This is a genomic window from Thalassotalea psychrophila (assembly GCF_031583595.1).
GTDB lineage: Bacteria > Pseudomonadota > Gammaproteobacteria > Enterobacterales > Alteromonadaceae > Thalassotalea_A > Thalassotalea_A psychrophila.
The window spans coordinates 4613321-4728663 of record NZ_CP134145.1; the positions used below are offsets into that span (position 1 = coordinate 4613321).

The following is a 115343-nucleotide window of genomic DNA, read 5'->3' on the forward strand; positions in this document are numbered from 1 at the left end:
TGTTTCATAATATTCTCTATATTTTTCAATGGGTGTCTTGAATTTAAAATTTTTAATTTATTCACAAAGAGCGCGTACTTTCACCATGGCATGATCGATTTCATCATCGGTTGTGGCTGTTAATACTGTTTTTCTCGCCGCTTTGCATTGCTGAGCTTGAGATTGCTGTTGTTTGACAACTTCATCTGAAGAGAGCGCTTTATGGTTTGATTGCAAGCAGAATGTGGAAGATACCGCCCTTACGTTGGTATGGTTGTTATCAGTTTCGATAGCAACACATCTACCTTCACCAATACCTCCCTCTTCCATGGCAATTTTCTTAATGCCTTCATTTACCTCTATAGTGTATAAAAACACTCTTCTATCGCCTTCCATCAGAGACGTGATGACAAACCCTGCAGCAGCACCGTCTAAAGTTGCCTGGGTATTATTACCAATTGCCATCCCTAACGCGCCACCAATTATTGTATTTTGTAGGATATCGGAATCAGCGGTAGTAATTAATACCGACTTTACGTTGCCATAGCTGATTTGGTGCGGATCATTTGCCAAAGCTTTACTGGATAATAAAATGGCTAAAATTGGCATAAACACTAATAGGATAAATCTATTCATATACTCTCTTTATTTTATGTAGCTTGGTAGCTATGTATGGAACCGACTGTTCGTAATAAATATTTATAAAGTATAGAAAGAAATTCAGATTAGGCTAGGTAGGTAAAGTGACAAATATTTATAAGATTTAAGCACAATTATGTTGTGGATAAAAATTTGGCTATTGACTGGTAAGTTTGCTGGCATTCCTCTGCGACTAAAGAATGCAACAACATATAAGCATGGATCATACCTTTAAAATGCACATTCTCAACTTCAACACCGGCATTTTCAAGTGATCTTCCATAAGCAATTCCTTCATCCTTGAGCGGATCACAACCGCCAGTGAAAATTAATGTGGGCGGCATACACGTGCTAAATGTTCCATATAATGGGGATGCTGTTCTGACAAACTCTTGATTAGTAGAGCTTTCTTGAAAATATTGTTCGAAATACCATTTAATTTTATCTTGTTCGAGTAAAAATCCATGACCATTTTCATTCATCGATTTACTACTCATGGTGTAATCGACACTTGGATAAATTAATATTTGTTTATCAATTTTAATATCAGCATTGGATAGACTTTGCTGACTTAGTGTCGTGCAAATTGCCCCACCAGCACTATCACCGATAATATAGACTTGCTCACCATATACCATGTCGGTTAACAGCTCTTTATAGCGTATAAGTACTTGCTGGCAATCATTAATCCCAGCAGGATAAGGATGCTCAGGGGCTAAACGATATTCAACACAGATAACAATACATTGGCAAATATTGGCCAAATTACGGCTAATTGGATCATACAATTCAACACTGCCACACATATGCCCACCGCCATGATAATGGATAAGCACAGGTAGTTTTCGCTCTGGATCCGGGTTATATATGGTGACCGGAACATCTCTGCCTTGAACGTTTAAACGTTCCTTTTTTACCAGGGCAATTTCTGGACCTTGTGGTATTAACGCAGATAAATTATTTAAATTGATCCGCGTTTGCTCAGGAGTAAAAGTAATGTTATTCGCTTTTGCATCTCTTATTGCAGCATTAACTTGTTCTAGAAAATTCTCCAGTTTAGGCGAGACCACTCCTCTCATTATGCTGTTTCCTTAGATTGATTAGTTTCCGGTAAGAAGAAACTGCCAATGAAAAATGTGCTACTGATCAAGGTGATAAGTATAAATGCCGCTGTGAAATCGCCATTATTGGCGTCGACCATTTTGCCAAATATCCATAAAACAATGGTAGAAAATAAATAGCTAATTGACCAAAACAAACTAAATACCACGGTAATTTTCTGCGGAGTCATTTTTGGTAACTCATGCGGTAAGGTGACCAAGGCAGTAACGGGGAAGAAAATAAAAAAGCCTAAGGTAATTGCTGATAATGTTTGCACAAGAGGCGAGGTACTAAACGACAATCCGATAATAGTGATCACCATAATCAGTCCAGACCAACGAATAACAGGCACTCTGTTAGGGAATTTTTTACTGTAAATAATACCCGCTAATGTGCCGACAATACCAAAGCCAATGACCCATTTACTTTGACTGATACCTGCCTTTGGGTAGAAGGTAAACAAACAGATATAAAACGCTAATAAGCCTGAATAGGTGAATGCATAAGCCCAGGTAAATTTATCTTTAAGACCATCAACATAGCTATAGCTGGCCACTGCAGGCTCAACATCTCCACCACTCTCTGGGTTAGCGCTTTCTGTTTTATCAAAGCGCACAAACAACCAAGCTATTGCCAACACTAAACTGGCAATAGAGAATATTAATAAGCTATTTTGCCAACTTCCAGTGACTTCGTTGATATCAAGCATTGTCCACAAAATAATTGCTGTACCAACATTAAACGCGACGGCATTTATGCCATTTACGGTAGGACGTTGCCCAGCATTAAACCAATTCATGACGATAGGGTTGAAATACACAATCATTAACGCCCCGCCCAAGCCCATCAAAAACCGACTTGCTAATAAAATTTCATAATTATCGGCAAAGGGGGTAATGATACCAACAGCGGTTAAGATACATGCCATAAAAAATGCGTATTTAATGCCTAATTTGCTTGCTAGCCACGCAGCCATAAACGTGCCTACAATTTTCGCCAAAGTAACAGAGCCGCTGATAAAGCTCGCAGAAGCAAAACTATCTACCTGCATTGAAAGCATGATTTGGCTCATACTGGCCGTTCCGCCTACCCAAGCCATAGCAAATAAAACATAGCTAATAAAAACAATGCCTTCGACGATATATTTGTTACTAATTTGCATATATGCTAATTTCAAAATAAAGAATAATTACTATTCAGACTACCTTAAGACTCGGTAGAAATAAGTACTACCTTAGTGCACTATTAGTAAAGTTCTGACGTGTTATTCTGCTTATAAAAATTATCATCATCGATAAAAATCGATGGCGCATATCTTATTTCGGGGAAATTACCTTTGTTAGTTTGGCTATCTTTAGATGCGTGGTTAATTACATTTATTTCCATTGCTTATTTAGCGTTGCTTTTTATCGTTGCCTATTGGGGCCAAAATAAAGCAAACAAGCAATGGTTTAGTAAGCCTTGGATTTACAGTTTGTCTTTAGGGGTAAGCTGCTCTACTTGGGCTTTTTATGGCACTGTTGGTCAAGCTGCTACAACAGGGGCCTGGTTAGCACCAATTTATATTGGCTCAATTTTTTGCCTAATATGCGCTTGGCCGATGCTGCTCCGTATTTTACAAATTATAAAACAACAAAACTTAACTTCTATCGCCGACTTTATTGCCTGTCGCTATGATCGTTCACCCAAAATAGCGGTTACCGTGGCGATTATAGCTTTAATCGGCACCATCCCTTATATCGCGTTACAGTTACGAGCGATAAGTACTAGCTTTGATTTACTCACAGGTAATTATCAAACGGGTATTAGCACAACGTTTATTGTTACTTTGGTGCTTATAGTTTTCAGTATTCTTTTTGGTACGCGTCAACTCGCCGCAAGTAAGCAAAATCAAGGATTAGTACTAGCGATAGCCTTTAGTTCAATCGTTAAATTGTTTGCTTTAACTGCGGTAGGAATTTTTGCGACATTTTTCATTTTTAATGGCTTTGATGATTTATTTAACCAACATAGCCTGATGCAAAACACCTCAAAAGTAGTTACCGGCAGTTCAATATATTTAGGCATTTCTCATGTAATACTTGGGGCAATTACAATTTTCATTTTGCCGCAACAATTTCATTTAATGATGATAGAAAATCATAGCCAGCAGCAATTAAAAACTGGTCGATGGCTGTTTGCCTTATATTTGATTTTAATTAATGTTTTCGTTCTCCCCATTGCACTAGCTGGGCAATTAACATTTCCAGGAGGCAGCGTTGATGCCGATACTTATGTTCTTACCATCCCGCTATTTTACCAACAAGCTTGGTTAGGAATATTAGTTTATGTGGGAGGCTTAGCCGCAGCAACAAGCATGGTTATTGTTGCTGCGATTGTACTGAGTACGATGATTTCTACCGAAATTATAAACCCAATGATTTTGCGGTTTCGTTTATTTAATTCGAAGCAAGCATCACAATTATCTGGCTTGTTACTCAATCAAAGACGCTTTGCCATTGCCGCTATATTATTATTAGCATTTGCCTTCGAGCGCTACATTCATCATCAAAATCACTTAGCCGCTATTGGCTTACTGTCTTTTGTTTTATTAGCCCAAATAGCTCCTGCAACAATAGGTGCACTTTACTGGCGAAAGGCGACCACTAAAGCTGCTTTTATTAGTTTAATTGTCGGTACTTTGGTGTGGTTATACACATTACTATTACCGACAGTTTTTCCTGAATCTAATTGGGTTATTTATGGCCCCTTGGCAATAAGTTGGTTAAAGCCTACGGCCTTGTTTGGCCTTACATTTCTCGATAATATTAGCCACGGAGTGTTTTATACCCTATCGCTAAACGTTATCATTTATATCAGTGTTTCACTGTTTACTCATCGCAGTGTTGGTGAAAAGTTGCAAGCTGAATTATTTGTCAATAAAAGCCAAAGTCAATTTGAACGTCACTTGTCTAAAGATGATCTGAACAACTTATTACAACGCTTTATCGATAAACGGGCCGCGCAAAACTTCGACCAATATTGTACTGCGAATCCTGATCTAAGTGATGAAAAACTCGTTGAATATACCCGTTTACAGTTATCCGGTGTGTTAGGCTCGGCATCGACTAGCATGGTGATGAAAGCCGCCTCTAGCAGACAGGAAATGCCATTGGAAGACGTGGTAAGTATTGTTGATGAAGCCAGTCAAATGTTCGAGTTTAACCGTGAACTGTTACAATCAGGTGTTGAAAACATTGAACAAGGCATTAGCGTAGTCGATGCTGATATGCGGTTGGTTGCCTGGAATAATCGTTATATACAATTACTTGAATATCCAGAAAATGTTGTCAAAGCAGGTATGCCAATAGAGCAACTACTGCAAGTAAGTATCGAGAATGGTGTCATTATTGGTGATGACGCTGAACAGTTAATCAAAAAACGATTAGAGCATATGCGCAGTGGTAGCAATCATCATTTCCAACGTGTAATGCCAAGTGGTATTGTTTTGGAGATCCGAGGACAAGCAATGCCAGGCGGCGGATTTGTTAGTACCTTTTCGGACATCACCGCTCATATTGAAGCAGAAAAAGCATTACAACTCGCAAATCTAACTTTAGAGAAAAGGGTTGAGAATAGAACTGCAGAATTGCTTAGCGCAAAAGCGGAAGCGGAAGCCGCCAACAGCAGTAAAACTCGTTTTTTAGCCGCTGCTAGTCACGACTTAATGCAACCTTTTAATGCGCTTACGCTATTTACCTCGATGTTAAAGAAAAAGGTACAAGGCGAAGAATTAGCATTATTGGCCAATCAAATTGGTGATTCACTCAATGTTGTTGAGGCGTTATTATCAGATTTAGTTGAAATTTCACGTCTTGATAGTAGCCCACAAAAGCTTAGCCCAAACGACTTCCCGATAGATGAATTATTAACTCCATTAAAAAATGAATTTAACGTGTTGGCCGAGCAAGCAAATATTCATTTTAGTTACCAACCGTGCAGTGGTTTTATAAACAGCGATAAGCGTATGCTAAGGCGCATACTACAAAATTTCTTATCGAATGCTGTGCACTATTCAGTACATAGACCAGGGGTAAAAAGTAAAATTTTACTCGGCGTTCGCCACTTACCGAATAAATTACGAGTAGAGGTTTGGGATAATGGTCCGGGTATAGCCAAAGATAAACAACAGAGCATTTTTGAAGAGTTTGAACGCTTAGAGCAAAACCGCGACATACCGGGACTGGGTTTAGGCTTGGCTATTTCAAAACGTATGGCAGTAATGCTAGGGCTAACTATCAATGTTAAATCAGTAGTGGGCAAAGGCACCGGCTTTATTATTGAATTGCCAAGAGTTGCACCAATTGAAACAACGTCTTCTGATAAAATAATTAAAACAATAGACTCATCTAGCAAGAGCTTTAATGGTACACCAGTGTTATTGATTGATAACGACAGCTTGACGTTATCAGCAATGTCATCATTACTTACAGATTGGGGTTGTCAGGTTATTGCTGCAAAAGATGAAGAATCTATGTTAGCTGAGCTAACAGCCTGTTCAATTGTGCCACAGTTAGTTATCGCTGATTATCACTTGGATAATAATGCCAATGGTGTAGATTTAATTAGGGCCACTTTAATGCAGAATGAATGGCATATACCTTGTGTAATATGCTCTGCTGATCCTTCGGAAAACGTTCGAGAGCATACCAGTAACGCACAGTTTTACTTTTTAAGAAAACCGGTAAAAGAATTAGCCTTAAAACGCTTAATGAAACAGTTAACTTAAAAGTGAGTTAGTGAGTGACAGCTTCATTTTCTGCTGCTGTATGCATCAGTTGTTGGTAGGCTAGCCCCGCTAAAGTACGGTTATTAACTTCAAGCTTTTCTAAAATCGCTGATACATGTTTTTTTACCGTAGTTTCCTGAATGGCTAAATCATAGGCGATTTGTTTATTAAGTTGGCCATCGGCAATTTGTGCTAATACCTTGTATTGTTGCGGTGTTAAACTTGCCAATTGTTTGGCTAACTTCTTATTGTTAAGCGCAGTTTGTTGATCAACCCCCTCTTGGTTGTTTTCAGGTAACCAAACATTACCATCTAATACACTGTCTATCGCCAAAGCAATAGTCGCTAAATCCGCTGATTTAGGAATAAATGCTGTAGCACCAAAGTTAATCGCCTTTTGCATGTTTTCACCGTTACAGTCTGATGAAACCATAATAACAATCAAATCAGGATAATGATTAACCAGTTGAGTTAAGCCAGTAAAGCCATCATTGCCCGGCATGTGCAAATCTAGAAATATAATTTCAAGTGTAGGGTTTTGTTCGATTAAACTAAGCAGTTCAGCAAAGCATTCGGCTTCCAACATACCTGCGTTGGGCAGGCATTCGAATATTGCTTGTTTTAATGCCGCGCGAAACAACGGATGGTCATCGGCTATCGCAACTTGAGCACCTATCATGTGAACCTCTTTCTTTTATATAGCATAATCTTATTTAATTTTATTATGAAAAAAAGTGCCGACATAAGCCAGCACTTTAATTTTCATTACTTATAGAGTTATCAATTTATATATCTAGAACTGATAACCTACGGTAAAGGCAACGGTTTGCGGATCACCATAGTAACCAATTAACGTAGTGTCACCGCCTAGCCCTGGTAGATAGCTACCGTCATCTTGTGGTGTAACAAACGCATAAGTTCCAACTAAATATTCTTCATCCGTTACGTTTTTCATATGTAAGCCAGCTTCCCAATTACCATCATTGCTATACCAGTTAATGCCTAAATTAACTAAACCATAACCGTCTTGAGTCAATAAATTACCTTGCTCAGATAAGTCGTATTCGCCACGGTAATAGTAATTACCGTTAAAAACAAAACTACCTAGGTCGGTATCAAGGTTATAATTTACCGCAAAATTTGCTGTTGTTTCTGGGGTGTTTGTTACGGTAAAACCATCTGAAATGTCATCATAACCAGTACCATTCCAACTCAGCACTTCATTAAACTCAGTATCAATATAACCTACTGATAAATTGAAATTCAACGAGTTTGTTGCTTCATATTGCATTTCAAGTTCAGCACCCAAAGCTTCTGAATCACCTATATTACCTAAACGTTGATCTAAAACTGCAGGGTCATCATTAGGAACAACACTGATATATTGACGATCTTTATGATCGAGCATAAACACTGTAGCATTTACTCTTAAGGAATTATTCCACTCGCTTTTCATGCCAAGCTCGAACGAATCAACAATCTCAGGATCTACCGCAGGCTCAGCTGTGGTAGCGCGAGGGTTAAAGGTGCCCGATTTAAAGCCTTGAGAATAACTAGCGAACAACATCATGTCATTACTGTATTGGTATTCAACACCAACTCTTGGGGTAAATCTCGACCACTCTTCAGAATCATCGAGTACAGTTGGAATAGCCGCATCAATAGCTGCATCATCACGAACATACCCAGGAACCCAACCACTTTCAGGATATTCAGTCGCAAATAATAGACCATTATTTACCACTGCTTCTTTTTCTTCCGTGGTATAACGAGCACCTAAAGTCATCGACCATTTATCGTTGAAGCTATAAGAGCCCTGAGCATAAGCAGCGGTTGTTTCGCTGTTATTACAACCGCTAACTTCTCTGGTTAACCCAGGCAAGCCTATTGCTACCCCAAGCACTTCTAGAATGGCATCAAAATGGCCACAAGATTCGCCATCAAAGTAATATAAACCTGAAACAACATTTAAATTATCTGAATTGTAATTTAGCTGAAATTCTTGTGAAAACTGTTCGTCATCATAAATTGCAGGTACATCAAAAATACGCAAACTGGTGTTGTCAAAATCGATATTAGTAGGTGAGTAACTCTCGCGAGAAGCCGTTACTGATTTTACCGACCAAGCATCATTAATATCATAGGAAACGGTTAGACTAACACCTTCAGTTTCAACTTTGTTCCAAGTTGGCATACTGGTATATGAATCATAGACACTATCTGGCACTGGTGCGTCAGTTAATAAACTTGGCACTAAACGATAACCACCTTTTGAGTTTGACTCGTCTTCGGTTTTATCGTAATTCAAGCGAAAGAATAAACTATCAGTTGGCGTGTACTCTAACGTTAGTCGACCAGCGAATACGTCTTTATTGTAATTTTCTCGATCTTGACCATCAAGGTCTGATGTAATGTATTCGCCAAAACCATCACGCTGTAAACTAGCGCCAGCAAAACCTAAGTATAACTTGTCATCAATTAGTGGTATTTGACCTGAAACTTTAAAATCTTGACGAGAATAATCCCCAACGGTTGCCTGCACTTTAAATTCAGCATCGCCAGTCATTTTTCTAGTAATGTATTTTACTGCGCCACCAATGGTGTTTTTACCGTAAAGCGTACCTTGTGGACCACGTAACACTTCAACGCGCTCAACATCAATGATGTCGAGAACCGCACCTTGTGGGCGAGCCATGTAAACATCGTCAATATAAATACCAACTCCGGGTTCGTATCCCCATAATGGATCTTGCTGACCAACACCACGAATAAATGCAGTTAATGTCGAGTTTGTGCCACGGCTTTTTTGTAACGTAGTATTTGGTGAAAACTGTTGCAGCTCAGTTAAAACGCTAACGCCATTTTGAGCTAGCTGATCAGCACCAATGGAAGTTATGGCAACCGGTACATTCTGTAAATTCTCTGCCGTTTTACGAGCGGTTACTTCAATATGTTCAAGACCAGAATCTTCATTCTCCAATTCTGTATCATCTTGTGCAAAAGCGACATTAGTTGATAATGCTGTCGCAATAATCAATGCTATATAGCTCAGTTTATGTTTGCCGTGTTCCATAGTTATTCCCATTTTGTATTTTATTATTGTAAAAAGTTAATACTGCTTAAAGTTAATAATTTGTTAATATTTTTCTATGATTTAGACTCTATCGCACTTTTTACATAAAACAATTTGTACTATAGTAGTATACGCTCTATACCTTTGAATTTTAACGTTTATTTAACATATTTAATTTAGAACTAACTATTGAAAATTAATTTTCAAACCAAAATTTAACGATTTCATTAGCTGCCGATAATGGCGCTTTTAACAAAAAAGGAGTAGCTTCTGAGCCATTTTCAATAGAGTCATTAATGGCAATGCCGTGGCCCATATCTGTTACCTGAAACAGCTCAACTAATAACTCTCCTGTGCTATTTCGCCATTGCTTTTGCTGATAGCCATCATGCTTAAATTTCTTCGGTTTTGTTCCAATACCACTCAAACTAGCCCACTGCTGAGCAATACGCAGAGCGTTTATTGGCGCGACAACATTGTCTTTGTCACCTGTCCAAACAGACAACCGTGGCCAAGTTTTTTGTTCCGAGTTTTGCGTTAATGATTGCTGTACGAGCTGTTTAATTGTTTGCGATGGACCATTGCGCATGCAGGAGATGGCTTTGGTTAAATTGTCGGCACAAGGATAGGCAATACCCGAAATAATCGCGCCAGCATTAAATAAATTTGGGTAATTAACTAACATTGCACTTGCCATAGCTCCGCCTGCAGACAGGCCAGCGATATAAACTTGTGTTGCTTGTGTTCGCGTTTTAAGGGTGTCGACCATTTGCTTCAATGATAATGTTTCACCTTGATTGCGTTGTTGATCTTGCGGTGAAAACCAATTGAAGCAGCTCTGAATATTATTATTTTTACTTTGCTGAGGAATTAACAGGTTAAATTGATGCTTTTTAGCTAACCCTAAAAAGCCACTTTGCTTGGCAAGTTGTTCACCGTTTTGTGAACAGCCATGCAAAAGCACCACTAAGAGCTTACTTGCTTTAGTGCTAGTAAAGTAACTTGCGCTAAGCTCTCCTGGATTACTGCCAAAATCGTTAAGTTGACTGAACTTTTCTGTCGGCTGTTGAGCAAATATGGAGGCGGAAATAAGTGAAAGCAAAAAACAAAGCCGTTTAAAAATCAACATGAATACATCCTATTAACAATTTAATTAATAATGACTTACTCATAGCATTTACAGCAATGGCACTTTAGTTCCATAAGCTAAGGAAAGATCTTAAGATATGTCTTTTAGCATTGTGATTCGAAGCTTTGATAAGGTGGAGTTTTAAGTTGAGAGCACTCGCTAAAGAAAAATTTAGCGAGTGTTGATTTTGCCAGTTACTTACTATCTAAGAGTCTTGCTGGCTTAAATGCCACTAATGCACAGGCGACTAATGCAATAGCAGATATATTTATCACCATAGCGTAGTTGTCATCACCCAGTAACAATGCCGCAACCATTGGCCCTGATGCTAAACCCATTTTTGAGGCAAAGCCGCCCATAGCTGCCATTTGCCCTGCTTGATCAAGCTCAGAGCAAATGCCAAACAAATACGGCAAGACAAATGCCCACGTAATGCCAATAAACATATTCGTGACTAAATAAACCATTTCACTTTCACTAAAATGCAATAGCCAGGTACACAAAGCCGTGATAAGTACTGCAAATAATATTGGAATAGTACGGCCAAATTTGGTGCCAAGAACTATTACTAGAGCGGAGCCGATTAACGCAATCCAGCTTGCAATAGCTAGTACGGGGCTCATAAATTCAACGGTTAAACCTTCGACTTTTCCAAGACCAATGATGTAGGCGAATAAGCCCATGTTTGCCCCTTGAAATAAGAAAATAGCAAACAAGGTCATCATTAATGGCAAACGTTTAACAGATGAATTCAACTGTTTCTCAACCGGCTTATCTTCAATTGGATACTCGCTCAGAAACGGCATCATCATTAACGTAACAACCGTGAAAGCCACCAAAGATAGAAACAATGCACCAGTACCATACTCAGGCACTAAGCCGGGCAAGTACATAATACCTAAACCACCTAATCCCCACTGTATGAACAGTAAATAACCAAAGGTTTTATCTGCTTCGGAAGTTCTGGAAATTATGCCAAAACCGATACCTACTAATAAGCCGCCAGTAATACCATGAAAGGCCCTTACGGCTATCATTAAACTAGGAGATTCAATCACTATACATGCCAAGTCGATTGCTATTAAGGCTACTAATAAGCTGTAACTCCACCGCTTCCAATTGATTTTTTTAATGATAAAAACCGCTAACAAAGCCCCCATAGCTGCGCCGTATAAATTTGCTGAGCTCACAAAGCCCGCTTGTTGCGTGCTAAAACCAAGCCCATCTTTTAAACCATTTACTACCGCCGGCATAATGTTGATATAAAAAATACCCGCTGTAGTTAAAAACGCTAAAATAATTCGCGCAATAACGCTGTTTGGCTCTGCTTTCATATCACTAAATAGTCCTTTAGTTTGTTGATTGTTTTTTATTACATCTTCAGTCATGTTTTCTCCGCCGGCTCTGGTTTCAACATTGCTTGTGGCTAAATTTTTTTAGTCACAACAAATACCAGCTTGTTCTAATAATTGTTTTAGCGGCGCTAATTGTTTTTCATAATTACGCCATTTGTCTTTTGAGCTCTTGTAAATGCCTTGCCTAACTTGGCTTGCGCTGGCTGTCGTTGAAGCCGCGCGGTTTGATTGAAAATTAACGCAATCGCTTTGCCAATCTAAATCGCAATACTCAATTAAGCCTTGCGCTTCCAGTTCAACGTTATTTACTACTTTCTCGTAACTTATGTCGTAAATAATATCGGGCAAGGTTTTACGCCAATGCGCCATTAATTTATGGTGAGCAATGTAATAACGTGCTAATTCTGTTAAATCATAAGAAAATGGATAGCCGTTGGTAAATAATTGTTTATAAATGGCATAACAGGCATCCATAGGATGACGGTCTACGTAGACAATTTTGGCATTAGGTAGCGCCAAATGTATTAAACCTACATAAAGAGAATTGAGCGGTAATTTATCAATAAAATGCTTACTTTTACCAGTTTCTGGGCGAGTACTCGCAATATAGCTTTTACCAAGTTCGGCAAAGTTTAATTGTTTAGTTAACTCGACCAATGCTAATTTAGTTTTTGGTGCTTCGGTTGTTAATGTTTGGCATTGCGCCATCATTTGAGTAGCAAAGTTATTTAACTCGCCTGCACTTTCTACATCACTATGTTGGCTTAGTATTCTTTCAACTAAAGTTGACCCCGTACGTGGCAAACCTAAAATAAAAATGGCTTCATTATTATCAGTCCCTACGCGCTCTTGATTAAACGTAGCAGAGTCAAAAGTTTTAATAATGCTGTCAATTGTAGCAATGTCATTGTTGACATCATAACGCATGTGTAAGCGACGACTATTTGCGCCTTGTTGTAAATATTCAAAACTTTGCTGATAACTACCAATATCTTCTAGTTCTTTTGCCATAGCAAAACAAACCTGAGCTTTATGTATCGGCTGGTTAATTCCGGCAACCAATGCCTTTTTCAACTCGTTTACATGGTTTTTATCTTTACTTTGATTACGTAAACTTGAACGTAATAAATACGCTTCATAATCTCGTGGATTAATTTCTATTGCTTTATTCAAGCTGTGTTCGGCAGCATCTATGTCACCTAAAAAACGTTGCACACTGGCTACATTAAAATACAACTGAGCAAGTTTAGGGTCACTTTTATTAGTTAAATTTACTGCCATTAGATAAAAACTGACGGCGTGTTCAAAACAAGACAATTTGTTTAGAATTAAAGCCAATTCTGCGCACAAATCAGCATCCTGATAAGTGTTTTTACTAAGCTCATCGGTTATTGCTAACGCTTGTACTGTTTTACCTTGTAACAATAAAGTATGCGCTTTATGTAATTGCCACCTAGCTTTCTCTGGAGCAATACTAATCGCTTTATTAATACAAGTTAAAGCCTGTTTTAGGTCTCTTAATTGAAAGGCAAGAAAACTGGTAGCAAACCAGCCATCGCTACTGTTTGGAAATTGCTGATTAAACTGCTGACTATAGGCTTTTGCATTTACAACATCTTGTTGATTAATGTAATGCCAAACCTGATCAAGATTAGATTCGAGTGTTTGGTTTTGATTCTGGTTATGTGCTTTAACTGATGACATAAATTCTACATTAACAATGATTTAATAAAACAAACATAGCGCGTATTTACTCACTTTAATAGCGGCAAATAACGCTTAAAAATAAAAAGGCTAGATTAAATTCTGGAGGGAGAGCCCAGCATTTAATCTAGCCATATTTAAACAACTTTCAACATTTTAACTAAAAACGATAAGTTGCTGATAGTCCAACAGTTCGAGGTAAACTTATATAGTCTTTTGAACCATTCCCTAAAAAGTTCTCAGCAGGATCTGTACCCATATGGTTTTCAGTGATTAATCCAGTTACACCTTCTTCGTTAGCAATATTTTTCACATACAAAGTTAAATCCCAATTTTCTGTACTTAAACGAGTGCTTGCATTAAAAATAGTAAAACTATCAATATCAGCATTATACGTATCATTATCACCTAAATAGTTTAATGATTCTGATTGATAATAACCATTTATTTGGCTAACCCAATACATTTCATTATCTAAATTATAAGTATAATCAAATGATAAACTTAATGTATTCTCAGGAGTCAATGGTAGTTCAGCACCATCTTCAGCTTGTAATTTATAAGTATCTTCAGACCAAGTTGCTGCTGGAGTATAGAAGTCATCAGTAAGTTCGGCTTCCACATGCGCAAAGCCAAGCACATAGTGCAGGTTATCGGTTAAATACCCTTGCATTTCAAGTTCAATACCTTTGGTCTCTGCAGATTCACCATTAGTTGCGGTAAAGAAACCCCAAGAAGTCGTTGAGTTGAGTTGCGGATCTTGCCAATCAATTAAGAATGCTGAAACAGTGTAGCTATGGCCACGGTCGCCTAAGTACCCCTTCAGACCAATTTCATAGTTAGTGACACTATCTGAATCGTATTGTTGCCATTCTGGGCGCTCTGCCAAATTACCATCAAGGGGCACTGCATTTGCGCCGCCTCGGCGATAACCTTCTGAAACTGTGCTGTATACCATAGTATCGTCAGATAAATCGTAAGATACATTTACTTTAAATAGCGTGTCATCTTCTTCAGTATCGAAACTTGGTTCTGCACCAAACGATGGCCAAATAGGAAATGCTAAAACAGTATCATTGGTAAATTCATTTTTGAAACTACGCAATCCAACGGTTGTGCGTAAATCATCTGAGAAATGATAAGTTAACTCACCAAATATTGCCGTGTCTTTAAAGTTTTGTTCGCGAATGTAATGGAAATCGTTATCGGTGAAAACCATACCCCAAGATTCTGCGTCCTGCCACCAAGGAGCATTCTCAATGGATGCCCATTCTTGATATCCTGGCATATAACTTTCTTGCCAAGCACGCATATCTTGATCCATGTAATACACGCCGACAATCCAATCGATATTATTTTTGGTTTCATTAGATACTAAGCGTAATTCTTGTACCGTTGCTTCATCTTTGTAACCACGATGAGCTTCGGCCATTGGGCGCGGCGAACCATAATAAAGATCATCAAACCAGTTAGATTGTGCGTAGAAGCCAGTGTTATCACTAATTGCCATACCTTCATGGTCGTAGATGGAAGTGCTAGACGTTAATGTAGCAAAACCTAAGTTCCATTCAACTTCAAGGGAAGTTAACGATACATCACGATCTGAAGGCTCAAGTAAAATTGCGCCATTTTCATATTCACCGTATTCTTCTTCAGCACCGGTTGTCCAATGTGTACCACGGGTAACTTGGCGACGACCGCCTGTTTCATCATCTTGAAATTGATGAGAAAGTAGAATATTTAAATTATCCGTCGCCTCAAACCCTAATGACACACGACCATAAGTAATTTCTACGGTATCAACATCTTTCTTACTGTAAAAAGATGGGCCACCATTGCCTAGATCTCCACCTTGTGCCGCCGGAGCATAGTTATTTTCATCTAGTTGATAAAGGTTTGTGTAATCGACTACACCGTCATTATCTATTTGACCAACATTAAAACGAAAAGCAAAACGATCAGATAAAGGAATATTTAACATCACATCGGTGGTTAAATTATTACCATCAGAACCATCGGTTTGGCCAACATTAACTGACGCACTACCGTAAAACTCATCGGTTTCAGGCTTATTCATTCGATATTTTACCGTACCGGCTAAAGAGCCAGAACCATATAAAGTACCTTGCGGACCACGAAGTACCTCAACAGCTTCAATATCTTTTAAAATAAAATTCGCAAATAAAGGAGTATCATTTACATATGAAGCCACTGTAGGAACAGCCGACAATGCAACGTCACCATTAGTACCATTATCAACGTTAACTCCCCTGATAATTACACCATTAACATTAGCCGAATTTCGATAACCACGGTCAACAACGGTTATACCGGCAACACCGCGCATCATTTCTGAAGCGTCTATTACATTAGCACTTTCGAGTGCATCACCAGATATTGCTGAAATATTATATGGTACTTCTTGCAAACTTTGAGTGCGACGGTTGGCCGTAACCTCTACATGCTCAATCTTTTTAGATTCGACTGCTGCTTCAGCTTCTTCAGCATTAACAGTAAATGTCGGCATGGACATTACCAAGGCTGCACTAACGGCAGTTGATAAAGCGGTTTTGTTAAAGGTTGTACGTTTCATTTTATGGCTCCATATGTTGTTGTTTTTTTAGCCTGTTTAGAGATTATCCCAGTCACCTTCATTCTAGTAGTACCAGTTTAAATGATGCTATTGGTCCAGTTCTCTACAGTTCTTATTATATTTATGATTTTTGAATGATCAACTCACCCAATCTGTTTAGTTCTTTGTTTTTATTTGAATTTTCTTTATATATTGGATAATCAATAGAATTATCACGAAAACTTTTCAGTGGTTGACCTAACCCATGCAAGCCTCGTTTTCGATCACGACGTACACGCTCGAAATCGATTTCAATAGGGAATAATTCCGGATTCTCTCCGGCTTGATGAATCACCTTTCCATCAGGCCCAACGACAATAGATTGGCCATTACCAAGTTCACCTGCAGCGTTCACGGCAAGAACATAGCATTGATTAGTTGCAGCGGTGGCTTGCGCCATAATAAGCTCGACAGGACGATCGATAGTGCCGGTTAAGGTTGGGTAAATTAATACTTCAGCGCCTTCACAAGTAAGTGTTCTGGCAACTTCCGGAAACCATAAGTCGTAACATATAGCGACGCCTATACGACCTTGTGGCACATCAAACACGACAAACTCACCGCCCTCTTTAATACCTGATTCATAAGGATAAAATGGATATATTTTGCGGTATCTATTAACAACTTCGCCATGATTATTAATAACTGGAGTAGTATTATAAATACCTTCAGGAGTTTGCTCGTATAAGCTGCCAGGTATTAGCCAAACATTATGTTCTCTAGCTAATTGACAATAAAATATCTCGGCATCACTAGGTAGCTTTTCTGCATATTTTTTTTCAGGGCCAAAACTGCAAAGCTCACTTAGCACAATCATATCTACCCAAGGAAAGCGCTTTTTAGTTTTTACGATTTCGGTACCAATAACCTCTAGGTTATCACCGCATGGTAAAGCAAGTTGTAGTCCAGCAATGGAAAAATGACTCATGGAAATACTCTCAAAAATAAGCGTGTAAATAAATTGTTATTATTGTTGCTTATTTAAACTACAGAGAGTTGATGCTTTACATTAGTACCAGATTAAATAAAACTATGGGTCCAGTTTTATTGGATTGAAGTGCAATTTTTAACTCTGCTTTATTTCTAACTCACGTACGAAGCGATAGTGCTTATCGAACCATTTCATTTGCTCACCGTCGATGATCACATAAAAACCTTTCAGCTCACCATAGCCCCAAAGTTTCCACTGACGATAATACATACCATTTTCTATCCACCAACGTCCGCTATCAACTTCTTGATCTTCGCCGCCAGTTCGCCCCAGCATAGAACCGTTGGCTTTTAGCTCTATAGTACAAGGTACGCCATAAACCATCTGACATTCTAAAATAGAATTCGGCAGCAGTTTCTTCAATGATTCCTGGTCTAGTAAGCGCCCTTTCGCATTGGTCAATTTCTCTTCATATTCTGCCGTTAACTGATGAATGAGCTCAGCAAGTTTGCTCACACCGTCACGAATTTTATCATTTGGGATACTAGTAACGCCCATGCGAAAGCAATTTTCAGGGGCATTAGAATAAGAAAAATAACGTTTTACCGGTTCAATCAAGATGCCTAATTCGGCCGCTTTCTTACGCAAATATTCACCATCAAGTTGTTTAGGCCCGGTGATCCAATAAGCTGTTCCCCCCTGAATGGGCCCTGTATCTATACAATTTGGTAAATATATATTTAATGCTTCTCGTAACGTCAGCCAGCGTTCAAAAAAAACTTTATGCAAATGCATCATATATGAGTCGTAATAGCCTAAAGAGAGGAAATACGCGACAGCTCGTTGATTATTGAGCGGAGGATTCCGCAATACGAGTTTACGTATTTTCTTTAATTCAGTTATCACAGCAGAATCTGCAACGATAAAGCCAATTTGAACGCCAGATGCTAATACTTTAGACAAACAAGACACATACACAACTCGGTTATCTTGATCTAAGCTCCTTAATGCAGGATGTGGTTGACCAAGAAAGTTACTCTCAAACTCAAAATCATCTTCAATAATCAGTAAATCTTTTTGTCGTGCTTTGCTGAGTAATTCATCTCGTCGATCCATCGACATAGTGATACTTGTTGGAGTTTGATGGCTAGGCGTAGTATAGATAATATCGCAATCATCTAAGCTCTCATCAACCACTATACCTTTATCGTCTAGCGGTTGATAAATGATGTTAGCACCTTGGTGTAATAACAAATCCCGCATTTCAGGATAACCCGGCTCTTCAACCGCAATCGCTGTGTTTTTATCGACAAAAAGCTGAGTGATAAGATGCAAAGCTTGCTGTGTGCCAACAGTGATTAAAATTTCATCTTGGCTTGCTTGAATACCACGACGAGGCAAAATTTTTGTTCTAATTTCATCAAGCAACATTGGGTCGTCGTCGTCGCCATACAATTCAGACCAATGGTAAATTTCATTAGTTGCATTTGCCTTACTGTTCGCTTCACGCCACTCTTTGACTGGATAGAGAGAACTATCATATTTTCCATCAATAAATGGATAAGGGAATTTACGCCAGTTTGCCGGACAAGACTTCGCATTAGTTACAGCTAGTGCACCTTTAAATCGATGTTGATTATTTCCCGCTTTAGCATTAAAACTAGTTTGTTGCTCAATATGATCGACTCGACCCTGATCAACATTTTCGCTAACATAAATACCACTACGCTCACGTGACTCTATATATCCTTCATCAAGTAAGGCCTGATAAACTAAAACCACAGTATTTCTTGAAACGGACAACTGCTGAGCCAACTTCCGTGATGATGGCAATTTGGTACCAGCAGCAAAAGAACCAACCAAGATCCCTTCCACCAATTTTTGACGTATTTGACTTTGCAAACTGTCATCTGATCTTGCATCTATGTGGATTAATCTGCTAATCATTTTAACGTTTTATTATCATTCTATTATTTATATTTTATTAACCTAACCTAAAAAAGCACTAGGCAACAAGTTTTTTGTAGGACCTTTATACAAATTAATCTATGCTTTAACTGGTGCTACAGGCTTCACTCTTTTGGCTCTATTAATTAAGTATCATAGTAATTATTATCAATTTATATAAGCATAGATTGCTCCCAGACATTGGCCATAACTTTGAAAAAATTTACTTATTTGTTGATCGTTACTGCTTTAATCCTTTTTGCTTTTGGAAAGTTTAATACTCCGCAATTACAAAAATTAACTCGCAGTGAAGCTAGCTATACGTATCTGATGAGCGATAACGATCAAACGTTTTCAACCGCTGCATTTACAGCAACTGAAATGGCAACTCCAAGCAATTCCTTTTCAGGCCATTTACGCATCTCAGGTAAGCCTGTATTTAGTAAAAACTATGGCGTAATTGGCGATTTTCCTAAGGGCTATACAGTATGGCCTGAGTTTGATTACGAATTTATTCAAGAAAGTAACCGGTTGATACCTGTAGATAGAGGGCATGGTTTTATTGGCAATGGTGCATGGTCTATTACTGCCGGAGTTGGTGCAGTTTGGGATGAAGTCGATGACAAAGGTTTTTCACGGGCAGCGTTTCCATACACCATTAAACAAAATAATAGCAATTGTGAGCATAATGGTTTGGCAACATTCTTGTTTAAAGATGATGGTTCTATATCGAATGTGCATGTGCAAAATGTGGCTGAAACTTGTATTTTTGTTGGCTTCGAGTTTTATGGCACCTTATCCGCAAACTATGACGCTCATTCAGTAAGCAATGCTCACCAGGTTATCAGCGAGCGTAATATCGAAGAAGCGAATTGGATACCAACAAAACCTCTGGCCGATTTAGCGAAAGATTTTCCCGGTGTAGATATCAATAATTATGCTTATGCAATTGATGCTGACGACCTTAATGGCTATAGCATTTTAGTTGATGGCATAAGTTACATCGATGGCTGTACAACTCGTTATGGCTTGCACCCTTACTGCATGGACAAAACCGTTGGGGTATATTCTTTTACTAAATCAATTCATGCTTTTATGGCTGTGGCCGCTTTAGAATTACGTTATCCCGGTTTTAAAAGTCTGTTAATAAAAGACTTAGTACCCGAATGCCAAAATGATAATCGTTGGCTAGGAGTTACCGTAGAACATGCCTTAGATATGACTACAGGCAATTATAAGTCTGCAGATTTTCAAGTTGATGAGAGTAGCAGAGAAATTGTTACTGGCTATTTTATCCCAACAACTCGTAAACAAAGAGCAAAGTTTTCTTGTACTGCTTGGCCTAGAAAAGTCCAACCAGGAACGCATCACGTTTACCACACCACAGATTCCGAATTAGTCGGCTACGCTGTGGCAAAATTTGCCAAGGAAAAGTTAGGTAACAATAGTGAAATGTTTAACGATATTTTGTTGCCTATTTATAATGCTATTGGCTTAAGCCATTATATTCGAGGTATTCAACGAACCAGTGATACTAATGATGCATGGGGTGGGTATGGATTATCACTCACATTAAATGATGTAGTTAAAGTAGCAAAATTCTTACGCGATGATGCGATCAGCAGCGGTTTATTAGACCCAACTATGATTAAAGAAGTGCTTAGCGCAAATCCACATGGCTTATATGCGCACATGCCCAATCAAAACTATGACAATGGATTTTGGCGTTTTCATGTCGGTGTGGCAACCAAAATGAGTGCATGTGGTAGCAATACTCAAGTTCCTGCTATGTCTGGATTTGGTGGCAATAAAATGGTTATTTTACCGGAAGTAATAATCACCCAATTATCGGACGGTGGAAGTTACAAGACAGCAAAAACCATCGATGATATTTTTTCTCATATAAGTAATGTTTGTCCAAAAAGCTAATTTAGTTTATTTCTATGATAGCGCGTATGATTATTTGCGTTCTATCACTTCTTGAAATACCAATACATTGCCGTTAGTCTTAACCCATATTTCATTGAAGGATTCTGCCTGCTATGTCCATGTTGCCTCAGTTAAAACTCATTCCATTTATCATTCTCAGTTTAATCATTGCTCTAACTGGTTGCTCTCCTGTTGAAACAGAACAAACCAATACAGAACGTTGGGAAAGCCAAGCGAAAACTATAACCATCATGCGTGACGAATGGGGCATTCCGCACGTGTACGGCAAAACTGATGCTGATGCAGTATTTGGTATGGTGTATGCGCAAGCCGAAGATGACTTTAACCGCATCGAAATAAATTATTTAAATGCCATGGGGCGCTTAGCCGAAGCAGAAGGTGAGTCGGCTCTTTATCGTGATTTACGGATGAAGTTGTTTATCAACTCTGAACAGTTGAAAAAACAGTTTGAGATCAGTCCTGAACCAATGAAGAAACTCATGGTTGCCTTTGCTGACGGTTTAAATTATTACTTGCACAAACACCCGGAAGTTACGCCTAAAGTGATCACCCATTTTGAACCTTGGATGGCTCTATCATTTACCGAAGGCTCTATCGGAGGCGATATCGAAAGAGTAAATTTAGCTGATCTGGAAGATTTTTATGAAGGCAATAAGTCTGCGAGTTTAGCGATGAACAAGCCTTTCCCACATGCAGAGCCAACTGGCTCAAACGGTTTTGCCATTGCGCCAAGCAATAGTGCTACAGGTAATGCATTACTCTTAATTAACCCGCACACTTCATTTTACTTTCGCGCAGAAATGCATATGGTTAGCGAAGAGGGTTTAAATGCCTATGGCGCAGTAACGTGGGGCCAGTTCTTTATTTATCAGGGCTTTAATAGCAAAACCGGTTGGATGCATACATCAAGCGGCGCCGACGCCATTGACTGGTATGAAGAAGATATCGTTAAAAAAGATGATGGCGTTTATTATCGCTACGACAATGAGTTGAAAAAACTTACATCAAAGGTAATTGATCTGCCTTATAAAACCGATAAAGGCATGAAAACTAAGCAAGTAACCGCCTACTTTACTCATCACGGACCCATTATAGCCGGCACTGATAATAAATGGCTCAGCATTAAACTAATGAACGAGCCCGTTAAAGCATTACAACAATCTTATTTACGCACCAAAACTACAGATTACGAAAACTATAAAGAATCCATGCGCTTTCATACCAACTCATCAAACAATACTGTTTATGCCGACAATAGCGGCAACATTGCGTATTTTCATGGTAATTTCATTCCTAAACGCGACACAAACTTCAATTGGAACAAACCAGTTGATGGCAGTAACTCGGCAACAGAGTGGCAAGGGTTACATAGCATTGAAGAAACGGTTGGTATTTTAAATCCGCCAACGGGTTGGTTGCAAAATACCAACAACTGGCCTTATTCTGTAATTGGTGAAGCTAGCCCTAAGCAAAGTGACTTCCCTAGCTATATGGCCACATTCCCAGAGAATTATCGAGGTATTAATGCAGTACAAATATTGAAAGATAAAAAAGACTTCACCATCGATAGTCTAATTACAGCGGCCTATGATCCACACCTTGCTGCATTTGACGCATTATTACCGGTATTATTTGAGCAATATGAATTATTAAAAGATATTGAAAAAACTGTATTTAATCAGCAAATTGAATTACTTAAAGCATGGGATAGAAAGTCCAATATTGACAGTAAAGCAACGTCGTTAGCCATATTTTGGGGGCGAGAATTACGAGAACAAGCATTAGCTGATGAACAAGGCCTAGCGAGCTATAAAGCTAGAGGTATTACTTTTGATCAGTACATGTTAGAAGTTGCTAATAATATCGGCATACAAAGCTTGAAGGTTGCCGCTCATAAACTTACATCATACTTTGGTCAATGGGATACTCCTTGGGGTGAGATAAATCGCTTTCAGCGTTTAACTGGTGATATCGTGCAGCCATTTGATGATTCAGAGCCGAGTTATCCTGTTGGCTTCGCCTCTTCACGTTGGGGATCTTTAGCCGCATATGGTCAACGTACTTTCAACAACACCAAAAAGATTTATGGTACCCGCGGCAACAGTTTTGTTGCAGTAGTTGAGTTTGGCGACAAGGTAAAAGCAAAAGCTATTACTGCTGGTGGTCAAAGCGGAAATCCAGAATCTCCACACTTTAATGATCAAGCCGAACTATATTCTCAAGGTAAATTACGAGCAGTTCATTATTATCTTGAAGATGTGAAAAAGGCGGCAAAACGTAGTTATTATCCTGGGGAAAATTAAACTAAGTGCTTTTTTACTGCCTTGAACAATTTGGATTTTCTCTATTCAATTATACTATTTCGGCTGACAAATCACATAAACATTGGAGTATATGAACTTATATAAATAATACATAAAAATTTAATAACTATTTGATAAATATTAAATTGTTATTTATTTAAGGCACTGACATATTGGACATTCCAAATTTGTACAAAGGATTGTCATGCCTAAAGCTCTTAATTTCAAAAGCATATTTTGCTTCACCTTACTTTTCCTAGTAACCGCTTGTGGAGGTTCAGAATCGAACAGTAAAGCTGAACCTCAACAAATTTTAATCGATACTGATGGCGATGGGATCAGTGATGATAATGATGCCGACATTGATGGCGACAGCGTATTAAATGATGATGACGCATTTCCGTTAAATTCAAAAGAGTCTGTGGATACCGATGGTGACGGTATCGGAAATAACGTCGATACCGACATTGATGGCGACGGCGTATTAAATGATGATGACGCATTTCCGTTAAATTCAAAAGAGTCTGTGGATACCGATGGTGACGGTATCGGAAATAACGTCGATACCGACATTGATGGCGACGGCGTATTAAATGATGATGACGCATTTCCGTTAAATTCAAAAGAGTCTGTGGATACCGATGGTGACGGCATAGGAAATAATGCCGATACTGACATTGATGACGACGGCGTATTAAATAATGATGACGCACTTCCGTTAAATGCAACAGAGTCTGTTGATACCGATGGTGACGGTATCGGTAATAATACCGATACTGACATTGATGGCGACGGCGTATTAAATAATGATGATGTATTTCCGTTCAATTCAACAGAGTCTGTTGATACCGATGGTGACGGCATAGGGAATAACGCCGATACTGATATTGATGACGACGGCGTATTAAATGATGATGACGCACTTCCGTTAAATGCAACAGAGTCTGTTGATACCGATGGTGACGGTATCGGTAATAATACCGATACTGACATTGATGGCGACGGCGTATTAAATGATGATGACTTATTTCCTCTAGATGCAACAGAGTCTGTTGATACTGATGGAGATGGTATCGGTGATAATAGTGATCATTATCCAAATGATCCTGACTATTACTTGGTTCCAAGTAAAATAAGTGAAGTGAAAATTTTCGATGTAAACTTTGCTCAATGTCTTGCTGAACAATACCCTGAGGATACGAACCTAACTGCGGTGACTACTTTAAGATGTTACGGGTATGGTATTTCTGATATCCGTGGTATTGAAGAATTTAAATATATAGAGCATCTTAGTTTCTTAAAGAATGAACTAGTTGATTTGTCGCCTATTAATAATTTGATTAGTTTGAAAATTTTACAAGTGTCAAACAATCAAGTTGAAAATCTATCACCTATTAAAAACCTGATTAATTTAGAAAGGCTAGATGCCTATGGCAATGAAATTGAAGATATTAGTGTACTGGCTAATTTAGAAAATTTAAGAACTCTATACACATCTTCTAATCAGATTTCCGATGTATCGCCTTTGGCTGAATTAAAGCATTTAAAGTTTGTAAGCTTACAAGGCAATAATATCAGTAATTTATATCCACTGTTAAATTACAACACCCCTATCGAAACTCTGAATGTTGGAAATAACCCAATTTTTTGCGAACTAGATGTCAAGTTTTACAGTGTGGTACGTCAATATGCTGGTTTATCCTTCAGTAATGAAGATTGTGTAGCAGATATTGACTCGGATGAAGATGGCATTTATGACTACGCCGAAAACTATTATGGTTTGGATGCCAACAATGCTAGCGATGGTTTAATGGACTTAGATGAAGATGGTTTATCAAATTTGCAGGAGTTCAAGTTAGATACGCGTATTGATTTAGCCGATACCGATGGTGATAACGTTAACGATCTTGATGATTACTACCCCTTAGACGAACAATTTCAGTTAGCTCCTATTCAAGTAAAAGATTTAAGTTTCCTTGACCCTAATCTAGACCAGTGCATTAAAAATAAATTTTACGGCGAAATGCTTTTAACCGATATAACAACTATTGAGTGTCATAGTAAGGTAATAATAAATCTTCGCGGTCTCGACAAATTATATCTTGGCAGTGGCTTTACTTCGCTTAGTTTAAAAGCAAACCGTATTAAAGATGCTTCTCCCCTAGCCATAATGAGTGATCTAACCTATTTGTCTTTAGAAAATAATTTGATTGATGATCTTCGCTTTGTTGAAAACCTAACCGAGTTGGCTGATTTATCTTTAGAATCAAATCGATTAGAAGATATTACCGAATTAGCAAATTTAGTTAATTTAGGGGTTTTGAATTTAGAAAGAAATCAAATCTTTGATATCAGTCCTCTAGCCGATTTGGAGTTCTTAAATATTCTTAATTTAAACAGTAATAGAATTTCTTCTCTACCCAACATTTCAGGCTTAGTTAGCTTATCAGGGTTGTATTTGGCCGGGAATGATATTACTAATATTGAAAGCTTATCTTCTCTGACCACCTTAACAAGTCTTGGTTTGGGTATGAATTTTGACCTGGGCTATACGGCGGACGCTCTTGCTCCTTTATCAGGGTTGGTTGAATTAACAGAATTAGGCTTATATGCCAACCATGTGTCTGATATTAGTGCATTATCGACATTAAACAAACTTACCTATTTGTATATCAATAAAAATCAGATTAGTGATATTAGCGCATTAGCGGCAATGGAAGATTTAATTTACCTTGATTTTAGTGAAAATAATATAAGTGATATCTCAACAGTGATCTCTCTGGCTGAGTCTTTTGAAATGCTTGATACGGTTGTATTGTTTACTAATCCCATACCGAGTGAAGATAAAGAAACATTAAGAGCACTGGTTGATACTGTAAGGTACTAATTATTATCCATGTGAACAGTATCAACGAAGCGCGTAAATCTTAGTAAAACAAAAAATTCCCTAGCAAGTGCTAGGGAATTTTTCTTTTTAACGTACTAAAATGTAACGTCTAAAGTGCAGCGTGCGGACCAAATACTTCGTAATGCACTCTATCTTCGCTAACCCCTAAAGTAAGCAATTGTTGTTTGGCAAACTGCATAAATGGAATAGGGCCACATAAATAAAAATCACCATTACCCAATGGTAAATCTTGCGTTGATAAATCCATTACCCCATGACCAATATTCTCATTGTCACTTTCTTCATTACGATACCAAGTGAACTGTTGCCAAGGGTTATCAGTGGTAAGCTGTTGCACTCGCTGAGCAAATGAGTGTTGCTCTGAGTTTTCACAAGCATGTAAATAATGAACTTTTTCATCGTATTTATCAGCAGCTAAAGTCTCTAAAATAGATTGCATCGGCGTTATACCAACACCAGCAGAAAGCAGTACTACAGGTGCTTTTCTATCAACGAAGTAGAAGTCTCCTGCTGGAGCATATAAATTAACTTCATCACCTACATTTAAGCCATCGTGTAAGTAATTTGACACCACTCCAGGTACACCATTAACCTCACGTTTAACTGAAATGCGATAGGTTTTACCATTTGCGGCCGTTGACAATGAATATTGACGGATCTCTTTGTACTCAGCGCCCGTTGGCGTTACTTCTACGCCAAGGTATTGGCCTGGAACATAGTCAATAACAGGCTGACCGTCGACCGGCGCGAACACAAAACTTTTCACCAATTCAGACTCAATATTTTTCTCTTTGATAACAAATTTTCGCGTACCAGCCCAGCCGCCAAAACTTGCTGAGCGTAATTTATAAAGTTCACTTTCGCGTGAGATAAAAATTTGCGCTAAAAATAAGTAAGCTTGGGTCCAGGCATCTTCAACGTCAGGTGTAAATGCTTCTGTCGCTAATTCGCGCAGTGTTTCAATTAAGTGCATGCCAACAATTTCATAGTGCTTTGCCTGAATATTAAAACTGGTATGTTTTTGCGCAATACGTTCTACTGCGGTAGTTAATGCCGCTAGATTATCAATATTTTTTGCATAGGCTGCTATCGCCTCAAATAACGCGACTTGTTGGCGACCAGTATGTTGATTAGACATATTGAAAATATCTTGCAGTTCAGGGTTTTGAGAAAACATTCTTTTATAAAAATGGTTGGTAAGCGCTGAGCCGGCATTTTCTAATAAAGGGATGGTACTTTTTATGATGCTAATATGTGCGTCTGTTAACATGAATACTCCGAAGTATTGTTAGTAGTAATGTAAATAATAAAAAAATTAAGATCTAGGTTTTGATAAAATTGGGCTATAAATAGTTAAAAAGATCACACTGGCGAAAATCCACAAAGTGGTACTTAGGTGCCAAGCGAGTTGGTACTCTTGTATTAAAGGTAGAAATACTCGAACAAGTGCGGCAGAAAAAATAAGTATGAAGCTAATAGGAACAGCTTTATGAGTTTTTAAAGCTCGACCAGTATGACCAAGTGATACTCTACTCATCATGGCAATAATCATTAATGCCATAGCGCCTATCGTTATTAAATGTAGTGCATCATTAAATTGCAGGTAAGGTTGTAAGTAACTTGAACCTAGAAGAATTAAACCAAAGCCTAAACAAAAATAAGACAAATGCAGTGACCATAGCAATGGCACATTAACGGTTACCGTGCTGTGCCAAAAGGCTAAGCGAACTATATGCAACAGGCCACTTGCTATCATCAAAACAGCAGGTGTAAAAGGCAAACTGATAAACTTCCCAACGAAAAATACACTAATGCCAGCAATAGAAGTCACTAGTAACATAGGCGTTAAGAAAAACGGCGTGGTTATTTTTCCTATACGAGTTGCAGCTGTAGTAAAAAATGGAATAACACGACCGCCCATAATACCCATCATTAAACCAAACATTAGCACTACTGTTTTGGCAAAATGCAACGATAAGTCAGTCCTGCCATTTAAATCAAAAAGCAGCACGCCTAAATTCAGTAACATCAATGCACTTAATAGCGGGATAAATAAGTAATTACGACGATTTTTTGCCTTTAATGTGAGTTTGGCAAAAACGCTTATTACACTCAACCACCAAACAGATTGCAGTATTACACCTAAATAAACCGAGTTACTGGAATTTACTAGTAAACAAATACGCACTAAAAACCACAACACCAACAAAGCGATTACAGGTAAACCTTTAATACTAGCTTGGCCCGTCCAAGTTTGAACAGCAGTTAATATAAAGCCAACGGCAACCGTTGCGCCAAAAGCAAACAACATTTCATGTACGTGCCATACCGTTATTGATAATTCGCCGTTAAGAAAACTAATATTGCCACTTAAGTGTGCAGACCACAGAGCAAGAGATACCATTGAAGCTAATACTGCGCACAAGAAAAATGAGCGAAACGGTAAATCAAATAAAGCATGTTTTGTTAACTTGGTGAATGTACTATGTTGACTGTTAGCATCATGCTGCAGTTGTTGTAATTCAGGGTCATTAATAGAAATCATTTAAAAAACTTTCACTCCAAAAGCGTGTAATGCAACACAACGTAGTACGTAGCCAATTTTTAATAAACCGGCGAAAACGATAGTGGCAATATGCGCTGAAATTTGTGTTGGAATACCAAAGCTATCTTCAAAACCAAAGGTTATTGCAATGCACATCGATACAATGATTAAAGATGCCACCATCAACCAATTACCCACGACTAAACATTTTTGAAAATTTAGAGCATTGTCAATTTGTGGCAGTTGGTTTGCGATATAAAATTGTGAGTACATGGTTTATTCCAGTGTTGTCCTAGTACTCTTTATATTGCAAACACAATGCCAACTTACTAACTGCATGTTTTTTTAAGGATTTAAATGGAAGGGCAACACATATTGAGTCATAATGACACTGTTATATTGATGTCATTTTGACACTCATGTATCATTAGTGAAGTTCTCTGGAGATTGTCATGAATGAAATAACCTCAAATGCACTGCTGCAGCTTGCGATTGATTTAACTAACAGCGTGAGTTCGAATGATCGATTCGATCGTTTACTTGATACCGTAAGAAAAACTATTGCCTGTGATGCGGTGGCCTTACTCTCATTTCATCATGATTTATTGAAGCCAATCGCTCAACAAGGGTTAACTAAAGACACATTAGGCAGACGATTCTATATTAAAGAACACCCTAGATTTGAAGTACTTTGCAATTCATCCACTGCAGTGAGGTTTTCGGCAGATAGCACTCTACCTGATCCTTATGACGGTCTACTTGCTGACAGAGAAGGTGATTTACCTGTGCATGCGTGTATGGGGATACCATTGTACTTTAACGATAAATTATTAGGTTTACTCACCATAGACAGCCTAACCCCACATGTATTCGATAATATTCCAAGCAGAACATTAGATGTAATCACTTCAATCGCTGCTAACACTCTTAATACTGCCTTACTGCTTGAACAACTGGAAAGCAGAGCCATCCATAATCAAAAAGTTGTGAACGAACTCACTCAAGAAGCATTAAAAAGAGACGGAGGTGAAATTATTGGCTACAGCGCCAGCATAACTAGACTAAAGAATGAAATAAAAATAGTGGCGCCCTCAGATTTTAATATTTTGATCTATGGTGAAACAGGCGTGGGAAAGGAGTTGGTAGCAAGAACACTGCATCAGCAGTCCAATAGAGCAACAGCACCTTTAGTTTATGTTAATTGTGCAGCTCTTCCTGAAAATTTAATTGAAAGTGAGTTGTTTGGTCATATTAAAGGTGCGTTTACCGGCGCCGAACAAAATCGAGCTGGTAAATTTTTAATTGCCGATGGCGGAACCTTGTTCCTAGATGAAATTGGCGAACTACCACTCAGCGCACAGAGTAAGATATTGCGAGCAATTCAAAACAATGAAATACAACCCGTAGGGCAGGATAAAGTAGAACAAGTTGACGTACGTATATTCGCGGCGACGAACCGAAATTTAAAAACAGAAGTTGATGCGGGGCGTTTTCGCGCCGATTTATATCATCGCCTAAGTGTGTATCCGGTCACCGTTGAACCACTACGTGAACGCGAAGGTGATATTGTATTACTGATTGGTTACTTTATCGAAAACACTAGGCGCAAATTAGGCATCGTGCAATTAAAAGCTTCGCTAGACGCGATTACCTATTTGAGTAATTATGATTGGCCTGGCAATGTAAGAGAGTTAGAGCATGTGATTAGTCGCGCAGCTTTAAAAGCGAGTGCACGCCAAAGAAATGCAAGTGTCGTAAACATAGAAAAGCAGGACTGCGGAAGCTTACTCAGTTTATTAAAAAAAGATTTGCAGGGTAATGTAATCGACACCGCGTTAAGCTCTGTTTCAGAACAAATGGTCGAAGAAAATATTAACCTAAGAGAGGCTACAGAAAATTTTCAGCGTAGGTTAATAACTAAAATATTAACAGAAGAAAACGGCAATTGGGCAGCAACTGCCAGACGTTTATCTACCGACAGAGGCAACTTAAATAGAGCGGCAAAACGTTTAAACATACAGGTGACTAAAGTCGTTAATTAGCAATTAATTACAGCTCATTAATTTAACACTTTAATCATTTACTTTTAGTGTGCTGTGTTCTTATTTCTGCGGGGGTAATGATATAAACGTCATCCGCATAAAAGGTCTCACTACTGGCTTGGTGCCACCATTTCTGCCAAATTCCATCTTCTTTGGAGTCTGTTAATAAGCTCTGTTCAGCAAGTGGCTCAACCAGGCCACCAGTAGACATCAGCAATCCATAAGGTGTACGTCGTTTGACCATATTAGGCGTAAGTTTAACCGGGTCATCTAGTCCCATACTGCCGACTAATTCAAAAAAGCTTTCTAAGGTATTGTGATGGAAATTACGTACTCGCTCACTTTTCTCCGTCACGTTAATTGCTTTACTACGTACAGGATCTTGTGTAGCAATGCCGGTTGGGCATAAATTGGTATTACAATGTCGAGTTTGAATACAACCTATCGACATCATCATGGTTCGCGCAGCATTAACTGTATCTGCACCGACGGCAATTTTAGATAATAAATCAAAACTCGATGCCGTTATGCCAGAGCCGATGATTTTAATTTTATCGCGCAAGCCGATCCCGGTTAATGCATTATGTACGAAGTTAACACCTTCAAGGCAGGTCATGCCAAGACGATTAGCAAATTCAATTGGTGCAGCACCCGTGCCGCCTTCAGCGCCATCAACAGTAATAAAATCAGGATAAATTCCCGTTTCTAACATTGCTTTACATAACCCAAGAAACTCGACAGGATTGCCAATACATAATTTAAATCCTATTGGCTTACCTTCACTTAAATCACGTAGTGTTTTAACAAAGTTTAGCAACGCCTTAGGCGTTGTACATTCAGGGTTGATTGCAGGAGAGACGCAATCTTTACCTTTTTTAATGTGACGAATGGCGGCAATTTCATCGGTTATTTTAGCCGCGGGTAATACACCACCATGCCCTGGTTTTGCGCCTTGTGAGAGTTTAATTTCTATCATTTTAACTTGTGGTTTATTGGCCATTATTGCAAAAGTGTCAGGGTTGAAGTTGCCTTCATCATCTCGACAGCCAAAAAATCCGGAGCCAATTTGCCAGACCAAATCGCCGCCATGATTAAGATGATAAGGACTAGCGCCACCTTCACCTGTATTATGAAAACAGCCGGCCTTTTTCGCCCCTAAATTAAGTGCTTCAATGGCATTTGCACTAAGAGATCCAAAGCTCATCGCCGATATATTTAAATAAGACACTAAGTATGGTTGCAGGCAATCAGGCCCTCCAAAAGTCACTTTCTGAGCTTGTTCTTGCACTGTTTTTGGGTGCATTGAATGAAATAAACTAAGGTAGTTTTCTTCTACTAAATTTCTCTGCGTACCATAGCCAATTGTATCTCTAACATTCTTTGCACGTTGATAAACGAGTGAACGTTGCTCGCGGTTAAATGGACGTTCTTCAGTGTCGTTGGCAATGAAATACTGCTGAATTTCAACTCGGTATGACTCAAGAAAATAACGGATATAAGCGACTACTGGATATAAGCGATTCAGAGTATGCTTACTGTAAAACTGATCATAATATCCCACGATGGAATAAAGCAAAGTAATCGTAATAAATACAAACTCAAATACGCCAGCATTATTAATAAATAACACAAATGCGATAAGGTTACCGACAGTTGCAACAAGCCAGTAAAATTTCTGCATTATGGTCATAAGCTTTCCAATATTTAATTAACAGTATGCTAATAGTTTAGAAAAAAATCAGATAATTACGAATTTATATAAGACATCCAATCTCACTTCCTGAGCTTTCAAGACCGATTAAAGCCGTTAAATAATTGTAGATGAGCCACTTCACCAAATAGCAATAAAATATCTCGTCCATTATCTAAGACTGGATTGAAATAAAACTAAATTGCTTTGTTGTTTATCGGTGTTGGAGATATCTCCTTCAAACGCTCGGGTTTGAAATTTAAAATGCAAGCTCGCTAACGCTGATGTTGGGTTGGCGAGTTCTTTAGCAACTTCGTCGGTAGAGCTACCTTGCTGTGCATTAGCCGTTAGGTGTAAAGCACAGAGTAAAGTGAGTAACGCTATTTTTCATGTCTTTTCTCTATAATAAAATCGGCATATTCATAATAAATATGCCGATTAATTCAAACATTTAGTAAAAGTTACTTAACTTCTGTTGCCGCAGGGAATGTCCATTCACCCGATAAAATAGCTTCTCTCGGTTGATATAAACGTATGGTGTAATTCCAACCTTCAGTAATATCGATGTTATTGATTGCACCTTTGTTACCAAAGTTAATAGTGACGCTACCGTCCGCGTTTTTCTCAGAGGTCACGCCATTAAGTACGTTGATTCCTGCTTCATTTTTAGTGTAATAGCCATCTTTGTTATAAACACTAATTGACCAAAATGCATCAACAGGCACGTCTTTAACCGTTAAAGAATATGGCGTTTTACCATCATTTTTTGCAACGGTAACACCTTCATAAATTGCATCTTTTTCAGGCAAACCACCCCAACCGTAAGCAGCGCCATACTTGTGTAACGTAGGGTCAATTTCTTTAATATCACCAAAGAATCCACGAGTTGTTGGCAATTTACTGGCCAGTGCATTGTACTTAGAACGCATCGCAGTTAAACTTTTTGCGTCGTACGTAGGTACTGAAAACTCGCCAATATTAGCTTGTTTATAGGTAATGGCATTTTGCAGTTTATGTGCTTGCGCCAAGCTAGCTTCATCCGCTGGATCGACAAACGTACGAATCGCTAAAAAGACATAGCGGCTGCCAATGCTTTCTTCGCTTAACGTGTGAGTACCTTCGTAAAACGAAGTGATAGAGTGATCTTGGCTAATAGACATTAGCGATTGATACTTACCTTCGTTATTTGGCATGGTAATGGTTAACGGACTTGATAAGTCAAATACACCAAAAGAATAAATGGTATCCAAGTTGGCACGCACAGTTATTTGATTGTCTAAATCATATAAACCGCGGTTGTGATGAAGCTTACCAAAAGCGCCCAAGGCTTTTACGTATTTGGCAAATTGTTCATTCGAATCGGCACGAATAAAGTTTTCATCATTAACCATAATTTCTGACGCTTGATTAACTGTTGCGTCAGAATTTACTGTCGCATGTGAAAAAGAGCTGGCAACAGTTGCAAGCGTTAATGTTGCTGCAACCATAGAGTTTATAAGTAATTTATTCATTAGAGTGTCCTAAAATATATTAATTTAAAATATTACTTTACGTGTTTAAGTGGTTGCCATTGACCTGATTGCACCAATGGAGATGGACGATAGGCGCGCATAATTGCATTCCAAGTGCCAGTGTCGTTGTTAATGTTAATGTTGTTTTCTTGACCGTCACAACCAAATCTAACCGTATAGGTACCATCTGCGCTTTTAACGGCATTGTAGGAGTTTATGTTGTTAGGTGTGAATAAAAATCCGTTTTTGTCGTACACAGTAATAGACCAAAAACCACCACTGTTTTGCGGGTCTTCAAACGTGGTTGATTGACAGCTAAAATCAGTAGAATCAGGACGCATAGACCAAACATTGTCTCTTTTTTGACCACCAGCCCAGCCAATAGCAGCGCCTACTTGGCGTGCTTCTTCATTAACCACACCTTTAACGTTAAACATGGTTAGTGGGTCATGTTTACCAGTCATGAATTCGGCAAGTAATTCTTTATGGGTTGCCGCAAGCGATGCTTTGTTATAATTAATCGGCGTATAAGGCTTAGCCGAATTTGCATTAATTTTGATTTGCTCTTGCAGCTTGCTGATCAACGCTGTTTCTTCATCGGTTCCTGTTTCTGCAGCGATTCTGATTAACACATAAACATAATCAGTGTTTTGCGGAATGTCGTAGGTGCCAGCGCCATATTCAGCAGGGTAAATATAATGGTCCGCATCAACAAACTGTAAACTCATGAATCGTTCACCCACTTCTGGCAAGGTAACCGTTGCGCCTTCTGACACATCGACTACACCCATGGTATAAACCGTATCTTGGTTCATACGAATAACCGGTTGGTTATCAACCTGAGTAGTACCGTTGAATCTATCTAGTTTATTAACGCCGCCAGTATTTTTTACCTGAATGGCAAACTGGCGCGACGTTTCAATAGTTGGATAATTTTCTTTAGTAACTGTCACCGCAGTTACATCTGAGCTTATTACTGTAGTTTGTTCTTTTGAGTCGCTCGCGGAACATGCCGACAGAGATAAACTGGCGATAATAATTGAGCTTAATAATAATTTATTCATAAAAATTTAGTTCTCTTTAAAAATGTTGTGGTTTGCGATTGTAAGCACCATCAAACTTCAATTTTATAAAGTATTCATATGCTTAATTAAACTTTCGGTAATCTTATTGAAAGTTGCCAATCGAGATTTCGAGGAAAGTATAAGAAAACTTTTGATATAACTGAAATGACATTTTTAAATATATGGTATACGATAAATAGATATCATATTTTTTATGTAGGGCATTTACGATGCGCAGCATTGAACAACAATTGTCTCGTTTAGATTTAAACTTACTGGTTTCTCTTAGTACATTACTTAAAGAGAGAAATGTTTCCAGGGCCGCTGAGAAGTTATATTTATCTCAGCCGGCAATGAGCAGAGCCTTAAAAAAGTTACGAATAATGTTTGATGACCCGCTATTTCATCGCGAAACTTCAGGGTTGCGACCAACGGTTAAAGCTCAAGAACTAGAAATTGAGCTCGCGCAATTATTAAATTCAATTAGAGACTTTATAGAGGGTGACGAGTTTAAACCTAAAAATTGTACTAAAACATTTAACATTTCAATACCTTCATTAATGAGCTACCCCTTATTATTGCCACTAATAAATGAGCTCGAGAATTTAGCCCCTAAAGTAGTTATTGCCCAACACTCCTCAAGCAATACTACCGGTAAAGAGTTAGAAAATGGTACCTTAGATTTTTCTATACATGTTCATAATATCAATGAAGATAGTTTTTCATCCACTTTTCTAGGACAGGTATACCCGGTGATTATTGCCAGAAAAGGGCACCCATTAACTAAACTTAAAGACATTAAAATAGAAGATTGTTTGCAATATAAATTTGTAGATGTTGTTTATGATAACCCTAATGAAAAGCCGCTGCAAAACCCGGCGAAACGTTTTTTAGAGGAGCACAATTTACAACTTCGTATTGCGATGAAAAGTGGGCAGTTAAGCTTTCTTACCGAAGTTATGAAAAACTCAGATCATTTATTAATTTCTAATCATTTTTTACTGCAATCAGCTGATTTAAAAAAGGATTTCACTCATGTTTATACTATGTATGAGAGTATGTATGCAGTTAATGTTTATTTAATTGACCACCAAAGAACCCATAACAATAAAGCCCATCTTTGGTTTAAGCAAGTGCTAATAAACTCACTTAAAGCAACCATATTAAGCTCGTAAAAAATGACGCTAGAAAATGATTATGTTACTGCCGCGCTTGCTCACCTACAGTTGGTATACATTGCGAAATCTCGCTCTTAAGCCATTGGATAAATTCCGTTTCTAACGCATCCGTGCTGGTGTGTTGTTGACTAAGAATTATGTAGCTATTTCCTGACGGGACAAAACCAAAAGGAGCTATTAATTTGCCTCTTTTAAGATCGTCAGCAACTAATGGGTAAGAGCCTAAAGCGGCCCCTAAACCATCTACGGCTGCCTGAAAGCAAAAATAAAAATGCGCAAACGTTTGATTTGAATTCTTTAACAGAGATAACTGTTTCGATTTAGTGATCCATTGCAGCCAAGCATCGGATCTGGTATCACTATGGATTAATTTAATTTCTTTAAAATCATCTTTTACCTGCTGCCAGTACTCAGGTGAAAACACAGGCCCCACCCATTCATCGACTAAATGTTGTTTTCTATAATTTTGCGTTAATGCAAAATCATCACGCCTGATCGCCAACGACAATTCATTATCAGCTAAAGTAACTGGGCCACCTGAGGTAGACAGCCGGATGTCAGAGTTGGCGTGTGTTTGGTAAAAGTCAGACATGCGCGGCATCAACCAGCGCATGGTCAATGTTGGTTCACAAGAAATGTTCAGATAATTATTTTTTACTTCAGAGAGTTTGTTAACACCTGTTGTTAGTAGTTGAAAAGATTGCAACGTGTAGGATTTAAGTATCCGACCTTTATCCGTTAATGATACCTTTCGGCCTTGTCGGTGAAAGAGCTTTACCGATAAAAAATCTTCCAAGTTTTTGATCTGTTTGCTCACCGCACCGTGGGTTATGCATAACTTGTCTGCTGCTTCACTAAAATTTGCTGACTCTGCGGCAACATCAAAAACATGAAATGCTTTTAAATGATTCATCTTGTAGTTTTACTCACACTTAAGGTGATGATTATTCGATTATAGAAACCACCAAGAAAATATACAATAGCGGCTCATAATTAACATCATCATTGGAACATCTATGGAAATTTTAAGTCTTGCCATTGTCGGGCTATTAATTGTTATCAGCCCTGGCGCTGATTTTGTCTTAGTTTTAAAAAATAGCATCAACTCTAACCGCAAAGCTGGGATCTTAACTGCAATTGGGATCAGCCTTGCTATTGGCGTGCACATAACTTATTCGATGCTAGGTTTAAGTTACTTAATTTCACAGAGTGAGCTAGTGTATAGTGCAGTAAAATATGCGGGGGCAGCTTACTTAATATATTTAGGTGTGACAGGGATTTTAACCGCGGATGAAAAGCTAGCAACGCTAGAGGTAGGTGCACCTACAGCAAAACCACTGCAATTTATCTCACAAGGTTTTTTATGCAATATGCTCAACCCAAAAACAATGTTATTTTTCATTAGTTTATTTAGTCAGCTTATTTCAAACAATTCGAACGACAACCACTATGCACTAGGCTACGGAATTTATATCGCATTTCTTCATTTTGCCTGGTTTAGTATTGTTGCAATAATATTTACAGCAAAATCTCTACAAAATCACATTTTAAATATGAAAAAAAGGTTAAATCAAGCTTGTGGGTTAGGCTTAATTTCATTTGGAGTGGTTTTAGCAATTAACACATATTAGTTTAGCAACTAAGAATAATGATGGCAGTAAATTAATAGAATAACCTGCTCCATCCAATTTTTTCTAGTAAAAGAACTGGATGGATAAGGTTTAAATTAGTGATTAATAATAATCAAACAACCTGCCCTGCTGCCCAACCACTAGACCAAGCCCATTGGAAGTTATAACCTCCTAACCAGCCAGTTACGTCAGCTACTTCGCCAATAAAATATAAACCCGGAGACTTTTTGCTCTCCATAGTTTTACTTGATAGCTCATCAGTATCAACACCACCTAAAGTGACTTCAGCTGTTCGATAGCCTTCAGTACCATTAGGCTTGATTTGCCAATTATGGAAATAATCAGCAATGTCTTTAAACTCTTGATGGTTTAATTGATTCATCGGTTTATCAGGCAGTTCTTCGGCGGCATATAAACGTTCAATCAACCGTTTAGGCAGCAAATGACTTAACGCTGTTTTTAAAGCTCGTTGTGGGCTTTCTTGACGAATATCTTGTAAGCGTTGTTCTAGGTCATAATCAGGAATTAAATTGATACTTACTGATTGACCCGCTTTCCAGAAAGAAGATATTTGTAAAATTGCCGGGCCAGATAATCCACGGTGAGTAAATAAAATGTTTTCTCTAAAACTGGTGGTGTCTTCGCTGGTAACAATACTATCGACACTAATACCCGATAAACCATCGAAGCGCTGCTTGTCTTGATCTTGCAAGGTGAAAGGAACTAAAGCGGCACAAGTTGGTAATACGTTTAAACCAAATTGTTCGGCAATTTTATACCCAATTGGAGTAGCGCCAAGTTTTGGCATGGTTAAACCGCCGGCGGCAACAACTAACGATTGGCACTGAAAATCTTTGCCATTAGTTGTTACAATATAGCCTTCGTCAGTTTTATTTACTTTATAAACTTCTGATTGTAAGTGAATACCCACTCCGGCCCAGTCACACTCAGTTAGTAATATATCAACAATATCATGTGCCGATTCATCACAAAACAACTGCCCTAAAGTTTTATGATGATATTCCACACCATGACGCTCTACCATGTCGATAAAATCGTATTGAGTGTAACGACTAAGTGCAGATTTAACAAAGTGGGGATTGCTACAAAGGTAGTTGCTTGGCTCGGCATGTTGATTAGTAAAATTACAACGACCGCCACCACTAATAATGATTTTACGGCCAGGCTTTTTACCCATATCAACTACGGCAACACTGCGCCCACGGTAACCGGCATTAATAGCGCACATAAGGCCAGCCGCGCCGGCCCCTATGACTAAAACGTCTACTTTTTCCAGTGACACCTTTATTACATACCTGGTTCAGGTACAGCTGAAGTTGAACCTTGTTTGGCCATTTCAGCAAGATCTTTATCAACAAAGAATAAGGCGTGACCATCGTTGCCAACCAATTCAATTTTGTCAATAATGCTTTTAAACAGGGTTTCTTCTTCATGTTGCTCAGAAACAAACCATTGTAAAAAGTTGAAGGTAGAATAGTCTTGATTGGTAAATGCAAAATGAGCTAAAGAGTTAATTTTTTCAGTAATTAAGCACTCATGTTCATATGTCGCCTGAAATACATCTACTAGCGATTTAAATTCATGCGGCGGAGCTTCAATAGCACCTAAAATTGGCATAGAGCCAGTTTCACTCACATAAGTAAAAATACGGTTCATATGCTGCATTTCTTCAATAGCATGCTTGTGCATAAATGCAGCCGCGCCTTCAAAGCCTTTATCTTCACACCAGGCACTCATTTGCAGGTATAAATTTGATGAATAAAACTCTAAATTAATTTGGCTGTTTAATTGGTCAACCATTTCTTTTTTCAACATAACAATCTCTTTATTTTCTAAAGTACGGCAAGTACGCTTTCAGCTTTACTTACTTCAAATTCTTTCGGTGCTTCGATATTTAAATGAGTAACTACGCCATTTTCGATAACCATAGCATACCGTTGTGAACGTATACCACCAAAACCGGCAGTGTCCATTTCTAAGCCTAATAGCTTGGTAAAACTACCATCACCATCAGCTAACATCATTATGTTTTCAGCATTTTGGGCATTTCCCCATGCTTCCATAACAAAAGCGTCATTTACTGATAAACAAATAATTTGGTCAACGCCCTTGGCCTTGAACTCATCAAATTTTACTACGTAGCCAGGTAAATGCGATACCGAACACGTTGGTGTAAATGCACCTGGTACAGCAAACATCACTGTTTTTTTATTGGCAAATAATTCGTCAGTGCTATGGTTTTCCATACCACTCGCGGTTAATTGTTGTAATGTTCCTGCAGGAATAGTGTCGTTAACTTTGATCATGAGTAACCTGTATATTTGGAAGATAGTTTAAATATTTTATCATCAAGATTATAAGACGAATATTGCCATTTGTCTGAATTTTTATAATTAATCGAGTAAACTAGATCCCAACCAATCTAAACATTTGAAAATTTAATGCCTGAAGCCAATGGAAAAACAGTCGCCATTTTTGTCGATGTACAAAATATTTATTATACCTGCCGCCAAGGTTTTAACCGCAGCTTTGACTATAATACGTTTTGGGCATATGCTGGTGCTAATCATCAAATTATTAAAGCCAATGCGTACGCGATAGATTCAGGCAATGAAAAACAGCGCCAATTTCAAAATATATTAAGAGCGATTGGCTTTGAAGTGAAACTTAAACCATACATTCAACGCAAAGATGGCAGTGCGAAAGGCGATTGGGATGTAGGAATAACGTTAGATGCGATTGAATATGGGCCTAAAGCCGACAAAGTCATTTTGTTGTCAGGTGATGGTGACTTTGATTTATTGGTAAATAAACTGCGTAGTAAATTTAAATGTGAAGTAGAAGTAGTTGGGGTTGAACAACTTACCGCAAATTCATTACTAATAGCATGTGATAAATTCACCCCTATCAATGGCGACTTATTGCTGTAAAGAAACAATACGCTAAGTTGTTAACATAACCTTAACCAATTAGTTTGGTTAAGGTTAGTAGTAACATTATTTACTCAAAAATGCTTGATAAGCAGGATTGTCGGTTTCTTCTTTATAGTTAAAACCTAAGTCTTTTAGATGACGAAAAAAGGCTAACTGGTTGTCATTATTAACTTCTATACCAGCCAACACTTGACCAAAAGCAGCACCGTGGTTGCGATAATGAAATAACGATATATTCCATAATTCACCTAAAGTATCTAAGAATTTTTCCAATGCTCCTGGGTATTCAGGAAATTCAAAACTAAATAATCGTTCATTTTGGGGAGCAGTTGCTTGCCCGCCGATCATGTAACGTACATGCAATTTAGCCAGCTCATTATCAGTAAAGTCGCTTACTTCATAACCTTGAGCTGATAGATCATCAATAAGCTGTTCAAGCTCTGCTTTACCTTCACTTAAACGTACACCAACAAAGATATGAGCTTGCGATTGATCAGCATAGCGATAGTTAAATTCTGTGATGGCTTTACCATTTAGAGCTTGGCAAAAATGACGAAAACTGCCTTTTTCTTCAGGAATCACTACCGAGAGTACTGCTTCTTTTTGCTCACCAAGTTCACAACGCTCAGAAACATAACGAAGCGAGTGAAAATTCATATTAGCGCCAGACAACACCGCCGCGAGTTTTTCATTACCTGCACTAGTTTGGCAATATTTAGTTAAACCCGCTAATGATAAAGCGCCAGCTGGTTCGGCAATTACACGAGTTTGCTCAAAGATATCTTTTATTGATGCACAAATTTCATCACTAGACACTGTAATAACGTCATCACAAAAGTGCTTAATCAGTGAAAAAGTATGGGTGCCAATTCGTTTAACCGCTACGCCATCAGCAAATAAGCCAACATGATCTAAATCTACTGGCTTGCCAGCGGCCATCGCTGCAGCTAAACACGCTGAGTCTTCAGCTTCAACACCAATAACTTTAGTATTTGGAGATAGCTGCTTTAAATAAACAGCCATACCAGCAAGTAAACCACCACCGCCCACAGGGATAAAGACAACGTCAGCATTAGGCAGTTGTTGCATTAATTCTTTTGCAACAGTGCCCTGCCCAGCAATAACATCCGGATCATCAAACGGGTGGATAATGGTTTTATTTTCTTGCTCTGCATATTCCATTGAAGCTTGTTGGGCTTCGTTAAAACTTTTACCTACTAAGCGCACTTCGGCGCCAAAACGGCGGACATTATCAACTTTAATATCTGGCGTGGTAATAGGCATAAAAATAGTGGCTTTTATACCCAACTTTTTAGCCGCTAGAGCCAAGCCTTGCGCATGATTACCCGCAGAGGCAGCAACTACGCCAAACTGACTTTGTTCTTTAGACAGTTGCGAAAGCTTGTTATAAGCGCCACGTAATTTAAACGAGTGTACAGGTTGCTGATCTTCACGCTTTAAATAAATGTCATTACCAAGCTTGGTTGATAATTTAGTACAAGCTGTAAGCGATGTTTCAACGGCGACATCATACACTGGAGCTACTAAAATTCGACGTAAATATTCTAAACCAATATCTCTCATCGCCTGTTTTCCTTTTTGTGTAAGCGCCACTGTTGCAGTATTAGTTGCCATTTTCTACCTATTTAATAACCTAATCCGTCAAGCATTTCTCTATTACGAACAGCACCTTTGTCAGCACTGGTTGCTAGCATTGCATAATTTTTTAATGCGTAACTAATTGGACGATCTCGATTCACTGGTTTCCAAGCTTTAACGCCTTTAGCATCCATTGCGTTACGGCGAGATGCTAACTCTTCAGCAGAAATTTTAATTTCAATAGCACGGTTAGGGATATCAATATGAATAATATCACCTTGCTCAACTAAACCAATAGTGCCGCCAGCAGCAGCTTCTGGAGAAACATGGCCAATTGACAAGCCTGATGTACCACCAGAGAAACGACCATCAGTTAACAATGCACAGGCTTTACCAAGACCCATCGATTTTAAATAGGTGGTTGGATACAACATCTCTTGCATACCTGGACCCCCTTTAGGTCCTTCGTAACGTATAACAACTACTTCGCCAGCCACTACTTTGCCATCTAAAATACCCGCGACGGCAGCATCTTGGCTTTCAAAAATATGTGCCGGACCAGTAAAGGTTAGGTTATCGTCTGATACGCCCGCAGTTTTAACAACACAACCGTCGACAGCAATATTACCGGAGAGTACAGCTAAACCACCTTCTGTTGAAAAAGCATTTTCAAGATTACGAATACAACCATTTTCTCTGTCATCGTCTAAGGTATCCCAGCGACAATCTTGGCTAAATGCTTTAGTGGTACGAATACCAGCAGGTCCTGCGCGGTAGAATTTTTTAACGTCTTCATCGTCTGTGACCGTAATATCATACTTAGCAATTACATCAGCTAATGTAGTACCTAATACATTTGGCACATCAGTAGTTAATAAATTAGCGCGCGCTAATTCACCTAAGATAGCGATTACACCTCCTGCACGATGGACATCTTCCATATGATATTCAGGTGTTGATGGCGCAACTTTACATAACTGCGGCACAATGCGTGATAATTTATCCATGTCCTCCATGGTGTAATCTATTTCAGCTTCTTGTGCTGTGGCGAGTAAATGCAAAATGGTATTGGTTGAACCACCCATGGCAATATCTAGACACATAGCATTTGCAAAAGCAGCTTTATTGGCAATATTACGTGGTAATGCCGATTCATCATTATCTTGGTAATAACGTTTAGTTAACTCAACTATTTGCTTACCAGCATCTAAAAATAATTTTTCTCTATCAGCATGAGTTGCTAACATAGAACCGTTACCTGGCAGGGCTAAACCTAATGCTTCAGCTAAACAGTTCATCGAGTTAGCAGTGAACATACCTGAACATGAACCACACGTTGGACAGGCAGAACGTTCAACTTGATCAGACTGTTCGTCAGATACTTTTGGATCAGCACCTTGTATCATGGCATCAACTAAATCAAGCTTGATGATTTGATCGGAAAGCTTGGTTTTACCAGCCTCCATCGGGCCACCTGAAACAAAAATCACCGGTATGTTTAAGCGCATTGCCGCCATTAACATACCAGGTGTAATTTTGTCACAGTTTGAAATACATACCATAGCATCGGCACAATGTGCATTAACCATGTATTCGACTGAGTCAGCAATTAAGTCACGCGAAGGTAAGCTATAAAGCATACCGCTGTGACCCATGGCAATACCGTCATCAACGGCGATAGTATTAAACTCTTTCGCTACACCGCCAGCTTCTTCAATTGCGCCTGCCACTAACTGGCCCATGTCCTTTAAATGTACATGGCCAGGAACAAATTGAGTGAATGAATTCACTACAGCAATAATTGGCTTACCAAAGTCGCCATCGGTCATACCGGTTGCACGCCATAAAGCACGGGCACCTGCCATATTACGGCCTTGGGTAGACGTTGCTGATTTCAATTTTGGCATTGTATTTCCTTTGTGTTTTTCTATAAATTTAAATGATTATTTAACTGGATCTAACCAGTTATTAGCAATCTCGGTTGTTCCATCGAACATACCAAAGAATGCATCTTGAATTTTCTTAGTAATTTCACCACGTTTACCACAGCCAACTTGCATACCATCTACAGTACTTACCGGTACAACTTCAGTTGCAGTGCCACACATAAAGAATTCATCAGCAAGATAAAGCGCTTCACGAGCAATAAGCTCTTCTCTAACTTCATAGCCCATTTGTTTTGCTAAAGTAATTACGGTGTCACGAGTTAAGCCAGGTAAAATTGAACAAGAACCAGGAGGTGTATAAATGATGCCTTTGCGAATTAAGAATAAGTTTTGACCTGCGCCTTCACTTACGTAATTGTTAACATCTAAAGCAATACCCTCAGTGTAACCATGGCGTGCAGCTTCGCGAGAAATTAATTGTGATGATAAGTAGTTACCACCAGCTTTAGCTGCCGTTGGTATAGTATTAGGTGCTATGCGGTTCCATGAAGACACACCAACATTTACGCCATTTTCCATAGCATCAGCGCCAAGGTAAGCTTCCCAGCTGAATGCCGCAACCATTAAGTCAGCTTTTGCATCATCGGCCGGACGTAAGCCCATGCCGATATCACCTAAAAATGCTAGAGGGCGTAAGTAAGCTGAATCTAAACCATTTTCCGCTACAGAATCACGACACGCTTGCATCACTTCTTCACGCGTAAATGGAATATTCATACGGTAAATTTTGGCCGAATCGAATAAGCGATCAATATGCTCTTCTAAACGGAAGATACAAGTACCTTTATGGGTTTTATAAGCACGGATACCTTCAAATACAGATGAACCATAATGTAATGCGTGGCTCATTACGTGTACCGTAGCATTTTGCCACGGCATTAATTCACCATTAAACCAAATTTGTTCAGCGTTAACTTTAGCCATTTCTCTTTCCTAATACTTAAATAATTGATTTTATTTGTAACAATAAAATCATAAATGTGTGTTGAGCCCGATCTTCAACGTTTATTCAAACAATGTCGATACTTTGACTAAATTGACAATTCAAAAACTAACGAATTTGTCACAAAGTACTGACACTTGCCTCAATAAGGACCACACAATTCAATGAATGCATTGAGTTTAGCATAGCCACAGGCGGTACATTAATCCTTTAGTGTTATAAATCTGTACTAAGATATAACGGCATTTATGCGCGAGCATTTTTTGCAGCATATACCTGCTGCGCGGTTGGTTTACTGATTGTTCAATAAACACTAATTTTTCCATCGTCCCTGAACCATGGTGATTTGCATTCCATCATCCCTGAAGTGAGTCAATTTCATGCCATCCATGGCTCGTGAGGATAAGTATATCCCTATACAAAAAACCCCCCGGTTTTCTCAAAGCGGGGGGTTGATATTTGGTTATTTAAACTAACTCAACGCAACACCCGCAATGATTTATAAATCACTACGACAATATGGTTAATCAGAATTAGGTTAAATTTTTTCATTAATTTTTGCTTTTTTTAATACGCTATTTTGCAAGTCCCTAAGTTTTAACACAGCATTTACGTGGTCACAAGCTTTTTATACACAAAACCTGTTTAAATACTTATTCTATTTTATTGAATATTATTTCAAATACGTATTAGAAATTATTTTTGCCCATAAATTTAAAATGAAGACTAAACTTAAATGACTAATGGATTAGTTAATAAGCTAAATGGAATTATTATGGCTCTCGCATCTATCTATACTCGTGCCCGAATAGGGCTGGAATCTCCCCTTGTATCAATTGAAATTCATTTAAGTGCCGGCTTACCTGCCTTTCAAATTGTTGGTTTAGCGGAAACATCTGTAAAAGAATCAAAAAATAGAGTCCGTAGCGCGCTGATAAATTGTGGCTATGAATTCCCTTGTCAAAGAATCGTAGTAAATCTTGCACCTGCCGACTTACCCAAAGAGGGTGGACATTTCGATTTGCCTATTGCCGTAGGCATTCTGGCAGCCTCGAATCAAATTCCTAATGCAGAGTTACACAAATATGAATTTGCCGGAGAATTAGCGTTATCAGGCGAGCTTAGATCTATTATTGGTGAAATCCCAATCGCCATTGCAAGTAGAGATAGCCAGCGCACTTTAATACTTCCTATTGGTAATGCCCAACTCGCCAGCAGAGTTGAAAATGCAAAAATTATTGCTCTACAACACTTAGAACAGCTGTTCCCTCATTTTGCTCGCCAACAACCACTGCCTTTAATTAACTATGAAAAACCAGATTTAAGTGCAGACGTATTACATGATTCCATCAAAGATATTGCTGATGTGATGGGCCAACCATTAGCCAAAAGAGCATTAGAGCTAGCCGCCGCAGGAAGCCATAATTTACTTTTTATAGGCCCACCTGGCACGGGTAAAACCATGTTAGCAAGCCGGCTACCGGGTATTTTACCGCAAATGACAAGCACGGAATCACTTGAAACAGCGGCCATTCATTCTATTTGTAGCACTTCAATTGATAATCAGTATTGGCTAAAACGCCCTTTTCGTGCACCGCATCATACCGCGTCCTCTGCAGCGTTAGTTGGTGGCGGTGGTCAGCCAGTACCAGGTGAGATCTCGCTTGCTCACAATGGCGTACTATTTTTAGACGAACTTCCTGAATATGATAGAAAAGTGTTGGATGTGTTACGAGAACCTATGGAGTCTGGTGAAGTGACCATTTCTAGAGCCATGCATAAAACCACTTACCCGGCTAAGTTTCAACTTGTGGCGGCAATGAATCCGAGCCCTACCGGGTTTTATTTAGATAAACGCAGCACACCTGAACAGATACTGCGTTACTTAAATAAGTTGTCAGGCCCTTTTCTTGATCGCATTGATATTCAATTAGAAGTAAGCCGACTACCGAAAGGCCTATGGAATAATAGCGAGCACAATAATGAAACAAGCGAGGCTATTCGGGCAAGAGTGCATAACTGTCGCGAGATACAATTGGCCAGACAAGGAAAAGCAAATGCCCATTTAAGTAGCCCAGAGCTAAAGCAGCATTGTTATTTAAATGATGATGATTGTGAATTTTTAGAACTCGCCGTTGAAAAGCTTGGCCTTTCAACCCGGGCGCACCACAAGTTATTAAAAATAGCCCGCACTATTGCAGATTTAAAAACACAACCGCAAATTAAACGCGAACACTTAGTTGAAGCGTTATCATATCGAGCCATGGACCGATTGATTCAACATTTAACTGAGAGTATGTCCGGTTAGCCTTCTAGTACTGTCGCCATAAATGCGTTGATCACGGATTCATTCATCCGCTTTTTCAAGCAACATATACCTAGCTCGAATGGTTTCATTGCTGATGGTACGGTAAGTCTTTGAATTCTGTCTTTCACTGGGCTGTTTTCTAACACGACTTCCGGAGCCACACCAACACCACAGCCCAAAGCAACCATAGACACTAATGCTTCATGACCAGATACGGTCGCATAAATATTGGGCTTACCCTCACCTTTTTGTCGATACCATTTTTCAAAGCGATCACGCGCCGCACCATGGTCTGGCAAAATAATTGGGATATCAGGCCAACTCACTTGTCTTTGTTCAAGCTGTTGCTTCACTTTACAGTCAATTACAGGAGCAATAATCGATATTGGAATTTGCGCTATGGAATGAAAGTAACAACTTTTTGCCAACGACTCAGGATGTGCAGCAATAGCAAAATCTACCTGGCGATCAATGACTTTACTCACTGCATCTTCAGCATTACCAGTTTCAAGCATGATCTCAATTTGCGGATATAAACGTCTAAAGCCATCAAGTAATTGCGGTAAATGCGAATAAGCTGCTGTTACTGAACAATAAATGCTTAACTTACCGGTCAGTTGTGGTTGCTCGGCTAAAATGTCTCCCTGAAACTCTTGCCACTGTTGCAGCTGCTGGTTGGCATATTTTTCAAATTTAACCCCAGCTTTTGTTAATACGGCAGTGCGATTGTCCCGTTGTAATAACTTACAACCAACCTCCTCTTCTATGCGTTGGATCATGCGAGATAGCGTTGATGGACTGACATGATGAGCATGAGCCGTTTGGCCAAAATGTAGGCTGTTCGCTAAATGCGTGAACACCTGTAAAGATTTTATATCCATATCCTTGCTACACCTAAGTTTGAGTTACATTGTTTCACATTATGCAACATAGTAATGCATATATATCACTTTAAGCAATCACTACATTGTCGTATATTAAATTATCGCTACGATAAATACGTAGCCCCAATATTTAGGAGCGCCTCATGGCCAATTATTTCAATACTTTAAGTTTACGCGAGCAATTATCGCAATTAGGCAAATGTCGTTTCATGCAACGTGACGAATTCAGCGATGGTTGTAATTTCATCAAAGGTTGGAATATCGTAATTGTAGGTTGTGGTGCACAAGGTTTAAACCAAGGTTTAAACATGCGCGATTCTGGTTTAAACATTTCTTATGCATTACGTGACGCGGCGATTGCTGAAAAACGTCAATCTTGGCAGTGGGCCACTGAAAATGGTTTTACTGTTGGCAACTACGAAGAATTAATCCCGCAAGCCGATTTAGTATTAAACCTTACCCCAGATAAACAGCATACTTCTGCAGTATCTGCGGTAATGCCATTAATGAAGCAAGGTTCAACTTTAGCTTATTCTCATGGTTTCAACATTGTTGAAGAAGGCATGCAAATTCGTAAAGACATTACTGTTGTTATGGTTGCACCTAAGTGTCCAGGTACTGAAGTACGTGAAGAATACAAACGTGGTTTTGGTGTACCAACGTTAATTGCTGTTCATCCAGAAAATGATCCTCAAGGTAATGGTTTTGCCATCGCTAAAGCATATGCTTCTGCAACTGGTGGTGATCGTGCTGGTGTTCTTGAGTCATCATTCATTGCTGAAGTTAAGTCTGACTTAATGGGCGAGCAAACTATTCTTTGTGGCATGTTGCAAACTGCAGCGGTATTAGGGCATCAACAACTTATTGCTCAAGGTATGGACGCAGCTTACGCACGTAAATTATTACAGTACGGTTTAGAAACTACTACTGAAGGCTTAAAACACGGCGGCATCACTAACATGATGGACCGTTTATCAAACCCTGCAAAAATTAAAGCGTTTGATATGTCTGAAGAATTAAAAGTAATTTTACGCCCATTATTTAACAAGCACATGGACGACATCATCGAAGGTGAATTCTCATCGACTATGATGGCTGATTGGCATAACGATGACGCTAACTTATTAAAGTGGCGTGCTGAAACAGCAGAGTCAACGTTTGAAAAAGCTGCTGATTGTGACACTGAAATTACTGAACAAGAATATTACGACAAAGGCATTTTCGTTGTTGCAATGATCAAAGCCGGTGTTGAGTTAGCATTCGAAGCTATGGTTGCTGCTGGCATTATCGAAGAGTCTGCTTACTATGAGTCGCTTCATGAAACGCCACTTATTGCTAACTGTATTGCTCGTAACAAGTTATATGAAATGAACGTAGTTATTTCTGATACCGCTGAGTACGGCAACTACTTATTCACTCATGCTGCAGTTCCATTACTTGCTGATTTTGCTAAAAACTTAACTGTTGAAGAGTTAGGTGAAGGCATTGCTTCTACGTCAAATGGCGTTGATAACGTACGTTTAATTGAAGTTAACGAAGCAATTCGTAACCATCCAGTTGAAGTTGTTGGTCACAAGCTTCGTGGTTACATGACTGATATGAAACGTATTGTTGAAGCAAATCAGTAAGCAATCACACTGAAGCTATAAAGGTTTACTCCTTGGCCTGCAGTTTATAAATGCTCGTACCTTTAATGGTTACGGGTGTTTATACTCTGCAGGCAGTTTTTTAATTCCTCTCTTATTAAATTTTCTAACAAAATATCTACTTTTATCTTTAGCTTGAACTCATACCAAAAGCCCAATAAATAATTGCTTTGCTAGAGAATTCACCTAGAATGTGCGCCAAGTACTAATTAATGTCAATTTCAGCAAAGATAGATAAATGAACAATCCTATTAATAAAATTCTGGTTATCAATACCGGCGGCACTATTACTATGGCGGCAAAAGCCACCGGCGAATTGCAGGCTAGTAAAGGCGAAGTTCTGGTCGAGCTTATCAAAGACTTAACCAGTGATTTATGTTCAACCATTGAAGTGAAACCATTAACATTAGCTAATGGTGATGTACTTGGCACCAGTGATTCAAGTGAAATAGGGCCTAGACATTGGGATGCGATGGCTAGCATGATCATAAATCTAAACGATGATTATGATGGTTTTGTTATTTTGCATGGCACCGACACTATGTCATATACCGCTTCTGCTCTATCTTTTTGTTTAGCACAAAATACCAAGCCTGTAGTTGTAACTGGCGCGCAAGTGCCTTTAAGTAAGCCCGGCAGCGATGGCTTACAAAACTTGCGTCTAGCACTTTATGTTGCAGACCAATCAGGGAAGTCATTACCACAATTATCAGAAGTGATGATTTGTTTTGCTGGACAATTATTGCGTGGCAATCGTTCGAGAAAATCTTCAACCCGTTCAGCCGTTGGGTTTTCTACCCCTAATGCACAAATATTAGGAGAGCTGTTTCCTGTACCAACTATATTTACTGAGCAACTTCGCCCTTTACCAAATAGCTATCCGCCATTAAATTCTAGTTCGTTAGGCTTTAGCGATAAAGTATTGAGCATGAATTTAAACCCTGGCTTTACCGGTGAGCTACTATTAAAAATTATCATAGGTAGTGACATTGAAGGCTTAGTTTTACGTGTATTTGGTAGTGGTACTGCACCCGATAGTTTCAATTTGGCCGACGTTGTTAAACAAGCGCAGCAACAAACCAATAATCGCTTTAAATGTGCGGTAATTGTGACCGATGTTTACAACGGTAGTTTAGACATTCATCGTTATGAAGCAGGTAAAAACTTACGCTCTAAGTCTATTATTGATGGTAGAGATATGACCCCAGAAGCGGCAAGCACCAAGCTAATGTGGGCATTGGGCAGTGAAGATCGTAAACAGCAATTAGTTAAGTTATTAGGCTCTGCGGTTTGTAAAGAAATGACTGCTGCTAGATAAGCGGCCGTTCTATGAAAAATCACCGATAAACGCGGTATATGTTAACTTACACCACGTCATCCCGGAGGAGCTCAAGCGACATCCGGGACCTCATCAGGAAGTAACGTGCACTTGTAAGATGCGCGGTGTTATGCCTGCAAAGGAGTTAGTCCTAAGCTCTATTTCCTGACCGCACCTTCACCAAAGACAATAAATTTTTCTGTAGTCAAAGCTTCTAGTCCCATTGGTCCATATGCGTGTAATTTACTGGTAGAAATACCAATCTCTGAGCCTAAACCAAGCTCACCACCATCAGAGAACCTTGATGAAGCATTCACCATCACTACCGACGAATTAATTCGACGCACAAATTCGTTTGCGCGAGAATAATCCTGAGTAACAATAACTTCGGTATGATCAGAGCTAAATTGTTGAATATGAGCAATAGCATCGTCATAATTTGCAACTTGTTTTATAGCAATTTCTTGCGCTAAATATTCGGCATCATAATCTTCATCCGTGGCTAAACTGCCACCGGTAAACTTACTGATACTCTTCTCACAAGCATGTACTTTAACACTGAACTCTGCCAATGCAGTTGCTGCAATAGGTAAAAACTCGTCGGCAATATCTTGATGTACTAGTAATGTTTCCAAAGAGTTACAAGCACTCGGCCTTTGGGTTTTACCATTAACTAAAATATTAACAGCCTTGTTGATATCTGCATACTTATCCACAAAAAGGTGGCAAACACCTTTAAAATGCTGAATAACTGGAATACGAGAGTTATCACTTACATAGCGAATCAGCCCTTCGCCACCGCGGGGAATAACCAAATCAATATCTTGATTCAAGGTTAGAAGTTTTTCGATAACACTTCGATCAGGGTCTGGTACTACACAAACCATATCAGGCTGTAGTGAAAACTCTTTTAATGTGTCATGTAAAATAGCGGCAATAGCTAAATTACTATGCAAAGCCTCGCTGCCCCCCCTTAAAATAACAGCATTACCTGACTTTAAACAAAGTGCAGCTGCTTCAGCTGTAACATTAGGACGTGCTTCATAAATCATAGCAATTACCCCTAATGGGATACGCATTTTTCCAACTTCAATACCAGTAGGTCGGTTAGTCATTGCAGAGCGGCTGCCCACAGGGTCAGGCAGGTTTACAATATCAATGATAGCATCGCTAATGCCCTGAACACGCTCAGAAGTTAATAACAAACGGTCAAGCATGGCTGTGGATAAACCTTTAGCTTCACCGGCACTAATATCTTTGGCATTCTCAGCAATTATCGTACTTTCATTGGCAATAAGGTTACTTGCCATAGCCGTTAATAATTTATTTTTTATTTCACTATTTAATTGTGCTGCTTGCAATGAAGCTTGTCTTGCTTTTTTGGCAAGCTTGGCAATATCAAATGTTGTATCACTACTCATAATTTTCTACTTAATTAACTTTCTATACTTTCCATCAGCACCAAATCGTCGCGATGGATAATTTCTTTACTCTGACAATAACCTAAAATTTGCTCAAAATCAGACGAGTTCTTACCTTTAAGTTTAGCCAAATCCTGACTACTGTACTGACTAATACCTTTTGCCAATACCCGCGTGCCGCAATGTGCAGTAATATTTACTGACTCGCCTTTAGCAAAATCACCCCAAATTTCGGTTATACCACTAGCAAGCAACGATGCGCCTTTGTTTAACAAGGCATTAATTGCGCCATCATCAATCACAATTGAACCATGGCTTTTTAAGGTATGCTTTAACCAATGTTTTTTTGCTTTTACCGCAGTGTGTTTAGCGATAAAACGAGTGCCCGGGTTTTCGCCACGTAATAATTTTTCAAAAATACCGGAATTACTGCCATTTAAAATATAGGTTTCAATGCCATGTTCTATGGCTTTTTCTGCGGCCTGAATTTTGGTTTTCATTCCGCCGGTGGCAATATGATTAGATGTACCGCCCGCCATGTCATATAGAGCATCATCAATGGTATCAATTTCACTAAACAGTTTTGCTTCGGGGTTAGATCGCGGGTCGCAGTCAAATACACCGTCAACATCACTTAAAATAAATAAACAGTCAGCGTCGCTCACCATAGCGACTAATGCGGCTAAATTATCATTATCGCCTACTTTCAACTCTTGAGTTGCAACGGTGTCATTTTCATTCACTACCGGCAGAATATTATTCTCTAGTAATATCCTTAAGGTGTTTTTAATGTTGATATAACGCTGTCTGTCTTTTAAGTCACCATGAGTGATCAGTAATTGCGAGCAAGCTGTATCAAAAAAGCGTTGCCAATTCGCCATCATTTGCATTTGCCCGACTGAGGCCATAGCTTGTTTTGTTGCAATAGAAGGGTTGGGAGAGCCATGATGTATTAACTGACGTCCAGCCGCAACACTGCCAGAAGATACTAAAATAACTTCTTTGCCTCTGTGGTGGCATTCGGTAATAAAGCGGGCAATAGCCAGCAAATATTTACCACTACAACCTTTACCATCTGGAGCAACTAAAGCGCTGCCTACCTTGATCACAACTCGTTTAAAATTCATTCCTCAACCCGTACTTTTATTAGCTCCCCCTAAGAAAACAGATCGCGACCTGAAGATCAAATAACTTTTTAAAAATGCATAGATTAATTAACCATAATTTAGAAAAAATCATCAAAAAATACAAAAAGATACACTTAATGCTATTTTTATTGCCTAGCGTCAAAATCAGCGTTAATCTGAATAATAATTAAATAGTTGAAAAATTAAGAGAAAATATGTCTGAACTCATTCAACAGTGGTTAACAATGACCGGCCTTAGTGAGCGGTTAATTTTGCCAGTGTCAGCAGCTATTGGTTTAGTGCTTTTATTAACGATTTGCTGGATAAGCTTTTATATAGCTAAACATTTCGTGCTTAAATTTGTCCATAAAATGGTTACTAGGACCAATAATCAATGGGATGATTTATTAATTTCACAAAAAGTTTTTGACCGAATTTCCTGGTTAATTCCAGCGGTTTTATTATTGGCGCTAATGCCATTTTTTATCAGTGAAAATCCTCAATTAGTAGACGCCTTAGCCATATTTGCGAAAGTCGCCATCGCATTACAGGTAGCACGCAGTTTAAGTGCTTTGTTAAACGTAGCTAACAGCTTATTTCAAGAATCAAGTAAAGAAAAATATCTGCCACTGAACGCCACTATTCAATTACTAAAGCTTGCTATTTACTTAGTCGCGACAATATTAGCCATTTCGATTCTTATAGATCGGTCACCAATATATTTACTCAGTGGTTTAGGCGCACTAACCGCGGTTTTATTATTAGTGTTTCAAGATACAATTAAAGGCTTAGTTGCCAGTATTCAAATTTCTGCCAATAAAATGGTCGCTCCTGGAGATTGGATTGAAATGCCACAATATGGCGCCGATGGTGATGTATTAGAAATCGCTTTAAATACGGTAAAAGTGCAAAACTGGGATAATACGGTTACCACTATTCCAACTTATGCATTAATAAGCGAATCGTTTAAAAACTGGCGCGGTATGTCTAGCTCTGGCGGTAGACGAATAAAACGAAGCATCAGTATCGATATTTCGAGTATCCATTTTTGCTCTGCTGAGTTATTAGCTAATTTACAACAATTTGAATTTTTAAATGAATATATTAATACCAAGCAAAATGATATTAACGAATTTCATCAACAGAAAGGTATTGCTGACATAACTAATCCAAATAGCCGACGTCTAACTAATATCGGCACATTTAGAGCGTATATAGCAGCATATTTACAAGAGCACCCGAACGTTCATAACGATATGACTTGCATGGTAAGGCAATTAAAGCCTACCGAAGTAGGCGTTTCTTTAGAATTATACTTTTTTAGTAATGATATTAATTGGGTAAACTATGAAGCGATTCAAGCAGATATTTTTGATCACTTGTTTGCCATAGCACCATTGTTTGAATTAAGAGTATTCCAAACACCTACAGGACACGATTGGCAAGCCAGATCGTGATTCATCCAGATTAAAAAATATCAGCTAGTCAGTATTAATTTTCACTATTAATACTGTCTTATTACGCCTTCTTGCGCGGTAGATGCAACAAGCTGACCTTGTTGATTGTATATCTTGCCGCGCACTAAACCTCGGCCACCACTTGCTGAAGGGCTATCAATGTCGTACAACAACCAATCGTCAAATTTAAAATCACGATGAAACCACATAGAGTGATCTATGGTTGCAATTTGGAAATCTCTTGACCAAATGCTGCGCCCATGTGGGTGTACTGCCGTTGGTAAAAAGTTATAGTCAGAAGCATAGCCAAGTAAGTATTTATGAATACGTAAGTCATTGGGGATCTCACCCTTAGCTCTCATCCATACTTGATTTTTTGATGATGATTTTTTTGGCTTTAACCAGTCATATTCCTTCACTGGACGAAACTCAATTGGTCGCTCGGCAAAAATTGTATCGTGCATAGCCACAGGAATAGAATCTTTATGTTGCAGTTGTAATGCTTGAATAGTAGCAAGCCCTTCTGGGCCAACAACCGAAGGCATTTCATCTTGATGCTCAAAGCCAAGCTCTTCGATTTGAAATGAAGAGGTTAAATTAAATATGGCCTTACCATTTTGCATCGCTTGCACTCGTCTAGTACTAAAGCTTCTACCATCACGGGTTATTTCTACAATATAGGTAACCGGCTTTTTAGCATCGCCGGGACGAAGAAAATAGGAATGAAAAGAATGTAATTGGCGCTCTTGCGCTAATGTTTGTTTAGCCGCAGACAACGCTTGTCCGATAACTTGTCCACCAAATAACGCTTTAAAGCCTAGATCTTGGCTTTGGCCAATAAATAAATTGTCATCTAATTTCTCTAACTCTAACAGGCCTAACAGCTCATCTAATACTTTACTCATTAAGTTTCCTAATTATTTTCGGGCTTGTTTAGTATGCCATTAAAACCCGTATAAACCCTTATAAATCAAGGAAAACTCGCTAATTATCATGATTTTTTTGTAAAAAGGTTTACAGCAAGGTTAATTTGACTATAATCACAGTTAGGGCTACTTAGCTCGTCCAAGGCAAACCTAGTGAAAACTGGGGACGCAAAGTTACCGGTCTAAAGATATTTTTGCAGTTTAAAAAGTATCAATGACAGCGGGACTGCCGACTAAGATATTGCGGGGGCTTATCTTTATTAGCAATCCTTGTTATGACTGTTTCTTTGCGTGCCTTGTCTTATCTTCTACCATTTTCCAATGACTTTCTGACTTCGTTTCTCGTTTCTCGTTTCTCGTTTCTAAATATAATGTCAGCGTCCATGCCAACATACAAAACTTAAGGCCCTAAGATCCTGAAATGAATTCAGGACGACACTAGAGTGTCGATTTCAGCCTGCTTTTGGGCAATATAATCTCGAATTATTGTTTCTAGTAAAGACAATGGTATTGCACCATTTTTCAATACTTCATCATGAAACTCACGTAAGTCGAAATGTTCTCCCAACGCTTGCTCTGCTTCCACTCGTAATGCTTTAATGGTGATTTCACCAAGCTTGTACGATAGCGCTTGTGCTGGCCACGAAATATAACGGTCTATTTCTGTTTGAACATTATGTAATGACAATGCCGAATTACTTGCTAGATAGTCCATAGCTTGCTGTCTTGTCCAACCTTTCATATGCATGCCAGTATCAACCACTAAACGCACAGCCCGCCACATCTCATAAGTTAAACGACCAAATCTTGAATACGGGTCTTGATAAAAACCAGCTTCAATTCCTAAGTATTCAGAATATAAACCCCATCCTTCACCAAAAGCTGAAATATAGGTCTCATTACGAAACTCAGGTACGTTCTCCATCTCTCGAGCAATTGAACCTTGTAAGTGATGTCCTGGAACAGCTTCATGCAACGTAAGCGCTTCTAATACGTACAAAGGTCGGCGATCTAAGGCATAAGTGTTTACCCAGTAGTTACCTGGTTGATCGTCACGACTGGGGCCAGAATAACGCCCAGTTGTATACTTAGGCGCTAGGCTTGCCGGAACCGGTATTACACCATATGGCGTACGGGGTAGAGTTTTAAATAAAGATGGCAACTTGGCATCCATCTTTTTCGCAATATAAGAGGCTTCTTTAAGTAACTGCTCAGGTGTGGTTGCATAAAATTGTGGGTCCGTTCTTAAAAATTCAACAAACTCAGCAAAGCTACCTTTAAATTCAACTTCCTTTATCACCTCTTCCATTTCAGCACGAATTCTTGCGACTTCTTTTAAACCAACATTATGAATTTCATCAGCATTCATCGTTAATGTAGTGTAGTGCTCAATTCTATTTTGATAGAAATCTGCGCCATTAGGAAAATCTTTGGCGGCAATAGTTTGACGTGCGTTAGGAATGTAAACATTAACCATAAAATCATAAAAACGCTGATACATTGGGTTAATATTTTCACTTATTATTTTTTGCGCTTGTTGTTTTAATTCGTCTTGTTGTTCAGTCGATATATGATCCGGCATTGTTATAAAAGGACGATAGAACTCACTTTTTGTCACGTCTTCAACAATTAGTGAACTAATACTATATTCAAAACCTTCTAATACGACTTGTGGCTGGCTTATACCTGACTCCAAGCCTTTCTTCATCCAATATGTTTGCTGTTCAAAATACGTATCTAAGGCAATTAATCGCTGTAAATAAGTTTGATAATCTTCACTTGATTTAAACGTTGAGCGGTTCACCATAAAAGTCATGTAGGCATGAAATCCACCCTCGGCAGTTATCGGCAAATAATGATCAAAGTTCTGATAGGAATCGATTTCATTTTTTAATTTATAAGCCAAAATAGTATGGTTTATTTGGTTGTCAAAGCTTAGTGTAGATTTATCGATAGCTTGCAAGCGTTGATATATACCAGCCGTTATTTCATGATCTTTCGCCAGCGCTTCTGGTGATACATCATAATAAAGAATATTGTTTTCTTTTTTAAATGGGTTTAATGAGTCCTGATACGTTTTTTGCTCATCAATAATTTGTAACAACTGGGCGTCGCTAGCTTGTACTTGTTCGTTGTCATCTGTTTGAACACATGAGAAAAGTAGGGCTATAGGAAAAAGGATAAAAATTAGTTTGTTCATAGGGGATTCTCTTTTTGAGTATGACCGTATTAAACTCTTACGCTCTATTGTAGTCAATAATTAATTGTGCAAGTGTTAACTCGCTGTAAACAGCTATACCATGATCACTTAGTAACTGTGCAGTAACGCCTTTGCCATTAACTTTAGTGCCATTAAAGTCACCATTATAAACTTGATTGCTTCCGCATGATGGACTGTATTCTTTGAGAAGGGCAAATTTTATCTGATGTTGTAAGCATAGACCTAAAGCGTGTTTGGCTCCTTGCTGAAATTGCTCGCTAACATCGACACCAAACTCATCAATCACTTTATTGCCAACTTGTTCGGCTCTAGCTCTTGGCACAGACAAACCGCCGGACACTTCAGGGCAAATAACAACTAAACAGCCCTGTTGTTGCCAAGTAGTAATTTGGGGATCAACAATAGATTTAGTCTTGCCGTCATACCTAACTTTATTACCTAAAAAGCAGCTGCTAATTAATATTTTACTAATCATGATCTTGTTTAAATAATGTTTCGAGCTCGGCTCGCCCCTGATTACTCACCTTAATTAACTCTTTTATATCGAATTTATTTTGGCCTTGATACGATTTTTCTAGCATTTCTTCATCATGCGCTTTAAATACTTTCACCAAATGTTTCGCTTTTGCTTTATCAAATCCATACTCTTCAAGCACTATTTGCGCCGCAGTTAAACTGCTATCAAACATTTCTCTTACATTAGTATAAACACCAATATCTCGGTATTTAAGTACACTAAAGCGGCTTTTAGCACGAGCAATAATCTTTATATGCGGGAAGTGTTCTTTTACTGTTTTTGCGATATCGAAACCATGCTTATCAGAGTCAGCGGCAATAAACATAATGCGCACATGTTCAATACCTGCAGCCTTTAATAATCTTAAATTAGTAGCATCACCAAAAAACACCTTGTTGCCAAATTGCTTTATAAATTCAATATGTTCTGCATTATTGTCAAGCGCCGTAAAGTGAATATTGTTGGCGGTCAATATACGACCAGTAATTTGTCCAAAACGACCAAAGCCAGCAATAATGACCTCAGGCTCTAAAATATCTGTTTCTGTATCATACTCGGGAGTCGCTGTTTTTCTCTGCTGAAGTTTTTCATAAAGGATCACTAAAGGCGATGTTAATGCCATTGAAATACCAACAATTAACGTAGCTTGTCCGGCTATCTCATTAGGTAACAACGAGTCGGCAACAGCTAAATTAAATATTACAAAGGCAAATTCACCACCTTGTGACAACATTAATGCTAGCCGCAAAGGATGTGTGCCCGCTTGATTGTTAAACCTTAAAAGGCCGTAGATAATGGCTGTTTTAATGGTAATTAACACTAAACTTGCACCAATAATAACCACCGGCTGAGCAATCAGTAAATCGAGTTCCAAATTCATGCCAATGGCAATAAAGAACAAACCAAGTAATAAGCCTTTAAACGGTGCTATTTCAACTTCTAGTTGGTGCCTAAAGCTTGAGTTTGCCAGTAAAATTCCGGCAATAAATGCCCCTAAGCCCATAGACAAACCAACTAATTGCATTACCAAAGCCGTAGCAATAACAATTAATAATGCCGCTGCAGTCATCACTTCAGTATTTCCATAACGAGACATAATTCGCAGTAACGGGTTAACTAAATAGCGACCTGAAAATAATACGCCAACAATAACTAACACACTGATATACCAAGCAGGTTCATTGGGGTTACTTGAGCCAGCGAGTGCGGCTACTAATAACAAGATAGGGATCACCGCTAAATCTTGCATCAGTAAAATTGAAAAGCCTTTTTGCCCTAATGGCGTTGTTAGTAAACGTTTTTCTTTCATTAATTGAATTGCAAAGGCGGTAGATGACAAGCCAAAAGCTAAGCCTAAAACAAGGGCAATTTTCCAATCAAACGAAAGCAGTAATAATATTGCAGTGATTGCTAAGGCACAAAATAGCAACTGGCCACCACCTATAAATAAGATTTGATTGCGCATTCTGAGCAGTTTTTCTGGCTCCAACTCAAGACCAATAACAAACAATAAAAACACTACGCCTAATTCAGCAAAATGTAATATTTGCTCTGGGTCATTAATAAGCCCTAATACTGATGGGCCAATAATTAAACCAGCAGCGAGATAGCCTAAAATGGCACCGAGTTTAAAGCGGGTGAAAATGGGAACTGCTATAACGGCAGCGCTAAGAAAAATAACACCGGAGGTGAGAGCGCTCATCAAAAATCCTATTTATGAATGAATCAATTGGCTTGGATATATAATATCTTATTTTAAGGAAATGTTTTCCGCTTATCCTTGGTCTATCAGAATAACATAAATTTTTTTATAAATTAGAGAGTGAACTGTGAAAAGAATATTAACCTTGCTAGCCCTATTATCGCTAAGCCTCAACGTAGTGGCAAAACCAATCGCTGAAACCCAAGACTTAGTTTCGCCTTTACTGCCAGGACAATCAATTCCAAGCACGATGACAAGTACTATAAAAAATGAAAACGTTGATTTGGCTGAATTAATCCGTGGTAAGCCAACGGTACTATTTTTTTATCGTGGCGGTTGGTGCCCATTTTGCAATGTACAAATGGGACAACTTCAAGAAATAGAAGGTGATCTTAAAAATCTCGGATTTCAGTTAATTGGCATATCGACAGACTCACCAACGGACTTGCAAAAAAGTATTAATAAGAAAGAGCTTAGCTACCAACTTTTATCAGACTACAACAGCAATGTTAGCCAGGCATTCGGTTTGGCTTTTTATGCTTCACAAAAAGTAACCGATCGCTATTTAGCAAAAATGAACTTACAGAATCCATTACAAAAAAATGCTGCTGGAGATGAACGTTTAGTATTACCAGCACCTGCAGTGTATGTAGTAGATGCAAAAGGATTAGTACAATTTCAATACGTTAATCCAAATTATAAAACTCGTCTAGCGCCAGAATTATTATTACATGCAGCAAAATTGGCGATGTAAACAAAACACTCGAAGGCTGATTATTCAGCCTTCCTATTTTCAGTAATGGTCTGATAAATCACTGGATTAAAGTTGTTAACTACCTCGCTGATCTGTACTGAATTCAGATAACTGTTTTTAGCAATAGCTAAACTGTCAGCAGAATTGGCATGTACTCTGGCAATCACATCCCCGGCAGTTACTTTACTACCAATATGAATAATTTGATCAAATCCGACGCTATGGTCTACATCTTGCCCATTTGATAATCGACCACCGCCTAAAGTAACCACAGCCATGCCTATATCCCGTGTTTGCATAGCGTTTATTACACCAATTGTTGGCGCTTTAATATCTTCAATAACGTTAGCAACAGGCATATATTTATCTGGTGTAGAGAACAAGTCGCTTGGCCCGCCCATATGAGTGATCATTTTAGCGAAAACTTCTGCAGCCTTGCCATTTGATAAGACGTTATTTACTAGCTGTTTAGCATCATTTGTATTTTTTGCTAACTCCGCATCAATCAGCATTGCGCAAGCTAAAGCATTTACTACTTCATGCAGCCTAGGATCTCGATATTCGCCACTTAAATAGTCTAGCGTTTCTTTAATCTCAAGGGCATTGCCGGCGGTATTTCCTAACACTTGATTCATGTCGGTTATAATTGCCTGGGTTTTAACCCCTGCACCATTAGCAACATTAACAATGCTTTGTGCCAGTTCTTTTGATGCCTGTATATCTTGCATCATAGCGCCATTACCGACTTTAACATCCATTACCAAAGCATTAAGGCCCGCCGATAATTTTTTAGATAAAATTGACGCGGTAATAAGCGGTACTGACTCAACCGTTGCGGTAATATCCCGAATTGAATATAAGCGTTTATCTGCTGGAGCAATGTTACTGGTTTGCCCTATTATGGCCATGCCTACATCTTTTACGATATGTTTGAATTGCTCTGTAGTAGGCTGAACATTGAAACCAGCAATACTTTCTAATTTATCTACTGTTCCACCAGTATGACCCAGTCCTCGCCCTGAGATCATTGGCACATAAGCGCCATTAGCAGCAACAATAGCCGCCAACATAAAACTAACTTTATCGCCGACACCACCAGTAGAGTGCTTATCTACAATAGGTCCATCAAGCTCAGGCCATTGTAATACATCTCCAGAGTTCATCATTTGTCTTGTTAAGGCGACCGTTTCATCAACATTCATCCCTTGTTGCACAATGGCCATCGCCATAGCACCTACTTGCGCGTCATTAAAACTGCGATCAACTAATCCCGTGACAAAGCCTTGAATTTCAGCATTCGATAAGACTTTACCATCACGTTTTTGACGAATAATTTCTTGTGGAAGAAACATAATATTGCCTATTCTAAATCTTTCGGGGTAAAAGCATCTGGAAGTAACTGTTTAACGGTCCAGCTTATTTGTTGGTCAAGGTGATTTACCGCAGTGACTATTGCTGATTGATCCAAAAATTCGGCAATCACTTGTCGACAGGCACCACAAGGTGGTGTGAGCTTTTCTTGCTCGGTATAAATAACTAACGTTTGAAATTGTTGCTCACCATTAATTACTGCTTGAGCAATACAATTTCGTTCTGCACAAACAGTTAATCCATAAGAGGCATTTTCAACATTACAACCACTGACTATATTGCCATTTTTTGTTAGTGCCGCCGCACCTACAAAGAAGTTGCTATACGGTGCGTAGGCATTGTTATATGCGTTTTTTGCCGCCAGTTCAAGGGCACTAATATTTAAATTTTGTTCTACCTTCGCCAAAAGAAATCCTCGTTCAACTAATTTATTATCAATAAGTTTAGCAAAAGATAAGCTACACACATTAGATGTTTACACTAACTATCAAACTAAAACATTGTTACTCTACTCTCATCCGAAAATGGCAACTATACTTAAACTAAGTTTATTAAAAATAACAAAAAATTGATCAAATGATTTTGGGAAAGAAATGAAAAAAACGCTCATCATATTATCCTTTATCTTCATAGCTGTTACTGCGCTATTTTTGATGCCCGAACGTCCTCCAATAAAAGCAGACAAAGTATTTGTAAAACAAGTACCTACTACCAAAAATCAAAAAACTAATGCTACCTCCAAGAACATAGAGAACAGTAAAGATAACAACTCTAATGACACTATTGAAACTGCGGTTAAAGATAAAACAATTCTCAACGAAGCGCCTGATGGAAAACCAAATGTTGATGGGGTTTTGCCAGTTCAGAAAATTAATTATCGTCATCAAAAACAATATTTTAAAAATCAAAGAAATATCTTTGCATTAAATAATCGAAGCGACGAAGAAAAAGCAATTGATGCATTACAATTCAATCCTTACTGGGGACTAGAAGCAGATTACGCTAATTTAAAAGGTGCCCACAAAGGTCAAGATGCAGTTCTTGATGAAGCGAGCGAAGTACGCTTCAGAGATAGCGCCGAATCATCCGCTATTATGATAAATATCATTGGCTCAGTCCCACTCACAGAAAAGTCCTCATTTTTTGCCAAAGTTGGGCTGAACAACTGGGAAATTGAAGAAAGCCAAGCGAACGCCCTTAGTGCCAATCAACGTCCTGTTTATGGTCAACCCGGAATGAACTCAGACTTAGATGGTGGTACTGATATGTTCTATGGCATTGGTTTTAAGTATGATTACGACAGCTTTATTTTAAAATCTGAAATGCAAGTATTTGAAATAAATGGTGAAGAGCATGAAGTCTTCACCATAGGTGGTGATTTTAAGTTTTAATCACCTACAAGAAGATCCCGTATCAAGTACGGGAAGACGATAGTGGAGTACGGGACGACTAGGTCGTCTGCTATGGCCACTTCTTGGCGATCTTTACAATAGGTTGGCCGGAGAATATTGATCGGTTAAAACTTTATATTCTTCATCAGGTAGTTGCTCAATTTCTAAAAAGGCCAACATATTGGTTAGTTTAATATTATAGTCTGCTAATCTTGGCTCTAATTTAATCAAACGCTCTGACAACTCTACATTAGTCGGTTTTATTTTAGGGAGCATGATCACTCTGTTACCCTTGTTATAACCTTTTTGCAAAGAGTAAAAATCACCAAATACTGCATGATAAGTAGCCGTTTCATGATGATAAAGTTTACTACTAGAAAATGTGTTCGCAACCAATACTCCATTATCGGTAAGCAAACTTTGAGTTTCTTCTAAAAACTCTTTGGTTAACAAATGCTCTGGAATATATTCGCCATTAAAGGCATCGAGAATAATCAAATCGTATTGTTGATTTTTACGTTTTGCCCGTTTAATAAAAATACGGCCATCTTGGGTATGACTTCTCACCTTATCAGATGTTTTAAAATCAAAATATTGCTTCGCTACTCTGATGACCGCAGGGTCAATTTCAACATTATCAATTTCAACGTCGGGAAATAATTCTAATAAGCTATTTGACAATGTGCCGCCGCCTAATCCGATAATAAGTACTTTCTTAGGCGATGGATTAAATAACAAAGAAGACATGACATACTTGGTGTAATCAAACACCAATGCTTTTGGTTTGGTTTTATCGATGCAAGATTGACTCGTTTTCAGACGCTTAACAGAAAATTTTAAACAACGAATATCGCCTTTATCTTCAACAATAATGTTGCGATATAAAGAGCGCTCTTCTTTTATTATTTCCGCCTGTACAGAAAACGGAATGAATAAAATAAAGGCGAGTAAGCCTAAAAATTTATGATTGCAGTTGAACATGTGCATTTTTAAATTCCATTTTGTAAAAACATATCGCTAATATTCCAAGCGTTATAAGCAGTAAACAAAAACTAAAGATTATTGTATTTACTTCAAACCAAAGTACCAAATAAAATGATGTCGCTAACGTACCAATTGCCGAGCCCAAGGTAGACACAAAATAAAGCATGCCTGCAACATGGCCACTTTCAATATGACTGGTCACTAATAAACGTACAGAGTAAGGTGATATCATCCCAAGAATAATTGTGGGTATGAAAAACAGCAACATAGAGGCTACTAGTGAGCCATATCGGCTGTCTTCAATGTTATCAAAAACAAACTCCAGCATAGGAGTAGCAAAATACGCTATCGGCAATAATGCAATGCCGGCAAACATAAATATACTGCCATAACGCTTTAAGGAAGGTTTAGTTAATGATAATCGCCCGCCAAGTAAGTAGCCAAAAGATAACGACAACATAAACACAGTAATAATACTGCCCCATACATGTACGCTTGAACCAAAATAGGGAGCTAATATGCGACCACCAAGTAACTCAATGCCCATGATTGAAAAGCCGCTACTAAAGGCGAGTAAATAAATAAAATAGTTATGGAAGGTTCTGTTCATGTTACTGCAAATTAGACAAGTTATCTGTCTAATTTAACAGTACGAAATAGGGCAAGCAACAATAAATTAACTTATTATAAAGATTTTATTCGTGAACGAATAATACCAATTCCATTAATTATGGACTTGGTATTATTGTTCTTATAGGAGATTAAGTATCGGTTGAACCACGTTCAATTAACTGGCTTGGAATTAAGGTAGTGTTTGGCTGTTCACCACCCACGAGTTTTAGCAAGTTATCAACCAAGAGCTGTCCAGCAAGTATGGTGTCTTGTTTGGCAGTAGTCAAAGGTGGGTTTATAAAGTTGGCCATAGGAATATCATCAAAACCTACCACAGAAACATCATCAGGAATTTTTAAACCATGCTCTTTAAGTGCACGAATTGCGCCAATAGCAATAAGATCACAAGCGCCAAATAAAGAATCAAACTTTACTCCTTGGGCTAATAAATCTTTGGTTGCCAAATAGCCGGCTTCTTCGGTGTACAGAGCATCAACTTGTAAATTTTCATCCACAGAAACACCTGCTTTTTTGAGAGCTTTAACATGTCCTTTATAACGATCATTAAACTCTGGAGCCCGACGTGATGCGGTACCTATGAAAGCACATCTACTGCGACCTTTATGTAATAAATGCTGAGTTAATTGCATACCGCCATGAATGTTATCACAGCCTAAGGTCGCTACTTGCATATCTTTTACTTCTGCGCCCCAACGAACAAAATGTGTTTTTTGTTCAAGCAGTTGTACTAGTTTCTTCTTATATTCTACGTAATCACCATAGCCTAATAAAATAATACCGTCAGCTTTGTTAGTATCTTCAAACTCGGCATGCCAGTCATTGTCCATTTGCTGAAAAGAGACGAGCAAATCATAACCTTTATTGGCACAAGCACGGGTGATGCTGCCAAGCATGGAAAGGAAAAACGGGTTAATTTGTGAATCATCAGAGGTAGAATCTTCAAACAATAACAGTGCAATGGTGTTACTTTGTTGAGAACGTAAATTACGGGCGTTTTTATCGACTTTATAATTTAGCTCTTTAGCGATGGCCTGAACTTTAAGGCGAGTTTCTTCATTAACCAGTGGACTGTTTCTCAACGCGCGAGAAACAGTAGACTGAGAAACACCGGCACGATAGGCAATATCAAAGGAGGTTGCTTTCACTACTTAGTTCTATATTTGTTTATACTAAAAAAATAGTAACGTAAGCGATATAGAATGTATATACCCGTTATCATTCAATATGCAGGTTCAAAATACGTTTTGAGTGCTTTGAATGGTAACGGGTATAACGATGTTATGCAGAAACAATTGCTCCTGCATGACCTATTATTGTCGAAACTAATCTTTAACTCGTAATACACTTACTGCCGCTATAATCATAAAGACACCGCCAAGCACTAGCGCATAAACGCTCTGATTGGCAAACAGCTCACGAACCAACAGGCCTAACACGCTGGCTGCCAATATTTGTGGAATAACTATGAAGAAGTTAAAAATTCCCATATATACACCCATTTTATTAGCCGGTAGTGAACTTGACAATAATGAATACGGTACAGATAAAATCGATGCCCATGCAATACCAACACCAATCATAGACACTAACAGTAAATCAGGATTCTCAATAAACGCCATAGAAATTAGCCCGGCTGCGCCGCAAAATAAACAAATGAAGTGCGCCCATTGACGTGAATACTTGGCTGCCAAAACAGGAATAATAAACGCGGCTAATGCTGCAAAACCATTATACGCGGCAAATAATACACCAACCCAGTCGGCACCGGTATTATAGGCCGTTGAGGTTGGGTCGTTAGAGCCAAAGTGAACACTAGTCACCGCAGACGTGGTATAAATCCACATGGCGAATAAACCAAACCACGAGAAAAATTGGGTTATCGCCAGCCTCTTCATGGTTTCAGGCATGTGATATAAATCATCAATCACCTCATAAAAGCCATTACTGGTTTTTCCGGATGATTGCATTTTAGCCACTATAAATTGCACCAAAGCAAACACAATAAAACCTATCGATAAAATGAACAACTGCTTGTCCAGAGTAAAGTGGACGATGGCAAAGGTCGAAATTACGCCGATAGTTAAATAGATCAATCCCTTTTGTTGGTAATTTAGATCAGTTCTATCATCAACGGCTGCACTACTTTCACCCACAGTTAATTCTGCAGCTTCAAATTCGGCTAGTTGCTTTGGGCTATATTCTTTTGATGAATATACTGTCCATAACACCGATGCGAGTAGCACCAGGCCACCAAAATAAAATGAATACTTAACTGATTCAGCAATTTCACCTGCAGGAGCAACATTATTTACACCAAACCAGTTAGCCAACATATACGGCATTGCTGAAGCCACAATTGCGCCAATACCTATAAAGAAGCTTTGCATGGCAAAACCAGTAGTACGTTGCTCATGTGGTAAATTATCACCAACGAAAGCGCGAAACGGTTCCATGGTAATATTTATTGATGCATCTAAAATCCACAATGTACCGGCGGCAATCCAAAGTGCTGAAGAGTTCGGCATAACAAACAAAGCAAGTGTTGTTAAAATGGCTCCAGCAAAAAAGAATGGACGACGGCGGCCAAATTTGTTCCAGGTATTATCACTTAAATAGCCGACTATCGGCTGTACAATTAATCCTGTAATAGGTCCAGCGATCCAAAGAATAGGGATATCGTCAATTTCAGCACCAAGGGTTTGAAAAATTCGACTAACATTGGCATTTTGTAGGGCGAAACCAAACTGGATGCCTAAAAAGCCAAAACACATGTTCCATATTTGCCAGAACGATAATTGTGGTTTTTGATTGCTCATAATTCTACTTTTTATTATTTTATTGCTTTAAAGCGAATGGCAACACCGCCACTGGTTGCTAACGGTAACGTTAGTGTATCTACTTGAGTTACATTTTTTTGTTCAATGATCATTTCGTACGGGTTTTCAATCCAATTAGCATTTTCACCATCACGATAAATTTCGGCAACATAGCGTTTATTTGCAGACAAAAAGTCTAATTTAATCTCGATCGTGCGGCTATCTTCATCGGTTAGCGCACCTACATACCAATCTTCACTATGCTTGTCTTGACGAGCGAATGCAACATAATCACCTACTTCACCAGCAACCGCAATTGACTTAGCCCAATCAGTTGGTACATCTAAAATGAATTGAAATGCAGGCAAGTTAGCTTCATAGTTGCGCGGTAAATCTGCCGCCATTTGAATAGGGCTATACAACACAACATATAAGGCTAATTGCTTAGCCAGGGTAGTTTGTGGTCTGTTCGTGTCCGCACCTAAACCATTAAAGCCCATGTTGAATATACCAGGAGTGAAATCCATTGGCCCGGCCAACATTCTTGTATAAGGCAGCATTGCTGCATGCTCTGGAGGGTTAGGAGGTGTTCCCCAAGCGTTAAATTCTTGGCCACGAGCTCCTTCACGGGCAATCCAGTTTGGGTAAGTACGACGCAAACCTGTGTCTTTTATAGGTTCATGGGTGTTAATGCTGATATTTCGTTTTGCCGCTTCGGTAATATTGTACAAGTATTCATTTACCATGAATTGGCCATCATGCCATTCATGACGGGCGATGCCATTTTCATCGATACGTTTGATGTTACCACCATCAGCAACATAACCGGTTTTCACTTGCGTTACGCCGTGCTTTTCATATAAATCAAAAGCCGCGCCCATTTGCTTACGATAGTTGGTTACATTACCTGATGTTTCATGGTGGCCAATTAATTCTACGCCAACATTTTTGCCATGTGTGCTTATCGCATTAATGTCAAAATCATCATAAGTTTCGGTGAAATTAAAGACATCACCATTAAAGAACCAGTCGCCATCCCAGCCAACATTCCATCCTTCAACGAGCACTCCTTTAAAACCATATTTAGCGGCAAAGTCCATATAACGTTTTACTTCAGAGGTTGTTGCGCCATGAGTTTCACCGCTCCCCCAAGTTGTTTCTTTTACATGCATGCCCCACCAAATGCCCACATATTTGCCCGGCTCTACCCAGCTAACATCACCAAGTTTGTTCGGTTCGTTTAAATTTAGAATCAAGTTTGAATTCAATAGACCAACCGCATCTTTACTCACTTGAATAGTGCGCCACGGGGTTGTAAAACCGGCTGTAGTTTTAACTAAAATACCGTCCGACCAAGGTGCTAAATCAGCTTTTAATACCCCTGGGCGGCGTTGATTTACCGACATACCCGCATAATCAATAAGCGCGGCTTCATGAATGCTCATATGTACACCTGAGCCTAAGGTGAAGGTGAATGGCGTATGGGCAATGTTAACCTCTTCAAACTCTGTAGTGTTATACACATACTCATAACGATTGAATTCGCGCGATGGGATCCAATACGCTGTTGAATTCTTAAAATCTTTAATGGCAAATTCGGTTAATTCATTGGTGATATTTACCTTATCTAAACCATTTTGTTTTGGCACTTCATAGCGAAAACCTAAGCCATCATTGAATACCCTAACCTTTACCGTAAACGTGTTAACGGTTGCTCGCTCGGCAAGTAAGGCTACGGCCAATTCATTATGATGATCGGTAATGTTTTGTTGCTCTCCCCAAGGCTGCTGCCATGTAGAGTTTACCGAGGTAGTTTTAACGGTATCAATGGCAAAACCACCGTCTAAATATGGGCCATCTTTAAACACCAACCCAAGTTTTGACGGCTCAACAACCTCTTCGCCATTAAATGTCACTTTATACTTAATAACGTCATTTGTATCAGAAAGCGTAAACACCAGATTACCATCGGGCGATTTAACACTCACTTCTTTAGCTAGCAATGATGGGCTGGAAAATATTGCGATTATGGTAACGATCTTAAATAACGTTTTCATTGGAAATCCTATTAGTTTGATGCTTATTTCACAAATACTGCAGTGCTAAATTTATTAACCGTGAAGCCATTTTCATCAGCTAAACTTTCTCGTATTAATTGGTCAGAACTTGTCGCTTGTACTTGGTGCAAGGTGAATGTTTCGGCTCCTTCAAATGCAAAGGTTTGCTGCTTGGCCGAACTGTTAAAAACAACTACAATTTGCTGATGTTCTTTATCGATATCATCCTTATCTGTCAGACTCATAACAATTAAGCCAAGCTCTTGCTCACTGCCGGTATTAAGAAATTTAAGTTGTGAATTAATTGCTTCAGCAGTGGTTAAACGAAATAAATTTATTGAGCTTCTAATTTTTAATAATTCAATAAAGCGCGACCGACTAAATTCAATATGCTTTGCTTTAACCAGATCACGACCGGCATTCTTATTGATGACTTTGCTGATCACTTGCCAGTTTTGCTGATCTTTCTCGTGTGGCGGTAAACCAACATTATAGTTATTGCTTTGCATTGCAAAATCGACCTTGTTAAACCAATGCCCGTAATCGTAACTGTCACGCAAATAAGATTTAGAACGTAATAGTTCTGACCCCATATGTAAGAATGGAATACCCTGGGCGAGCAATGGATATGACAAGCTTAAGGTGTGCAAACGTACCCGATCATCAATACTTAAGCTAAAGTCATTACGGTATTGGTTATTATCCCAAAGGGTTTGGTTATCATGTTTTGACACATAATTGATGGTATCGGCAGGATCTAAGGCATAACCGGATGGTTGGTCGCCATAAGGTATATCTTTACCAGTAACCTGTTCGTTTTGCGCATTGGTTAATGGGAAATTAGCTAAGTTACCGGCTAAACCAACCCTAAGTTGATCAGCAAGTAAAAGGTAATGTTGCTGGCTATCAGCTTGACTGCGAAGTTCATTAGGTAAGGTATATAAACCATTCCCTATGCCTTGTAGTTTTCTTATTTCATCACCAGATTCTGTCATACCACCGCCACGTACCGCGTCACGAAGTCTGTCAGTAAAAGTACCTATTTCGGTACCACCTAATTCTAATTGACTCGCTTGCACAAAACGTTGGTTATTGGCTACTTCACCAAAATTCCAACCTTCTCCATAAAAATAGGTATCTGGATCAACCGCGATCACCGCTTCTCGTGCTTGCAACATTACCGACTTTGGTTGATGCGCCATTAAATCAAAGCGAAAACCGTCAATTTTGTAATCTCTAGCCCAAACCACTAACGAGTCGGTCATCAATTTAGCCATCATTTTTCGTTCAGTTGCAGTATTGTCACAACAAGTTGACTGCTCAACTAACCCAGTTACAGGATTTAGTCGCTGATAATAACCCGGCACAATTTTATCAAGTACCGATGTGCCTTTTAAACCGGCTTGGTGAGTATGGTTATACACCACATCCATGATCACCCGAAAACCTAAGTTATGGATGTTTTGTACCATGTCACGAAACTCAACTATACGCGCATTACCTTCTGGGTTTAACGCATAACTACCTTCCGGCACAGTGTAATGAAACGGATCATAACCCCAGTTGTAGTCATCAATTTCGCGCAATTCACTGACCATTTTTTCAGCCTCAGAGCTTGCCGGGTCATAACTGTTTAAAATATCTAGTAAGGTTTGTTGATTATTGAGTTCTGCGTTTTGACAAAGACTGTGTTTGGCATAAATTGAACATAGTTTTTCTACTTTGTCGGTCAAAGTTATGCGTTGTTCTTTTACTTCATTAACAGTGCCAATATCAAAGGCAGGCAATAAATGAATGTTATTTAATCCAGCCTGTTTCAGTAATTTTAAATGATTAATGCCGTCGCTATTTTGCTCAGCAAAGGCTTTATACTTACCTTTAGCTTGATGGTCTGCAACACTATTATCGGTGCCACTAAAATCGCCAATATGCAGTTCATAAAAAATATTGTCTTCAACGTTTGCAACTGTTGGGTTTGCTTGCTCATCCCAGCCCAAAGGTTTGGTTAACGGATTATTTAAATCAGTTACTTGAGAATATTCACTGTTCGCAGATAAGCTTAAAGAATAAGGGTCTGTTGTTATTAGCGTTTCAACTTGCTGGCTTTCAGGATGAAATACTTCAATCTTATATTGATAATACATGCCCATTAATGGCTGCTTAACTAATTCTTGCCATGCACCCGTTGTTAAGTTTTGGCTTAATTCAATCTCTTGTAACTCATGCTCCGATTTATCTTGATTAAACAATAAAACACTGACACTTTTAGCCGTTGGTGCCCATAGTTTAAATTGAGTACCTTGCGCAGACAATGTCGAGCCCAAATCGGTTATTTCATCGGCGTCATCACTTGCAGAAGTATAAAGATCATCAATTACATTACCAATTTGCATATTCGTGGCACTGATTATTTCGTGATCAACGCTGACACCGACCAGCAATAGTTGCGCTTTTAATAACTGCTTTATTACATTATCATCGATATTTTTAGGTAAACTGTACGCCTTGCCCTTGCCCGCTAAATGCGGAAATGTATCCGCTAAATTAACACTCAAAGTAGCCGCAGTTAAAACAATAGGTTCAAGATCTTTATTGGCACTTAACAATAAATACAAATTATTATCGAGGTGATTAACAACATAAATGGTGTTGCGTTCCAACCAATGGCTCGACGAATTTTCGGTTATTGCAGAAGCATTTTCGAATGAAATATCACTAAACTTGGTATGAGACAGATTATTTGTTTGCTGTAATCCATCACAAGCAAATAAGCTAAGAGAAATAATTATTAAAGTCGATATTTTTTTTATCACAAAGTTACACCTATTAAATACGAGAAAGGGTCTATCGATTGCAGATAGACCCTGGTAATAAATTACTCACATTGTTGGATAATTAAACTACCCACATTATAGTCTTTGCTTGGGTTAGCAGAGTCTAAAGTGAGTAAGAAACTATATTGTCCTTGCGGCAGTATTGTTTGATTATTACTTGTCCCCGTTCCCTCGTAAGCAATTGGATAAGTTATGCCAACGTCTAAATTATCAGTATTAATATCATTGCCAGCTGCTTGAGGTACCCACAGTTGAGTTGTCCAGCTGCCATCATCTGATGCTAACTTAAATTCAAAATCACCATCAAAATCTGCCACAGCCTGATAAACATTGTTGCCTTTATAATGAAGCCTAAATTGCTCTTCGGCATTCCAACCTGAATGGCTACCACGAACATAAAGCTCGCCACTACCGGCAATATCAAATGGAATAGCATCAGCTGAGTCAGGTAATAATGCACAATTTATCGTTTCTACTTTACTAATAATAGATAGTTCTGGCGTAATTTTTGCGGCATTTAAGCTGAATTGATAATTGCTCGCAGTAGCTAAGTTAATAACAATATTACCATCCACATCGGCACTGGCGGCTACTGAATCAGCAGTAAAATCAACCTCATTAAAGCCTAAGTCAACAATACTCTCAGTTAAATCTGTTATCGCAAACGTATGAGTTCCAACGGCTAAATCAACGCTTAAACTATATATTCCATTGCCTTGATAGGTAAACGTATCACCGCTGGTGAAACTTGGCGAACCCCAATTATTCATACTGCCACTAAGGTAAATTTCAGTATCACCGTAAGGAGCAATATCAGGAGCATTTAGCGTTGCATCTGCTGCCAAACCTTGCCCTTGAGCACCGCTTTGTGGTTTTACAAATACCGCCGTAGTGTATGCGGGCACTGTAAATGTACCTTCGCCAACGCCTTGGGTGTAGGTCGATGTTTTAACCACGCTATCATTTGATATTTGTTGGATAGCATTTAATTCAAAGTCATTTGCACTGACAATTGTATGAGATTGCTCAACAGCAGAGCCATTAATAACCACCACAATAGCATCATTTTCAGTATCTAAATCCGTTAAGCCTAAACCATCATCCAGGCTCATAACAATCAAACCCTGAGTTTGACTAGAGCCGGTATTGTGAAAGCCAACTCGATCAATAATATCTGCCGTTGTCGTAAGTCGAAACAAAGGACTTGCTGAACGAATTGCGACAAAATCTTTAAACACATCACTGGCAAGTTGAATGTCTGTCGCCGTAATACTGATATTAGCATTGCCGTTGAGGGCCGACATCAAACTCCACTTAGCTTCATTATCTTCAGCTAACGGCAAGCCTACATTCCAGTTGTTAGTGGTTTTAGTGAAGTCGACATAGTTAAACCAATCACCAGCATCATAAGTATTTCTGTCCATTGATTTTGAGCGAAGTAAATCTCCACCTAATTGGAAAAATGGAATACCTTGGCTTAATAATGGAATTGTGGCGGCAATATTTTGCACCCTTACACGATCAGCTCGGGCCATACCGGTTGGTAAACCATATTGTAATTGATCCCATAGGGTTTCATTATCATGCTTTGACACATAATTAATAATATCAGCAGGGTCTTTGCCGTAGGCAGATTGCGAGAAGTTTTTACCTGACTTGACGTTACCGCTTTGATCTTCAAGCAAGTAGTTGGCCTGAGTACCTGCTAAACCTAAACGAATAATGTCTTGGTCATTTAAACTGCCCGAGGATTGAAATAAAGATGCGCTGCGAATTATATCTCTTGGGCGATCATTAAACGTACCTACTTGCATACCGGCAATATTATTTTGATCTGCCTGAACATAGCCTTTATCTGCTCGAGTCCAACCTTCACCATAAAAATAATTATCCGGGTCAATTGCTTGTACTGCAGCGCGAGCAGAAGTAATAGATTCAACAGAATTATTACTCATTATGTCAAAGCGGAAACCATCAAATTTATATGCTGAGGTCCACTGCATTAGAGAGTCAACCATCAACTTTTGCATCATTTCGTGTTCTGGCGCGGTATCTTGACAACAGGTTGCATTTTCAACATTACCGGTAATTAAATCACGGCGATGATAATAACCAGGAACTACTTTATCTAGTACTGAGTTTTCCCACAAACCTGATGTACTGGTATGATTATAAACAACATCAAGAACAACCCTTAAGCCGATATCATGAAGTGCTTTATTCATTGAACGCATTTCAATGATGCGCGCAACGCCGTCAGAATTTGAAGCATAGCTGCCATCTGGAGTATTGAAATGCTCTGGATCATAACCCCAGTTAAAACTATCTAAGCCGCGTAGTGATTGTGCTAATGCTTGTGCATCAGTGCTGCTTGGATCATAACTTTCATAGACCGATAATAAGGTTGCATCATTCGATTCCACACCACAGACAGGAGCGTTACTTGCCACGGCACATAACTCTGCCACAGTGTTGTTGATATTAACTCTATCACTACTATCTTCACCAATGCTGGCAATATCATTTACCGGTAAAAACTGAAAATGGGTTAAGCCACTATTCGCTAACGCTTGTAAATGTTTAACCGGTGCAGAGTCCGTTTCAGTAAAGGCTAAATATTTACCGCGGTTTTCAACAGAAGTACTTTCATCGCGAATACTGAAATCACGAATATGACCTTCATAAACCATAGTATCTTCAAAATTGTCAATTTCAGGGACCGCATGTCCATCCCAATCTAAAGGCTTTAAATCGTCATCATTTAAATTAACAAACTGCGAGTAGTTGCCGTTAGTCGATAAAGAAACAGAATAAGGGTCGGTGCTAGTAACTGTTTCAAAGCGCTGGTTCTGCGCATGAAAAACATTAATCTCGTACTGATAAAATTGTCGATCAACACTTAAAGGTAAGTCGGTAGACCAAACGCCGCTGTCGTTACTTACGCTCATCTCATAGCTGGTTTGTAATACTTTATTGTCGTTAAATACTTTAACAGTAACTTGTTTAGCCGTTGGTGACCAAAGGTTAGCAACAATAGCCGAATCGCTATAAATTAGACCTAAAGTGGCTTCGTTAGCATCATTGCTAGCTTGGGTGTATAAGGCATCAATCACTTTTGGCGTTTGCACATATGTAGCCGAGACTACGCTATCGCCAGCATAAGCTATTGCTAATAATTTGCCGGTTAGCATTTGCTTTGCTTTTGCAATATCAACACTATCTGCAGTAAACGCCGCAAGGTCTTTGTAACGGGGAATGTCTAGACTGGTTGCAGGATGTGTACCTGATGTTTGTGGATAAAATTCAATATAATTATCACCTGAAATACCAGTTTCACCATCAAAACCTAATTCGTCAACATCAGAACTATACACTCTGACTTTAGTGATTGACGCTGACGATTCAGCCAAAAACAATGTATCAGCTGTAGCCCAATGCGCCGCAGTATTTTCAATTCTTACGCCTTCAGGAATTGCTGTTGGTACATAAAACAGATCTGGAAATCCTGATAATGTCCATATCATATTGCCCTTAACTAGATTCGCTCTTAAATCCGCACCGCCGATATCTTTTTCATCACCTTTATGGACGATAAAATTGGCACAATCAGCATCAGTGTTAGTGCTTATCACCCAGTAAGCGCCATAATTCGGGTCTATCCCTGTCGATTGCACACCAGTTGCCCACTCGCTACCAGCATCAGCAGCATAATCACTATAAGCATTACAATTTTCATTATTCCAAAGGTGCAATATCCAATCAGCGTAGTCATCATCACTGCGATTATAAAAGACCACCATCTGTCCATCGGTTGCACTAACAACTGGCTCAGGTAGACTTGGATCAACAAGTTGCAATTCTATTTTAACGCTACGCTCAACACTTCCTGCAGCATCAGCAACATTCAGTACCGCAATATAAGTTCCGCTTGCTGAATAAGCATGTGAAAACGTATTGTTACTAGCACAATTAGCTAACTCTTGAGTGTCAGTATTATCACCAAGGCTTATAGAACACGTTAGTGAGTCGTTATCCGGATCAGATATATCCCAAGAGAATTCAACACTACCGTCTTCATTATTAATACTGGTTGAAAAGCCGGCAATTACCGGTAAATTATTAGTTGTTTTATTGCCAGAAGTAGAGTCGCCACCACCGCCTCCTCCTCCACAACCAATCAGGGTTGTAGAAACAACAGTCGTAACTAGCAGGGTTTTCATCCAATGAACGATCATGGCTTTATCTCTTATTAATTATATGTCTATAAAACATGCTAATTGCTCGCTGCTTTTATAGATAGGGATTGCATACGTATTCAGTTAATAAATCAGCCTTGGCGAGCACAAATTGCATACGTATTCAGCTAATTAAGCAACTATTGTTATAGTATTCGTTCAGCCCGATTATAAGTATCTATTCATAATGCAACGCTTTGATAAGTTTTGCTCGCGCAACTTTTATTGCATTACCACTAACAGTAAGCCAAGCAATAGCAGCTAGGAATACCAATAAACATATTGGAACATTAATCCAGGTGTTGATACGAAAGGAAACTCTTCTAACCATATAGACGTTAATGGCTAAACTCGAAGCTAAAGACAACATCAATGCCATGCGTTGCTCTTCAACGAATTGTCCTGCAACTAGATCGTCCATTAACAAAACAGAATTAATGCCGTCCCTGGCAATTCTGCATATAGTTCGTCCATTAACAAAACAGAATTAATGCCGTCCCTGGCAATTCTGCATATAGTTCGTCCATTAACAAAACAGAATTAATGCCGTCCCTGGCAATTCTGCATATAGTTCGTCCATAAACAAAAAGGGACCAAATAGGTCCCTTGTATATTATTTGTGAACTAAATTTTATTTCACACTAACCGTTAGCTCTGGCATGTCAGGCGTAATCGCGTTTACCGTGAATACCAGTGTAGCAGTAGTATCAACAGTAATAGACAAATTACCTTGGTCGCCAGTGTCTTCAGCTAAACCAGCAGTAAGAACATCACCTAAAGTATTAACTACATCTCCAGATGTTACTGGACCTATAGTTGAATCACCTGACCAATCAGCATCAGCTATTTTAAATGAATAAGTACCAGCAACAATCTCTGTTTCTAAAGTATAAACACCTAAGTCGTAAGTAAATGCATAAGCTTCATCAGTTCCCCAACCGTTCATGTCGCCCTTAAGGTACATAGTACGAGCTTGATAAGGAGTAAATTCACTTACAGTAAGTACCGGAGACACTTTGTTTGATGCATCTAAGTCAAACATCAAGAACCCATCGGCAGCAACGTCCATTTTAAGGTTAGCGTTTTCTCCAGTTGTTGATTTAACAGCAAGAGTTAACGCTTCACCTATAATCACATCAGCTGATTCAGCATCAACGCCGGCAATGTCAGAAGTTGCTGTCCAATCAGCATCAGCAATTTTGAACTCATGCTCACCAGCAGCAATAACTGCGTATAATGTATAGTGGTTATCTGCATAGCTAAAGGTATAACCGTCACTAACGCCGCCCCATTCACTCATGCTGCCTTTAAGTAATAAATCTACATTTCCGTAAGGGATTGCATTTTCAACTGTTACAACAGGTGCTGCTGGGTCGGTAGCATCTAAAGTGAATTTGTAGTTAGCTGCAGTAGCAATTTCTAAAGTAATGTTTTGGGCAATACCTTCACCAAACACTAATGTTTTAGCTTCAGCAACTACAAGTGCTTCTTCGCCAACCGCGGCGCCAAAGTTAGTAGCTTCAGTCCAATTACTATCGGCAATTTTAAATTCATAAGGCGCATCAACTTCAGTAACATCTAAAGCCATTACAAAAGAGTAAATGCTATCGCCTTCATAAGTCATTGGTGTGGTATTAGACCAGTCATTCATTGACCCTTTTACATACATTACGCCATCGTATGTAACTTCAATTACAGTCAGTGTAGGGTTTTCAGGATCATTTGCGTCGAATGTGAATTGGTAGTTAGCATCGGCAGTAACGGTAATTTTTAAGTTTTCACCTTCGCCTTCACCAACCATTAATGTTTTCGCTTCACCAAGCGCCACATCACCTTCAGTTTCCATGGCGGCAAATGAGGTTGGCTCTGACCAATTTAAATCAGCAACTTTAAACTCGTAAGCATCAACAGATGCTGGAATTGCCGCTACAAGAGTGAACACACCATCGTTATAATCGAATTGATAATCTGAACCTTCTTCGGCAGACCAGTCATTAAAGCCGCCACGTAAATGCAGTGTTGTTTCTGCAGGAACAAACGTTTCTAAAACTGTAGGGTCAGCAATACAAGCATCGCCAGCTTCGTTTAAAACTTCTGGTGCTGTACAAGTTAATGATGCGCCACCAGGTACGACTAAAGAAGGAAAAGTACGAGGATGAGGAATTATAAAATCAGCAAAGGCATCATCGGCAACTAAATCTAGTACATATAAATTACCGGTAGGGTTTTGTTCAGGAGTAGAAATATCATAGATAATATCCTGAGTTTGTAGTGAATCATTATCGTAAGGAATAAAGTTCACACAGTTTGGCGCATCAATAATATTTAAAATCCAGTAAGCACCAAAATTTTCATCAACGCCATCTGGGGTAGTTGGAACGCCCCACGCAGTACCTTCATCGGCACCAAAATCTGCCCATGAGCTACAATCAGCATTATTCCAATGATGTATGCCCCAAGCACTTAAATCAATGCTAGCATCATCAATCTGATAATAAACCACCAATTCACCAGGACCGGCAATATAACTAGGTGCTGGCATGGTGATTCCGTTAGAGCCATCTATCCAGGCATTTGTATCCATAATACAAATGCCAGCAGCATCAGGATCTGGAACTTCAGGGTAATTACACTGCTGCGGAATAAACTCACAAGCAGTACCATCTTCAGTTAAGGTTTCTGGTGCTTTACACCAAACAGGGCTTTCAGTTGCAACATTGCCATCATCATCACTACCACACCCAGTGAGTGCAGTTATTGATAACGCCAACATTACACAAGTTAATTGTTTTATGTAACTTGACATATAGAGTATCTCCAAATTTTTTAATTAGTTTCTGCTTTATATTTATATTTATACTATTCACTAGAAACGGTTGTTTTTTATACTGTCACGTACTCAAAAAACTTAACATCCATATGTTGAATTGCACGAACCACTTTTTAGGTAGCCTGTACAATTCATTAACAATACTATTCTTCTCTCCTCTTAAAATCTAACTCTTAAGGCATGAATACGTATTCATTAGAAGTCAATATGTTTGTAGATTTTGCCAAAGCCCAGACAAAACAGCGTCTGCAGGGTTTTTTCACATGATATTAACCTGCCTAGCCCAATGTAACCCAATCGTTATCAGTTGTAATCAACGGTAAAATCAGGAATAGTATTAATGTCACTGTATATCTTAAAAAGCATAACTTTATGGAAAATGGAAGTTTCCTAAAACTCTTCATCAGCATGTGAGATTTATCTCAATGCTTTGGAGCTTTAGCTAATACAAAAAATTATTAGGAATAAGATACAATGAACAAATTCAAACCCAGCATTTTAACACTCAGCCTTTTAGCTGCAGGGTTAACATTTGCTAGCGTGCCTAGTTTTGCTCAAGAAGAAAGCGAAGCGCCAACCGCAGAACAATCAACAGCCGTAGAAATCGATGAAGAACAAGTTGAAGTAATTGAAGTTACTGGTTTCCGTGGCAGTGTAATCAAATCATTAAATACCAAACGTTATGCCGATACAGTAGTTGACGCAATATCTGCCGATGACATTGGTGGTTTACCTGACGTATCTATTGCTGACTCATTAACTCGACTACCTGGTGTTACCTCTATTCGAGTTGACGGACAATCAAGCGAACTAAATATTCGTGGTCTTTCTGGCGGTTTTGTTTTCTCTACCTTAAATGGTCGTGAGCAAGTTTCTTCAGCTGGTGGCCGTAATGTACAGTTTGACCAATTCCCTTCAGAACTGATACATCAGGCGCAAGTATACAAATCTCAAAAAGCATCACTTATTGAAGGTGGTGTGGCCGGTACTATCGAATTACAAACTGCAAACGCACTACAAAATGAAGAAGATACTAAAGTTCGTTTCTCAGCTCATGGTAACTGGAACGAAGCTGCGGCAGATAATGAAGACTCGGATACTTTCGGTCGACGTTTAACCGCGTCTTATCAAGGTAAATTTTTAGAAGATACTGTCGGTGTTTCAGTTGGTTTAGCACAAATGTTTCAACCAACGGTTTCAAGCCGATTTGTTAACTATCAATTTGATAACGTTGATTTATCAAATTCTTATGATGGTGGCCCAGAAAGCATTTTAGTTTCGAGTGGTTTCGAACTTAATGAGCGCGGCGGTGAAGATGAACGTAACGCCATTGTATTAGCTCTAAACTATGAGCCAAGAGATGATTTACGTTTCCAGGCTGATGTATTTTACTCAGATTTTGAATCTGACAAATGGGATCGTGGTATTCGAGTATCAGGATTGAATAATATTCAAAACCCAAATTCTGGCTTAGCACTAACCAATCCAGTTGTTGGTAATGGTGCATTATTAGGTGGCACATTCTCACGTGATCCTAATAACGACATTGATGCTCCACCATTTAAAACTTCAGCACGTGATATGAATGTGCAAACTCAAGCTGATGATAACTCTACTGAGAGTAGTGTTTTTTCTTGGGGCTTAAAGGGTGAATGGGACATTAACGATCAATTAATGATGACTGTCGATTTTGCTCATTCTGAAGCGGAAGAAACTTATCGAGATCAAGTGTTACGCATGGCCTATTTTGAAGATTCTAGCGCGGCAACTCCGGTTATTGATGACAACATTGTTATGACCTACGAGTTAGATGGCCTAGATATCCCTGATGTGAGCTTTAATCAAGATTTTACCGATTTAAACCACATGATGGTGACGAGTTCTGAATCGTACCCACATATCGAAGAAAACTCTTCTGATGCTGTTCGAGTTGATTTTGTATACGAGCTTGATAACGAATACATTCGCTCAATTGAAGCAGGTGTACGGGTATCAAATCGAGAATATGAATTAGATCGTGGTCGTTTCTTATATGGTACAAACGACTTTAATATGCGTAATGGCCAATACATTGTCTACGGTCCTAACGATGCTGATGGCAACCCTACAGAAACAACGCGCTACCAACCATTTCAAATTCCAGAAGAGATGGCAACATCAACATCAATTGGTGGTGACCTATCAGGCATGCCTGGTTTCTTGTCGGTAAATAATGCCGATATCTTAAATGCCTGGATCCCTGATGTAGATCGTACCCCACTTAAACGATGGGACCATTCTTGGACCATGTCGCAAAGTAATATGGTTGAAGAAGATGTTACTGCAATTTACGTGCAAGCGAACATAGATGCTGAAATATTCAATTTGCCAGTTACCGGTAACTTTGGTATTCGTGCGATTGAAACTGAGCAAAAAAGTACAGGTTTAATTAATGTTGGTGCCGGTAACGGTGATGTACTTTATGATGACCGTGGTGTTGCTAGTGACGAATGGGTAAAAGGTACTGTTGGTACAGAGTACACTGACTACTTACCATCATTTAACTTGAACTTTGCCATTACTGATGATGATCAACTTCGCTTTGCGTATGCAAAAGTATTAGCACGTCCTGATATGGGCGATATGGCCAACAGTGGTAACTTTGCTTTTAATCAAGAAGTAGATGGTAACTTTATTGCTTTAGATAGTAATACCAGCCCGTTTATTCGTCCATTTTATGCCGATCAAATTGATGTGTCTTATGAACATTACTTTGTAGAAACTGACGGTGCCTTTGTTTTTGCTGTTTGGAATAAAGATATTGAAAACTACCCTGGTACAATCGTTGATGAAAACTTTGATTATGCAGCGGCTGGTATTGAAGTACCACCGGTTCCTGCAGACAAGCAGTTTGATGAAACTACTGGTGAAGAATTAGTTTGGGAAAATGGTGATTATACTCATATCGAAAATAATGCTGAAGGTGGCTATATTCGCGGTATCGAAATTGGTTATACACAAACATTTAAATTTTTACCTGGCGCATTTTCTGGCCTAGGTGCTAACTTGAATTTCTCATACACAGAGAGTGAAATTGAACGTCCATCAAACGTACCTGGTGAAGATTCTGCACCGGGTCCAATTGAAGGTCTTTCACCACGTGTATACAGTGCAACCATCTTCTATGATTATGATGACAAGTTCTCTGCACGAGTTAGTGCAAGACATCGTGCCGAGTACTTAGGCCGTCAAATTGCCATTGGTGACAGTCAGTCAGCGTATTTTGAGAAAGAAACTATAGTTTCAGCTCAAACATCATATAACTGGACAGAAAACCTGCAAACAGTGTTATCGGTAGACAACCTTACAGATGAACCAAATGTTTCATATTTTGGTGACACATCACGTACAGGTACTATCCAATACTTCGGTAGAACTATTTACTTTGGTGTTAACTACACTATGTAATAGACCTTAAAAAATAGGAGCAACGTTTATGTTGCTCCTTTTTTATTTTTAAGAAATATCTCTTTAACTATAACGTTTTAACGAAAGACATATTTCTTAGATATAAATATTTTGCTCGAGCGATTAATAACAGTACCATGTGCTTAAACCCGATAAATATTTAAGTAATATCATACATTTAAGTTTAAAGTGGTATAAAGTATGAAAACAAACAATCAACTTAACAGCCTAGTTATTTTAGCTTTTACTAGTATCATTACAGCTTGTGGTGGAGGCGGGGGAAGTACAACAGAAAAACCAACTGTTATAGCACCAACAAGTAATATTATTGGTGAGCCAGTTTCAATTAGTTATGCAAGCGCACAAACTTCCAGCACTGATCAGTGCCATTCATCTGCAGTAGAAAACAGCACAGTTAAATTCACTGAAATATCTCAACAAGCAGGCCTGAACTTTAGCCATTCTATGCCCAATGGCGATGGTATTCTAGGCATGTCAGGTGGTGTAGCCGCAGGAGATTTTAATAGTGATGGCTGGACAGACTTATATGCAATTGGTGGTGCAGGCCAGCCAAATTTATTATTAATTAATCAACAAGATGGTTCATTTAAAGATGATGCTAACTTTGCCAATGTAGACCTATTAAACCGAGGCAGTGGTCCATCGTTTGCAGATATTGACGGTGATGGCTTATTGGATTTATTTGTTGGTAGCGTTGGCGGTGCAAAACCCCGATTATTTATCAATACCGGTAATGAAAAGTTTGCCGATATTACTGAACAATCAGGGCTAAATTTACCTACCAACAATTTCTCTGCAACATGGGGTGATTATGATAAAGATAATGATTTAGATTTATTTGTGACTCATTATGATGATGACACGTTCGAGCATTACCCTTATTTTTGGCGCAATAATGGTGACCTAACTTTTACCGATGTCAGCTTAGCGGCAGGAATAGACAAACTAAGCATTCGCGACAGAACATTTACCCCAAGCTTTGCCGATATAAATAACGACAGCTGGCAAGATTTATTGTTAGTCACTGATAACAATTTAACCAAAGTTTTCATCAATAATCAGGATGGTACGTTTAAAGACTTTACCAACACAGATGTCATTACTGATAACGCCGGCATGGGCTCAGCGATAGGTGATTATGATAACGACGGTGATTTGGATTGGTTTGTATCAGCAATATCTTTTAAAGATGGAGTGAAACATTTTGGCTGGTTAACTCCTGGTAACCGCTTTTATCAAAACCAAGGTGATGGCACTTTTATTGATAAAACCGATGAAACTGGTGTACGTCATGGCTATTGGGGTTGGGCGAGTTGTTTTAGTGACTTTAACAATGATGGTCATTTAGATATTTTTCATGTAAATGGCATGGAAGGCGATGATATAGATCCTATGTTTAAGGACGACCCTTCTCGGTTATTTATGGCCAATGGCGACGGTACATTTACAGAATCAGCACTAGCCGCTGGCATAGATGATAAAGCCATGGGTCGTGGTCTGGTGTGTTTCGATTATGATAAAGATGGCGATCAAGATTTATATATTGCCAATCACAATCAACCGCCAAAATTATTTTGTAATCAAGGTACAAACAACAATTTTATTAATATTCGTTTAGTTGAAAAAACTACGAATACGCAAGCTATTGGTGCACGTATCTATGTTAAAACAACCACTAGCCAGCAGATGCGAGAATTACGCACCGGCAACAACTTTGTTTCTCAAAACCCAGTTGAAGCACATTTCGGCCTACATAAAACCACAAATATCGAATATATTCGTATTGTTTGGCCAGATAGTAAAGAAACCAAAATCAATGATGTTGATAGTAACCAATTTCTTATTATCGAAAGAATTTAGAGACCTCCTAAGATGAACAACAACCTAATTAAACTATCTAGTTCTGCGTTATTAATATTGGCGATAGCTGCCTGTAATGACTCTAGTGATAATACAACCATAGAAGAACAAAACATAACAGAAAGAGCAGGCCATTCCGTAGCCAGGCAATGGAATGAAGTGATATTACATGGCATTCGAAATGATTATGCCAGACCAACTGTACATGCCCGAAATTTATTCCATACATCATCAGCTATGTTTGATGCATGGGCTACTTTTGATGAAAGTGCAACACCTTTCTTGTATAACAATAGCGTTGCCGGCTTCAGTTGTTCAGCACAAACTATTAACACTGATAATAATTACTTAGAAAACCAAGAGGAAGCAATTAGCTATGCTGCCTACCGTTTAGTTGAACATCGCTTTAGAAATTCCCCAGGGGTTCATTCTATAATGGAAAAGGCGGATGGATTAATGTCAAACCTTGGTTATGATATTAATGACACAACAGAAAATTCCGTTGCTGCATTAGGCAATCATATTGCTGATTGTTATATTCAATTTGGTTTTCAAGACGGTGCAAATGAGCAACTGGGTTATGCCAACACCGCCTATCAACCCGTTAATGCACCTTTAGAGCTAGGTCTGAATCGCCCTGGAAATCCAAACATAACAGATTTAGACCATTGGCAACCTTTATCTATAGAAGGATATATAGATCAAGCCGGCAATCCTGTTGATAGTATTCCTGAGTTTTTAGGTCCTGAGTGGGGTCAAGTGATACCTTTTGCCCTATCAGAAAACGATAAAACAACTTATCCCCGTGATGATTTCGATTATCAGGTTTATTTCGACCCAGGTATGCCTCCAACTATCGAAGGTGATTTAAGTGAAGAATATAAGTGGGGATTCAGTCTAGTTGCCGTTTGGTCGGCGCATTTGGGCAAAAATAATGATGAAGTGTGGGACATATCACCTAACAGCTTAGGTAACATATCTTCATATCCTGAATTGTTTAAAGACTACCCTCAGTTTTACAATCAGCTTAACGGTGGCGACAGCAGTTCTGGCTATAAAACTAACCCGGTAACTAATCAACCATACGAAGAGCAATTAGTACCACGTAGTGACTATGCCAGAGTATTAGCTGAGTTTTGGGCTGATGGACCCGAATCTGAAACACCACCAGGACATTGGTTTGTCATTTTAAATACGGTAAGTGATCACTCCTTACTGGAAAAACGCTGGCAAGGTGAAGGTGACTTACTTGGCAACCTGGAATGGGATATAAAAACCTATTTTGCCATGGGCGGTACCATGCATGACTCAGCAATAACAGCATGGGGCATTAAAGGGCATTACGATTATATTCGCCCGGTATCGGCAATTAGAGCAATGGCTGATTTAGGCCAAAGTACTAATGAAAATCTACCGTCATTTCATATAAACGGCTTGCCTTTAATTGATAATTACATTGAACTGGTTAGCGCGAATGACCCGCTTGTAGGGGAAGATAATGAGCACTTGGGGAAAATTAAAGTGCTATCTTGGAAAGGACCAGAATATATTGATAATCCTGACTCTGATTTAGCAGATGTTGATTGGATCTTAGCTGAAAATTGGTGGCCATATCAGCGCCCTTCTTTTGTTACCCCGCCATTTGCCGGTTATGTTTCAGGTCACTCAACTTATTCGAGAGCTGCCGCTGATTTAATGACAGCGATGACAGGTGATTCATATTTCCCGGGAGGAATGAGTGAGTTTTCAATTAAAGCAGATGAGTTTTTAGTTTTCGAGCAAGGTCCAAGTATCGACATGACTTTACAATGGGCAACTTACAAAGATGCATCTGATCAATGTAGTCTCTCCCGTATATGGGGAGGCATCCACCCTCCTGCCGATGATTTACCAGGAAGGGTAATAGGAGCTAAAATAGGTAAGCAAAGTTTTGAATTTGCACAAAGTTTCTTTAACTAATATTACTGTGAATAAGTGAATTTATGAAAACAATACAAATAGGTAACTTGAGCAAAGTCTCATCAAGACTCATTTATGGTTGTATGCGTATTAACGGCGACAACTCTAGCGACGCCATAGCACAAGGCAAACTTGCGATCCGCAGCGCCATTGATGCCGGTTATAATCACTTTGATCACGCTGATATTTATGGCGGCGGCGAATGTGAACGAATTTTTGGGCAAGTGTTAAAAGAAAGCCCAGAGCTACGCGAACAACTAATTATCACCTCTAAAGCTGGCATTCGTTTTGCCAATACTCCCAATGATGGAGATGTTGGCCGTTATGATTTTTCAAGGGATTATTTAATTAAGCAAGTAGAAGGCTCGTTAGAGCGCCTTAACGTTGAAGCCTTAGACTTATTCTTGTTACATCGTCCAGATTACTTATTTGACCCACAAGAAGTCGCAGAAACGTTTGAGCTTCTTAAGCGTCAAGGCAAAGTGAAACACTTTGGTGTCAGTAATTTTAGCCCTTCACAAGTGAGTTTGTTACAAGCTGCGACAACAGAAAAGTTAATGGTAAACCAAGTTGAAATTAATATTCATAACATCAGTTCGTTTACCGACGGTACGCTGGATCAATGCATGCAACACAACATTACGCCTATGGCTTGGTGTCCAATCGCTACAGTTGTTTATGAAGCTTGGGGCAATACCTTTAGCAGTGAGGATGTGGCTCGAATTCATCAAGAGTTTGATCGCCAAGCACAAATTTATGGTTGTGAAAAATGGATTGTCGCCTTTGCTTGGTTATTAAAGCATCCAGCTAAGATTTGCCCTATTGTTGGCACAACCAACCCACAGCGCATTGTTGCGACTAAACAAGCCCTTGAACTGAATTACTCGCGCGAAGATTGGTATCGCTTATTACAAGCACGAAACGGACAACCTGTTCCGTAACGACAATCAACGAATTTCGACTGTTAATACTTAAAACCATAATAAAATTAACAGCGCCATAAGAACAACTCACAATCAATATTGGGGAAAACAATGCTAGCAATACAACAAAATCTGAGTAAACGCTTTTATGCGCTGCTTAGCTTACCTTCTACCGCTATGGGGTTTGCCTTGTCAGTGCAAATTTCGGCGTTAAGTTGGATATTAACTACCCAATATGGGCTGGATATTCACGAAGTAGGTTTGGTTTGGGCCGCGGGTCCAATTGCTGGCATTTTAGGTCAAGTAATTATAGGTATTATTTCTGACAATGTATGGTTTTGGAATGGCCGCCGTCGACCATTCATTTTAATCGGCGGTGTTTTAGCTGGATTAATGCTATTAGCACTACCAAACATTGATATTGTATCAAAAAGCCTTGGCATTGAAGCAATTCTAGCTGTTGCGATCGCCATAGCGTTAACTCTAGATTTATCGATTAATATTGGCTTTAATCCAACGCGCTCAATTATTGCGGATGTAACACCAGAGGGTGAAAAAAGAACTCGTGGTTACACCTGGATGCAAACCATTTCCGGTACGTTTGGCGTTTTAGCGTACGCGATCGGTGCAATTTGGGGAAACTTCGTTCTTATTTATTTTGGCGCTGCATTAGTACTGGTCTTATCTATTTTCCCGCCGTTTTTTATTACTGAACCGAAAGAACTGAACGTTAGTGAGCACGCTGCTAAAACTGAATCGCTGTCGTTTAAAGATATTATGATCAACATAAAACCGTTATGGGGTTTTATCATCTATGACATTTATGCAATGGGCCGTCAGTTATCAGGCATAACTGTTAATAACTATTATGCCGAAATTATCTGCGCATTACTTACTATTGTTTGGGTAGTTCAAACCATGCGAGCTACTGAGGATGATAAACCTGAGCAAGAAGCTGGTTTAGTTGGATTTCGAAAAATATTAGCCGCACACTCATTTAGCTGGATTGGCATTCAAACTATGTTCGTGTTTATTTTTGCATTTTTACAAGACAAAATGAGTGGTATTGGTGATGATGAGTTAGGTAAAATTATCTCAATAAGCTTTCTTGTTTTGAGTGCTGTGTCGGCATTATTACCAACATTATTACTTGAACCTCTGGCAACAAAATTTGGACGGGTAAAAGTGCACACTTACTGTATCGCGTCTATGGCTACAGGATACTTTTTGGTGGCATTTTTGGGGCATTCAGAATATACCTTGTACTTTTTAATGGCAATATTAGGCATTGGTTGGTCGGCGGTGATCAGTTTAGTTTTTGCCATCATGTCGGAGAAAATTGACCAAAATAAAATGGGCATGTACATGGGCTTATTTAACTTGTCGGTTGTTATTCCGCAGTTGTTGGTTAGCTTGGGTGTCGGTTTATTCATTTCACAAACGAATGACAAGAGCGCCATATTCATTTTATGTGGCATCGCCTTAACGATTTCAGCATTATGTTGGAGCCAAGTTAAAGAACATAAAAAGTAAATCCTAGGGCCATAGGCAGTTTATTGTATTGAACTTTGACTATGGCCCTCAAATTTTATCCTTCATCCTGAAATATTTGTTCAATAGATAACTCAAACAACCGTGCGGTTTTAAATGCTAACGGTAAACTTGGATCAAACTTACCTTTTTCTATCGCATTAACCGTTTGTCTGGAAACTTCTAGAGCATTTGCAAGATCTGCCTGCGTCCAATCTCGCTCAGCGCGCAGTACTTTTAAGCGGTTTTTCATCGATATTTTGCTCCGCCTTTAATAATCCCTATGCCGTAGGTTATACACATAACAATGACTAAATGTGAAATTTCAGGCTCGAAACCTATTAATTTGATATCCTCCAACAGCTCATAGCCTAAGCCTAAAACTAAACCAACACCTAATGAAAGAGCCATGGCTTCAGACTGAATTTTTTGCTGCATTTCATCTAAACCCTGTAGATACCTTTTGTTAGCGAAAATCATACCAAAACCAACACACACATTTACCAATACACCTATAACAGTCAGTAGAGTATCGAAGTCCCATATAAACCTAGGGGCAAATGCAGCGATTGCCGAGGTTATTACCCATGCTAATGTCCACATTCCCAACTTGAATGTATTTTTCTTGGTTCGTGCTTGCCACTCATTCGGTTCTGTTACTTGCTTATTCATAAGTCTACCTTGTTTGTCATAATGTAAAACGTACTTTACTTTCAGGTAGATTAAACCTCAACCAACCAGATGTCAAGCTCACTTTACATAAAGACAGGTAAACCTAACTAAAAGGCTTTGTAATAGGGTAAGTATTTTTATGACTTATTCAGCCATAATAAAATATCTTCTGTTCGGCTTCTCCAGCTAGGCTCATCATGGGTACCGCCTTGTATAATTTGATACCTTAATTCCGGTTTGTTAAAACCAGCCAACAAAAGTTCTTCGTAGACTTCTTGTGTTTCTTTAAGAATATTGTCACCAAATAGTCCAAATTCATTATCACCTATGTCTATATGGAACTTCATCGGGTATTTTTTTGGTGTTTGTTTAATGTAATCAATAAAATGAGAACCAACTAATCGTTTTAAAAATGCAGACGAAAGACAGGCAGCTTTAGATATTACTTCCTGATGACGTAAAGCGGTATAGCAAGAAATTAACCCTCCCATAGAGCTGCCCATTAAGCTGGTATATTCCCGCTCTGGTTTGCTGCGATATTGCTTATCAATACTCGGCTTAAGTTCATTAACCAACCAATCTGCAAACTCTGCACCTTTGGCCTCTGCCAAATGCTTACCATCTATACCATGCGCTACTTTATCGTCATCATTAAATGGTAAGTATTCCATTCGTCTGTTATCTCCAGCATGGTCTACTGCAACTACAATTGATGTTAAAGCTGATCCGTTCTCTGCAAACTTTTCCATCAGTTCGTCCATTTGCCATTCGCCAGCGTTTGCCGTTTTATCATCAAAAACATTTTGTCCATCGGTCATGTAAATAACAGGAAAACGCTCGTTAGAATCCTTGTAGTGAGGCGGTAAGTATATTCTTACCTTTCTTTGTCCTTTAAATGTAGGTAATTCAATATCCTCAACTACTACTGTACCAACAACCGTACTTGGGGCTTCTTTAGTCGACAAGTCGGTCCAGTCGGCGACTTCAATATTAATAACTTGTGTATGACCACTAACAGTATAATTTCTGTTATCTCGGTTAGCGCCAGTATCCGAAATTTCAACGGTGTCCCAACTTCCCCGGGTTACTTTAAAGTTAAGTATTTTTCCTTTTTCAAAAGTTGGGAAATTGTATTCAAATATACCGTCTCCCTTTGCTGTCATTTCAAAGCCGTCTGCAGTCGGATCCCAGCTGTTGAAATCGCCGCCTAATGTGAGCTTAGAATGTTGTGGCGTGTTTTCTGGTACTTTTACAATGAGGGTAATTTCAGAATTATTCGGGCTGCAAGCGCAAAGGCTGATAATTGAAATTAACAAGATAATATAACGGAACATAACAGTTTCTCAGTAAACGTTTTTCATAACATTAACATATTAAATTATGAAATCTCTTTGCGTACCTATCCATACGTATGCAAGGGCGTTTTATTTTAGAGGTAAGGGAACAGATAAGTGCCGTATGCTATAAATCATCTTCTGCAGCTAAGCGCGAGACTGCGTTTATATAGCGTATAAAGCCAAGAATAAATGTAGACTAATATTCAGGAAGTCAGGGTAACTGAACTGGTTCTGCTACCCTGATTTTTCTTCAACCTATTTATATGCTTTATAAATGGCGTAGCTCAAAGGAGCTAAATTAATGGTTACGACCCCGTCTTGTTCGTCTTTATCTTTCGCTAATACAACTGGTTCAAAACCTTTGTATGAAAGTGTCATGGTTTGGCTTTGATCTGTCGTTGCCGTATTTGCAACAATTAAGTATTGGCCATTTTCATCAGTGCGAGTAAAGGCATAAAGTCCAGGGGTTTGCTGCGAGTATACTTGCTCTTGCTTACCATGACGAAGGGCTTCATGCGCTTGGTATAAATTCCCCAAACTTACCAAATCTTGATAAAGCACATGGCTTTGGTCAAAGTTGGCATCAGCCGTTGTCGCATCTGTACCAAGTAAGTCATCATCATTATAAATATCGACCTTTGAAGGCATCATATCTTGGCGTGAATTTTTATCATTACCGTCACCGACAAAGCCTTGTTCGTCGCCATAATAAACCACTGGAATACCTCGAGAAAAATACATTAACGCATTAGACAATTTCACTCGTGCCAGTTTTTCAGCTTCGCTCATATCAGGATTTTCTCTATCAAGAATGTGAGCAAAGCGGCCCATATCATGATTACCAGTAAAGGTAACCAGCATGCTAGCATCACTGTCTTCATCTTGATAATAATGATCACCGTTAAAAAGGGCTTCTAATTGATCAGTGCCTTCATGTTCAACCAACGCCTTAGCGATAGCGCCTTGCAGGGCAAAATCTAAAATTGATTGCATCTTGCCAGTAGTGGTAAATGTGCTTAGAAATTCTGGGGTAAAATCGTAGACTTCACCAAACATAAAGAACTGTGGAATACCCAATGATTTAGCATGTTCAACAATGGCAGGAGAAAACTCTGTCCAAAACTCCATATTCACATGTTTAACCGTATCAATCCTAAAGCCGTCAGGTTTAAATTCAGACACCACGCCTTTGAACACCTCAATTAAACCAGAGATCACTTCTGGGTTTGCAGTATCAATATCATCAAGGCCAGCAAAATCACCGTAAATAGCGCTTTCACCTTCCCAAGTACTGTCGCCTTGGTTGTTGTAATACTTAGGGTCATTTAACCACTGCGGCGTTTTAATGTTTTCACTGCCCTCGGGGATAAATACCGAATATTCATCACCGTTCGCTACTTGCTCTAAGGTTTTGTAATCACATAACCCAGGCTTTGCACCAAGCCATTGTTTACCGTCTTCACCATGACACTCTTTAAACTTAATAACATCGGCACTGTGATTGGCAATAATGTCAAAAAACACCTTCATATTAAGTGCATGTGCTGCATCAATTAAATCTTTCAAGTCTTGATTAGAGCCTAAATGTGGGTCGATTTCGGTAAAATCTAGAACCCAGTAGCCATGATAACCAGAGCTGTCGCCCTGCACTGCTTGGTTACGCATTATTGGCGTCATCCAAATTGCAGTAATACCCATGTTTTGTAAATACGGCAGCTTTTCTTTTAAGCCGATAATATCACCGCCATGATAATGACCGTTGCTTGTTGGATCAAAGCCACCTTGCGACTCTAAAATAGTGGCCGAGCCATTATCATTACTGCTATCACCATTATTAAAACGGTCAGGCATAACAAAATAAAAAATTTCATCACGGATGTCGCGTTCTAAATAATGTGGTAGTTCGGCACTGATTTTTGCTGTTTTTATCTGAGTTTCAACTTGCGTCGTTTGCTTATTTGCAGAATCACAAGCACTTAACGTTAAGGCACAAAACCCTAAAAATGTGGTTTTTATTATATTCATAATCTTTCCTATGCCTTAAGGTTACCCTTTTGGTCGTTCCTGATTCATTACATCAACTAAATTGTTCATATCTTGGTGTTGCCAAAACTCTTCAATGGTAAATGGCAAACGGCGACGCCAATTTGGGTGCTCATCTATTGTACCAGGTATATTTACCTGCTCTGTTAAGCCTAAAGCATCTTCAAGTGGTACCAATAAAATACGACTTGGCGCTTTAGCCAAAAATGCTTGTACAGCGCGTGCGAGTTCAGAGTTCATCACCGCAGGCTGTGTTTGCGGGAAATTCTCTTTGCTAAGCACACCTTCATATTCAAGCGCACCAAGCAATTGTTCACGGTCAGTCACCCGAGAATTGCGCTCATCAATACCCATTTGTTCATTCGGGTATAAATTTAATTCTTGGCGCCATTTCAAATCATTCCCCGTCCACCAACCGGCAATGGTTGATAAGTCATGAGTAGAAACCGTTACCATTGATTGTTCTGAGTAAATTTCAGGACGGAAAAATAAGCCATTATCCCAACGTTCAAAAAATAACACTTTATAAGACAGTAAGCCTGCCGATGACATAATGTCACCAAAGCCATCAGGCACGTTACCTAAATCTTCACCAATAACCACACAGTTATTACGACGCGACTCTAACGCAATGATGCGGAATATATCTTCCAGTGGGAAGGTAATATAAATACCTTGGTCAGCTGCCATACCGGGCGCAACCCAATATTGACGCATTAATCCTAATACATGATCAATACGAAGAGCCCCGGCATGACGCATATTGCTGCGTAACGCTTTAACTAACGGCATATAGCCTTTTTCTTGCAGTGCTACCGGATTAATCGGCGTTAAGCCCCAGTCTTGTCCTAGGGTATTCATCGCGTCAGGTGGAGCGCCAACCGCAGCGCCAGACACATAACTGTGTTTATCGGCCCATACTTCTGCGCCACTGCCATCACAACCAACCGCTAAATCTAAATATAACCCTACTGGCATATCATCAGACTTCGCTTGTGCAGCTGCGTCGCCCAATTGGCTATCAGCAATAAATTGTAAAAATTGAAAATAGCCAATACGCTCAATATTGTCTTTTTTAAATTGCTCAACCTCAACACTGTGTGGGTCTTGAAACTCTATTGGCCAAGCTTTCCAGCCATAGGCATGCTCATCAATGGCGCGAAAGTGCTCATAAAGAGCATCAAATGTCGCTAATTCGAATAAGTCATCGCCCATTTCAGTAACGAAGGTTAAATACTGCTTAGCAAATTTTGTATTTTTCGGTAAATGGTTAGCAACAAAGTCTTTGTATAATAATTCCATTGCTTGCAGCTTAAGATACGCTGCATGTGGGTAATCAATAAATTCTTGCTGGTTAGCTTGTGCAACTTGATCTTTAAAATCTTTCGATTTAACTAGGGTTTGCATTGGCTTACAGGTTGTAAAATTATCAACGCTGGTAACATCGATATAAAGTGTATTTAAAAAACAACGACTCGTTGGTGAATATGGGCTGATATGAGCAGGGTTGTTTGGGTATAACGGGTGTAAAGGATTCAAACCTATCGCTGTTACACCGCGCTGTGCTGACTGCTTTACCAGGTTTTTAAGATCGCCAAAATCGCCCATGCCCCAACTGTTGTCTGACTTAACCGAATACAACTGAGCAGCTAACCCCCACATACGATAATCTGCGGCATCATTTGGGTTATAGCACTTTTGCGGAGCAACAATCAGGTGACCGGTTGCGGTGTTTTCCCCTAAGCTAACCGATAAAGAGTGATAACCTTCTGGTAGATTAGGTAACACCACGGCAAGCTTTTTATATACCGTACCATTAACATCTTGCTCGGCAATAACACTCAGTTCAGCAACATCTACAACACCAGTTAATATGCTGCTATCTTCTTTTGATACAAGCCATTGTAGGTTACTGTTCAAATCAGCACTGGCAACGCTGATCCAGACGCTATGAACAGCCTGCTCTGATTTAACCATTTGCATTGCCGGTAAAAGCGAGATCCATGAGGCTTCACTTAACTGCTTCACACTCGCCAATATTGCCTCGTCGCAGTCAACGTTGTAATTCATTGCGGTGAGTAATGCTTTAAGCGCATCTTGGTTGGCAGCAACCGAGTTACCGTAACTATCAATATAACTGGAGTGAAAACCTACCTGTTCGGCAAGTTGTTGAATAGCTGTCATTATTGTATTCCCTGTGTATCATTTTGGCTGTATGTCAGTACCGAGCAACTAAACGCAGCAACAGATAACAAGGTGCTATCTATTAGTGTGTTAGTAATGTCGGCTTTGCTATCAGCGGTATTTATTATTTGCGACCAATTACCGGGCAAATTGGGTAATTGAAAATTACATGCCACGTCGTGGGCATTAAAAATTATTAACAAAGCATCGTCATTAGCAACGTTTGCTGTTTTGTTATTGTTGGTATCAGCCAACATCATGGCAAAACTCTTAAGCGCCTTGTTGTGCCAGTTGCTTTCGTCCATAGCCTCGCCATGGCAATTAAACCAACTGATATCCGGCAAACCTGTTTTGGCTGAAACTTGTTGCCCGTGTTGATAATTTAAGCGGTTAAGTAATGGGTGTTGCTTACGCAGCTTGATGAGTTGTTGCACAAAGTGAACTTGCTGTTCGTCTTGTTTGTCCCAGTTCAGCCAGGTAATTTCATTGTCTTGGCAATAGGCATTATTATTGCCATATTGACTATTATTGCGCTCATCGCCAGCAAGCAGCATTGGCGTACCTTGCGATAAAAACAGCGTCGCTAAAATATTACGTTTTTGTTGCTTGCGTATCTTATTAATGTTGGCATTAGTCGTTTCACCTTCAACGCCGTAATTACGGCTAAAGTTACTCTTGTGACCATCTCTGTTTTGCTCGCCATTGGCTTGATTATGACGTTGTTCAAACGTCACTAAATCATGGAGGGTATAACCGTCGTGAGTGGTTACCACATTCACGCTGGCATATGGACGTCGGCCGTGATGTTCGAAAATATCACCACTACCATGTAATCGTCGGGCAAATTCGGCGATCATGTTGTCTTCGCCACGCCAAAAACGACGCACGGCGTCACGATATCGGTCATTCCATTCATACCAATTTCCAGGAAATTGACCAAGCTGATAACCACCATGGCCAATATCCCATGGTTCAGCAATCAGCTTTACATGAGCTAAAACAGGATCTTGACGAAGCGCGGCAAAGAAACTTGAATGGCCATAAAAATTATCATTACCCTGTAAATCCTGACGACCTAATATGGGGGCTAAATCAAAACGGAAGCCGTCGATACCCATCACTTCAACCCAATAACGCAAACTGTCCATTACCAGTTGCAACACACGCGGATGAGCTAAATTTAATGTATTTCCACAACCTGAATGATTTATATAAAAACGCTTATCTTCTGCTTCTAAGCGATAATAGCTGGCGTTATCTATGCCTTTAAAACTGTACGTTGGCCCCATGTGATTGCCTTCGGCGGTATGGTTATAAACCACGTCTAATATCACTTGCATTCCGGCTTGGTGAAAGGCGTCAACCATCTGTTGAAACTCGGTTAAATCTTGCTGCTGACAATATCTGGGTTCAGGCGCAAAAAAGGCGATAGAGTTATAGCCCCAGTAATTTTTTAAGTCTTTTTCTAAGGCAAATGATTCATCAAAAAAGCCATGGATAGGCAAAAGCTCAACGCTGGTAACACCTAAATCTTTAAAATAATTAATTACCGATGGCTGAGCTAATCCTTTGAAAGTGCCACGCATTTCAACCGGTACAGTTGGGTTCAATTTAGTAAAGCCCTTTACATGAGCTTCGTAGATTATGGTTTCATTGTCGTTAACCGTTACTGCATTGTTTAAACCATCAAACGGCTCAACAACAACACATTTTGGCATGCAGGCGGCGTTGTCATTATTATCGATCATTAAGTCTTGCGCACACGAATTGATATCAAAACCATAGTGGCGTTCTGACCAAGTAAAGCTTTTATTTAATTGCTTCGCATAAGGGTCGAGCAATAATTTAGCCGGGTTAAATCGATGGCCATTATGCGGTTCATAGGGACCATGCACTCGATAACCGTATAAGGTTCCCGGCTGTATTTGTGGTAAATAACCATGCCAAACTTCATCGGTATATTCGGTTAACTCAACTCGGCTTAATTCGGTTTCAGTAACATTGTCGAACAAACAAAGTTCAACCTTAGTCGCGTTGGCAGAAAACAGGGCAAAATTAGTACCGCTACCATCAAAGGTTGCACCTAAAGGATAATGTTTACCGGGATTTACCAACTTAGCTAAGGTCATCAATAATTAACCTTGTAACTCAAACATAACAGTCGCAAGTGGCGGCACAGTGATTTCAATTGAATCTGTACGTCCTTGCCAAGGTCTGTTTGTTGATTGTGCGCCTAACGGGTTACCAACATTACTACCACCATAAATGGCTGCGTCTGAGTTGAATATTTCTCTATGATAACCGTCTTTTGGCGTACCAACACGAAATGCATGCTGTACTGTTGGGGTAAAGTTACACACCACTAAAACTGGATTTGTACCATCTTGGCCATAACGCACATAGCTATAAATAGATTGCTCAGCATTATCATGATCAATCCAATCAAAGCCGTCTTTTTCACAATCCAGTTGATGCAAGGCTGGCATGGATTTATAAAGGTGATTTAAATCTTTAATTAATTTTTGCACGCCTTTATGGTTGTCGTTTTCCAGCAAATGCCAATCTAAGCCTTGATCGAAGTTCCACTCAGCTCGTTGACCAAATTCGCAGCCCATAAATAATAATTTTTTACCGGGATGAGACCACATAAAACTGTAATAAGCGCGTAAGTTAGCAAATTGTTGCCATTCATCACCGGGCATGCGCGTTAAAATAGAACCCTTACCATGCACCACTTCATCGTGACTTAGCGGTAGTACAAAGTTTTCATCAAAGGCATACACCAAGCCAAAGCTCAATTCATTATGATGATGTTGGCGATATATAGGTTCACGTTTCATGTACTCAAGCGAGTCATTCATCCAGCCCATGTTCCACTTATAACCAAAGCCTAATCCGCCCTCACTTGTTGGGCGTGAAACACCCGGCCAAGAGGTTGATTCTTCGGCTACGGAGAATGCACCTGGATAGTCTGCGTACAACTCTTCATTAAACTCTTTTAAAAATGCCTCGGCTTCTAAATTCTCATTACCGCCATGTTCATTTGGGATCCACTCGCCATCGGCTCGGCTGTAATCCAAATACAGCATTGAAGCAACTGCATCTACTCGAATGCCATCAACATGATAAGTATCAAGCCAATGCATGGCACTAGATCGTAAAAAATTTGCTACTTCAGTACGGCCATAATTATAAATTAACGTGTTCCAATCAGGATGAAAGCCCTTACGTAAATCTTCATGTTCATACAAACAAGTGCCATCAAATTTTGCCAGGCCATGTTCATCGATGGGGAAATGACCAGGTACCCAGTCAATCAATAAACCAAGGCCGGCGTTATGGCAGGCCTGTACAAAATATTTAAAATCTTGCGCACTGCCAAAGCGTGCGGTAGGGGCAAACAATCCAACCGGTTGATAACCCCAGGAGCCATCATAAGGAAATTCGCTTACCGGCATGAGCTGAATATGAGTGAAGCCCATATCTAATGTGTAAGGAATTAAACGTTCGGCGATATCTCGATAGTTTAAAAACTCATTATTTTGGTCACGTTGCCAAGAGCCTAAATGCAATTCGTAAATTGAAATCGGGCTGCTTCTATCATTGCGTAGCTGACGCGAATTCATCCACTGTTGATCATTCCAATTGAATTCTACTTCTGCAGAAATTACTGATGAAGTTTCAGGACGCATTTGAGCTTGCACGCCGTACGGGTCTGCTTTTAATGGTAGTAAATTACCGTTATTGTCTTTTACTTCAAATTTGTAATGACAACCTGCTCTGACAGGAGAATATGCTGAATCTTCAGCAATAAAAATCTCCCATAAACCACACTCCATACGTTTGCGCATTGGGTGTAAGCGACCATCCCAATTATTGAAATCACCTACTACGGCAACATGACTGGCATTAGGTGCCCAAACAACAAATGACACGCCTTGCACGCCATCATGTTCAACACAATGAGCGCCAAGCTTTTGGTATAGTTTTTTATGTTTGCCTTCATTAAAAAGGTAAATGTCTAAATCGTCTAATACTGGTGTGCAACCAAATGGATCTGTAATGATTCGCTCACCAAGCTCTGTTTTAACTTTTAACTGATATGAAAAACGCTTTTTACGACGAGTAGCTTTGCTAAAAAAACCACTATCATCGAGTTTATCTAACTTGGCAATTACCTTGCCGTTTTCATCTAACAACGACACTAGGCTTGCGTCAGGAAAAAACGTATTTATCTGCAAGTAACCTTTACCATTAGCATGCAAGCCTAAAAAGCCATAAGGGTTTGAGTGGCTTGCACTGGCTATTGCCTGCACTTCACTCAACATTTTGGCTTGAATATCATTTTGCATTAGCTTTTTTCCTAACGATGCCATTGTTAAACATCTGATTTAACCCTGTGAACTCATTGGCGTTAACTTCCAAATATTGTCTACGTAATCTTGAATAGAGCGATCTGACGTAAACTTACCCATTTTGGCAGTATTAATTATTGCCATTCGTGCCCAACGCGCTTTATCTTTGTAGGCTTTATCAAGGGCAATATTAGCCTTGGCATAATCAGCAAAATCGGCCAACAATCGGTATGGGTCGCCACCATCAAGTAAACTGTGCGCTATTGCCGACAATTCACCCGGCTTACCCGGAGTAAAGTAATCGGTATGCAACCAGTCTAAACAGGCTTTAATTTCTTCATCGTTGTTGTAGTAGTCATATGGGTTATAACCATTAGCTTCTAGCGCTTTGATATCATCAACAGTGTTACCAAAAATAAAGATATTGTCATCGCCCACTTCTTCGGCAATTTCAACATTGGCGCCATCTAGCGTACCAATAGTTACCGCGCCGTTAAGCGCTAACTTCATGTTACCAGTACCTGATGCTTCTTTACCGGCGGTAGAAATTTGCTCAGAAACATCGGCGGCAGGAATAATTTTTTCTGCAAGGGTGACGCGGTAGTTCGGCATGAATACCACTTTTAACTTACCCTTGATACGGTCATCATTATTAACTTTGTCAGCTACTTTGTTAATCGCGTAAATGATCTCTTTGGCTAAGTAATAACCAGGTGCCGCTTTTGCGCCAAAGATATACACTCTTGGATGCATGTCGTAATCAGGATCTGCCAATAATCGGCGATATAGAGCAAGAATGTGCATGAAGCTTAAATGTTGGCGTTTGTATTCGTGTAAACGTTTAATTTGCACATCAAAGATTGCATCAGGGCTCACTTCAACACCAGTACTTGCCAAAATCTCCTCAGCAAGCTTTATCTTGTTATTGTGTTTTATCGCCATAAACTTTTGCTGAAACTTTTCATCGTCAGCAAATTTAGCAACGCTACTTAGCGACGATAAATCTTTCGCCCAATCGACTTTTACCTTGCTGTCTAATAATTTAGAAAGTTCTGGATTACAGGCTTTTAACCAACGACGCGGCGTTACACCATTAGTCACATTGGTTAGCTTTTCAGGGTATAGCTGGTCGAATTCTGGAAATAAATCACTTTTAACCAGATCGGAATGAATTTGTGCAACACCATTAACTTTGAATGATGTTACGACACATAAATGCGCCATACGCACCATTTGCGTTTCACCTTCTTCAATTAACGATAAACGACGACGCATTTGGTCATTGCCAGGCCACATCTTCGATACTTCTTCATTCAAGAAATATTCATTAATCGAAAACAATAACTCTAAGTGACGTGGTAATACCTTGTTGAATAAGTCTACCGACCATTTTTCCAGAGCTTCTGGTAATAATGTATGGTTAGTATAGGCAAAAACCTTTCTACACATGGCAAAAGCATCAAGCCAGGCAAAGTCGTACTCATCAATTAAGGTGCGCATCAGCTCTAAAATAGCGATAGTAGGGTGAGTATCATTTAATTGAATAGCTACTTTATCGGCAAACTGTGACCAATCATTACCATGTTGCTGGGAATAACGTTTGATGATGTCTTTAACTGAACAAGCACAAAAAAAGTATTGCTGAATAAAGCGTAGTTCTTTACCTGCATCGGTTTCATCATTTGGGTAAAGTACTTTTGAAATAGTTTCGGCATGATTTTGCGCTGAATGCGCATCTTGATAATCGCCAGAATTAAACTGCTCCCAATCAAAATGACTGGATGCACGCGACTCCCATAAGCGCAAGACGTTTACGGTTTTAGAGTTATAACCAACAATAGGAACATCCCAAGGCACACCTTTAATAGTTTGACCGCTATGCCATACCTTTTTCACACTGCCATCTGTATTGGCAATGGTTTCGACATGACCAAATAATGGAATATTTTGCACCGCCTCTGGACGACATACTTCCCAAGGATTTCCATATTCACGCCATTCATCCGGTGTTTCAATTTGACGACCTTGATGAAATTGTTGCTTGAATAAACCGTGTTCATAATGAATCCCATACCCTACGGCATTGAAATCCATGGTTGCCAGTGAATCTAGGAAACACGCAGCTAAACGACCTAATCCGCCGTTACCAAGAGCTAAATCATGACCTTCTTCAAAGATGTCTTCAATTTCAAAACCAAGGTTAGCAACGGCTTTTTGAGCAACATCGAATAAGTCTAAGTTATGCAAATTGTTCGATAACATGCGACCCATCAAATACTCTAGTGAAAGGTAATTAATTGAGCGGCTTTTATGTTCTTTATGGTATTGATTGGTTTCAGTTAGTTTTTCATAAACTACTTCGTTTACTGTTAAGCAAACGGCACGCAAAACCGCTGTTGGGTCTTGCTGATAATCTGTTTGAGAGGAAGTAAAGTTTAAGTGCTGTAATACTTTCTTTTTAAACTGCGCTGCAGTTAACGGCTTTTTAATTGCTGTAGCCATAATAAATAGGTTCTCTTTAGAAATTAAGCAGAACAATCCTCAATGCTTAATATTGGTAATTTTACAACCGCGCTATCAATGCAATAAAACTGTTCAGTTTTTTAGCGGTTGCCCATAAAATTGGCAATTTAATAATCTACCTATAAAGTTACGACAAATTAACAATTCTGTGCAAATGACTACATACGTATGCATAGCCAAAATGCCATGCATACGTATGCAAAATCAGATAAAACACGGTTGTGATTCATTAATTAGAAGAAAACAAATTAGAAGTTGAATAAATTGCGACGAGATTTTAATTTTTGTCGTTTGGTTTCGAAGAGATTTTGGTGATTAAACTACCCAAATTAAAAGATTAACTTGGGTAGTTTAATTGATGCATAGTTTATAAATTATTTACTACGACGATTAGAGCGTTTTTTTATTTTGTATTGGCCTTTGGTGGCTAAATGTATTGTCCAAATAAGCCCTGTTAATGATAACCATAAAGTAATAAAAGCAAACAACATCATTTGCACACTATTAAAACTGCCTACATTGCCATAGTCCATAAAATGCAGCATAAAGAAAAAGTCGGCAAAACGCTTATCATCATCACTATGACCTACAACGCGCCCCGAGCCAGCTTCGATATAGACACTGCTATTAATATCATCGGCGAAATTTATTTGCCACGAAGCATTTTTTTGCTTAGGAAAATCATCTAGAGGGTAGTGTAAAAGCTTCGTTGAGATAACCTCTCCTGGCCCAGTATATGACTGTTTTGCCAATTTTACTGCCAGTTCATTATCTACAATGACTTGCTCACCAGTATAGGCATTAATCAATGTATAGTGGTTCTCGAAGTGCTTATACAACCCCTTAGTGTGGGTTAACAAATAATATGGCTGTTCAAGTAATTGCGTTTGCACTAACGATATACTCGCCTTGTTAGCTTGCAATACAGATAATGGCTCTACTAATAATGCCTGCTCAACTTCAACATGCTGATGCGCACGGTTTTTAAAAGTATTACCTGCTGCCTTGGTATGGTCCATCATATTAAAAAATATACCACTGAGTAACCAAAGCAATAATTGAATGCCAATGATCACTGAAACCCATTTATGAATTTTTCTAACTAACCTCATTAGCTGCGACCTTCTAACTTAACTGATCTGGTGATCTTTCTTTTACCATTCGCTTTAAACACTCGAAAGTAAGTCAGGATCAGACCGCTAATTGCGGCAATAATGCCAAACAATGCAAAGCAAAACAGTAATAAATTTTCGATATTCTCACCATCGTCATAGTCCATTACATGAAAACGGAACATCCAATCAAATAGTCGCCAAAATTCATGTCGTTTACCAACCAACTTACCAGTTTGCGCCGACACGTAGATTGAGGGAGAGCCAAAATCATCAAAATTAATTCGCCATGCGGGCAAGGCTCGGCGGCTTAATTCAAAAGGAGGGTTTTCAGTGATAAGCTCTACGTCGAGTACATGACCTTCGCCTGAATAATAGTACTTTGCAGCATTAATCGCCGTTGCTTGCTTTAATGGTGAAAGCAATTTTCCATTACTGGCATCAACTAAATGGCGCTCATCTTTGCTGGTAAAAGAATACACTTCTTTATCGATAAACTTACCAACACTGACATTCGTTGCATCAGGGTACTGTTCACGTAACTCCTTAACAGAATAATGGATATTATCGACATTAATTTTATCTTGATGATTAACAACCAAGCTATCGCCATGAATATAATCAATATCAAAAAACACCATATACGCGCCGCTTACCGACCATATAACAAATTGCACGCCGCAAAAGAGCATCAACCATTTATGATATTTTCTTGCTGTATTTACCAAGCTTTTTGGCTTTCTTTTTTCAGAGGTGTAAAAGATCAACAGTACTAGCCTTATTTTTTAAATGCTGCTTTATTTAACAGATAATACGCACAAGGGATCACCAGCATGGACACTAACGGGCTCACAATCATACCGCCAACCATAGGTGCAGCAATGCGTTGCATTACTTCATTACCGCTGCCGCTACCAAGCATGATAGGTAATAAACCGGCAATAATGGTTAACACTGTCATGGCTTTTGGCCTTACACGCTGCACGGCGCCATACTCAATTTTTGCGAGTAAGAATGCTCTTGTTGGTTCTGTGTTAGTTGCTAATGCTTGGTTCAAATAAATAAGCATAATAACGCCAAACTCTGCAGCGACACCAGCCAGAGCTATCATCCCTACAGCCAATGCTACCGACATTTGATAGTCGAGCAAATAGACAAACCACAATGAACCAGCAAGGGCTACCGGCAGAGTGAGCATAACTAACAATGCTTGTTGTACTGAACTAAACGTTAAATAAAGTAGAATGAAAATGATTAATACGGTGATAGGCACCACTAATTGCATTTTTTCTTCTACGCGTTGCATATATTCATATTGGCCAGCAAAGCTGATCGCGTATTTAGCCGGTAAATCTACCTTAGTCGCTAACACTTGTTCGGCATTTTTAATATAGTCACCAATTGAAGTACCAGGTTCTAAGTCAACAAAGACCCAAGCAATGTTGCGACCATTTTCACTTTTCAGCATCGCCGGACCTTGCTTTATTTCAACGCTAGCGACTTGCGATAACGTTACCCAAGCACCACTTGGAGTTACAAATGGTAAATTATTCAAGCTATCTAAATGCTCGCGGTAACGTCTTGGGTAGCGCAAATTAATTTGATAACGTTCTTTGCCCTTCACTAATTCATCAACGTTAGCACCGCCTACAGCATACATAATGACTTGTTGAATGTCGTTGATGTTTAGCCCATATTTAGCCGCTTCAATTCGGTTAGGAACAATATCTATATAGCGGCCAGATTGCGCTCGCTCGGCATAAACACTTCGAGTTCCTTTAATGTCAGCTAATGCATTTTCTATATCTTCACCAATAGTTTCTAATGTAGCCGTTTTTTCACCCGAAATTTTAATTCCGACCGGTGTTTTTATTCCCGTAGAAAGCATATCTATACGAGTCTTTATTGGCTGTACCCAAGCATTAGTTAGCCCAGGAAACTGCACTTTTTGCTCCAGTTCAGCGATAATATCTTGCAGGGTTAGCCCTTCACGCCATTCACTTTGTGGCTTTAAAGTAATGGTGGTTTCTAACATAGTTAACGGCGCAGGATCTGTAGCAGTATCTGCCCGTCCTACTTTACCAAACACGGTATCAACTTCAGCGACGGTTTTTATTAAGCGATCGGTTTGTTGCAATATTTTTCCCGCCTCACTAATTGATACCCCTGGCAATGTTGTTGGCATGTAAAGTAAGTCACCCTCTTCTAACTCAGGCATAAATTCGCTACCCATTTTACTTATTGGGTAATAACTGGAAGCAGCTAAGCCAACCGCCAATAAAATCATTAACACAGGTACTTTTAATGAAACTCGTAACAACGGTCGATATAACCAAACAAGCACGCGATTTAATGGATTTTTATGCTCACTTGGCACTTTTCCCTTAATGAAGTAACCCATTAACACAGGAACCAAAGTAACCGACACTAATGCTGCAGCCGCCATCACTAAAGTTTTAGTGAAAGCTAATGGTGTAAATAACCGGCCTTCTTGAGCTTCTAAGGCAAATACAGGTAAAAAGCTAAAAGTGATAAGTAGCAGCGTTAAAAATAATGCAGGACCTACTTCGCTAGCTGCATTTGCCACTAAACGCCAATGTTTTTGGCCTTTCGCATACTCGCCATGTTGTTGATAATACTGCTGTAAATGTTTGTGTTGGTTTTCCACCATTACAATCGCGGCATCAACTAAAGCCCCTATGGCAATAGCAATGCCACCCAAACTCATTATATTGGCGTTAATGCCTAAGCGCTGCATCACAATAAAGCCAATTAACACCGATAACGGTAAACAAATTACCGCAACAAACGTAGAGCGTACATGCAGTAAAAAGGCAAAACAGACTAATACCACAACAATAATTTCTTCGAACAACTTCTCTTTAAGAGTGTTAACCGAACGCTCAATTAAAGTGGAGCGGTCATAAGTTGTGGTGATTTTAACCCCTTCGGGTAAACCTTGTTGTAACTGTGCTAGTTTAGCTTTAACCGCTTCAATCGTTTTAAGAGCATTCTCGCCATGGCGCATAACCACAATGCCACCAACAACTTCGCCTTCACCATCAAGTTCTGCAATGCCTCGGCGCATTTGCGGACCATGCCTGATTGTTGCAACATGCTCTAATAACAATGGAGTATTTTGTTCGTTATTAATCCCTAGTGGGATCAATTTTATATCATCAATACTTTGCAAATACCCTTTCGAGCGGATCATATATTCCGCTTCACTCATTTCGAGTACTGAACCACCAACATCGCCATTACCATTTTTAATGGCTTTTTCAATATCGGCTAATGTTAACCCGTATTGCATTAAACGTAGCGGTTCAACCACTACTTGATAGGTTAATTCCATGCCACCAACGGTCGCAACTTCACTAACACCGGCAACTGACTGTAACTCCAGTTTTAAAAACCAATCTTGCAGGGTTTTTAACTGCGATAAGTCATAGCCACCATCCGGTGCAGATAGCGCATATTGGTATACCCAGCCAACACCAGAAGCATCTGGGCCAAGTCTTGGTTTAGCGGTTTTAGGCAATATATCGGCAGCTTGATCAAGGTATTCCAGTACTCTAGAACGCGCCCAATATAAATCGGTGTCATCCTCAAAAATTACGTAAACGTAAGAGTCGCCAAAAAATGAGAAACCACGCACTGTTTTTGCTTTTGGTACCGACAGTAAAGTACTTGATAATGGATACGTCACTTGCTGTTCTACCAGTTCAGGAGCTTGCCCAGGGTAGGTTGTTTTAACAATTACTTGTATATCACTTAAATCAGGCAATGCGTCAAGCGGTGTATCAAGCATGGCTCGATAACCAAGTACCGCCAAAATGGTCGAAAATATCAGCACCAAAACACGATGTTTTAATGATTGATTTATCAAATAAGTTAACATCGTGCCTCCTAGTGGTTATGGGTATTGTTTTGAGGTTTAGCTGGCATGTTTTGATGATCCATATCTTTATGGTCCATCTCCATACCTTTATGCTCCATTTCTTGGTTCGACATTTGTTGGATAGCCGATTGGATATTAGCTTCCGAGTCTATTAAGAATTGCCCGGATGTAACTACAACATCATCGGTATTTAATCCTGAAATTATCTCGGCTCGACCTTGGCTTATGGTGCCAACAGCAACATGTTTAACGATAAACTTATCATCACTGGTTTTTACAATTACCCTATTTTGCTGTTCGGTTTGAATCAATGCCTGCACCGGTACATTAAGTACTTCATCGGTTGCGCCACCATAAATACGTACATTAGCAATCATTTCAGGTTTAAAGGCGCCATCAGGGTTGTCTAATGATAAACGCACTTTTAATGTTCTGGTGATCGGGTCAAGAGCAGGATAAATATATTCAACCTTACCTTCACGAGCAAAAATGCCCAACGCAGGCAAATCAAACTCTACCCATTTACCAGTTTTAACCCAGTCCATTTGATGTTCAAAGACATCGACTATTACCCATACTTTAGCGGTATCAGCCAGCATCATTAGCTCATTTTCAGGACTTACATACATTCCTTCACGAATATCTAACTTTGCAACTATGCCATTACTTGGTGCGTAATATGGCACTCGATAAAATGACTGATTACGCTGTTCTAACTTATTGATAAAAGCATCATTTAAACCCAGTAAATTTAACCGAGTTCGCCCACGTTTTTTCAGATTTTTTCCGACAGTTTGATCACGATATAAACTTAAATACTCATCTTGAGCGAGTAACAATTCAGGGGAGTAAATTTCATAAAGCAATTGGCCTTTTTTAACACTTTCACCTAGGGTTTTAACGGTTAATTGTTCAACCCAACCAGTGGTTCTAGGGTGCAAATGCACTTGGCCATTTTCATCATATTTAACCGAACCAAAGGTTTCGATAAAGCGCCAAAGCACTGATGTTTCAGCACGTTCGGTAGTAAGTGCCATGTTCTGTTGAATATGGCCTGGCACTGTAACTTCAACATTGGTATCGACTGAATGAGAACGAACGACTTCAACCAAATCCATACCGCATATAGGGCATTTGCCAGGATGGTCTTTAATAATATGCGAGTGCATAGGGCAAACATACTGACTAGCTTGTACGTCGGTTTGCTCAGTTAGCTTACTGAACTCTTCAGCAAGGTGCTCTTCTGCATGGCTTGTAATTGCCGGGTTAGAAAGCAGAACAGTTAAAACAATTAATTTAAAAATACGGGTAATACACATAATAATCCTCGTTCGGAAACGATAAAACAAAATAAAAAACTTATATCAATTTTTTGGGATTATGCGATTGGTGGAATCAACCACTCTTGCGTAGGCGCAGTTATTTTAGGGGGAAGATGAGATAAAATTCGATCATTAAAACCAGCGGCGTTAACGTGCATAGTATTAATCGGCAATGCACTTACACTACCCATGTATAGGTCGCAATCACTACAGTTGCTATGATCGACATTTACAATGCTTGCTTGTGCCTGTTGCTCACAACAATCATGGTCGCTCATGACTGATTTTTCAATGTTCATAACATGGCCTTCATGACCCGCCATTGACATCATTTGTGGTTGTTCCATTGCGCACACATGCACGTTCGCTTTCGCCACATTGGCAAAAGAAAAAGTCATCATAATTATTAATAAAATAAATTTACGCATAGTATTCATAGGACACACTATAAAAGATAAATCTTTCAAGAGCTAGAAATAAAGTTTCTAGCTCTTGAAACTTATAGCATGCAATTAATTGCCGATATGCTTTTTCAGGAATTTTTCTAAGCGTTGGTGCAGTTCAAATACATTATCAAGATCATAAAAACCATGACCTTCATGATCTTTCACCATTGATTCATATTTTATTCCGCGTTTATCTAATGCATCAGTTAATGCTTCATGGTGCTCAATTGGACAACGCGGGTCGTCCTCACCATGCACTAAAAATAATGAGGCTTTTAATTTATCTAAATGATAAATAGGAGAACGCTCTTTAACAAACTCTTCATCATATGCACCCCATGCTTCATCCATAAATTTTTCTAGTTCCGATACACCAACCCAGTCACTATATTTGGTTTGTAATGCAATGTCATAAATGCCAACGTATGGAATAGCACATTGATATAAATCAGGTTCTTTCACAACTGCCATCATAGACGCGTAACCGCCATAACTTGCACCAAAAATACAAATTCGATCCTTATTCGCAACACCCTGCTTTATTGCCCACAAAGTACCATCTGTTAGGTCGTCTTGCATTTCTGCGCCCATTTTACGGTAAGCGCTTCTTTCAAACTCTCGGCCACGGCCACCCGAACCACGATAGTTTATTTGAAGTACCGCGTAGCCTCTATTGGCCATAAACTGCACTCGAGGATCATATCTCCATTCATCTTTAACACCATAAGGGCCACCGTGTACATAAACAACCATAGGCAAGTCTTTCTTCTTACCTAGAGGCCTAGTTAAAAAACCGGTAATTTTTAAGCCATCTCTCGCTTCAAATTCAATTGGCTCCATTGGCGCAGTTAACTTTGAATCTACCCATTGTCTAGGACTCATTAAATAGCTAAGTTGCTCTTTGTTAAAATCATACATGTAAAACGTAGTGGGATGCCGATCAGACATGGTTTTAACAATCGCTAACCGTTTATCGTCTGTTAAACTGCTAATTCTAACAACTTGTTCAGGGAAAGAAGCGGCAAGCGAACGATATAACGTAGTTTCTTCACCTTTTAGGTCAAACAATTCAGTTTCTAGTTTACCTTTCTGGCGAAGCAATCCAATTAAATCATTTTTCTCGTTGATCAAAAAGCCATCTATCGATTCTTCACCTTCTATAAGGTAGACGAGTTCCATAGACTTATCTTTTACATTGTAATAATAAATTCCTTTACCCTGTGGACCTTTACTTGCAAAAACTTGCAAGCCTTTTTCATCAAATGTAGTAAGAGGCCAAAATGAGCCTTGTTCTTCACTTCTACGATCTATTTCTTTCCAACTATCACCATCGCTATCACGGTAATAAATAATTCTAAAATGCTCATCGTCCTCTTTGACGTTGGCAACTGAAATTCGAACCCTGTCGTTATCATCAATCATAAAAGAGCCTCTCTTTTTAGGGCTTTTGGCTACTTTACGAATTTTACCAGTATAAACATTGAGCTTATGCACATAACTGCGCTCTCTGTTTGATAGTTCAATCAAAATATTACGATCATCATCTTTAAGGCGGCTAAGAATTGTACTCTCTCCCCAAAAGTAAAAGCCATTGCCGTTAGGGCCAAGCAATTGAATTTTCTTGCTACCATCTATATTGCCGGCAAATAAGACCCCTGTTCCTCTAGGCTTATCTAGAGGGCCAGCCTGTGTACTCATGCTGGCATACACTCTTTCGTTGTTTAACCAACCAAACTCATGCAACTCACTTTTGTCTTTATTAAACGATAACAACTGAATTGGCTTCATTGTTTTACGCTCAAGAATGGCCAATTGAAACATGCCATCAATTTTGACTTTGCCGGCAAAGTGCTCACCGGTTGGTGATATTTTTAAATTGACAATATCGGAACGATTAAAGAAATATTCAAGTGGTAGTTTTTCTGTGGTTGATTTAGCGATTGAGATATTACTAAAAGCGATGAAAAACAAAAATGTGAGAGGGAAGTATTTGAGCAAAATGGTTAAATCCGTTTAAAAAAAATTATTATTTGTACACAATACCAATTTTCTTTTTAAGTTAAAATTTATTAATAATCTATTTATTACAAAATTTATTAAAAAATAATTGAATATTAATTAACAATTATAAATTAATCGTTATGCTATTAGCTAACTAATCAAAGTGCGCTAATAATAACGAGAACAATATGACCGAGCAGGTAAACGCCGAATTTTCTAATTTAGAAATAGCCAAAGATGATATGCCCAAGCTACAGGAGCTAAAATACACCGAGCTTTCTGAAAAATATGCACCTACACATAGATTGGTTAGTTTAGCTACCACCGTTATTGTAATGTTGATATTAGTATTTATCAGCTATCAGCCATTTGTAGAGACCCCTGAAAAGGTCATTAATACATTGCAATATCCCATTTGGGGAATTGGTACTTTAGGCTTAATAATCAGTCTGTATCACTCTCTTGCTGATCCGAAAAAACGCTATGCCCTAAGAGAACAAGATATTAGCTATCAATCCGGATTAGTGTTTCGAAAAACCGTTAGCCAGCCTATTTTAAGAGTACAGCATGTTGAGCTTAAACGAGGACCTATCGATCGCAAAGTTGGCTTGGCAAACCTACAAGTATTTAGCGCTGGTGGCGCCATGCACACCTTTGAAATTCCAGGGCTAGATGTTGAAACTGCAGAAGACATACGTCAGTTTATTTTGGCTCACAAGGATATTAACCTTCATGGATAAGCCGCTTAATTCGCCATTGGATGACACTAAAAATACTGCTGATGAATCCTTAGAACCGCCACTAAACGTGGCTCATGATTGGCAACGGATATCCCCTATTGCGCTAGTTTATTTTGTCTTAATGTTTATCAAAAATATTTTTGGCAACTTCATTTATGTCGCGCCAGCACTACTTATTGGTTACAACAAGGCCATGGAAGATCCAAGCTTTTGGTTGCCAGTTGTTTATGGTTTGTCTGCATTGTTAGGCTTGGCATCTTTGCTGAGTTATTACTTTTTTCAATATCGATTAACCAATCAACAAATTGAAATTCGCTCCGGCGTGTTTTCTAAAAAATACGTAAACTTGCCGTTTTCCCGTATTCAAAATGTGGAGTTAACTGAGCCACTTTATTATCGGCCGTTTGGCTATACCTGTATGCAACTTGATACTGCCGGTTCGGTTAAACAAGAAGCGAAAGTAGTTGCCCTTAAAAAAACATTTGCCCAGCAGCTTAAGCACGAAATTCTCGCTGCCCATCTAATACAAAGTGAGCAAGCAGAATCGCCAAGTCCTGAAAGTGCAGTTGATAATGAAGCACCTGTACCCAACGAAGGTGATGAAACAATACTCGACCGTCGAAATTTAGATGACTTGGTTATTCATGGATTAACTAACAACAGAGTGTGGATATTTTTAGGCGGCATGGCGCCGTTTATCGACCAAATTTCATCAACCATTGGCGAATGGCTAATGATGTTTGGCTTTAATGTGAACCAATATTTTGAATTTGAAGGTCGTTCAGGTTGGCAAATTGCTAGCACTGTACTTTCTACATTTTTAATCATTATGTTGATCATTAGTATTTTTTCAGTGCTTGGCTCAATCATCGCATTTCACGATTTTAAATTGAGTAAAATTGGTGACCGGTACATTAGACGCAGCGGTTTATTTACTAAAACAGAAGTCACCATGCGTTTATCTCGTTTACAAATGATTGTGCGCCAACAAGATTGGTTAGACGTAATATTGAGGCGAATCAACTTGAAATTTGAACAGTCTAATGCCAACTTTAACAATCCGCAAGCAGGCCAACTCACCAATAAAATCATTGTGCCATCGGTCACTAATAAAGAATGTCAGCATTTAATGCTTGATGCTTACCCTAACAATCAATTAAACGAAATTAAATTTAAACGTGTTCATCCACGCTTATTGGTTAGAAATATTTTCTTATTTTTATTACCTATAAGCAGTTTTGTTACTTGGGTTTTCATTGAAAATGAAAATATTGAGGGCTTACCCTATTTAGCCATTGGCGTTGCATTTATTGGCTTTTTAATGGTGATGCGATATCTACGTTGGGGATACGCGAAAGATGATAATTTTATTTATGTACGCCAAGGTGTTTTAGGCGTTGATTACTACACATTTCCTATTTACAAGATTCAGCAAGCCACATTTAAGCAAAGTTGGTTTTTAAAACGCAAACAGCTTTGTTCTATTGAATTTGTACTTGCTGCGGGGGCTGTTCACGTGCCTTATTTACCACAAGAAGGTGGCTTGGAATTAATTGATTTCAGCTTGTATGAAGTAGAACAGAGTAAGCGGAATTGGATGTAATAAGCTTATGCTTCTGCAATTTTTTCAGAGACTTACATAGCTAAATAAAAGCAAATTTGGAACTTTGCTATATACTGTTGTTATAAAATTAATAACACCATGCATTCAGTTAAATAATACCATGCATCAATAAGGTAGAGTCAATGAGTTCAAGTAATTCCATAACTCAGCCATCGATCAAAGTGTTTCAAGCAGTTCTAGATGCGCTACCTTTTTGTGTGTTCTGGAAAGATCGCAACAGTGTAGCTCTTGGATGTAATCAAGCACTCGCCGATGTTGCCGGATTAAAATCGCCAAAAGATTATATCGGTAAAACTGACTATGAATTGCCCTGGACGACAGAAGAAGCAGATTTTTTTCGAGAGTGTGATCGTCGAGTTATTGAATCAGGGAAAGCAGAATTAAATATT

The 115343-nt window shown here is 39.0% G+C and carries 79 protein-coding genes and 1 riboswitch (2 of these 80 running past the window's edge); of the genes, 22 read left to right on the top strand and 57 right to left on the bottom strand.

What is annotated here, in order from left to right; translation table 11 throughout:
- The 4 genes from RGQ13_RS19310 to RGQ13_RS19325 all read right to left on the bottom strand — a co-directional run.
- On the bottom strand, positions 1 to 8 hold the beginning of the coding sequence (locus tag RGQ13_RS19310) for a hypothetical protein (RefSeq protein WP_348391361.1). 439 nt of this gene lie to the left of the window's left edge; 8 of the gene's 447 nt are visible here — the first part of the coding sequence; it begins with the start codon at positions 6 to 8; its stop codon lies off the left edge, out of view.
- Positions 9 to 57: 49 nt separating this feature from the next.
- Positions 58 to 615 (bottom strand): hypothetical protein, encoded by a 558-nt coding sequence (locus RGQ13_RS19315; RefSeq protein WP_348391362.1) that lies wholly within the window; start codon positions 613 to 615, stop codon positions 58 to 60.
- A gap of 137 nt (positions 616 to 752) precedes the next feature.
- The gene (locus RGQ13_RS19320) at positions 753 to 1697 is read right to left on the bottom strand and encodes an alpha/beta hydrolase (RefSeq protein WP_348391363.1); all 945 of its coding nucleotides are present in this window, start codon (positions 1695 to 1697) and stop codon (positions 753 to 755) included.
- A complete protein-coding gene (locus RGQ13_RS19325) occupies positions 1697 to 2881 on the bottom strand; it encodes an MFS transporter (RefSeq protein WP_348391364.1) in 1185 nt (394 codons plus the stop codon). The genes RGQ13_RS19320 and RGQ13_RS19325 overlap by 1 nt, the downstream gene beginning before the upstream one ends.
- A 174-nt stretch (positions 2882 to 3055) precedes the next feature.
- On the opposite strand from RGQ13_RS19325, the gene RGQ13_RS19330 reads away from it, so the two are divergent.
- Positions 3056 to 6487, top strand: a complete 3432-nt coding sequence (locus tag RGQ13_RS19330; RefSeq protein WP_348391365.1) for a hybrid sensor histidine kinase/response regulator — start codon at positions 3056 to 3058, stop codon at positions 6485 to 6487.
- Between the two features lie 7 nt (positions 6488 to 6494).
- Here the strand turns inward: RGQ13_RS19330 and RGQ13_RS19335 are convergent, their stop codons facing one another.
- The 8 genes from RGQ13_RS19335 to pdxR form a co-directional block, all read right to left on the bottom strand.
- The gene (locus tag RGQ13_RS19335) at positions 6495 to 7166 is read right to left on the bottom strand and encodes a response regulator transcription factor (RefSeq protein ID WP_348391366.1); all 672 of its coding nucleotides are present in this window, start codon (positions 7164 to 7166) and stop codon (positions 6495 to 6497) included.
- 114 nt (positions 7167 to 7280) lie between these two features.
- Complete coding sequence (locus RGQ13_RS19340) at positions 7281 to 9560, bottom strand: TonB-dependent receptor (RefSeq protein ID WP_348391367.1); 2280 nt, start codon at positions 9558 to 9560, stop codon at positions 7281 to 7283.
- 196 nt (positions 9561 to 9756) lie between these two features.
- Positions 9757 to 10689, bottom strand: coding sequence for an extracellular catalytic domain type 1 short-chain-length polyhydroxyalkanoate depolymerase (locus tag RGQ13_RS19345; RefSeq protein ID WP_348391368.1), 933 nt, complete (start codon positions 10687 to 10689; stop codon positions 9757 to 9759).
- 194 nt (positions 10690 to 10883) lie between these two features.
- Positions 10884 to 12077 carry an MFS transporter gene (locus RGQ13_RS19350; protein WP_348391369.1) on the bottom strand — a complete coding sequence of 398 codons (1194 nt, stop codon included), beginning with the start codon at positions 12075 to 12077 and terminating at the stop codon, positions 10884 to 10886.
- Positions 12078 to 12125: 48 nt separating this feature from the next.
- The gene (locus RGQ13_RS19355; protein WP_348391370.1) at positions 12126 to 13748 is read right to left on the bottom strand and encodes a tetratricopeptide repeat-containing sulfotransferase family protein; all 1623 of its coding nucleotides are present in this window, start codon (positions 13746 to 13748) and stop codon (positions 12126 to 12128) included.
- Between the two features lie 160 nt (positions 13749 to 13908).
- Positions 13909 to 16341 carry a TonB-dependent receptor gene (locus RGQ13_RS19360; RefSeq protein ID WP_348391371.1) on the bottom strand — a complete coding sequence of 811 codons (2433 nt, stop codon included), beginning with the start codon at positions 16339 to 16341 and terminating at the stop codon, positions 13909 to 13911.
- A gap of 121 nt (positions 16342 to 16462) precedes the next feature.
- Complete coding sequence (locus RGQ13_RS19365; RefSeq protein WP_348391372.1) at positions 16463 to 17308, bottom strand: carbon-nitrogen hydrolase family protein; 846 nt, start codon at positions 17306 to 17308, stop codon at positions 16463 to 16465.
- 138 nt (positions 17309 to 17446) lie between these two features.
- A complete protein-coding gene (gene pdxR, locus RGQ13_RS19370; protein ID WP_348391373.1) occupies positions 17447 to 19258 on the bottom strand; it encodes a MocR-like pyridoxine biosynthesis transcription factor PdxR in 1812 nt (603 codons plus the stop codon).
- 213 nt (positions 19259 to 19471) lie between these two features.
- On the opposite strand from pdxR, the gene RGQ13_RS19375 reads away from it, so the two are divergent.
- From RGQ13_RS19375 to RGQ13_RS19385, 3 genes are all read left to right on the top strand, one after another.
- Complete coding sequence (locus RGQ13_RS19375) at positions 19472 to 21187, top strand: serine hydrolase family protein (RefSeq protein WP_348391374.1); 1716 nt, start codon at positions 19472 to 19474, stop codon at positions 21185 to 21187.
- A gap of 113 nt (positions 21188 to 21300) precedes the next feature.
- Positions 21301 to 23511, top strand: coding sequence for an acylase (locus RGQ13_RS19380; RefSeq protein ID WP_348391375.1), 2211 nt, complete (start codon positions 21301 to 21303; stop codon positions 23509 to 23511).
- A gap of 205 nt (positions 23512 to 23716) precedes the next feature.
- Positions 23717 to 26398: a leucine-rich repeat domain-containing protein gene (locus tag RGQ13_RS19385; protein WP_348391376.1), complete on the top strand. Its 2682-nt coding sequence runs from the start codon at positions 23717 to 23719 to the stop codon at positions 26396 to 26398.
- Between the two features lie 109 nt (positions 26399 to 26507).
- Here the strand turns inward: RGQ13_RS19385 and hmpA are convergent, their stop codons facing one another.
- Genes hmpA through RGQ13_RS19400 form a run of 3 tightly spaced genes read right to left on the bottom strand, consistent with a single transcriptional unit; the run spans position 26508 to position 29237 of the window.
- Positions 26508 to 27689, bottom strand: coding sequence for an NO-inducible flavohemoprotein (gene hmpA, locus RGQ13_RS19390; RefSeq protein ID WP_348391377.1), 1182 nt, complete (start codon positions 27687 to 27689; stop codon positions 26508 to 26510).
- 45 nt (positions 27690 to 27734) lie between these two features.
- The gene (locus tag RGQ13_RS19395; protein WP_348391378.1) at positions 27735 to 28964 is read right to left on the bottom strand and encodes an NnrS family protein; all 1230 of its coding nucleotides are present in this window, start codon (positions 28962 to 28964) and stop codon (positions 27735 to 27737) included.
- Positions 28965 to 29237 carry a hypothetical protein gene (locus RGQ13_RS19400; protein ID WP_348391379.1) on the bottom strand — a complete coding sequence of 91 codons (273 nt, stop codon included), beginning with the start codon at positions 29235 to 29237 and terminating at the stop codon, positions 28965 to 28967.
- A 179-nt stretch (positions 29238 to 29416) separates the two neighbouring features.
- On the opposite strand from RGQ13_RS19400, the gene norR reads away from it, so the two are divergent.
- On the top strand, positions 29417 to 31006 hold the full coding sequence (gene norR / locus RGQ13_RS19405; RefSeq protein WP_348391380.1) for a nitric oxide reductase transcriptional regulator NorR: 1590 nt from the start codon (positions 29417 to 29419) through the stop codon (positions 31004 to 31006).
- Between the two features lie 34 nt (positions 31007 to 31040).
- On the opposite strand, the gene RGQ13_RS19410 is transcribed toward norR, so the two are convergent.
- The 3 genes from RGQ13_RS19410 to RGQ13_RS19420 form a co-directional block, all read right to left on the bottom strand.
- A complete protein-coding gene (locus RGQ13_RS19410) occupies positions 31041 to 32696 on the bottom strand; it encodes an FMN-binding glutamate synthase family protein (protein ID WP_348391381.1) in 1656 nt (551 codons plus the stop codon).
- 461 nt (positions 32697 to 33157) lie between these two features.
- Positions 33158 to 34207, bottom strand: a complete 1050-nt coding sequence (locus RGQ13_RS19415; protein WP_348391382.1) for a DUF1214 domain-containing protein — start codon at positions 34205 to 34207, stop codon at positions 33158 to 33160.
- A 32-nt stretch (positions 34208 to 34239) separates the two neighbouring features.
- Positions 34240 to 35271 carry a DUF1254 domain-containing protein gene (locus tag RGQ13_RS19420; RefSeq protein WP_348391383.1) on the bottom strand — a complete coding sequence of 344 codons (1032 nt, stop codon included), beginning with the start codon at positions 35269 to 35271 and terminating at the stop codon, positions 34240 to 34242.
- 230 nt (positions 35272 to 35501) lie between these two features.
- Between RGQ13_RS19420 and RGQ13_RS19425 the strand changes: the two genes are divergently transcribed.
- On the top strand, positions 35502 to 36446 hold the full coding sequence (locus RGQ13_RS19425; RefSeq protein ID WP_348391384.1) for a LysR family transcriptional regulator: 945 nt from the start codon (positions 35502 to 35504) through the stop codon (positions 36444 to 36446).
- 25 nt (positions 36447 to 36471) lie between these two features.
- On the opposite strand, the gene RGQ13_RS19430 is transcribed toward RGQ13_RS19425, so the two are convergent.
- Positions 36472 to 37362: a LysR family transcriptional regulator gene (locus RGQ13_RS19430; RefSeq protein ID WP_348391385.1), complete on the bottom strand. Its 891-nt coding sequence runs from the start codon at positions 37360 to 37362 to the stop codon at positions 36472 to 36474.
- 103 nt (positions 37363 to 37465) lie between these two features.
- On the opposite strand from RGQ13_RS19430, the gene RGQ13_RS19435 reads away from it, so the two are divergent.
- A complete protein-coding gene (locus tag RGQ13_RS19435) occupies positions 37466 to 38080 on the top strand; it encodes a LysE family translocator (RefSeq protein WP_348391386.1) in 615 nt (204 codons plus the stop codon).
- A gap of 112 nt (positions 38081 to 38192) precedes the next feature.
- Here the strand turns inward: RGQ13_RS19435 and RGQ13_RS19440 are convergent, their stop codons facing one another.
- Genes RGQ13_RS19440 through RGQ13_RS19450 form a run of 3 tightly spaced genes read right to left on the bottom strand, consistent with a single transcriptional unit; the run spans position 38193 to position 40407 of the window.
- A complete protein-coding gene (locus RGQ13_RS19440) occupies positions 38193 to 39377 on the bottom strand; it encodes a BaiN/RdsA family NAD(P)/FAD-dependent oxidoreductase (RefSeq protein ID WP_348393439.1) in 1185 nt (394 codons plus the stop codon).
- 11 nt (positions 39378 to 39388) lie between these two features.
- Positions 39389 to 39916 (bottom strand): non-heme ferritin, encoded by a 528-nt coding sequence (gene ftnA / locus RGQ13_RS19445; RefSeq protein ID WP_348391387.1) that lies wholly within the window; start codon positions 39914 to 39916, stop codon positions 39389 to 39391.
- Between the two features lie 17 nt (positions 39917 to 39933).
- Positions 39934 to 40407, bottom strand: a complete 474-nt coding sequence (locus RGQ13_RS19450; protein WP_348391388.1) for a peroxiredoxin — start codon at positions 40405 to 40407, stop codon at positions 39934 to 39936.
- A 135-nt stretch (positions 40408 to 40542) separates the two neighbouring features.
- On the opposite strand from RGQ13_RS19450, the gene RGQ13_RS19455 reads away from it, so the two are divergent.
- The gene (locus RGQ13_RS19455) at positions 40543 to 41031 is read left to right on the top strand and encodes a LabA-like NYN domain-containing protein (protein WP_348391389.1); all 489 of its coding nucleotides are present in this window, start codon (positions 40543 to 40545) and stop codon (positions 41029 to 41031) included.
- Between the two features lie 66 nt (positions 41032 to 41097).
- Here the strand turns inward: RGQ13_RS19455 and ilvA are convergent, their stop codons facing one another.
- The 3 genes from ilvA to RGQ13_RS19470 form a co-directional block, all read right to left on the bottom strand.
- Positions 41098 to 42618 (bottom strand): threonine ammonia-lyase, biosynthetic, encoded by a 1521-nt coding sequence (ilvA, locus tag RGQ13_RS19460; RefSeq protein ID WP_348393440.1) that lies wholly within the window; start codon positions 42616 to 42618, stop codon positions 41098 to 41100.
- A 62-nt stretch (positions 42619 to 42680) separates the two neighbouring features.
- Positions 42681 to 44540, bottom strand: coding sequence for a dihydroxy-acid dehydratase (gene ilvD / locus RGQ13_RS19465; RefSeq protein WP_348391390.1), 1860 nt, complete (start codon positions 44538 to 44540; stop codon positions 42681 to 42683).
- A gap of 36 nt (positions 44541 to 44576) precedes the next feature.
- On the bottom strand, positions 44577 to 45503 hold the full coding sequence (locus tag RGQ13_RS19470) for a branched-chain amino acid transaminase (protein WP_348391391.1): 927 nt from the start codon (positions 45501 to 45503) through the stop codon (positions 44577 to 44579).
- A gap of 794 nt (positions 45504 to 46297) precedes the next feature.
- On the opposite strand from RGQ13_RS19470, the gene RGQ13_RS19475 reads away from it, so the two are divergent.
- Positions 46298 to 47830: a YifB family Mg chelatase-like AAA ATPase gene (locus RGQ13_RS19475; RefSeq protein ID WP_348391392.1), complete on the top strand. Its 1533-nt coding sequence runs from the start codon at positions 46298 to 46300 to the stop codon at positions 47828 to 47830.
- On the opposite strand, the gene ilvY is transcribed toward RGQ13_RS19475, so the two are convergent.
- A complete protein-coding gene (ilvY, locus tag RGQ13_RS19480) occupies positions 47827 to 48711 on the bottom strand; it encodes an HTH-type transcriptional activator IlvY (RefSeq protein ID WP_348391393.1) in 885 nt (294 codons plus the stop codon). The two genes, RGQ13_RS19475 and ilvY, sit on opposite strands and share 4 nt — an antisense overlap.
- Before the next feature lie 146 nt (positions 48712 to 48857).
- On the opposite strand from ilvY, the gene ilvC reads away from it, so the two are divergent.
- On the top strand, positions 48858 to 50342 hold the full coding sequence (gene ilvC / locus RGQ13_RS19485; RefSeq protein WP_348391394.1) for a ketol-acid reductoisomerase: 1485 nt from the start codon (positions 48858 to 48860) through the stop codon (positions 50340 to 50342).
- A 256-nt stretch (positions 50343 to 50598) separates the two neighbouring features.
- On the top strand, positions 50599 to 51678 hold the full coding sequence (locus RGQ13_RS19490; RefSeq protein WP_348391395.1) for an asparaginase: 1080 nt from the start codon (positions 50599 to 50601) through the stop codon (positions 51676 to 51678).
- Positions 51679 to 51836: 158 nt separating this feature from the next.
- On the opposite strand, the gene RGQ13_RS19495 is transcribed toward RGQ13_RS19490, so the two are convergent.
- Positions 51837 to 53099: a glutamate-5-semialdehyde dehydrogenase gene (locus tag RGQ13_RS19495; RefSeq protein ID WP_348391396.1), complete on the bottom strand. Its 1263-nt coding sequence runs from the start codon at positions 53097 to 53099 to the stop codon at positions 51837 to 51839.
- Between the two features lie 14 nt (positions 53100 to 53113).
- Complete coding sequence (gene proB / locus RGQ13_RS19500) at positions 53114 to 54226, bottom strand: glutamate 5-kinase (protein ID WP_348391397.1); 1113 nt, start codon at positions 54224 to 54226, stop codon at positions 53114 to 53116.
- A 215-nt stretch (positions 54227 to 54441) separates the two neighbouring features.
- On the opposite strand from proB, the gene RGQ13_RS19505 reads away from it, so the two are divergent.
- Positions 54442 to 55683, top strand: a complete 1242-nt coding sequence (locus tag RGQ13_RS19505) for a mechanosensitive ion channel family protein (protein WP_348391398.1) — start codon at positions 54442 to 54444, stop codon at positions 55681 to 55683.
- 47 nt (positions 55684 to 55730) lie between these two features.
- Here the strand turns inward: RGQ13_RS19505 and tesB are convergent, their stop codons facing one another.
- The 4 genes from tesB to RGQ13_RS19525 all read right to left on the bottom strand — a co-directional run bounded on the left by tesB (position 55731) and on the right by RGQ13_RS19525 (position 61049).
- Positions 55731 to 56588: an acyl-CoA thioesterase II gene (gene tesB, locus RGQ13_RS19510; RefSeq protein ID WP_348391399.1), complete on the bottom strand. Its 858-nt coding sequence runs from the start codon at positions 56586 to 56588 to the stop codon at positions 55731 to 55733.
- A gap of 154 nt (positions 56589 to 56742) precedes the next feature.
- A riboswitch (cyclic di-GMP riboswitch) is annotated at positions 56743 to 56843 on the top strand.
- Positions 56844 to 57036: 193 nt separating this feature from the next.
- Complete coding sequence (locus RGQ13_RS19515) at positions 57037 to 58809, bottom strand: DUF885 domain-containing protein (protein WP_348391400.1); 1773 nt, start codon at positions 58807 to 58809, stop codon at positions 57037 to 57039.
- 37 nt (positions 58810 to 58846) lie between these two features.
- The gene (locus RGQ13_RS19520) at positions 58847 to 59302 is read right to left on the bottom strand and encodes a DUF523 domain-containing protein (protein WP_348393441.1); all 456 of its coding nucleotides are present in this window, start codon (positions 59300 to 59302) and stop codon (positions 58847 to 58849) included.
- On the bottom strand, positions 59298 to 61049 hold the full coding sequence (locus RGQ13_RS19525; RefSeq protein ID WP_348391401.1) for a monovalent cation:proton antiporter-2 (CPA2) family protein: 1752 nt from the start codon (positions 61047 to 61049) through the stop codon (positions 59298 to 59300). Before RGQ13_RS19525 ends, RGQ13_RS19520 begins: the two co-directional genes overlap by 5 nt.
- A gap of 127 nt (positions 61050 to 61176) precedes the next feature.
- On the opposite strand from RGQ13_RS19525, the gene RGQ13_RS19530 reads away from it, so the two are divergent.
- Positions 61177 to 61803 carry a peroxiredoxin-like family protein gene (locus tag RGQ13_RS19530; protein ID WP_348391402.1) on the top strand — a complete coding sequence of 209 codons (627 nt, stop codon included), beginning with the start codon at positions 61177 to 61179 and terminating at the stop codon, positions 61801 to 61803.
- Positions 61804 to 61823: 20 nt separating this feature from the next.
- Here RGQ13_RS19530 and deoA read toward each other — a convergent pair whose 3' ends face one another.
- Together deoA and RGQ13_RS19540 are read right to left on the bottom strand one after the other, a co-directional pair.
- Positions 61824 to 63155 (bottom strand): thymidine phosphorylase, encoded by a 1332-nt coding sequence (gene deoA, locus RGQ13_RS19535; protein WP_348391403.1) that lies wholly within the window; start codon positions 63153 to 63155, stop codon positions 61824 to 61826.
- 8 nt (positions 63156 to 63163) lie between these two features.
- Positions 63164 to 63580 carry a cytidine deaminase gene (locus RGQ13_RS19540; RefSeq protein WP_348391404.1) on the bottom strand — a complete coding sequence of 139 codons (417 nt, stop codon included), beginning with the start codon at positions 63578 to 63580 and terminating at the stop codon, positions 63164 to 63166.
- 187 nt (positions 63581 to 63767) lie between these two features.
- Between RGQ13_RS19540 and RGQ13_RS19545 the strand changes: the two genes are divergently transcribed.
- Positions 63768 to 64565, top strand: coding sequence for a hypothetical protein (locus RGQ13_RS19545; RefSeq protein WP_348391405.1), 798 nt, complete (start codon positions 63768 to 63770; stop codon positions 64563 to 64565).
- 93 nt (positions 64566 to 64658) lie between these two features.
- Here the strand turns inward: RGQ13_RS19545 and RGQ13_RS19550 are convergent, their stop codons facing one another.
- From RGQ13_RS19550 to RGQ13_RS19590, 9 genes are all read right to left on the bottom strand, one after another.
- Positions 64659 to 65546 carry a spermidine synthase gene (locus tag RGQ13_RS19550; protein ID WP_348391406.1) on the bottom strand — a complete coding sequence of 296 codons (888 nt, stop codon included), beginning with the start codon at positions 65544 to 65546 and terminating at the stop codon, positions 64659 to 64661.
- Positions 65527 to 66159, bottom strand: a complete 633-nt coding sequence (locus RGQ13_RS19555) for a fused MFS/spermidine synthase (protein ID WP_348391407.1) — start codon at positions 66157 to 66159, stop codon at positions 65527 to 65529. The genes RGQ13_RS19550 and RGQ13_RS19555 overlap by 20 nt, the downstream gene beginning before the upstream one ends.
- Before the next feature lie 151 nt (positions 66160 to 66310).
- Complete coding sequence (locus tag RGQ13_RS19560; RefSeq protein ID WP_348391408.1) at positions 66311 to 67327, bottom strand: LacI family DNA-binding transcriptional regulator; 1017 nt, start codon at positions 67325 to 67327, stop codon at positions 66311 to 66313.
- Positions 67328 to 67504: 177 nt separating this feature from the next.
- Positions 67505 to 68998: an MFS transporter gene (locus RGQ13_RS19565; RefSeq protein ID WP_348391409.1), complete on the bottom strand. Its 1494-nt coding sequence runs from the start codon at positions 68996 to 68998 to the stop codon at positions 67505 to 67507.
- A gap of 14 nt (positions 68999 to 69012) precedes the next feature.
- A complete protein-coding gene (locus tag RGQ13_RS19570; protein WP_348391410.1) occupies positions 69013 to 71055 on the bottom strand; it encodes a glycoside hydrolase family 97 protein in 2043 nt (680 codons plus the stop codon).
- A 23-nt stretch (positions 71056 to 71078) separates the two neighbouring features.
- The gene (pulA, locus tag RGQ13_RS19575; RefSeq protein ID WP_348391411.1) at positions 71079 to 73868 is read right to left on the bottom strand and encodes a pullulanase-type alpha-1,6-glucosidase; all 2790 of its coding nucleotides are present in this window, start codon (positions 73866 to 73868) and stop codon (positions 71079 to 71081) included.
- Positions 73869 to 73930: 62 nt separating this feature from the next.
- A complete protein-coding gene (locus RGQ13_RS19580) occupies positions 73931 to 78124 on the bottom strand; it encodes an alpha-1,6-glucosidase domain-containing protein (protein ID WP_348391412.1) in 4194 nt (1397 codons plus the stop codon).
- A 178-nt stretch (positions 78125 to 78302) separates the two neighbouring features.
- Complete coding sequence (locus RGQ13_RS19585) at positions 78303 to 78545, bottom strand: hypothetical protein (protein ID WP_348391413.1); 243 nt, start codon at positions 78543 to 78545, stop codon at positions 78303 to 78305.
- Positions 78546 to 78755: 210 nt separating this feature from the next.
- On the bottom strand, positions 78756 to 80930 hold the full coding sequence (locus RGQ13_RS19590; RefSeq protein ID WP_348391414.1) for a pullulanase-associated domain-containing protein: 2175 nt from the start codon (positions 80928 to 80930) through the stop codon (positions 78756 to 78758).
- Between the two features lie 498 nt (positions 80931 to 81428).
- On the opposite strand from RGQ13_RS19590, the gene RGQ13_RS19595 reads away from it, so the two are divergent.
- The 5 genes from RGQ13_RS19595 to RGQ13_RS19615 all read left to right on the top strand — a co-directional run bounded on the left by RGQ13_RS19595 (position 81429) and on the right by RGQ13_RS19615 (position 90697).
- Positions 81429 to 84401: a TonB-dependent receptor gene (locus tag RGQ13_RS19595; protein ID WP_348391415.1), complete on the top strand. Its 2973-nt coding sequence runs from the start codon at positions 81429 to 81431 to the stop codon at positions 84399 to 84401.
- 201 nt (positions 84402 to 84602) lie between these two features.
- Positions 84603 to 86282 (top strand): CRTAC1 family protein, encoded by a 1680-nt coding sequence (locus RGQ13_RS19600; protein WP_348391416.1) that lies wholly within the window; start codon positions 84603 to 84605, stop codon positions 86280 to 86282.
- A 12-nt stretch (positions 86283 to 86294) separates the two neighbouring features.
- Positions 86295 to 88241, top strand: coding sequence for a vanadium-dependent haloperoxidase (locus tag RGQ13_RS19605; RefSeq protein WP_348391417.1), 1947 nt, complete (start codon positions 86295 to 86297; stop codon positions 88239 to 88241).
- 23 nt (positions 88242 to 88264) lie between these two features.
- Positions 88265 to 89182, top strand: a complete 918-nt coding sequence (locus tag RGQ13_RS19610) for an aldo/keto reductase (RefSeq protein ID WP_348391418.1) — start codon at positions 88265 to 88267, stop codon at positions 89180 to 89182.
- 93 nt (positions 89183 to 89275) lie between these two features.
- Positions 89276 to 90697 carry an MFS transporter gene (locus RGQ13_RS19615; protein WP_348391419.1) on the top strand — a complete coding sequence of 474 codons (1422 nt, stop codon included), beginning with the start codon at positions 89276 to 89278 and terminating at the stop codon, positions 90695 to 90697.
- Between the two features lie 55 nt (positions 90698 to 90752).
- On the opposite strand, the gene RGQ13_RS19620 is transcribed toward RGQ13_RS19615, so the two are convergent.
- From RGQ13_RS19620 to RGQ13_RS19685, 14 genes are all read right to left on the bottom strand, one after another.
- Positions 90753 to 90947 (bottom strand): helix-turn-helix transcriptional regulator, encoded by a 195-nt coding sequence (locus tag RGQ13_RS19620; protein ID WP_348391420.1) that lies wholly within the window; start codon positions 90945 to 90947, stop codon positions 90753 to 90755.
- Positions 90944 to 91366, bottom strand: coding sequence for a hypothetical protein (locus tag RGQ13_RS19625; protein WP_348391421.1), 423 nt, complete (start codon positions 91364 to 91366; stop codon positions 90944 to 90946). The genes RGQ13_RS19620 and RGQ13_RS19625 overlap by 4 nt, the downstream gene beginning before the upstream one ends.
- 137 nt (positions 91367 to 91503) lie before the next feature.
- Positions 91504 to 92700, bottom strand: coding sequence for an alpha/beta hydrolase (locus RGQ13_RS19630; RefSeq protein WP_348391422.1), 1197 nt, complete (start codon positions 92698 to 92700; stop codon positions 91504 to 91506).
- Positions 92701 to 92958: 258 nt separating this feature from the next.
- Positions 92959 to 94728 (bottom strand): alpha-amylase family glycosyl hydrolase, encoded by a 1770-nt coding sequence (locus RGQ13_RS19635; RefSeq protein WP_348391423.1) that lies wholly within the window; start codon positions 94726 to 94728, stop codon positions 92959 to 92961.
- A gap of 21 nt (positions 94729 to 94749) precedes the next feature.
- Positions 94750 to 96930 carry a 4-alpha-glucanotransferase gene (gene malQ, locus RGQ13_RS19640; RefSeq protein ID WP_348391424.1) on the bottom strand — a complete coding sequence of 727 codons (2181 nt, stop codon included), beginning with the start codon at positions 96928 to 96930 and terminating at the stop codon, positions 94750 to 94752.
- Positions 96930 to 99059, bottom strand: coding sequence for a glycogen debranching protein GlgX (glgX, locus tag RGQ13_RS19645; RefSeq protein ID WP_348391425.1), 2130 nt, complete (start codon positions 99057 to 99059; stop codon positions 96930 to 96932). The genes malQ and glgX overlap by 1 nt, the downstream gene beginning before the upstream one ends.
- A gap of 6 nt (positions 99060 to 99065) precedes the next feature.
- Positions 99066 to 101282: a 1,4-alpha-glucan branching protein GlgB gene (gene glgB / locus RGQ13_RS19650; RefSeq protein WP_348391426.1), complete on the bottom strand. Its 2217-nt coding sequence runs from the start codon at positions 101280 to 101282 to the stop codon at positions 99066 to 99068.
- A 39-nt stretch (positions 101283 to 101321) separates the two neighbouring features.
- The gene (locus RGQ13_RS19655; protein WP_348391427.1) at positions 101322 to 103787 is read right to left on the bottom strand and encodes a glycogen/starch/alpha-glucan phosphorylase; all 2466 of its coding nucleotides are present in this window, start codon (positions 103785 to 103787) and stop codon (positions 101322 to 101324) included.
- Positions 103788 to 104182: 395 nt separating this feature from the next.
- A complete protein-coding gene (locus RGQ13_RS19660) occupies positions 104183 to 104920 on the bottom strand; it encodes a PepSY domain-containing protein (RefSeq protein WP_348391428.1) in 738 nt (245 codons plus the stop codon).
- Positions 104920 to 105687 (bottom strand): PepSY-associated TM helix domain-containing protein, encoded by a 768-nt coding sequence (locus RGQ13_RS19665; protein ID WP_348391429.1) that lies wholly within the window; start codon positions 105685 to 105687, stop codon positions 104920 to 104922. The genes RGQ13_RS19660 and RGQ13_RS19665 overlap by 1 nt, the downstream gene beginning before the upstream one ends.
- Positions 105688 to 105698: 11 nt before the next feature.
- The gene (locus RGQ13_RS19670; protein ID WP_348391430.1) at positions 105699 to 108821 is read right to left on the bottom strand and encodes an efflux RND transporter permease subunit; all 3123 of its coding nucleotides are present in this window, start codon (positions 108819 to 108821) and stop codon (positions 105699 to 105701) included.
- An 8-nt stretch (positions 108822 to 108829) separates the two neighbouring features.
- Positions 108830 to 110140 carry an efflux RND transporter periplasmic adaptor subunit gene (locus tag RGQ13_RS19675; RefSeq protein ID WP_348391431.1) on the bottom strand — a complete coding sequence of 437 codons (1311 nt, stop codon included), beginning with the start codon at positions 110138 to 110140 and terminating at the stop codon, positions 108830 to 108832.
- Positions 110141 to 110199: 59 nt separating this feature from the next.
- Positions 110200 to 110580, bottom strand: coding sequence for a hypothetical protein (locus RGQ13_RS19680; RefSeq protein ID WP_348391432.1), 381 nt, complete (start codon positions 110578 to 110580; stop codon positions 110200 to 110202).
- Between the two features lie 75 nt (positions 110581 to 110655).
- Complete coding sequence (locus RGQ13_RS19685) at positions 110656 to 112587, bottom strand: alpha/beta hydrolase family protein (RefSeq protein ID WP_348391433.1); 1932 nt, start codon at positions 112585 to 112587, stop codon at positions 110656 to 110658.
- 191 nt (positions 112588 to 112778) lie between these two features.
- On the opposite strand from RGQ13_RS19685, the gene RGQ13_RS19690 reads away from it, so the two are divergent.
- The 3 genes from RGQ13_RS19690 to RGQ13_RS19700 all read left to right on the top strand — a co-directional run.
- Complete coding sequence (locus tag RGQ13_RS19690) at positions 112779 to 113330, top strand: PH domain-containing protein (RefSeq protein ID WP_348391434.1); 552 nt, start codon at positions 112779 to 112781, stop codon at positions 113328 to 113330.
- On the top strand, positions 113323 to 114933 hold the full coding sequence (locus tag RGQ13_RS19695) for a PH domain-containing protein (RefSeq protein ID WP_348391435.1): 1611 nt from the start codon (positions 113323 to 113325) through the stop codon (positions 114931 to 114933). Before RGQ13_RS19690 ends, RGQ13_RS19695 begins: the two co-directional genes overlap by 8 nt.
- 143 nt (positions 114934 to 115076) lie before the next feature.
- Positions 115077 to 115343, top strand: the 5' end (the start) of a protein-coding gene (locus tag RGQ13_RS19700) for a response regulator (RefSeq protein WP_348391436.1). The gene runs 1674 nt beyond the window's last position; 267 of the gene's 1941 nt are visible here — the first part of the coding sequence; its start codon is at positions 115077 to 115079; its stop codon lies off the right edge, out of view.

Coding starts and splice junctions, on each gene's coding strand:
- ilvA (WP_348393440.1), bottom strand. CDS start 42,618: ATGAGAGATATTGGTTTAGAATATTTACGTCGAATTTTAGTAGCTCCA.
- RGQ13_RS19340 (WP_348391367.1), bottom strand. CDS start 9,560: ATGGAACACGGCAAACATAAACTGAGCTATATAGCATTGATTATTGCG.
- RGQ13_RS19565 (WP_348391409.1), bottom strand. CDS start 68,998: ATGAGCAATCAAAAACCACAATTATCGTTCTGGCAAATATGGAACATG.
- RGQ13_RS19585 (WP_348391413.1), bottom strand. CDS start 78,545: ATGGACGATCTAGTTGCAGGACAATTCGTTGAAGAGCAACGCATGGCA.
- hmpA (WP_348391377.1), bottom strand. CDS start 27,689: ATGTTAACAGACGCACATATTAGCATCATAAAAAGTACCATCCCTTTA.
- RGQ13_RS19590 (WP_348391414.1), bottom strand. CDS start 80,930: ATGTCAAGTTACATAAAACAATTAACTTGTGTAATGTTGGCGTTATCA.
- RGQ13_RS19380 (WP_348391375.1), top strand. CDS start 21,301: ATGTCCATGTTGCCTCAGTTAAAACTCATTCCATTTATCATTCTCAGT.
- RGQ13_RS19580 (WP_348391412.1), bottom strand. CDS start 78,124: ATGATCGTTCATTGGATGAAAACCCTGCTAGTTACGACTGTTGTTTCT.
- RGQ13_RS19695 (WP_348391435.1), top strand. CDS start 113,323: ATGGATAAGCCGCTTAATTCGCCATTGGATGACACTAAAAATACTGCT.
- RGQ13_RS19630 (WP_348391422.1), bottom strand. CDS start 92,700: ATGTTCCGTTATATTATCTTGTTAATTTCAATTATCAGCCTTTGCGCT.
- RGQ13_RS19400 (WP_348391379.1), bottom strand. CDS start 29,237: ATGTACTCACAATTTTATATCGCAAACCAACTGCCACAAATTGACAAT.
- RGQ13_RS19550 (WP_348391406.1), bottom strand. CDS start 65,546: ATGTTCAACTGCAATCATAAATTTTTAGGCTTACTCGCCTTTATTTTA.
- RGQ13_RS19470 (WP_348391391.1), bottom strand. CDS start 45,503: ATGGCTAAAGTTAACGCTGAACAAATTTGGTTTAATGGTGAATTAATG.
- RGQ13_RS19505 (WP_348391398.1), top strand. CDS start 54,442: ATGTCTGAACTCATTCAACAGTGGTTAACAATGACCGGCCTTAGTGAG.
- RGQ13_RS19345 (WP_348391368.1), bottom strand. CDS start 10,689: ATGTTGATTTTTAAACGGCTTTGTTTTTTGCTTTCACTTATTTCCGCC.
- RGQ13_RS19350 (WP_348391369.1), bottom strand. CDS start 12,077: ATGACTGAAGATGTAATAAAAAACAATCAACAAACTAAAGGACTATTT.
- RGQ13_RS19495 (WP_348391396.1), bottom strand. CDS start 53,099: ATGAGTAGTGATACAACATTTGATATTGCCAAGCTTGCCAAAAAAGCA.
- glgB (WP_348391426.1), bottom strand. CDS start 101,282: ATGCAAAATGATATTCAAGCCAAAATGTTGAGTGAAGTGCAGGCAATA.
- proB (WP_348391397.1), bottom strand. CDS start 54,226: ATGAATTTTAAACGAGTTGTGATCAAGGTAGGCAGCGCTTTAGTTGCT.
- RGQ13_RS19660 (WP_348391428.1), bottom strand. CDS start 104,920: ATGAGGTTAGTTAGAAAAATTCATAAATGGGTTTCAGTGATCATTGGC.
- RGQ13_RS19365 (WP_348391372.1), bottom strand. CDS start 17,308: ATGAGTCATTTTTCCATTGCTGGACTACAACTTGCTTTACCATGCGGT.
- RGQ13_RS19325 (WP_348391364.1), bottom strand. CDS start 2,881: ATGCAAATTAGTAACAAATATATCGTCGAAGGCATTGTTTTTATTAGC.
- RGQ13_RS19625 (WP_348391421.1), bottom strand. CDS start 91,366: ATGAATAAGCAAGTAACAGAACCGAATGAGTGGCAAGCACGAACCAAG.
- pdxR (WP_348391373.1), bottom strand. CDS start 19,258: ATGATTAGCAGATTAATCCACATAGATGCAAGATCAGATGACAGTTTG.
- RGQ13_RS19610 (WP_348391418.1), top strand. CDS start 88,265: ATGAAAACAATACAAATAGGTAACTTGAGCAAAGTCTCATCAAGACTC.
- RGQ13_RS19415 (WP_348391382.1), bottom strand. CDS start 34,207: ATGAATAAATTACTTATAAACTCTATGGTTGCAGCAACATTAACGCTT.
- RGQ13_RS19675 (WP_348391431.1), bottom strand. CDS start 110,140: ATGTGTATTACCCGTATTTTTAAATTAATTGTTTTAACTGTTCTGCTT.
- RGQ13_RS19525 (WP_348391401.1), bottom strand. CDS start 61,049: ATGAGCGCTCTCACCTCCGGTGTTATTTTTCTTAGCGCTGCCGTTATA.
- RGQ13_RS19570 (WP_348391410.1), bottom strand. CDS start 71,055: ATGAAAACGTTATTTAAGATCGTTACCATAATCGCAATATTTTCCAGC.
- RGQ13_RS19545 (WP_348391405.1), top strand. CDS start 63,768: ATGAAAAAAACGCTCATCATATTATCCTTTATCTTCATAGCTGTTACT.
- RGQ13_RS19450 (WP_348391388.1), bottom strand. CDS start 40,407: ATGATCAAAGTTAACGACACTATTCCTGCAGGAACATTACAACAATTA.
- RGQ13_RS19620 (WP_348391420.1), bottom strand. CDS start 90,947: ATGAAAAACCGCTTAAAAGTACTGCGCGCTGAGCGAGATTGGACGCAG.
- RGQ13_RS19410 (WP_348391381.1), bottom strand. CDS start 32,696: ATGACCATAATGCAGAAATTTTACTGGCTTGTTGCAACTGTCGGTAAC.
- RGQ13_RS19315 (WP_348391362.1), bottom strand. CDS start 615: ATGAATAGATTTATCCTATTAGTGTTTATGCCAATTTTAGCCATTTTA.
- malQ (WP_348391424.1), bottom strand. CDS start 96,930: ATGACAGCTATTCAACAACTTGCCGAACAGGTAGGTTTTCACTCCAGT.
- RGQ13_RS19335 (WP_348391366.1), bottom strand. CDS start 7,166: ATGATAGGTGCTCAAGTTGCGATAGCCGATGACCATCCGTTGTTTCGC.
- RGQ13_RS19425 (WP_348391384.1), top strand. CDS start 35,502: ATGCGCAGCATTGAACAACAATTGTCTCGTTTAGATTTAAACTTACTG.
- ftnA (WP_348391387.1), bottom strand. CDS start 39,916: ATGTTGAAAAAAGAAATGGTTGACCAATTAAACAGCCAAATTAATTTA.
- RGQ13_RS19320 (WP_348391363.1), bottom strand. CDS start 1,697: ATGAGAGGAGTGGTCTCGCCTAAACTGGAGAATTTTCTAGAACAAGTT.
- RGQ13_RS19595 (WP_348391415.1), top strand. CDS start 81,429: ATGAACAAATTCAAACCCAGCATTTTAACACTCAGCCTTTTAGCTGCA.
- RGQ13_RS19490 (WP_348391395.1), top strand. CDS start 50,599: ATGAACAATCCTATTAATAAAATTCTGGTTATCAATACCGGCGGCACT.
- RGQ13_RS19615 (WP_348391419.1), top strand. CDS start 89,276: ATGCTAGCAATACAACAAAATCTGAGTAAACGCTTTTATGCGCTGCTT.
- RGQ13_RS19555 (WP_348391407.1), bottom strand. CDS start 66,159: ATGAACAGAACCTTCCATAACTATTTTATTTATTTACTCGCCTTTAGT.
- RGQ13_RS19385 (WP_348391376.1), top strand. CDS start 23,717: ATGCCTAAAGCTCTTAATTTCAAAAGCATATTTTGCTTCACCTTACTT.
- RGQ13_RS19690 (WP_348391434.1), top strand. CDS start 112,779: ATGACCGAGCAGGTAAACGCCGAATTTTCTAATTTAGAAATAGCCAAA.
- tesB (WP_348391399.1), bottom strand. CDS start 56,588: ATGAGTAAAGTATTAGATGAGCTGTTAGGCCTGTTAGAGTTAGAGAAA.
- RGQ13_RS19515 (WP_348391400.1), bottom strand. CDS start 58,809: ATGAACAAACTAATTTTTATCCTTTTTCCTATAGCCCTACTTTTCTCA.
- deoA (WP_348391403.1), bottom strand. CDS start 63,155: ATGTTTCTTCCACAAGAAATTATTCGTCAAAAACGTGATGGTAAAGTC.
- RGQ13_RS19360 (WP_348391371.1), bottom strand. CDS start 16,341: ATGAAACGTACAACCTTTAACAAAACCGCTTTATCAACTGCCGTTAGT.
- RGQ13_RS19635 (WP_348391423.1), bottom strand. CDS start 94,728: ATGAATATAATAAAAACCACATTTTTAGGGTTTTGTGCCTTAACGTTA.
- RGQ13_RS19395 (WP_348391378.1), bottom strand. CDS start 28,964: ATGATTTCTATTAATGACCCTGAATTACAACAACTGCAGCATGATGCT.
- RGQ13_RS19655 (WP_348391427.1), bottom strand. CDS start 103,787: ATGGCTACAGCAATTAAAAAGCCGTTAACTGCAGCGCAGTTTAAAAAG.
- RGQ13_RS19420 (WP_348391383.1), bottom strand. CDS start 35,271: ATGAATAAATTATTATTAAGCTCAATTATTATCGCCAGTTTATCTCTG.
- RGQ13_RS19355 (WP_348391370.1), bottom strand. CDS start 13,748: ATGTCATCAGTTAAAGCACATAACCAGAATCAAAACCAAACACTCGAA.
- RGQ13_RS19430 (WP_348391385.1), bottom strand. CDS start 37,362: ATGAATCATTTAAAAGCATTTCATGTTTTTGATGTTGCCGCAGAGTCA.
- RGQ13_RS19680 (WP_348391432.1), bottom strand. CDS start 110,580: ATGAATACTATGCGTAAATTTATTTTATTAATAATTATGATGACTTTT.
- ilvY (WP_348391393.1), bottom strand. CDS start 48,711: ATGGATATAAAATCTTTACAGGTGTTCACGCATTTAGCGAACAGCCTA.
- RGQ13_RS19605 (WP_348391417.1), top strand. CDS start 86,295: ATGAACAACAACCTAATTAAACTATCTAGTTCTGCGTTATTAATATTG.
- RGQ13_RS19475 (WP_348391392.1), top strand. CDS start 46,298: ATGGCTCTCGCATCTATCTATACTCGTGCCCGAATAGGGCTGGAATCT.
- norR (WP_348391380.1), top strand. CDS start 29,417: ATGAATGAAATAACCTCAAATGCACTGCTGCAGCTTGCGATTGATTTA.
- RGQ13_RS19455 (WP_348391389.1), top strand. CDS start 40,543: ATGCCTGAAGCCAATGGAAAAACAGTCGCCATTTTTGTCGATGTACAA.
- ilvC (WP_348391394.1), top strand. CDS start 48,858: ATGGCCAATTATTTCAATACTTTAAGTTTACGCGAGCAATTATCGCAA.
- RGQ13_RS19670 (WP_348391430.1), bottom strand. CDS start 108,821: ATGTTAACTTATTTGATAAATCAATCATTAAAACATCGTGTTTTGGTG.
- glgX (WP_348391425.1), bottom strand. CDS start 99,059: ATGACCTTAGCTAAGTTGGTAAATCCCGGTAAACATTATCCTTTAGGT.
- RGQ13_RS19435 (WP_348391386.1), top strand. CDS start 37,466: ATGGAAATTTTAAGTCTTGCCATTGTCGGGCTATTAATTGTTATCAGC.
- ilvD (WP_348391390.1), bottom strand. CDS start 44,540: ATGCCAAAATTGAAATCAGCAACGTCTACCCAAGGCCGTAATATGGCA.
- RGQ13_RS19600 (WP_348391416.1), top strand. CDS start 84,603: ATGAAAACAAACAATCAACTTAACAGCCTAGTTATTTTAGCTTTTACT.